This is a genomic window from Halobacillus naozhouensis (assembly GCF_029714185.1).
Classification (GTDB): Bacteria; Bacillota; Bacilli; order Bacillales; family Halobacillaceae; genus Halobacillus_A; species Halobacillus_A naozhouensis.
On sequence record NZ_CP121671.1, the window covers coordinates 1,614,804 to 1,730,146 of the forward strand.

The window sequence follows — 115,343 nt, forward strand, 5'->3', positions numbered from 1 at the left end:
CCTTACAAGTTTTGATGTCATTAAATGAGCTTGAGGGTGTCCAAGTATCCATTGTACAGGACGAAGCAGGCCGAGCCATCTACCGGGCCCGCATTCAGATTGATCCTCAGCAAACAAATACATCTGCGAGGGAAGTCTCGGAAAAACTGCGTGAAGGGGACATCGCCATTTACACTCGTGATTATGGGGTAAGACAAGGGTATTTCGACATCGATCCACGTCCGCTTCAAGGCGATGATATTCATGTGATTCAATCTAAACTACAAGAAATTTTGGGTGGGAAATAATATGTCAAACATAACGAAACGTTTTTATAAAGACCGTGTTGCCTTAAATGTTTTAGCTAATAGTGTAGAAAATGCTAAAGAGGTGTTTAGCGCCGCAGAGGGACACGTTTTGATCGGCGTTTTATCTAAAGACTACTCCACGGTTGGGGATGCTGTGGCAGCCATGAAGACCTATGGACAGGAAATTGATGAAGCTGTATCGATTGGATTAGGTGCCGGGGATAACCGCCAAGCCGCGGTTGTAGCTAATATCGCTAAACACTATCCAGGCAGTCATATCAATCAAGTATTCCCAGCAGTTGGGGCAACAAGAGCGAACCTTGGGGAAAAAGACAGCTGGATCAACGCATTAGTCTCTCCGACAGGACGCGTTGGCTATGTAAATATCTCAACGGGGCTTATTAGTGCAGTGCAAGAAGAACAAGCGGTTGTACCCGTCAAGACCGCCATCGCTCTTGTTCGTGATATGGGCGGAAATGCACTGAAATATTTTCCGATGAAAGGATTAAGCCGTGAAGATGAGTTTCGGGCAGTGGCTCAAGCATGCGGGGACGAAGGATTTGCATTAGAGCCAACAGGTGGAATTGATAAGGAAAACTTCGAGGCCATTTTAAGGATAGCTCTAGAGGCTGGTGTACCAAAGATCATCCCTCACGTCTATTCTTCCATAATTGACAAGGAGACAGGAAAAACACGCGTTGAGGATGTAAAAGAATTACTTGAAGTCACAAAGAAATTGGTTGATCACTATGGTTAAGCGGATCGCAGCTTTTGGAGAGGTTATGATGCGGCTGCAGGTGCCGGGCTATGAGTCCTTAGCGCAAGGAAGAACATTAAACTATTCGTTCTCTGGGACGGGAGTTAATGTTACGTCAGCATTGACACGTCTAGGACATGCAGGGTACATCGTGTCCACCTTGCCAACAAACCCGGTCGGTGATGCAGCTCTTTCCTACATTCAAAAACTAGGGATTACACCCTCATTCATTACGCGAGGCGGGGACAATCTGGGGATGTATTTTCTGGAAAATGGGTTTGGGGCACGTCCTAGCCGGGTGACGTATTGCAATCGACAAGAAAGCAGCTTCAATACAGCCCCTAAAGAAACGTATAACTTCGAAACCATTTCAGAGAAGATCGATATCGCCCATTTTTGTGGGATTACCCTAGCGATGAATGATCAAGTTCGGCAGCACATGAAGTCTTTTGCCAAAGCTGTAAAGGAAAGTGACGGTACGGTAATTTTTGATTGCAATTACCGGCCATCACTTTGGGGTCAAGATGGGTATGAAAAAGCGAAACCACATTATGAGGACATGTTACATCTGGCCGATATCGTGATGATGAATGAACAAGACGCTAGATTTGTCCTCGGAATGGGAACGGAAAAACAGGAACGCAAAGATCAACTCATGGATTTAATTCCAGCTGTTGCAGAAACATACAGCATCCCTGTCATAGCAGGGACTCATCGATCCATCAATGAGGACAATACTCACTCTCTATGTGGCTATATATATAAGGATCGCTCTTTTACTTTTTCAAAAAGCATGACCTTTTCGGTGCTTGATCGAATTGGTGCAGGGGATGCCTATACTAGTGGTATTTTACATGGCGAAATAGAAGGATATTCATCGGAAAAAACAGTTGCTTTTGCGGCTGCAGCAGGAATGCTTGCCCATACCGTTGTAGGGGATACCCCCACGGCAACGGAGAGCGATGTTTTCCGCGCCATGACGGAATCAACGGGCGATCTAGACAGGTAATAAAGTATCCAATTAAACAAGGAACATAAATAGCAGAGAAAAGAGATTTCAAAAAGGGCGGTAGACGTGGCAGTTCAAATAAACTTACGATTCGTATCTGCTAGATTCTTCGCCTGCCTGATCCTTTTTGAATAAAAGGTTTATAAAATTTGGAAGCGTTTACTGAATGGAGAAGGGGGAAGTGGACTATGGAGGTTTATCTATTACTAATCACATTGCTCTCAATTGTAATCGTTATTTTGGGAGTCTCGTGGTGGAATTGGCACGCATTCATTAGTTTAACTGTAGCAAGTATGTTTTTAGCGGTGATGTCTGGTTTATCGTTGGACAGCATTGTACACGCTTATGAAACAGGAGTTGGAAGCGTTTTAGGCCACTTAGTTGGCATTCTAGCGTTAGGCTCAATTTTAGGGAAAATGATGTCAGATTCAGGCGCAGGCGTTCAGGTTGCTGATTTCTTTGTTCGGCTTTTTGGGGAGAAAAAGCTGCCATGGGCGATGTTATTCTCAGGCTTTATTATCGGTATTCCCGTATTCTTTGAAGTCGGGATCGTCATTCTATTACCGTTAGTGATTGCCATTCGTAAAAAGACGAAACAAAACATTCTATTAATTGGTTTACCCGTGATTGCAGGGTTGTCGATTGTACATGGAATTGTCCCGCCGCACCCAGGGGCGATGACCGCCATAAGCATATATGGTGCTGATTTAGGGGAAGTTCTTCTCTATTCTCTGATCATTGCGCTGCCGCCAGCCATCATAGCAGGACCGTTGTTTGCCAAGTGGGTGCATAAGCGCGTAGTGCCAGTTGGAGAACCTAAGGTAGTTCGGCCTGATACCCCATCACAAACAGTACCAAGCGTAGGTGTCTCATTTTTTGTTATCCTATTACCAATTCTATTAATCTTGTTATCTGTTTTTGCACCGTATCTGCCACTTCCTAGTGTGTTAGCTGATTCGCTTATATTCATAGGCAGTCCTCTAATCGCCCTTTTAATTTCTTGCTTCGCTGCTTACTACTTCCTTGGGTTTCGCCAAGGTATGGATAAGAAGCTCATTAAGAAGTTAACGGACGAATGTATTCTTCCCCTAGGTTCCATTATTTTAATCATTGGTGCCGGCGGCGGGTTTAAACAAATACTCATCGAAAGTGGTGTAGGGGATGCGATTGCTCAGATGGCCGAGAACTTTTCTTTATCTCCCCTTGTGTTAGCTTTCGTGGTAGCTGGGTTAATTCGGGTTGCTACAGGTTCAGCAACTGTTGCCCTGACAACTGCTGCGGGCATTGTCTCGCCAGTCATCGCCAATATGTCTGGTGTGAACTTAGAATTACTCGTAATTGCTACGGGAGCAGGATCACTCATGCTGTCACACGTGAATGATGCTGGTTTCTGGTTAGTGAAGGAATACCTTGGACTAACCGTTAAAGAGACATTTAAAACCTGGACAGTATTGGAAACCTTGCTCTCCTTCATTGCTTTTGGACTGGTTTTAGTGGTCGATATGTTTATTTAAAAAGACAAGCTATTCTAAGAAGAATTACGTAGTTAAGGTGGTTTCGCTGACGGCGGGATCACCTTATATTTTTTTGAAAAAATCTGACTGAGTCAGCTGTGATTAAGGATGATACATCGGTGCCGGCACTTGGGATATAACAAGTCCTTGTATATAACAACCTTAAGAATGTATGACCGCTTTGTCTAAGGAAGTATGTATAGTAGAATGGAAAATAGTTGGAGACAGAATTAGAATCTTTAAGGCCCGTGCTTAAAGAATATTATAGCTGAACATTATTTGTCAGCAGAGATACTACCTCCATTAAAGAGATGCAGTTGTTGTATATTGACGTCAGAAAAGGATGGTTTTCATGAAAATTACATCTAAAAAAGGTCCTTTATATTTTCAAGTAAAAGACATTTTAAAAGAACGGATTATCAGTGGTTTTTATCCTAAAAACAGTTTAATTCCATCTGAACCAGCTTTAGAAAAGGAATTTTCTGTGAGTAAAATCACGATAAGAAAAGCAGTAGAGCAGCTAGCGATAGAGGGATATGTAGAAAAACGGAGCGGAGTAGGTACAAAAGTTCTCGATAACAAAGTCACACCCAAGATTTCCAGAGGACAAAACTTCTCTGACCAATTGGTAAAGGAAGGGTTTGATTTAAAAAAGGATAACATAAGTATTTCTGTCGTCAGTACAGAGGGACATCGTATATTACAGGCAAATATGGGGAGTGAATGTTATTGTCTTGAAAGGTTGTATTTACTGGACAATGAGCCTTACATCTACTTCAAGCACTATATTCCTCTTGAGGCGCTTCTCCCACTGAAGCCGGAGTTATTTAAAGGATCACTATATGAATTGCTGTTTCAAAAAGGAATGGCGATGAACCATTTCAAGGATGAGTTTGATGTAGAAATACCCGAGGGGAAAATCGCTTTGACCTTAAATACTGGGCAAAAACCGCTTTTAAAAAGAATCAGATCCTCTTTTGATATTGATGAAAAACTTGTTGAATATTCCATTGCTTTTTATCATACGGACATGCATAAGTATGTTGTTCAGTATAATGTATGAAGAAAAGGATATTACAAAAGATTAAAACAGGCAGGGAGCTTTTTATAGTTCCCTGCCTGTTTTTTAATTTTTTATAAATGGTTAACAAACTTTACAAAGCTTAACGGTATCTTAAAACACAGCAACTTGGCGCCAAGTTACGATGGTTTTGTAAAGGAGGATGGATCTCACAATGAAACGACGAAGAAGAACGGAAATTCTTATCCAGGAAAAGTCCTGTTTGGCTCAAAACTTTGCAGAAGCTATTATTCAGAGCTATCCATGCCAGGAAGTGGTCGCCCCGCAATATGGGTTGACGATGATTAAAATGCGGGAATCCGCGAAGAATTCATTATTTTATTTGGGGGAAGTCCTTGTAACGGAAGCTAAAGTGGAGATTAACCAATGTATTGGTATTGGGGCAGTAGCAGGTATGAAAGACGAATTGGCGAAATATCTAGCCATCATTGATGCAGCTTATAAGGCTCAGCTTCCCGAAACCAAAGAATGGCATCAAGAGTTAGTGAACGCAGAGCAGCGCATCCTGCAAGAAAAAGCACAAGTACAAGCGGAGTTATTTGAAACGAAGGTTGATTTCGAAACGATGGATGTATAGGGGTAGACAAATTTACTAATTCAGGAGAGATCGTATGGCAATAGATCAAGTGCATGATTTACAGAAGGTCTACAGAAAGTTACTAGATAGTATGTCAAGACCAGGAAAGGTTTGTTCGCTTCAAGAGGCTTTAGTAGATGTTGACTCCAAACTTTCTTGTTATGAGGCGACTTTACTTAGTCTCATGACGCTCTTGGATGGAGAGGTCACCTTTCATATTCTTTCAGAGAACCACCAAGATTTATCTACAAAAATTTCAGAATATACACTGGCTAAATGCGCTCCGGTCGATGAGGCTGATTATATCATTGCGTTACGTGACAGTTCGGAAGCATCCATAATAAGTGCCGTCAAACAATGTAAAAATGGTGACTTAATAGATCCTCAAGCTTCGGCTACTTGGATCATAGAGGGTGAACCTTTATCCAATCATGGTGAACTTACCTTGACGGGCCCTGGGATTAAGGATTCAGCACAGCTTGATGTCGGCTTTAGTCCATCGTTTTGGCAAGCCAGACAAGAACGTACAAAGGAATATCCGCTAGGGATTGATTTGATACTTACAGATGAACATTTTCAAATCGTCTGTGTGCCTAGAACAACTTCTGTAGCGAATGCGGAGGTGGAGTAGATGGGGTATGTGGCAGTAAAAGGCGGTACGGCAGCCATAGAGGCTTCGATTAAGCGATTGAAGTACGAGCGTTTGAAGGGTGAGGAGATCATTGAGGTCAATACGATTCTGTCCACGATGAGAACGATGGTCGATCAGGTGATGTCTGAGAGCAGCTTGTACTCCCCGTTCTTGGCAGCTCTTGCTATTAAGCAAGCGGAAGGAAGTATGGAAGAAGCAGTGTTCTTAATGCGTGCCCATCGTTCAACTCTACCTCGGCTCTATTATAGTCAGACCGTCGAATCTGAATCGATGCTGGTTGAACGACGAATTTCGGCGAGTTTTAAAGATATTCCAGGAGGACAATTACTTGGTGCTACATATGACTACACACATAGATTACTAGATTTTCATCTAACAGAGGAAAATGCAGAGAAGAACGAACAGTGGTTACAGGATTATAAAAATGAATTACGAACCATTGAGACACCTGATGATGTGCAGTACTTTCCTAAGGTGGTTGATTACCTGCGTGAAGAGGGTCTGTTTGAAACCTACGAACCAGATAACACCCTTCCCAAGGATATTACGAAGGAAAGTATTCAGTTCCCCGCCTCTCGAAGTGAACGGTTGCAAGTGTTAACGCGCGGTCAGACAGGTGCTGTGACCTCGTTAGGCTATGCTTCCCTGAGAGGATATGGCCAGGTTCACCCAACAGTCGGTGAAGTGCGGGTAGGTGCTTTACCGATTTACGTAGAACACCCCAATGAATTAGAAACAGATGAGGAAGACCAGTTTTACATTGGAGACGTCAAAGCGACCGAGGTTGAATCATTTGTTCCTGTATCGGTGAAAAACGACAAAAATGAAGAGGAACTGGAGTTTGAAATCGGTTATGGGATTTGTTACGGGCAGAACGAAACGAAGGCGATTGCGATGAGCATCTTAGACCAATGTCTGGAACACCCGGAATCGGATTTCCCCACCCATGATGAAGAATTTGTTTTGTTACACATTGATTCTGTTGAATCGACAGGCTTTATTTCACATTTGAAATTGCCTCATTATGTGACGTTTCAATCGAAGCTCGATAGTATCCGTCAAGTCAAGAAAGGGGTGCAGAAGAATGAAAATTAACACACACTTTGCTTTTTTGGACGAAGGATCTAAAAAGGAAATTCGCCGCGCGATGTTAAAGGCTGTCGCAATTCCAGGCTACCAAGTCCCTTTTGCTTCGAGAGAAATGCCGATTGCCCGAGGCTGGGGAACTGGCGGCTTGCAGATTACCTTGTCGGTCATTGGAACAGAGGATGTGCTGAAGGTCATCGACCAGGGAGCGGATGAGTCGGTGAATGCGGTCAGTATTAAGAAATTAGTCCATGAAACGACGGGTGTTGAAGTAGCGGAGCGAACTCAGGAGGCCTCTCTGATTCAGTCACGTCACCGGATTCCTGAAGTCCCGTTGACGGATGAGCAAATTCTTGTTTTACAAGTACCAACACCGGAACCGCTTCGCGATGTAGAAGCGAGTGAGTATATTACGAAGCGTCTTCACTCGGAGGATGAGTACAGTGGTGCGTGGCTCATGTTGTTCGAACAAATTATGAAATACGGAAAAACAACGACAAATGCAGATCATCCGGTCTATGTGAATGGCCGTTATGTGATGGCACCGAGCCCGATTCCACGATTTGATAATCCGAAGATGCATCAATCGGAAGCCTTAATTCTTCTCGGAGCAGGGCGGGAGAAAAAAATCTATGCGGTTCCCCCATATACGGACGTCGAGTCGCTTGCCTTTGAAGATTATCCCTTTACGGTGGAATCTTTTGACGGACAGCATTGCCACCTGTGTGGCGCGAAGGATGTGTTTATGGATGAATTAATCGATCCAGCTACAGGAGAAGCCACCTATCAATGCAATGATATAAGTTTTTGTGTGGATCGTCTAAACGACAAGGAAAATGTGGAGGTGGAAACGAGCTATGCATGAGGAACCGCTCTTACAAGTGCAGCATTTAAACAAACAATTCGGTCCCGGTTGTTCCCATTGTCATCAAATAGAATCAAGAAATTTAAAGAAAAATTACTGTCCACATTGCGGCACTGTCTATGCCTGTCAGAATGTATCATTTGATTTATTTTCCGGGGAAATTCTCGGGATTGTCGGAGAAAGCGGCAGCGGGAAATCGACGATGATGCAATGCTTGTATTTTGATGCCGATGTGACTTCAGGAGCGGCTTATATCAACGATCCTGAGCATAAGGGGGAGAACGTTTTTAACTTATCTTCCCAGAAAAAACGGTACATTCGCAATCATAAATATGGCATGGTCTACCAAAATCCTGTACACGGCTTGAAAATGAATTTCTCATCCGTTGGTAATATCGCAGAAAAATTGATTGCCGCCGGAAATCGCAATGTAACGGACATGGAGACAACAAGCAAAACCTTACTGGAAGGGGTACACATCCCTGTTTTTCGAATGAAACAAGAACCTCGGAATTTTTCCGGTGGGATGCAGCAGCGGGTTCAAATTGCCAAGGCCTTATCCAATAATCCACCGATTCTGTTTCTTGATGAAGTCACAACAGGGCTTGATTTATCGGTCCAAGCCAATGTACTTGACCTAATTAAAAACATTCAAAGAGAGTTAGGCATTAGTATGATCGTCGTCTCTCATGATCTTGCTGTCATCCGAATGCTTGCCGATCGGACGGTTGTGATGCTGAATGGTTCGGTGATTGAGGAAGGATTGACGGATCAAATACTTGAAGATCCGCAGCATGCCTATACACAGGAATTAGTTTATTCACTATTATAGAGAAGTTCAAAAAGGTATTCGTCAACTTTTTGAACACACACTTATAGGGGGAACGTCACGATGTACGTTATTCATAATGGGCAAGTTGTCACAGAAGAAGCCATTCTCGATGGCCATGCAGTCGTTGTCGAGGGGGAAATTATCCAAGCGATTGTGCCTGAGGAGGAAGTGGCCAGCTATTCAAATGCACAGCTGATTGATGCTAGAGGAGGGTACATTTCTCCTGGATTCATCGATATCCACTCTGATTATATCGAGACGATCGCCTCCCCGAGGCCGACAAGTATGATGAATTTTAACATTAGTTTGCGGGAAGCGGAAAAACATTTAATCAGCCATGGCATTACGACCATGTTTCATTCGCTTTCTTTTTATCGTGAAGATGCGTTTTCACATAAGCCGATCCGTTATCCGGAGAATGTGCAGCGGATGGTTGATGCGATTGATGAAACTCATCATGAGCTGCATATGATCCGGCATCGTCTGCACGCACGGTTTGAAATTGACAACATAGACGAGGTGGATCGTCTTGTTCAAAATATCGAAGAAGACAAAGTCCATTTATTATCGTTTATGGATCACACGCCAGGACAGGGACAGTATCGTAACTTGGAAGTCTACCGGGAAACCTTACAGGGATACCGTGATCTGACTGACGATGATGTGCAAACCATCATTGTTGAGCGTCAAAATACCGAAGTGATGACGATGGAAAAAATTAAAGAGGTAGCTGACTTTGCCATCGAAAAAGGCATAGCGGTCGCTTCACATGACGATGATGATTTGCACAAATTGGAGCTTGTTAAGGAGTTTGGGACAACGATCAGCGAATTTCCCATTACATTAGATGTGGCAAAAAGAGCCTCAGAAATGGGGCTGCAAACTATTGTGGGCGCGCCGAATGTGCTTCTCGGCGGTTCCCATTCCGGTAATTTATCAGCTGCTGAAGCGGTTGAACATCATTGTGCTGACATTCTTTGCAGTGACTATTATCCAGCAGCCTTACTACATGCGATCTTTGATCTAGGCGAGAAGCATGGAAATGATTTGCACAGCATGTTTATGATGGTCACCTTAAATCCAGCCAAAGCAGTCCGGATGAATGAGGAAATCGGATCGATTAAAGCTGGTAAAAAGGCTGATCTCATTGTGATAGAAAAAATGGAAGATGGCTTTCCAATGCTGACAAACACGATGGTCAATGGCGCTTTGATAACGACGACAAATTACCGCGTGAAATAAGGGGGAAACAGGATATGTCCATGCTCGAACTCAACGACTTTGGCAAGCGATTTACCGTTCATCATTTAGGAGAAACGATGCAGGCTGTCGAGAACATTGATTTTTCACTGGAAACAGGAGAGTTCATCGGGATCGTCGGAAAGAGCGGCAGTGGGAAGTCGACCATCTTAAAGAGTATTTATCGTACGTATTTACCGGATACAGGGTGTCTTCTCTATGATTCACGACGCTTTGGCCTTATCGATTTAGCTCAAGCAAGTGAAAGGGAGATCCTTTATTTACGGAAATACGAAATCGGTTATGTGTCCCAGTTTTTAAATGTGATGCCGAGAACGACATCAAGAAAGCTCGTGGAAAAAGCACTGCTTGAAATGGGGGAGACGGAAGAAGTCGCACGCAGAGAAGCAGAGCAAGCTTTAACACACTTTGAACTTGATCCTAAACTGTGGGATACCTATCCGACGACCTTTTCCGGCGGGGAAAAATTACGGTTAAATATTGCGATGGCCACTGTGAAAAAGCCAAGATTATTATTGCTTGATGAACCGACCGCGAGTTTGGATCAGCAATCGAAAGAAAAAGTACGTGAGATTATAAAGAAGTTAAAGACAAACGGCACCACGCTGGTTGGCATTTTTCATGACATTGAATTTATGGACGGGCTTTGTGACAAGGTGTTTGATATGAATCGGAGAGAGTTCGTGGCAGAAAAGCAAGGTGTTGTTCATGAAAGCTGATTTACACGTTCACAGCCACTATTCCGATGGTTCAGATTCCGTCGAAGAAGTGGTAAGGCAGGCGAGAGACAATGGGGTCACGCATATCAGCTTTGTGGATCATGATACGGTAGACGGATTGCCCGAAATTATTATGCTGGGAGAGAAATATGGAATCGAAGTTATTCCTGGCATAGAGATTTCCGCTTATGATTTTAAAAGGAAGCGCAAAGTCCATGTACTCGGCTACCACTATCGCCCTGAAGCGATCCATATCAAGTCGGTATGTCAGCTGATCCTGGAAAGGAGACAGAAACATTCCCTATGGCAAATTCTCCAGCTAAACAATGCTGGCTACGAACTCGACATCGAAGCGATTATGGAAACGGCCTGGCCGAGCAAAACGATTTATAAGCAGCACGTCATGAGCCATTTGACGGAAAGTGCCTACAGTTCCCCGGATTACAGAACGTTGTATCATCTTTTATTTAAATATGGTGGTGTAGCTTCTGGTGATATTGAGTACTTGGATGCTTTTGCAGCAGTTGAAGCGATTGTGGCAGATGGGGGAGTGGCTGTCGTTGCTCACCCTGGTCAGCTTGATTCTTATGACATTATTCCTGAGCTTGTCGAAGTAGGGTTGGGAGGAGTGGAAAGGAATCATCCCGATCATACGGAAAAAGATCATCAAAAGGTGGAAGCTTTAGCCAAACTGTATAGTCTTGCGATGACGGGGGGCACAGATTATCACGGTTCATTTGGAACGGCTATTGAAGTGGGGAGTCTGACAAGTCCTTCCCTCTGGCCGCACATCAAAGAGGTCCGTTAATTCTTAATTTGTATGGCTCATGTAAACCGTTTAAAGAAACTGTTAAAGTGTCGTGAATATAGGCTATTTTGGGATCGTTATATGTTTCAATAGAACTAAGTTACTAGATTTTCTGTGAATCGAGTCGCACAGGTTACAGATTATGAGGGGAGAGTTTTTAATGAAAAAGAAATTAACTTTGCTGGCATTGCTTGTAGTGATCACTGTACTTACGACAGCATGTTCTATGAAAAGCGCTGGGGGCAATACAAAGGCCGATGATGTGATCGACATCGTCTGGTATCCTAACGAATCTGGTTCAGATATGAAATCTTCCCGTGATGAAATTGCCAATGTAATCGAAGAAGCGACAGGTAAGAAAGTAGAACATCATTTGACCACGGACTATGCGATAGCGATTGAAACGATGGTAAACAATAATGCAGATTTGGCTTTCATGGGAGCTCAAGGCTACATCGAAGCCCATAAAAGTAATGAGTCCATTAAACCGCTTGTTGTCCCTACTGGTCCATCAGGTACATTAGAGGATGCTGTCTATCATAGCTGGTTGGCTGTTCATGTCGATGAGCAAGACAAGTTCAAGGTGAAGGGAGAATTTTCGTTAGATACGCTGGAAGGAAAGAAAATGTCCTTCGTTTCCAACAGCTCTACATCAGGGTTCAAAGTACCTGCAGCTGGTATTCTTGATCATTTTTCCCAACAAGAAAAATATGCCGATCTAACGGAAATGGAATTGATGAAAGGCGGATCCTTATTTTCCAAAGTGCTATTTGGAAACTCCCACCAGGGTTCAGCAGTCAATCTATTAAAGGGAAATGCTGATGTTGCTGCTTTCTGTGATACATGTGTTGAGAATTATGTAGAAATCGTTGAAGGTAAGGAAAATACGGTCGGGTCTGTTTATCAAGTTCAAAACGATGCAGCGGAACCGTTTAACCAAGTAACAGGTAAGAAGTTCACTCTCATGAGTGTTACACCTGTCTTAAATGCCCCATTTGTAGCGAATGTAGATGTGCTAGGACAAGAGGATTTTGACAAATTGCAAAAAGTACTCACTTCAGATGAGGTGGCGAATAATGAGGAGATTTTCGTTCCTGAGGATTCTGGCAAGTCAGGGTTATTCTTCAAGACAGGGAAAGAAAGGTTTGCAACGATTAAAGATTCATGGTTTGACCCAATCCGCAAGCTTTCCAAGTAGTTAACATACTAACAGAGGTTCAGAGTATGTGCCTTGTAGTCGTGCATACTCTAACTTCTTAAATACCCTAATAAAGGAGACGATGAACATGTCATTGTTACAAGTTGAAGGAATGGGGAAATCGTATAATTCACACACAAAAGTCTTGAAAGATATTAATTTTGAAGTGGAAGAGGGAGAATTTGTTTCCATTATTGGTCCGTCAGGCGCGGGGAAATCCACTCTTTTGCGCTGTATTAATCGGATGGTTGACATTAATGAAGGCCGTGTCCTATTTGATGATTCCGATGTTGGTCTTTTAAGGAAAAAGGAACTTCGGAAATTACGTACGGAGATTGGGATGATCTTTCAGCATTATAACCTTGTCCCAAGGTTAACGGTTATTGAAAATGTGCTCCATGGGCGTTTCGGTTACAAAACAACGATGCAAGGAGTCCTTGGGCGATTTACAGAAAGCGAGAAGGAGCGGGCTTTTTTTCTACTCAAAAAGTTAGGGATCGGGGAACATGCCTATAAACGATGCGATCAGTTGAGCGGGGGACAGCAGCAGCGTGTCGGAATTGCCCGGGCCCTTATTCAGGATCCCAAACTTGTGTTGTGTGATGAGCCTATTGCTTCCCTCGATCCGAATGCATCAAAAGTGATTATGAACCATTTAAAATCGGTGGCATCTGAACTGAAGATCACCTGTCTGGTCAACTTGCACCAGGTTGACGTTGCTCAAGAGTATTCAGATCGAATTATTGGCCTAAACAAAGGCGAGATCGTATTTGATGGGCCAACCCACAGGCTTACGAATGAACGGATCGACAACATTTATGGAACAGCGACAAGAGAGTTAATCACGGTATAAGGAGCAGGTTACGTGAATGAACAAATCATGCGTAAACGTAGCTGGAGTGCAACCATTTTTCTAATCATCATTATTGTCATCACTTATTTATCCGCCTATATAACGAATTTTAATTTCTTCCAGGGGATGGCGACGGTTCCTGCTGCAATAGGCTGGATCGTTTCGAACCTGTTTATTACACAGGAATCGCTGGAACAATTACCGGCGATCTTAACGCAATTAACCGAAACGATCTTTATGTCGATCGCGGCTACAACCACAGCGGCCGTTGTTTCGATCTTTCTAGGATTAATGGGCTCGAAAACAACGAAAGTGAATGGATTCTTAAGTGGGTTAGCTCGTTTGATTGCCTCCGCTTCACGAAATATTCCTGTAGTAGCCTGGGCCTTAATTCTGCTTCTTTCTTTTGGTCAAAATTCCGTAACAGGGTATTTGGCCTTATTCGTGGGGACGGTGGGATTTTTAACGAGGGCTTTTATTGAATCGATCGATGAAGCAAGTCAAAGTTCTGTGGAAGCCTTAACGGCAACCGGCGCCACCTATTTTCAAATTGTCAGTAAAGCCGTGGTCCCGCAAAGTCTGCCGCAAATGATCAGCTGGATTTTATTCATGATTGAGACGAACATCAGAAGCGCGACATTAGTCGGAATCTTGACGGGTACAGGGATCGGCTACATCTTTGACTTGTATTATAAGACGATGGACTACAATACCGTAGCCCTGATTACATGTAGCATCGTCATCGCCGTGATTATCATTGAGCTGATGTCAAACTCGATACGGAAGGTGATTCTTTAATGGAAGCCATATCCATGTCTACGTACATAAAAAGAAAAAAAGATGGGAGAATTCAGATCAAATCTGGCAGCAAAGCAGAACGGGTAATACGTTGGACCATCGTCCTATTCTTCGTTTTAACGGTTATGGCTTTTACGCTCTTTGATTACGGACAATTAAAAATAATGAGTGCAATTGTAGAAACGGTCAATAACTTAAAGATCATGTTTCTGCAACCTGCTTTGAGTCATTTTAGCTGGGGAGAAGCCTTTTATCAGGTCGGAGTTACCCTCGGCTTGGCTGTGTTAGCCACTGTACTCGGAGCCGTGATAGCCATCTTCTTAGCGTTAATGGCAGCAACCAATTTATCCAATGAATGGATATCAAAAACGGTCCGAATTCTAGTTGCCTTTGGACGGGCTGTTCCAACGGTATTGTGGGTGCTGATCTTTGCGATTGCAGCTGGCTTGGGAAGTGAAGCAGCTGTCCTTGGCATGCTGTTCCACTCTGTCGCTTATTTAGTCAAAGCTTTTTCAGAGGCTTTTGAAGAGGTTGATGCAGGTATTATTGAAGCTTTACGAGCAACGGGCTCCAGCTGGTGGCATATTGTGAGACATGCCGTGTTACCCTCCACGTTTACGTATTTATTGTCATGGACTTTTCTAAGGTTTGAAATCAATTTCTCGGTGGCTGTAGCGATGGGAGCAGCGGCTGGAGCGGGCGGAATTGGATTTGAACTGTTTATGGCATCCGGCTTCTACTTTGATCTTAGTGAAGTTGGATTTATTACGTACGCGATCTTGATGATTGCAATTGTGTTAGAACTGCTTTCGACGCGATTGAAAAATCGCTTTTTTGCAGCCTCTGCCGTGGAGTGACTGCCTCCTCAGGTAGGCTTCAAGTGAAATGTAATCATCTATCTTCAATTCAACAGCCTAAAAGTTAAAACTAGAAGAACCCCCTTTACTCCAGTTTTTATTGAACCCGGGGAAAAGGGGTGTTGCATCGTAGCTATTCTATAGCCCTGATACCTTAGAATCTTGTCTAGTTATTCAGGAATGATCTATCGTTATTTTAGAATCAACCCCGGTTATTTCAGTATCATCGATCTTTATTTAAGAATCTCTGTGGAAACACCCTGCTTCAGGGGATTGACTTATATGCCTAAAGAGTAATATGATACATCTATAACAACTCAGCAAAGAGGGTGAATTGTAGGCTCATGAAGAACTAATCCTATTTTTTTTCAGAACAAATGAATGTTACATGATAAAAAACCTTCCATTTGAAGGCTCTTTTGCATGGCATTCATCATCGTTCGGAATAGGATTGGGAATGATATGTATCCTACACCCCTATGTGTATAGGTGTGCCTCCTATTCTGAACGTGTCTGTCCGTGAATAGGGGGCTATTTTTATGTTCGAAAAAACGGATAGTCTCCATCTTAATCAGAAATGGAGATGAATAATATGGTATTAGTTCACTTACAGGATGTTCGTTTTGATGTGAGAGACCGGATTTTATTTCACATCAAGGATTTAAGTATCCATCAGGGTGAACGGATCGGTCTAGTTGGCCGTAATGGTTCGGGGAAGACATCACTGCTTCAGGTGATCGCTAAGGAGAAAGAACCGGCTGCTGGCACTGTTACCCAACGTGGCACGGCAGCACTGCTTCCTCAGCTGAAACCTCGGAAAGGAAAGAAAAGCGGCGGGGAAATATCTCAGGCTGTGATTCACGAGACCCTTTCACAAGATGCTCATGTGTTGTTGGCCGATGAACCCACCACACATTTGGATATGGAAAACGTGGAAAAGTTAGAACAGCAATTGAAGCGGCGTCAGGAATCTATGGTAGTCGTGTCCCATGACAGAGCTTTTCTAGACGCTCTTTGCAATCAAATCTGGGAATTAGAAGACGAGCGTATCCGCGTATATTCGGGCAATTACACGGATTATGAACAGCAAAAAGAAGCGGCCCGTAAACATCATGAAAAAGAATACGAGAAATACATTCATAAGAAAAAGCAGCTGAAAGAGGCCGTGCAGCAAAAAGACCAGAAAGCGCAGCGGGCGGTGAAGAAGCCTAAGAATATTTCCAGTTCGGAAGCTAGAGGTGCGAAAGGGGCTAAACCGTATTTTGCCAAAAAACAAAAGAAGCTAAACCAGGGAGTAAAATCCATCCAAACTCGGCTTGAACAGCTGGATAAGGTGGAAAAAGTTAAAGAGCTTCCACCGATTAAAATGGCAGTAGCCCATGAAGAATCTTTAAAAAAGAGGACCATTATCCGCGGTGAGCAGATAACCGGAGCTGCGGGAGGTCGGTTGTTATGGAAGGCATTCGATTTCTCTGTATCTGGGGGTGATAAAGTTGCTCTCATTGGACCAAATGGGAGCGGTAAGACGACCTTCCTGCGTATGATCCTCGATGGTGCGGAAGGAATTCATATTTCTCCCTCCGTCTCTTTTGGCTATTTCAGTCAAATGCTAGAGGTCCTCAACGTGGATGATTCGATAGTAGACAATGTAAGCAGTACTTCCTCTCAACATCAGACACTGATCAGAACAGTTCTTGCCCGGCTTGGGTTTTTTCGGGATGATGTGTTTAAACCGGTTCACGTCCTCAGTGGGGGTGAACGAGTGAAGGTGGCATTTGCTAAGTTATTTGTCAGCAATGCCAACGTACTGATTCTGGATGAGCCGACGAACTATTTGGATATTGAAGCGGTAGAAGAACTGGGGTCTCTGCTTCATGATTATTCAGGTACCGTAATGCTGGTATCTCATGACAGACGCTTGCTGGAACATGTAGCGACAAAAGTTTTCGCTATCCGTAACAAACGGATTCATTCCTTTGAAGGATCCTACCTGGACTATACAAAAACAGAACCGCAGAAAGACCATGATCCCCTGGAGGATCAACTGCTCAAAATTGAAACGAAGATCACGGATGTGTTAAGTCGATTAAGTATAGAGCCATCGGAGAAGTTAGAAGAAGAATTCCAGCAGTTGCTACATGAGAAAAAAGAGATCAACCAACGTCTAGAATGAAAGGTTGAAGCAACCCTTGACAATCATTATGGTTTCTCTTTTTCAGAGATGTGTACAAGCCCAAATTTCGTGGTATAATGGACATAGAAGGCATAAGATTGAATAAACTAATAAAGCCGTCGGTGTTGTCGCACCAGACGGCTCACAACAGACCGAACCCCATTAAGAGGGGCTAGGCTCTAATGAGTAAATAACCCCCACGGCCAGGCTAAAGCACAAGGGGGTTATTTTTTATTGCGAAAAGAGAGGATCAAGATCATCAGTGTTGTAAAGTTCACTGAAAACATCATGGTCTCAAATACGCTCACGGTATCACCTCCCTTCATGGGAAGTGAGCGTGCCCCCTTAGGAAGCCGATCTCCTGTGTACTTTTATTATAACATGAAATTCTGAAAATTCCTTTTCATTTCTTCACTCTTGCCTGCGAAAACCTTGGCAGGACTGGACTTCCCTCAATGCATACCCTTGACCACTTCGCAGAGGCGCTCGAGTTTGCAGTTGGTTCGTGTTTACTTCACTGCACCGGATTTCCATCAGAAAGAGTTCACTTACATAGAACACTTCCTTTTGGAAAAGGTAATAGTAAATAGCCTTAACCAATTGGAGGTAACTATAGTGGAAGAAGGAAAAAACATCAGGCTGACTTCTGCAGAAATTACACAGATTTGGACAGCATACATGAATGACACAGCCTTAGTATGCCATTTTAAATATTTCATTTCCAAAGTGGAGGATAAGGAAATTCTATCACTTCTCCGGCAATCTTTAGATATAGCACAAGGTAATGTAAAAGCACTAACCGCCATTTTTAATAAAGAAAATTATCCGCTTCCTTATGGGTTTAATTTGGAGGAGGATGTCGATGTAACGGCTCCGAGGTTGTATTCTGACACCTACATGCTGAATTTCCTTCATGAGGGAGCTCAAGTTGTCTTACAAGCCTATAGTATTATGTTAACTACATCTGTAAGATCAGATATTTACAGTTATTTTAAAGAACGTGTTGTACTTATAACTGACCACCTTAGGGAAATAAAGGAACTCTTATTAGCCAAGGGGCTCTATATCCGATCCCCATACCTTCCAACCCCTGAAAATCATGATTTTGTTAAGGACCAGAGTTTCCTGACTGGCTATTTTGGTGAGAGAAGACCATTGGCAGGTACAGAAATTCTAAACCTTTACACTAATTTTCAAAGGAATGCGTTAGGCGTAGCTACAATGATTGGATTTAGCCAGGTTGCCAAATCGAAAGAAGTTAGAAAATTTCTCGTCAGGGGTAAAGAAATTGCTGCCAAACATTGTGAGGTATTTGGCTCAAAAATGAAAGAAGATGATATCCCTATACCTATGACATGGGAGACAGAGGTTACAGACTCGATTACTTATACGTTTTCTGATAAGATCATGATGTTTTATTCGACTGCTTTAATTGGCTTGAGTGTGGGGTATTATGGTACTGCTATGGCAATGAGTCCGAGAAGGGATTTAGGTGTAATGTACACCCGGTTGATAGCTGAAATCCTTAAATATGCTGAAGACGGGGCCAAAATCATGATCAAACATGGTTGGATGGAAGAACCTCCGAGAGCTTTAGACCGTGATGAATTAGCCAAGAAAAAGAGCAATTAAATTACTGACGATCCTCAAATATTGGCGTTTACCTCGAAAAAGGTGAGCGTCATTTTTGTGAATAGAAATATAAGTCCTGTTACGCTTGTGAAAAACGTTACACAAAAAGCAGCCTTAAAAAGCTGCTTTTCAGTAGGATTATCTTAAGTTCGGATTGTCACTTTTGGCTGCTTTCACTTTAGCTCTACGATATCCACCAGCGATATCTGCTTGCTTAAATTCTTTCGCATAATTTACTTCTTGAGCGTCAGATGGCTCGTTGCCTGCTACGGGCTGATACTGTGCTTTTCTTGCCATAGTACTCATCCTTTCTAATATATCTGGTTACTTAAATATGTTCCCCGCTATGTTAAAGGTTAAACATGGGCAGATGAAATCTTTTATGATGGTGATCCAGGAAGAATTTGCTGTTTAAATCGGGAATGTTTTTTTAGTAAAGTTTTGGTGGGTGAAGTCAGATTTCTTTTCTTCCTCGATGGAGTTTGAAATAATAAAGTGCAGTAAGGAAAGAGGAGGATATCAATTGAGTTCTAATACTAGTGCAACTGCACCACTATTTCAATCATTTACGAGCGAAAAAATAAAATTATCTAACCGCACGGTGATGGCGCCGATGACTCGGGGTTTTTCACCAGATGGAGTACCAGGGGAAGATGTGGCAGGCTATTACCGGCGCCGTGCTGAAAATGAAGTAGGGTTAATTGTAACCGAGGGGACAGGGATTGATCATCCGGCATCTGTTTCAGGTGCAAGTATTCCTCTATTTCATGGAGAAGAATCACTGAATGGGTGGTCGAATGTAGTAAAAGAAGTTCATGAGGCTGGCGGGAAAATTGTACCACAACTCTGGCATGTGGGGATGACCCGTAAAAAGGGAGACCTTCCGAATGAGGAAGCTAATCCTGTTGGACCATCTGGTCTGAGTCTGGATGGTGATAAGATCACTGAACCTATGACCGAAGCAGAAGTTGAAAAGATGGTCGAAGCTTATGCTCAAGCGGCAGCAGATGCCAAACGCCTGGATTTTGACGGGATCGAAATCCATGGGGCTCATGGTTATTTAATCGACCAATTTTTCTGGGAAAAGACTAATCAGCGTACCGACAGATATGGAGGAGACATTGTCGGAAGAACGCAATTTGCTGTTGAGGTGATTAAAGCCTGCCGGCGAGAAGTCGGACCTGATTTCCCAATCATCTTTCGGTTTTCTCAATGGAAAATGAATGACTATAAAGCCAAACTTGCTGAAACACCGGATGAATTAGAACGGTTCCTCACGCCTCTTGTAGAAGCGGGAGTTGACATCTTCCACTGCTCTACCCGTCGTTTCTGGGAGCCGGAGTTTGAGGGGTCTGACTTGAATTTGGCAGGATGGACTAAGAAATTGTCAGGCAAGCCGGTCATTTCTGTAGGGTCAGTCGGACTCGATGGAGAATTCACAAGCTTCTCTGGTGCTAACACGACGAGCTTGGACGGTCTCATGGAAAAACTTGACGATGGGGAGTTTGATTTAGTAGCCATCGGACGCTCGCTATTAATGGATCCGGAGTGGGTGAGAAAAGTTCGTGAAGGAAGAGAAACTGAACTTTTACCTTTCGATAAAGCAGCTCTTAAACAGTTATACTAGTTGTCTAGAATAAAGGAATTTTTTAACGAAAAGGGGGAGGGACCAATGTGATTCATTGGTCCCTCCCCCTTTCTATAAGCATGCTTCTAAGTTATTTTTTTACTTCGCCTTACGAACTTTTACAAATCCAGCAATAAGGTCAAATAATAAACCAAATACAAGGAAAATAACGGTCCAAAACGTAAGCTGTTCCCAGATTTGACTGATTACATCATATCCTTCACTTCCCCTAGTAATCATTCCATACTGTATCAATTCGTTCATGAAATTCGGGTTCCAGATTTGAAATCCTGTTATCAGGAAAAGGATTAGGCCGATGGAGACGACGTTCACAATCGTAATAAACGTAACAAGTTTGTACGTCCATTTTTCATAAAATAACTTCAAATATTCCTTCACAATCCCTGATCCGAAAAGGATGAAAGCCAATATCATAACGGAACTGTAAAGGTTTTCGTTTAAAAATGGGATTACGCCGGATAATTCGCCTTCTCGAAATATCCAGATGCCAAAATATTCATTTGAAAAGGCCAGCATGATAATGAGCAGTACATAAATAACAATTCCTGTTATCGGTTCGCTTCGTTTAATCTGCCGCTTCTCATCGGGAACGGCAGGCAGTGATGATGGTTTCCACCCTTTCTCTAATTCCAGCTTTTCCATCCTGCCTTCACTAAAATACTCTGCCAGGGCAAAGCCTAAAGTGGTCCAGCCGAAAACCATTGGAATAATCACAGTAAAGAAGGATACGATGAAGCTGACAAAATAATCAAGGATGTTCATCGGATTGACGATGACTTGGATTACGAAAATGGCGGTATTTACGGCAATCGTTGAAATCAACGCGATCTTCAGAACCAGTATATACAAGTCATACAGCTCCGGACCGATGACGTGCCTTTTTTCACCCCTGTATTTTCTCGCTAAAATTCTCGGGTGGCCAAGTTCCAGCAAAACCATTTCCACGTCTTCCTCAGTTACTTCCCTGTCCTGAACACGCTCTTCCAGCATATCTTCTATTAAACCGCGAAGTTCATCTGCCACATCTTTTCTTTGTGCTTCTGGAAGCCGCTTACTAACCGAATAAACATATCGATTAATGATCTCCATTTTCTCCTCCTCTTTCCTTTATTAAATAATCCATACTTTTGGCAATGCTTTGCCATTCCACAAGCAGTAAATCCAAGACTTCCTTTCCGATCTCACTTAACAGGTAATACTTTCTTGGCCGTGTTTCATTCGTATCCCATTTACTTTCTAAAAGACCTTGCTTCTCAAGCCTTCTCAACAGTGGATATAACGTTCCAGGTTCAACTTGAATCCCTTTTTCTTTTAATGTTGTGACAAGTGAGTATCCATATTGCGGTTCATGGAGCTGGCTCAGGGCTCCAATGGTAATGGTTCCTCGTCTTAATTCCTGCATTAATTTGTCTATGTGTTTGTATGCATCGCTCATTTGAATCAGCTCCTGGATTTATTATACTGTATGACATACACTATTGTAAATAAAATAATAATGTTACTCACTTTTTATTATGTAAGGCATTTCATCTATAGACTTCAGAGATTTTATAGATACCGGTTTTTTCGAAACAGGCATCTATCTAGTTTTTTATGCAGACGAAACTAGTATATATTTCCTTTTAAGTGGCAAGAGTGTTACAAACAGCAGCTAATCACACATTTGCGGGAGGTATAAAGATGGCAGAACGTTCGACTATGTCTCGTAGGCGGTTTATTAAAAACACCAGCTATGCAGCTGGGGGCGCAATCGGCGGCGGGTTTATCGGTACTCTTATAGGAAGAAATCTTTTAGATGATCAACAAGAGGCGAAGAAAGGTTCAAAGACTGAGTCTCTTCCTGATTTCAATCATGCACTCATGCACTTTACGAACCAGAAAGAATTTCAATTGCTTAGCGCAGCAACGGAAAGGATCTTTCCAGAAGATGATAATGGCCCAGGAGCAATCAAACTGGGGGTTCCGTTTTTTATCGACCATCAATTGGCCGGGTCTTACGGCCACAATGATAGGGAGTATATGCGCGGTCCATTTTATCCTGGCTCTGATTTCCAAGGTTATCAGACACGGCTTAAGCGCCATGAAGTGTTCGATGTTGGAATTAAGGCAATTCAGAATGAAAGTAAGAAAGAATTCGATGCCGACTTTGTAGAGCTTGAAGGAAAACAGCAGGATCAAATTTTGCAAAAGTTTCAGGACGGCGATGTCAAATTAAAAGGGGTTACAGCGACTACCTTTTTTGAATTGTTGCGTTCAGCAACGCTTGAAGGTGCGTATTCAGATCCTCTTTACGGAGGAAACGGTAATATGAAGGGCTGGATGATGAAGGAATTTCCAGGTAACTATATGAGCTATCTTAATGAAATTGGCAAAGAAGAATTTATTAAAAAAGAGCCGCGAGCATTGAGAGCACATATCCAATCATAAAGGAACGGAGGGTTCAATGTGGCGACAACATTAGATAAAGTCGAAGTAGTGACAGTCGGAGTCGGTTGGACAGGCGGTATTATTGCCGCGGAACTTGCGAAGAAAGGTGTCAAAGTCGTTGGTCTTGAACGAGGGAAAGAACGGACAACAGAAGATTTTCAACACATTCACGATGAATACCGCTATGCAATCCGATATGAATTGATGCAGGATTTATCAAGGGAAACGATTACATTCCGGAACCATAGAGATGATCGAGCGCTGCCGATGCGTCAGCTGGGTTCCTTCCTGCTTGGTGAAGGACTTGGCGGGGCGGGCATCCACTGGAATGGCCAAACATGGCGGTTTTTACCTTATGACCTAGAGATTAAGTCCATGACTGAGAAAAAATATGGGGCAAATAAGCTGGGAAGCGACTATAACATCCAAGATTGGGGCATCACTTACGATGAACTTGAGCCCTATTTTTATAAGTTCGAACAGACGGCGGGGATAAGCGGTGAGGAAAATGAGTTTAGTGCACCGAGAAATAATCCTTATCCAAATCCTCCCATGAAGGAAACTCCCATTACAAAACGGTTTAAGGATGCAGCTAAAACGTTAAAGCTCAGTCCTTTTCATATGCCGTCGGGGAACATGTCCCAAACGTATAAGAATCCGGACGGTCAAACCATTGCTCAATGTCAGTACTGCGGGTTCTGTGAACGCTTTGGCTGTGAATACGGAGCCAAGTCTTCTCCGATTGTGACTGTGATTCCAACTGCCAAACAAACCGGTAATTTCGAATTACGGACACATGCGAACGTGACTGAGGTTATCTATGACGGCAATAAGGCGACGGGGGTAAAATATATTGATTTGCAAACAGGGGAGGAATTTATTCAGCCTGCTGACATCGTCGTGCTGACGAGCTATGTGATGAACAATTCCCGTTTGCTGTTAAACTCCGGCATTGGCCGTCCTTACGATCCTGAATCCCGCACAGGTGTGATTGGACGGAATTACTGCTATCAGATTCTACCAGGTGCAACAGCCTTTTTTGAAGATGAAAAATTTAACACCTATATGGGAGCGGGGTCGCTCGGAGCTACGGTCGATAATTATAACGGTGATAACTTTGATCACTCCAATGTGAATTTCATTCATGGTGGATCGATTTCAACGACTCAGACAGGACAGCGTCCAATCAATAACAATACGGTTCCCAATGATATACCGAACTGGGGACAACAATTTAAATCCGAGTCGATTAAATACTACCATCGTAACTTATCAATTGGTGCACAGGGTGCTTCTTTGCCCCACCGCAACAATTACTTGAGTCTGGATCCGGATTACAAAGATATTTTTGGAGATCCGCTTCTTCGCTTAACTTATGATTTTACGGAACAAGATCGAAATCTGCACAGTTACCTCACTGAAAAGTGTGTAGAGATTGGAAAAGAGATGGGTGCAGACAGAGTTGAGCCGAGAGAAATCAGTGACCATTACAGTATTGTCCCATATCAAACTACCCATAATACGGGCGGGGTCATCATGGGGGGAGATCCCGAAACCTCTGCGGTAAATAATTATCTCCAAATGTGGGATGTCGACAACTTATTTGTAGTCGGGGCTTCAGCATTCGCGCATAACGGCGGCTACAACCCTACGGGAACAGTTGGTGCCCTGGCGTACCGGGCAGCTGATGGGATTAGTAAATATATTGAAAACAAAGGCCAGTTGGTCAAGGCTAATCAAAGCAGTGAACATGTCTAACGGTTTATCGTAACAATAAAAGCAGCATACAAAAAAATTCTCAGAGCCAGTATGTACGGCAGCTAACGCTTAATCTGCTTAAGTCTTCTGGCTCTATATAATCGAAAAAAGGAGCGATACCGATGGGCTTTGCAAATATAGGTATACCTGGTTTGATCATTATTTTAGTTGTCACCTTAATCATCTTCGGACCTAAAAAACTACCTGAAATTGGCTCGGCATTTGGACAGACATTATCAGAGTTCAAAAAATCAGCAAACAGTCTGATGAATGATGAAGAGAATGATCAGAAGAAAAATGGCGATGCCTCAGAAGATGGAAAAAAAGATCATTCATCTTAATTGTCTAGGAGGAATCGATCATGCAAGAAGCACACTTAGATAAACAGGTAGTGGAGGAAGATGAACAGACACTGGTCGAACACATCACTGACTTGAGAAAAGCGATTATTAGTTCGCTGATCTTTTTTGGCGTTTGTTTTATTGGTATACTGGTGACCATCAATTACGTCATCCCCTTTGTGACAGACGGGAACAAACTAGTGATGCTAGGACCACTGGACGTCGTCAGGTTTTATACAGGAATCGCCGGAAGTCTGAGTTTAGGCTTCTCGGCTCCATTTATAGGTTATCAAGCTTGGAAATTCGTTAAACCTGCTATGACAACGAAAGAAAGCAAGACAGCTCTCTCGTTTATCCCGGGCATTTTAATTAGTTTTCTAACAGGGATCGCTTTTGGCTTTTTCATCGTGTTTCCGACTGTCTATGGGTTTCTAATGGGGATTGGAGCGCAAAATTTCGAGATGATGATTACAGCTAAAGAATATTTCTCTTTTATGCTGATGACCACAATCCCTCTTGGCTTTTTGTTTGAAGTACCGCTTTTACTTATGTTTCTGACAGCCATCGGGATCGTAACCCCAAGTAAACTGAGGCAGATAAGGAAGTATGGTTATCTTGTGATGGCAGTTGTTTCAGCCTTGATTACACCCCCTGATCTTCTATCTCAACTCATAGTGCTTGTCCCTTTGATTGTGTTATACGAGCTGGGGATAATCCTTTCGAATGTAGTGTTCCAGCGTAAGTGGGAAAAGAAAGAGCAATAAACTATTCTGCTGAGCACGTTCTGAAGAGAGCGTGCTTTTCACTGTACTATGGATTTGTGGATCTATTATCATTACGCTTTCCAAGGATTCCTTACTATATGGGCTGATAGACTCCTGTTTAGAAACAAATCGCTAGGCGATATACTCTTGCCAAACTAGCGAATAACCTTCATATTAAAAAGAGAAGGAGGTTCGACATGCGACACGATATTAAACCTAATGAACGAGCTTTCTCTACTAAAGAGGTGGCAGAAGAATTAAACATCGCAACGCCGACTGTACGAAAGTATGGGCAAATTTTAGAGCGAAATGGATATGAGTTTTTTAAAGATGGGCATCGGCGTATATTCGTGCGCTCTGATATAGAATCGCTTATAGCGTTACGCGATACGGACAGGCCGGCTGACGATACAGCCAAAGATCTTGCCGATCTACAAAAAGAAAGATTAGAAGGATTTAGTGAAACACAGCTGGCGACATCCGATACATATGACAGCACACTTCAAGATCCTCATCAGTTAAGAGAGTTCTTACTGTTTATATCCAATGAACTTGCAGCCTCTCGTGAAATGAATGTGCAGCTTTCGAATAACATAGCTGAACTTCAATCTACTGTTGCCCGACTTCGACAAGATCACCATGCCATCAGTTCAGGCGTTGGGAATTCCACACAAAAGATGAATGCAAAGATAGAGAAAATGATTGAACAGCAAAAGACCCAGTATGAAACGCTGCTGCAGCATGAGCAGGAAAAAAACGAAACATTACAAAATGAACTACAACATATAAGGAACGAACAGAAAGAAGTATGGCGTTCACAACAACGTTTAGAGGAGTCGGTGAATAAACCTAAAGGAAATTGGGACTGGCTGCTCTCATTGTTCCGTAAATAAAGGCCGCCCCTATGGAGATGACGGAATGGATGAGGCCAATGATTACACTTGAATCTTATGCTCGATTCAAGTGTTTTTGATTGGACTTTTCCTACAAAGGATGGAGTTATTTTAAATATAATACGAAGGATCGAGAGGTGATGCCCTCTCAACATTTCGTAAATTATATTACAGAACCGCGGCAAGCATACAGACAGGCACTCCTTTGACCACATAATATATATAAAAAAGTTATAAGTGGTGAAAAAATATGTGTGCCCAACTACCATTGAACCATCAGCCTGTGTACGGATCACTCTATGGTTTTCCTGGTATTCTAATCGAACCAGTTAACTCTGTACCAATTGAATTTGCTACGGCTGGGCCAACTTCCGGTATGGATGCCGATCCAGCATCCAACTCGATTACTGTAATGAGTTCAGGATTATATGAGATCCACTTTTCCTTAACGGACCGTGTGTCAAAGTCAAATGATTTTTATCTTCGTTACAGTATTGCCGTCAATGGAACCCAGCAGCTTATTTCCAGTATTTACTTTTCAAATAGCACAGCAAGTACGGTTTATTTTAACGGATCAAAAACGATTCTGTTATCCTTAAATCCAGACGACACAATTACTGTTCTGCCAAATGGCATGATAGGGAACAATCATTATTTAAACGCCGTGTTATTAGTAAAAAAGATTCGTTAAAATAACGTATGAGAATGTGAAACACAGCTCAAATTCTTCACTAAATGAGCTGTGCTTTTTTTGTTAAATACCATTAATCTTCATTATTTTTACAAATTTAGCGATATAGAAAATTTTCACTTTCCTGTATAATAGATAAAAAGTCTCACAAAGGGGATGACCAGGTGGAAGCTTTAGAAACCGGCTTTCCGGAAAAGAAAAAGATGAAACGGTGGAAAAAGGTAAGTCTGATTTTGGGAATGATCGTGCTGATCATGGTAGTCGGGGTATTCATTTTTGTAAACGGTTACATAAACCGCAGTCTTCCTGAAATTTCCGGGGAAATAAACCTCGAAGGACTTCATGGGAGGGTGACCGTGACAAGGGACGAACATGGCGTCCCGCATATTATGGCCAGCAACGGCCATGATCTGTTTATGGCACAGGGATTTGTGCAAGCCCAGGATCGTCTGTTTCAGATGGAGCTTTCGAGAAGGCAGGCATCAGGAACGTTAAGTGAAGTGATTGGGGAGTCAACACTTGAGCAAGATAAATATTTCAGAACACTGGGACTGCGGAGAGCGGCTGAAGCTTCTCTGCCTAAGTACTCGGAGGAAGCGAAACAGAGTTTGCAGGCTTTTGCGGAAGGTGTAAATGCCTACATGGGAAAGGCTACGGAGGAAAACAGTCTGCCGCCTGGATTTGCGTTCATGGGGATCGAACCAGAGCCGTGGACACCTGTTGATTCGTTAACCATTGGCAAATACATGGCCTTTGATTTAGGAGGACATTGGGAGCGACAAGCGTTTAATTACTATTTGCTCAACGAGTTTCCTGAAGCAAAAGCCCTTGAGTTATTTCCAACTTACCCTGATGAAGCCCCTACGATCATAAATGATGCCGAGACCGTCAATGTGGCAGCAAGTTTCAAGGAAGCGGTCATCCCGCCAGAGTTTAATGGCAGCAACAACTGGGTGCTCAGTGGTGAACGAACAGCTTCAGGATTTCCGCTGTTAGCTGATGATCCTCACTTAGGTCTGGCTACACCGTCGATATGGTATCAAATGCATTTAAATTCACCACAGTATCAAGTGTCAGGGGTGATTTTTGCCGGGATTCCAGGAATTATTCTCGGCCATAATGAGGAGATCGCCTGGGGTGTAACAAATGTCGGCCCTGATGTGCAGCAGCTTTATGTAGAAAAAAGAAATCCAGAAGATCCAGATGAGTTTCTGTTTGAAGGAGAATGGGAGCAAGCTGAAGTCATTTCAGAGCCTATTAAAGTAAAGGGCGGGGAAACTATTGATTATAAGGTCCTGGAAACACGGCATGGTCCCGTAATTAGCGAATTTGCTGAGAAAAGCGGTGAAGACGTGGTGATGTCGCTGCGCTGGACAGCACTTGATCCGACCACTGAGCTGGAGGCTGTGTTAGAAATAAACCGAGCTAGCAACTGGCAGGAGTTTGAAGAAGGTTTGGAAAAGTTCCTCGCCCCTGCGCAGAATTTTGTTTTCGCTTCTAAAGATGGAACAATTGCCTACAAAGCAAATGGACGAATTCCTATTTATGAAGATGGAGATGATGCATTGCTGCCGCTAAGAGGTTGGGAACAGGAGGACGCATGGCAGGGTTTTATCCCATTTGATGAACTGCCAACGACTGTTAATCCTGATAAAGGCTATCTTGCATCGGCCAATAATAAAGTGGTTAATGAATCGTATCCCTATCATATTAGTCATAACTGGGCCCAGCCTTATCGTTATCAACGGAGCGTGGAGATGATCGAGGGGCAGGAAGTTCATACGATGGATACTATGAAGGCGATGCAGCTGGACGTCAAAAACTTACAAGCTGTTGAGTTTTTACCGTATATGTTAAAAGTGGCAGAGAACGGTGAGAACGAAGCTGAGCAAACAGCCTTGAATTTACTGGGGGAATGGGAGTATCAAGACCTCCATAACTTACCACAGCCTTTGATATTTCACACATGGTTGGAAAACATAGAGGACACACTTTACAATGAAGCGATTCCGAAAGACATGCAGGAACTTTTTCACGGTATGGGGCAAACGACAGATGAATTACTAAGGGACGTAAGGAATGGCGGTAGTTCAATCTGGATGGAAGAGGCCGGCGGGATCGAACAAGTACTGCAGAAGTCTTTTTCTGTAACGATCAACGAATTAACTGAGCAATTTGGAGAGAATCCAAAGGAGTGGAAATGGGGAGAAAGTCACGCTGTTGAGTTCACCCATCCACTTTCAAGCATTGCAATCCTGGAACGATTTTATAATCCTGGCGACCCTGTGCCTGTTAGTGGAAGCCGAGTGACCGTACGGGCAGCTGGTTATAATGATAAAGGAATCGTTAACCACGGAGCGTCTTGGCGTTATGTGATTGATTTAGCGAATCCGACAGCCGCAGACCATGTGGTTGGACCAGGTCAATCTGGCCATTTCCGCAGTAAATGGTATCAGGATCAGGCTGATGATTGGGTAAACGGCAAATACCATACGACAGATATGGACGATTTTACGGGAGACGTATTGCAGTTAATGCCGTAAATTCAGAGCTCCCGGGATATGAGGTAGTTCGACGTTGGCACATACCGGTTTTAACAGAACTTCCGTGATTGCCGAACCTAGTCGAACTTCCTTAAATCCGAATTCCCTCTATCGTGCCTGCCTGGGACCACTGCACTTTTTGTTCCGACAAGCATAGAAATTAGGTAATTTATGTTAATATAAGGAACGGGGGTGTTAAGGTGTCTAAGTATGACTCGGATCGTCCTACACCGTTTAATGATGCGACTGAACAAAAACAAAAAACAGAAGGCTACCCAAGTGGTGGAGGCGGGCGGATGCCGCTTTTGATCAAGCTGATTGGCTATTTTATTTTTGGCGGTATCTTCTTGATGTTGATCATAACTGTGTGTGCAGCGGTTTTCCTTGAGTAATGAGGAAGAACGTATTTCAATTTAAAGGAACGTGAACATATGTCTGATTTTATTTTAATATTTCTATTAACCTTGGTTAGTGTATTTGTGATTCATTTTTTCTATCATCGTCTTGTTATCAATAGGGGTAGAATGTTGACCAAAAATAGTGCGGTTGTGCTGCTCATTCAAAGCCTCGTCATCACGATACTGCTGGAGTGGATGTAATCTCGTTACTAGCCCTCTAACCAGTCGTAATAAAGGTTCGAACTGTCGGCCATCACTTCCTTACGAACCGCTTGGGTAAAGGTTTGCTTCAATCCACCGTAAAAATACCCGAGGAAGTTTTTCTTAATGGTGCCTTCTCGTTTCGCGAAAACCGCTTGTTTAAAGGTCTGATTAATCTGTTCGAGGTACCATTCAATCGGATAGGTAAGATTTACATACTTGTATGCATTTAATGCGCCTTTCCATGCTGACAAAATTTCATGTGGAGATAAAAAGGGACGGGAAACGCTAATAAAGGATTCCGGGATGTAGGCTGGTAGAAAGAGAGAATCGTTACTGTTGACCTGGTCATCCTTGTTCACTACGGTTTCAGCTTCAGGCTGCGTTTTTTCTATGTGGACAGGTTCGCAAGGGGGTTCTGCTGCCACAGGAATCTCTGGTCTGTTTTCAGGTTCAGGGAGAATTTCAGTGCCATCTTCACGAAACACGAGGATATTGACGCCACGCTTGCCATTTGGCCGAATGGTCGGTACGCGGGAGAGTAATCCTTTCTTTTCCAGGCAATTAATAGCGCGAATCACTGTGCTGCGGCTTTTGCTGGTCTTGTTCTGAATGGTTTCCACTTTCGCAAAAGAAACGCCAGGATATTTTACAGAATGACGCCATATGTATTTCAGAATAGCAAGTGTTCCTTCTGATAGGGCTGGTTTATGATGATACAGGAAGGCTCGTACACGAAGGTCTAGTTCTTTTTTTGTGGGAAATGGTTGGAGGTTGCGAAGAGTTTCTATATTCATGGTTATTATATCCTCTTTTCGATCGGGTTACTTCTATAATCGAATGAGAGGGCAGGTTAGGTGTCGAGTTTGAAACAAAAATTTTTTTGTGGATGATGTAGTAGTCGTTCAGTATTTATTTCAAATCTTTTTTATAATCATTATTTCTTCTTTGTTTCCGACCTAATTTTCCTGGAAGAAGCGCTTTCTATCAACGGTCTCTGGGGTTCGTAGGGGTGTCATGTACCGTGTCATGTGGGGTCTCCTCCGCAAGCTAAAATTAAATACTGAAGCGTTATAAGTCCCCTCAGTTATTTCGTTCTTTACTACCCTTATTTTTGTGCTAATCATCAAGATGTGACCTAGATTACATAGCAAGTATTATAACAAGAGCCTGCTAGAACCAGATACTGGTCCAAACAGGCTCTTTCCTTTGAAATTATCTTTTATTAAACCCTTTCTTCTGCACAAGTTCCGTAACGTCCATGCGCATCGGTTTAGCGAAGCGACGGATCATTTGTTCAGACCACGTATCCTTGCGGTTATTAGTAGACCGGGATTCGTAATAGTCGGCGAGCTCTTGATCGAATGCTGCCACATCTTCTTCATATGCTGGGTACTCATTTTCTGCATAAACCGCCGAAATCGGCAAGCGCGGTTTCAACTCAGGCTGATGATCCGGCGTTCCAATGGCCATCCCGAACAAAGGAATGACGTGTTTTGGCAGCTCGAGTATTTCATCGGTTCGTGCTAAGTTATTGCGAATACTTCCGAGGTAACACATGCCAAGCCCCATAGATTCTGCAGCAATGGCTGCATTCTGAGCCGCAAGGGCTGCGTCAATCGCTGCGACTAAGAAATGCTCACTATTTTCTAAGTTCGCACGCGTGGCTTCATATTGTTCACTCGTGGCCTGTGCAACGGGCCTTTTCAGATCGGCGCAAAAAATTAACAGATGACCATTTTGGGTAACGTGCGGGTGGCCGCTAACCTCAGCCAGGGCAGCTTTCTTGTCGGGATCGGTAATCCCTATGATTGTATAAGCCATCATATAGCTTGAGGTGGATGCCTGCTGGGCAGCTTTAATAATCGTATGGATTTGTTCATCGGTTAATTTTTTATCGGTAAATTTACGAATGCTGCGGTGGTTTAATAGGGTTTCAATCGTTTCATTCATTATGTTTCCTCCCAAATTATGAGTGATCTTGGAAAAAGGATAACATATGGACATATGAATTGCTGTCTATATGCATTTGTCGTGAATGGATAGAGGGATTCACCCCCTATATGTAGAAAGAATAAAGAACATAAAATATGGGATGGTGAACTCTTTTGACCAATATTTATAATTATGATTTTTACAAAGTGAGAAAAGAAGTAAAAGGAGTCACCGAAAAGAAGACGATGGTGTATGAGATTTACTTGTCCACTGTGAAATATGTTCATAAGCATAGTGAAGGATCATATCATAACAATGCAGAGTACCTGACAACACAAGCGGATTTGCGAAATTTTTTCGATGGAGATGAGGCAGCTTTGTTACGTGCGCTTGGGGATCTTATGAATTACTGGGGAATCGATACAGATAACGAGGTTGATCCGATGAGGACCGGCGGGTTTGAGGAGTTTCCCACCCTCGGTCATGTATGCAGTTATATCGAGAGGAGGGTGAAAGATTCGTAAGACTACAAATTATAGTCTTACAACCTCTTTGGATTTCTTTTTGTTAATCGCACCCATGTAAAACTCAAGGATTCCGATGGCAAACATAAATGGGCCAAAGCTGTAGGCGAAAAATGGGCTGATAACCAGATGGAGGATTCCGGCAATGAGCAACATTCGGTATGACTTCTGTTTGAACGCCAGGTAAGACCCGAACATACTAACCGCAAAGATCCCTAACAGAACGGGTGAAAGCCAGACAATCTCTTGCATCCATGCCATTTATAACACCTCCTATTCGAAAGGAATTGTAGGTAGTTTCATAATGTTACCATTCGCAGCCAGCGGCTTTCAACAGCGAAAAACGTCTAGTTTTGCTAGATAAATGGAGTGGTTTTTTGCTGAAGATATAGCCCCGGTTTATCATGCTTTTTATTTAGAACTGATTTGATATAATGAGTCTAGGGAATTATGGAGAATGATGTCAAAAGACACCCTTCTTAAAAAATGAATACTGAAATATAAACAGAGATAAGGGGGAGAACATGAGAAGCGCATTGGTATCACTATTGATTATCGTATGCATAGGACTTGTCGGCTGTTCCGAACAGCCTAATCCTGAGACCACCTTTAAAAAGTATATGAAAGCATGGGAAAATCAAGAATATGAAGACATGTACGCATTGCTTGGAGAAGAGTCCAAGGCTCAGGTTAAAAAAGAGGAATTTGTTGAACGTTACAAGACAATTTATGAAGGTATCCAGATGAATAACCTCAAGGTTACATATAGTTTGCCCGAGGGAGACGTTGAGTATAAACCAGAAGAACCCCCTAGCTTTGATTACAGTGTCAATATGGATACGCTGGCGGGGTCCATTGAATTTTCCCATCAAGCCAAGCTTACGTTTGAAGAAGGGGAAGATTCGGACGCATGGATGATGACCTGGGATCCGTCGATGATTTTTGCCGGGATGGAAAAAGGGGACGAAATCTCCGCTCAAGTGCTGAAGCCTGAACGTGGGGAAATATTTGGTGTAAATGGTCAGGAGCTTGCCGTGAATGGCACAGTTGTGAGTGTTGGACTTGTGCCGGACTGGATGGAAGATGATCGCGAGCAAGTGAAGGAAAAGCTGGCAGAACTGTTAGACATTTCGGTTGAAACGATTAACGAGAAGCTTGATCAATCGTGGGTTCAAACCACATCTTTTGTGCCCCTAGCTTCTATCCAAAGTGATAATGAAGAGTTAATTGAAAAAATACGTCCATTGAATGGCACGAAGTTTCAAGAAAAAAACGCACGCGTCTATCCTTTAGGAAAAGCAGCCGCGCATTTAACCGGCTATGTCGGATCGATTACAGCTGAGCAGCTGAAAGAAAGGAAAGATCAAGGATATACGTCTACAAGCACGATTGGAAAAGCGGGCCTTGAGCTTGTGCTTGAGGACAAACTGCGAGGTAAGGCAGGAGGAGTCGTTGCGATTGTGGGTAGTGAAGGCGATCAGCGTGAAGTGTTAGCGAAACAGGAAGCTGTGGATGGAAAAGATGTGACACTGACGATTGATGCAGAGGTCCAGAAGTCGGTTTACAATCAATTAAAAGGCAATGCAGGATCTTCGGCGGCACTCCACCCGCAAACGGGAGAGGTAATGGCGCTTGTCAGTACACCTGCATATGATCCTAATCAGTTTATTCTAGGCATGACATCTGAACAGTATTCCGAATTACAAAATGATCCGCAGAAGCCAATGACGAATCGTTTTAATAATACGTATGCTCCCGGCTCTACCTTCAAGCCAATTACGGCTGCGATTGGTTTAGAGACGGGAATCATTGATCCAGCTGAAGAGATGTCGATTCCTGATCGTTCCTTCTCTAAAGAAGGCTGGGGAGATTATTCTGTAAACAGGGTCGAGAGTGCAAACGTTGATAAATCTGTTAACCTGCGGGATGCGTTAGTTCGATCGGATAATATTTATTTTGCCCGCACGATTCTTGAAATTGGCGGGGAAACCTTCTTGAAAGAAGCGAAAGACTTTGGGTTCTCAGAAGAAATCCCTTTCCTTTATCCGATCACATCTTCGCAAATTACAGGGGAAGATGGATTTGGTAATGAAATTGAGCTGGCTGATACGGGGTACGGACAAGGTGAAGTGGAAATGAGCACTTTACACCTTGCTCTAACCTATACTCCGTTTGTGACAAATGGGACTCTGCTTGATCCCGTTCTGATTAAAGACGAGGAAGCAAGTGTGGCCTGGCATGAAAATGTTGTGTCAGAGAAAACTGCTAAGACTATTCGTAAAGACTTGAAGGAAGTGGTCAATAACCCGGAAGGTTCGGGATACGAACCACAGGTTGAAGGATTAAGCCTGGCAGGAAAGACAGGGACAGCAGAGCTGAAGAAATCTCAAGATGCCGAGGGACAAGAAAACGGCTGGTTTGTCGCCTGGAATACGGACGATCCTCGTTTGCTTGTTGCGATGATGATTGAAGATGTACAAAACGGCAGTCATGAAGTTGTTCCAAAAGTAAAAAATGTATTTAAAGAACAGCTGCAATAGCTGATCGACACCTGATTTTACTCTTCATGTAAAATCAGGTGTTTTTAGTAGTGAAAAGTCTGAAAAATCTGCTATAATATAGCTATTAAACAGAAGGAGTTGATGTGTTATGACAAATCTAATTGTAGACATTAAACCAACCATCCAAACATCAAATGGAGGGCACAGCAACTCATAATGTCCTCCAACAACTTAGGAGGAATTCGGTGAATCATTTTTTTGTACATGACTTTTTTACGCAACAAGCAGAGGAAGACGCTCTAATCGGGCGAATTACGAGGGCATCGCAAGAGATTTATACCGTACGGACAGAGACAAACTCTTATACCGGAACCGTCTCGGGAAAATTCCGATATGAGGCGGAGCAATCGCGTTTGTGGCCTGCCATAGGGGATTGGGTCATTTATGAACGGTATGATCAGGATAAGGCCAGAATTCATCAAGTATTAAACAGACGCACGGTTTTATCACGTAAAGCCGCTGGAACGGGAAATGATGAACAAATTATCGCGGCAAACGTGGATGTCGTGTTTATTGTGACGTCATTGACCAAGGAATTTAACATCCAACGCATCGAGCGTTATGTAATGCAGGTCTATGAAAGCGGGGCAAGACCGGTAATTGTTTGCACAAAACAGGACCTATGTTCCGATGTGATGGCGAAAATTGCTCACATTGAGCGTCATGCTCCCGGCGTCCCCGTCTATACCGTTAACAGTCTGGATGGCAGTGGAGTTAATGTGCTGGAACAAGAATTGACAGCAGGCGAAACGATCTCACTAATAGGGTCCTCAGGTGTTGGAAAATCGACACTCCTGAATCGGCTGTTAGGTGAAGAAATTCAGCAAACGAAACAAGTAAGGGAAGAAGATGGCCGCGGCCGACATACAACTACACACCGCGAGTTATTTTCGCTGCCTAACGGGACAGTTGTCATCGACACACCAGGGATGAGGGAACTGCAGCTCTGGGGCGAATCGGCCAATGTGGATGCAACTTTTTCAGACATCGAACACTTGAGCCGGCAGTGTAAATTCCGTGATTGTTCGCACGACAAGGAACCAGGCTGCGCCGTGGCGAAAGCGCTCGAAGCTAATGAGCTGTCTCCTGATCGTTTGAAAAATTACAACAAAATGCTTCGTGAAGTGGAACGATTGAATTTGAAGGATAAATACGGTACTCATCGAACGAATCGGATTCTCCATGGACCTAATAGTAAGAAAGCGTAAGGAAAAGGATATCTAGCCTCATAGCGTTAGTTGCTCCGTAGTTGAAAAGTACTTCGCTTTTCGCGGGGGGCAGCCGGTCGACTCTTGTCGCACGCAATCTAAAGGGATTACAGCTAACAACTGTGATCCCTTTCTTTTTTGTATTTTTATCGCACCTGCTTCTATAAAAGGATGATCTTCAAAAAACAGAAATGCCGAGAGGAAGTAGTAATCCAGTTATGATTGTCAGGGATAAAAATATAATAAGTATAACGGGTAAAAACTGTGGTGTATCTTCCTTTAATTTGTGCATGAAGTATAGCTCGATTAAACCTATACTGCTCATGCCTAAAAATACCTTAAATAGACTGCCGAGGGATACCGGCTGCATACCAAGTGAAAAGCCCCCAGATACAATCGCTGCAAGGTATAAAAGACGCAGCATGTAATGCATGATGGTGGCGGTTTTCTTATTAGATGTATTATACAAATGATTCACAGCGATAAGCAGCAAAATGATGACCGAAATCGAAGCAAGATGAATAGGAACGAACATAGATATTACCCCACACTGATTAATTTAATATATTTAGATATTACTTAACAGTTTAGCAAATATCAGAAGGGAAATGAATGTGCAAGGGTTGCGAATATTTTTCCAGATAAGGATCTCACTGAGTTGTTTCTTACTTAACATGGTGGAATCCTAAAATAAAATGAGGGATTTTTTAAATAATGGAATTCTATTATGCGAAGATTTATAGCCAATAAAAAGGAACTATCGTATAAGCTGCCCATCATAAGTTCGTCATCTTTACTGGTAAAAAAGAAATATAACGATTGAATTTTCAGAATAATTGAGATATAGTAAAATAAGACAGAAATAGTTTCACTTCAAGATAATTAATCAACTGGTTTCGTTTAAAAAAGAGAAGAGGGGGAGAGCTAATTCATTGTAGTGACTGCATTTTTGTAAGCGTTATCAATAAGCGTCCGTAAACGTTTTTACCAGGGGGAGGAAACTATGATAAACAGAGTGTGGACAAAACATTATCCTGAACATATTCAGAATGAAGTCGAGATTCCGAATGTGCCGCTTACCGCCATATTGCAACAGTCCGTCGAGCGTTTTCCGAATAACCCGGCGCTATCTTTTTGTGGGAACGAAATCACGTATAAAGAGTTAGGCCTGCAAACAGGTGCCTTTGCGTCTGCCCTTCAACAAAATGGGGTCAACAAAGGGGACCGTGTAGCGATTATGCTTCCGAACTGTCCTCATTATGTGATCAGTTATTATGGGACGTTAACTGCAGGGGCTGTGGTAACGCAGGTGAATCCAATGCTAGTGGGCCGTGAACTGGAGCATATTTTATCAGATTCTGGAGCGGAAACGATCGTGATCTATGCTCCACTCGTTCCAGTTCTTGAAAAGGTAAAAAACAATACATCGATCAAAAAGGTAATTGTGGTTGAATTCAATGGACATGATAAGCCAGTAAATAATGAAACGGAATTCTCCGCTTTTTTACAAGGAGCTCAAGGTGCACCAAAAGCTGTTTCCATAGACCCGCAGGAAGATCTTGCCGTCCTGCAATATACAGGAGGCACAACAGGACGCTCAAAAGGAGCTATGCTCACACACCGAAATGTGGTGGCTAACGTTGTGCAGACGAATGAATTTTTCAAAGACGAAGTTCAAATGGGGCAAGAGCGTTATTTAACGGTGATCCCGCTTTTTCATGTGTTTGGCATGACCTCCTGTATGAACCTGTCTATGCTCACAGGGTCAAAGAATATTATGCTGCCGCGTTTTGAGCTTGAGGAAGTGCTGCAAACGATTAAGAAAGAGCAGCCGACCTTCTTCCCTGGTGTGCCGACGATGTATGTGGCGATAACCAATCATCCTAAAGCAGAGGACTATGGCATTGACAGCATTCGTGTGTGCAATAGCGGCAGTGCCCCAATGCCGCAGGAGTTAATGCGCAATTTTGAAGCGAAAACCGGTGCAAAAGTTTTTGAAGGCTACGGTTTATCAGAAACCTCTCCTGTGACGCATTGTAATCCACTGTTCGCGGAACGTAAGCCCGGGAGTGTTGGGATTGGGGTGCCGTCCACTGAGTATAAAATAGTTGATGTTGGCGAGGGAGTGGAAGAGGTGCCGACGGGTGAAACGGGAGAAGTTATTATTCGCGGTCCGCAGGTGATGAAAGGGTACTGGAACATGCCTGAGGAAACAGCTACTACCCTTCGTGACGGCTGGCTTTATACAGGGGACATTGCTCGAGTTGATGATGAAGGGTATTTGTACATGATTGATCGTAAAAAAGACTTGATCATCGCAAGCGGTTATAACATTTATCCGCGCGATGTTGAAGAGGTCCTCTATGAGCATGAAGCGGTACAGGAGGCAGTGGTCGTCGGCGTACCTGATTCATATCGAGGTGAAACCGTGCGCGCGGTAGTCGTGTTAAAAGAGGGTGGATCAGCTACGGAAGAGGAATTGATTGCGTATTGCCGGCAAAATATGGCGAGCTTTAAAGTCCCGCGGGAGCTTGAATTCCGAAAAGAGCTTCCGAAGTCGAATGTGGGTAAAATTTTGAGAAGAACGATTAGAGAGGAAGTAACGAAGCAGACGTAAGGCGGCCTCCTCGTACATGAACTTTCTGACTTGAAGGTAATGATCATACGTGAAAAGAAGTCCCTGCTAAAAGGGACTTCTTTTGACTTTTCAGAATTATTCTTTTACTTTTAACGGATAGAAGCGTAAAGGAGGAAGCCAATGAAACATTACAGAATTGCTGTCATACCCGGGGACGGGATTGGCAAAGAAGTTGTACCGGTTGCACTCGATGTTTTACAACACACTGCTGAGGTGTTTGGAGATGTAACGTTTAATTTTACCGAGTTTCCATGGGGGTGTGATTTTTATCAAAAGTACGGCATGATGATGGAGGAAGATGGCATTGAGCAGCTCGACAAGTTTGATGCGATTCTGCTCGGGGCTGTCGGTGATCCCCGTTTAGTTCCAGACCACATTTCGTTGTGGGGATTGCTGATTAAAATACGGCGGTCAATGGATCAATCTTTAAACATTCGACCTGCCAAGTACTTTGAAGGTTTGGCCTCCCCACTGACCGCTCCAAAAGAATTTGACATTATGGTCGTGAGAGAAAATAGTGAAGGAGAGTATAGCGAAGTTGGCGGCCGTATACATAGAGGCGCGGATGAAGTCGCCATTCAAAACGCTGTTTTCACTCGAAAAGCTACGGAACGGGCGATGAGATATGGGTTTCAGTTGGCCTCACAGCGGAAAGGGAAGTTGACAAGTGCCACGAAATCTAACGGGATCGTCCACTCGATGCCGTTTTGGGATTCGGTTTTTGATGAAGTGAGGGAGGAGTTTCCAGAGATTAAGGCTAATCAGAATCATATTGATGCACTGGCAGCGTTTTTCGTTTCTAAGCCGCAGGAGTTTGATGTGATTGTGGCCAGCAATTTGTTTGGTGATATTTTGACTGATATCGGTGGCGCGATTATGGGCAGCATCGGAATAGCTCCGGCAGCAAATCTGAATATTACGGGAGAGCATCCATCCATGTTTGAGCCGGTTCATGGATCAGCACCGGATATTTATGGAAAAGGGATCGCCAATCCAATTGGCCAGATCTGGACGGCCAAAATGATGCTCGATCACCTGGGTGAAGTCAATATGGGAGCCAGCCTATTACAAGCTATTGAGGAGACCACGGCCGCCGGGGTTAAAACGAGCGATATTGGCGGCCAGGCCTCTACGAAAGAGGTTGGAAAAGAAATAAATAAACGGATTAAAGTACTGTCCGGTAAGTAATATCGTGATGAGCTCCACTAGCTCAATTGGTTAAACACCAAGAGGACCTTAAGCGGTTCTCTTTTTTTATGCATCAAAATTGAAATTTTTGTAAGAATAGATGATTGTCGCCTTGCTCATAATAAGCGTTACAATGCCTACAAATTGTATGCAGGCAGATTGAATGTGGAGGGACATCTATGAAGAAGAAAAAGTGGGATCTCATTGCGTTAGCATCCATTCCTCTGGTTATGACCTTGGGTAATTCCATGTTAATACCAGTTTTGCCTATCATTGAAAGACAAATTGGTATTTCCGCTTTTCAATCCAGTTTAATTATTACCGTATACTCGGTTGTGGCCATTTTACTTATTCCGATTGCCGGTTATTTGTCGGATAAGATTGGCAGAAAGAAAGTTATTATACCTAGTTTAATTATTACCGGAATAGGCGGGGCCGTCTCAGCATTTGCTGCATGGAAAATGAACGATCCTTACTTCTTAATTCTAGTCGGACGGTTTTTACAAGGAATAGGTGCGGCAGGGGCGTTTCCAGTTGTCATTCCGACTGTTGGGGATATGTTTGATGATGAGAAGCAAGTGAGCGAAGGGTTAGGATTAATTGAAACGTCCAATACGTTCGGAAAGGTATTAAGTCCTGTGATTGGTGCTTTATTAGCCGTTATTATTTGGTATATTCCTTTTGCCTCGATACCGATCTTATCGCTGTTATCGGTCCTGTTGGTTATGAAGTGTGTCAAAGTACCGAAGAACGATAAAGAGAAGGAAACGAAATTTTCCGATTTTGCAAAATCCGTGAAAAAAGTATTTCACGATAATGGACGATGGGTCATATCAATTTTCATTATTGGTTGTATTAATATGTTTGTCTTATTTGGTTTTTTATTTCACCTCTCTTCCTTACTTGAGGATGAATATAATGTGACCGGTGTTTATAAAGGATTGCTGCTCGGAATCCCGTTGTTATTCTTATGCATTGCTTCTTACATTTCTGGTAAGAAAATTGGTGAAAATAAAGTCATTATGAGATGGGCGATTATCATCGGGAATGGGGTAGCTGCCGCTTCGTTATTTTTCATGAAGCATGATACGAATTTAGTGATGCTGCTCGTGTTATTGTCGATTGCCGGAATTGGGATAGGGCTGTCACTGCCAGGGCTTGATGCCCTGATTACGGAAGGTGTGGAGAAAGATGTACGAGGGACCGTTACATCTTTGTACAGCAGTATGAGGTTCCTCGGCGTTGCAGCAGGTCCTCCTGTAATCGCAATCTTAATGGATAGGTTCCCTGATATGCTTTACCTCAGTTTGGCGTGTTTAAGTGTGATCGCTGCGTTAGTCACACTGATTGCTATTAGACCTTCCTCCTCTGAAAAGAAGACACAAGTTTCTGTAGAACATTAATGAAACGTGGGGGAGGGGGTTAACTGTATCGGAATTTTGATGGGTGTCTTTATCAGATGAAACGATCCTAAGGGTCCCCTCAGCTATTTTTGTTTCAAGGTCAGTTGCTGCCACACAGTTAAGTGCCCATTGAAAAAGTGAATCCTGGATGGAACAGAAGTTTTAATCGATGAGGCGATCACAAACAGACAGGGTATTATCGTAGTCCATATAGATCAGTTAGACAACGTGTATATTGAATAGCACGATATCATCAGTTTTGCCAGTGATGAATTATCGTTAAAAACACTGTTTCCTATACAGTGTTTTTTTGTGCGTAATTTGTTGATAGGGGTAAAGTCATGTGAAATTTTATCTAGAAAGGTTAAATTCTGACTATTAAAATAGTTCCTACTATTCTTTTAATTACGATAGATTTCTCCTATACTAAACACTATATACTTGAATAGGAGGAGTTTATTTGAAAAAGAGACGAGTTTTACCAGTAGCTGTATTGTCATCCGCGTTAGTTGTGGGAGCGTTTGCCCCTACACAAACTTTTGCTGTTCAACCCGCAGGTCCCTCTCAGGTTTCTGTCGAATCGATGGCGGCACAATTCCAAAAGTCAAAAGGGAATAAGCCAATTTTTGTCGTAGAAAAACAAGCAGAAAAGCAGCAAGTCAGTAAAGTAAATGCGAATGCAGCGGTACAGCACCTTGCGAAAAATAAAGAAACGTTCAAGATTAAAAATCCACAGGCAAGCTTTAAGCCTGGTCAGGTGAAGAAAGATGATTTAGGCATGACCCACGTTACACTTCAGCAGACGAAGAATGGAGTTCCTGTTGAAGGAAGTGAGGTCACCGTCCACTATGATGCGGAAAAAACGGTTCAATCAGTGAGTGGTAACTTCAATCATAGTGTTGAGGAGGCTGAATTATCAACAGAGGCAAGTCTTACGAAAGCGGAAGCCTTGAACAAAGCCAAAGAAGAAGTGAACGCTCCTGAACAGTTAAATTATACACCGTCAAGTAAGCTTGTCATTTACCCGTTTAATGATCAAGACCAGCTGGCTTATAAAGTAAATGTTAATTTTCTTGGCAAAGAACCAGGGAACTGGTATGTATTTGTAGATGCAAAAAGCGGTCAAGTGATTGATAAATATAATGCACTGATGCATGCAAATGGGTTTAAAACAGCAACAGGATCCGGGCTAGGAGTGCTGGGTGACCATCGGCAACTACATATCACTCATAAGAATGATAAAACAGATAACCATAAAGGGACACAATTTTATTTATATGACAATACGCATGAGAACTTAGATGGCATTTACACCTATGATATGAAGAATACATGGGGCGGTGAGGACCTTCCACTCCCTGGGGTGCTTTACTCGAATAACAGCGCGTCCTTTAAAGATGATTATGACCGCGCAGCTGTCGATGCTCATTATAATTCGGAGGAAGTATACGAGTATTATCTTGAAGAGCATGACCGCAACTCCTTGGATGATGAAGGAATGGCGATCAAATCTTCCATCCATTTTGGCCAGAATTATAATAATGCCTTCTGGAATGGCCAGCAAATGACCTATGGTGACGGCGATGGCGACTTCTTCATTTCCTTGTCTGCCGGGCTTGATGTGGCCGCACATGAAATGACACATGGGGTTACCACACACTCTGCCGGGCTGAAATACCGTTTTCAATCTGGGGCTTTAAATGAGGCGTTCTCGGATATTTTCGGAGCTTTAGTCGATGAAGAAGACTGGGAAATCGGTGAAGATATTATGGGTGAGGAAGCTAAAGAATCCGGACGAACTTCCTTGCGCAGTCTGAGCAATCCGAGTAAATATTCCGTGGGTCCAGAACTTGTCCCTTATGGCAATGGAGAAGGGAAGTACCCATCACACATGGACGAGTATTATGACCTGCCACTTGAACTCGATAACGGCGGGGTTCATATCAACTCCTCCATTATCAACCATGCTGCCTACCTGACCGGCGAACAGATTGGCAAAGACAAGCTTGGTCAAATCTACTACCGTGCGTTGACAGTTTATCTCACACCAACTTCTGACTTCAGCCATGCAAGACAGGCGCTGATTCAATCAGCAATTGATATTTATGGGGAAGGAAGCGAAGAAGTACAGGCAACAGAAAGCGGTCTTAACCAGGTAGGAATCACGGGATAAAAAAGAAGTACCTAACGAAAAACTATCTATTTAAGCGCGTCCAAAAATCATCTCCTATCGACTTGATAAGAGATGATTTTTTTTCGAAAAAACATACCAAGGACAATGGCAGTTGCGGGCATATCGCTTCGTTCATAGGTTACCTTGAGGTGATTTATATGAAAAAAGTGATCTTGTTCGCAGACACAGGTATAGATGATGCGATGGCTTTAATTTATGCGTTGAGGAATCCTGATATTGATCTATTAGCTGTTGTAAGTGGTTATGGAAATGTAGAACGAGAAAAAACCTATCGAAATGTAGAATATTTACTAGATCTGGCGGGGCGCAGTGATATCCCCGTGATTTCGGGAGCTACGCGTCCGCTTAATGGGGAGGATCCTGTCTTTTTCCCAGATATTCATGGCGAAGAAGGGCTTGGTCCGATCCAGCCGCCGATTCCTGAGGAACGTTATGCTAACCGTTCGAACTTTAGTAAGTTGTTTCGGATCATTAAAGAGGACGACCCGAATGAAATTACGATTGTGAATGTCGGTCGTTGTACGTCGCTTGCCATAGCCTGGTATTTGAATCCAGAGGTGATGGCGGATGTGAAGCAAACGTACGTCATGGGTGGGGCGTTTCTTGTGCCCGGAAATGCTACGGCGGTTGCGGAAGCTAATTTTTATGGGGATGCGATCGCGGCAAATTATGTTTGTCAGCATGTACCTGATTTAACCGTGATTCCGTTGAATGCGACGAGAGAAGCTTTGTTGACGCCGGAGGATGTGGACCTGATCGATGCTCGGACAGATTCCCCTCTGCTCGATATCGTCGAGCCGATTCTTGACTTTTACTATGAAGTCTATCAAGAACTGGAACCTGGTATTGAAGGAACGCCACAGCACGATCTGGCTGCATTAGTGGCGACCCTTGAGATCCCGAGGATGTTTACGTATGAAAAGAGAGAGGTCCGCGTGCAGCATGAGGAAAGCTATGCAAATGGATTGAGCATCGCTAATTTTCGCCCTGGATCAACCGATTGTTCGGGAGACAACTGTGTGCGAATTGCCGTAGACTTAAACCGTGCCCTGTTTGCTAATCATGTGATAGAAGTTTTGACAAATCAGAGGAGACGAAGGAACCATAGGCAAAGAAGGCAAAAAAAATAACACAATGTGCGTTGTGTTTGGCTGGGAGGTTTATTTTATTCGGTGAATGTCCATGCTGAAACGTAGGTGCACAGTACGTTAGTCGTAGATGAGATCGCGATCCTCAATAGTGTAGTAAATTTTTACCAATACCATTTTATCAATTTTCGAAAAATTGGAAATATATCGCATCTTTTTCTATTCTTGTGATATACTCAAATCGCAAGTCCTATTCTCAGAATGAGTTCATCCTCTCGAGGGAGGTGATAACTGTGAGTCCGTTTGAAGCGATAAGCCTCATGTTGAGCTTTGGAATGCTGATAGCGGTTATAATCCACAGAAAGCAATAAAACTTGTTTCGAACTCATTCTGACTTGATCCAAGGTGCCCCAACACCTTGGATTTTTTATTTCCATTCTGATTATATCGTGCTTTTCACTCGATATCAAGATAATTTTTATGTCGAATTTATGTCGAGAGTTTAACCGCTGATCTAGACACATATCTTTAGAGTATTTATTTACTCTTAAATGTATACTTCCTTTTTTAAAAAACAGTAAAACGTTTTTCATTCTCTTTTGCTGAAACGTAATTTCATCGAAATATTCAGTCATGAATTCGTAATGAAATCTTAAGTTTAATTTTTAGTCCTAGTGAAATAGAATAGTAGTAAATCATTTCCATGTAGTTTTTTTTCCATCACTTTTTAAAGGACGGTGGTTGTAATGAAAGGGATCATTTTAGCTGGAGGAAGCGGAACGAGGCTGTCCCCGAGTACAAACTGTATTAATAAACATTTGTTATCGGTATACGACAAGCCGATGGTGTATTATCCGTTATCGAATTTAATGTTAGCCGGCATCAAGGAGTTTCTGATTATCAGCACTCCAGAGGATGTTCCGCGTTTTGAGAAGCTGTTGGGCGACGGTTCAGCGCTTGGCATCTCGATTGAGTATAAAGCTCAGGAAGAGCCGAACGGGATCCCTGAAGCCTTTATCGTTGGGGAAGATTTTATCGGAAATGATGATGTTACGCTGATTTTAGGGGACAACATTTTCTATGGTCAGGGTTTGACAAACATTTTGAGAAAAGCTGTCCGCAACCATAAAGGGGCAACCGTTTTCGGCTATCGCGTCAAGGATCCCGGGCGGTTTGGAGTGGTGGAATTCGATGATCATCAGAAGGTAGTCTCCCTTGAAGAGAAACCTGACGATCCGAAGTCCGATTTCGCGGTCACCGGGTTGTATGTGTACGATAATCAGGTGATCAAGATGGCCAAAAAGCTTAATTTCTCTGCTCGAGGCGAGCTTGAAATTACTGATGTGAATAAAAAATATTTAGAAAAAGGTCAGCTCGATGTCGAGTTACTTGGAAGAGGATTTGCCTGGCTCGATGCAGGGACTCATGAATCGTTATTTGAGTCTTCGGAGTTTATTAAAAATATTGAAAAGCGGCAAGGGTTTAAGGTCGCTTGCATCGAAGAAATTGCCTACTATATGGGTTACATTTCGAAGGAACGTTTGTATGCCACAGGCGAGTCCATGAAAAAGAATGAGTATGGCCAATACTTGATGGAGATTGCCAATCGCAAACATGTTCAGCAGTATTGGGACCAAATTGACCAGAATCCGGTGTTAGGACTGATAGAGAATGAGTAAGAGCAAAGCACTTTTAGTGACAGGGGGAGCAGGATTTATCGGCTCTAACTATGTCACATCCTTTTTGAAAAAATATCCGGATCGGGAGCTCGTTAACCTGGACAAGCTCACCTATGCTGGAAACGTAGACAATCTTTCAGCTGTGAACGAGTCGGACCGTTATCATTTTGTTCAAGGTGATGTGGCAGATGAAGCGGTCGTAAGCAAGTTATTCAGGGATTTTGATATCGAAGGAATCATCCACTTTGCGGCTGAATCTCATGTTGATAAGTCGATCTTGAACTCCAATCCATTTATTTTGACAAATGTGCTGGGAACAGGAGTGTTGTTGGAAGCTGCTCGTAAGGATTGGGGAGCAAAAGAGGTGCTGAAAGAGCGGCGATTCCATCACATTTCGACCGATGAAGTGTATGGATCATTGGAAGCAGAGGGGAAATTCACTGAGCAGACCCCTTACAATCCCCGTAACCCGTATAGTGCCACGAAAGCAGCGGCCAACATGCTCGTAAAAAGTTATTACACGACATACGGCATGAATGTGGTGCTCTCAAGCAGTTCGAATAATTATGGACCGCGGCAGCATGATGAAAAGTTGATCCCGACGATTATTCGCAAGGCACTCGCACTTGAGCCGATTCCCATTTATGGGGATGGCATGAATATCAGGGATTGGTTGTATGTGGGCGATCACTGCCAGGCGATTGACCACATTTTTCATCATGGCGAAGCTGGGGAGAGTTATAATGTCGGCGGTGGGAATGAACGTACGAATCTTGAGCTGACTCACTATATTTGTGACCAGTTAGACAGAGTTAAACCACATCTTTTAACGGAAAAAACTCTGCGGAGCTTTCGGGAGCTGATCACCTTTGTAGAGGATCGTCCGGGCCATGACAAGAGGTATGCCGTCGATGACACTAAAATTCGCCGTCAGCTGGGCTGGTCTCCTCAGGTCAGCTATATCGATGGCTTGAAAAACACAGTCGAGTGGTATGTAACCAAATGGGAGGAAGTCTTGCAATGATCTCAGTTGTCGTTCCTATATATGGGTGTCAAGGATGTATGCACGAACTGTGCAGCCGAATCCAGCAAACGATGGCCCATATGTCTATGAACTATGAAATCCTGCTTATTAATGATGCCAGTCCAGATCAGTCCTGGGGAACGATACAACAGCTTAGTGAAGAAAACCCACATATAAGAGGGTTTGATTTGTCGAGGAATTTTGGCCAGCACCGAGCCATTACGGCTGGTCTTGACCTTACGCGGGGAGATTACGTTGTCGTAATGGACTGCGATTTGCAGGACCAGCCGGAAGAAATCGAGAAATTGTATAACAAGGCGCTAGAAGGCTATGAAGTGGTGTTTGCGACAAGGGTGGTCCGTCAAGACGGTTTCTTCAAACGCTTATCTTCTAAACTTTTTTATAAAGTCTATGATTATCTGACAGACCGCTCCTCTGACTATACGATTGCTAACTTTAGCATTTGTTCACGAAATGTGATTGATAGTTACCGGAAAATGCGGGAGCAGAATCGATTCTTCCCGCTGTTTATTAAATGGATGGGGTTTAAAACGACGAGCATCCCTGTCGAACATAGCAAGCGGTCTGAAGGGAAATCTTCGTATAACTTAAAGAAGATGGTAACCTTGGCTACCGATGTGATTATTTCGCAATCGAATAAACCGCTGAGATTGTCGATCCAGTTTGGGTTTCTAATCTCGCTGGGATCCTTTTTATACGGAATGTATCTAATCTTTAAATACTTTTTTTTAGCTCAGCCCATCCCAGGATGGACCAGTGTGATGGTGTCCCTCTATTTTATCGGAGGATTAATTTTCTTTAACTTTGGCGTACTAGGTCTGTACCTTGGCAAGGTGTTTAACGAAACCAAAGGGCGGCCGCTATATATAATCAGAGATGTAACCAATGATCAGGAACGGGATGAGGTGATAGGATGACGCACTATTTGAAGAACACACCATGGGACCAAAGAACGCTGAAGATTCCTACGTATGAACTGACTTCTGCGGAGCCAGAGGCACTGCAGCAGACGAACGAGACCGAGGGACATTTTACGGTAAAAGTAGACCCCTTGCTTGATAAAGAACGGCTGAACAAGTATGGATTCTATTACACAGATACCCTGATTACACCAGTATGTAAACGGGATCAGCTGCATTTATTTGAAAAAGAGGGCATTGCGATTTCGTCGTCGGGTGATAAGCAGACGATTCTGGACATTGCTGGGCAGGCCTTTGTGCATGGGCGCTTTCATCGAGATTTTCAAGTCCCCAATCCCCTGGCTGATCTGAGGTATGCTCGCTGGCTTGAGGACCTTATTGATCAGAAGCAAGTGTATTACCTGTACTATCAAGATGAGATTGCAGGCTTTTTTGGCTTTGACGGAAACAAGGTGCTGCTATTAGGGATGGATCAGACTTTCACCAGCCGCGGGCTGGCCAAACCGTTTACAAGTCAAGCCTGTTTAAAGCTGTTGTCACTCGGCTATAAGGAATTATTTACGTCTGTATCCGCTATTAATATGGTATCTTTAAATCTATTTAGTTCGATTGGGTTTAAGTTAAAAGGGGCGGTCGATGTTTATCATAAACTGAATGGAAAGCCTTTGACAGACTAAGATGGGCTATTTATATATTTTTGGAACGATCCTGTTTACTGTTTATGGCCAGCTTATGCTGAAGTGGAGAATTGAGAAATACGGAAGCCTTCCTGCAGACGTGAAGGATAAAATCATTTTTTTACTTCAGTTATTAATAGACCCTTTGATTTTATCAGGGTTTCTGTCTGCGTTTATTGCCTCGATCTTTTGGATGGGGGCGATGACTAAATTTGATATTAGTTATGCTTATCCGTTTATGAGTCTTTCTTTTGTGCTCGTATTCATTTTATCTGTGTTTTTGTTTCAGGAGCCCGTTACATTATATAAAGTAGTTGGGCTTGGATTCATCGTAGCCGGCATTATTATAACGAGCCAATCAGTGTGAGGTGATAAGCTGTGATTCCGTTTAATAAACCATGTGTGATAGGCAAAGAGAAAGATTATATACAAGAAGCAATTGAACAAAACCATAAATTGTCAGGGAATGGACCATTCGGGGATTTATGTAAAAGCTGGCTGGAACAGCAGCTGGACTGCCCGAAAGTTCTCTTAACACCGTCCTGTACGGCTTCCCTTGAGATGGCTGCCATCTTACTTCACATCCAAGAAGGTGACGAGGTGATCATGCCTTCGTACACTTTTGTCTCAACGGCTAATGCCTTCGTACTGCGTGGAGCACGTATTACGTTTGTAGATGTTGATCCAGTAACGATGAATATCAATCCAGAGTTAATCAAACAGGCGGTGACGGATCGAACGAAAGCGATCGTCGTCGTTCATTATGCCGGAGCGCCTTGCAAAATGGAGCCAATCATGGACATCGCTGACCGACATCAGTTGTATGTCATAGAAGATGCAGCTCAGGCACTGATGAGCACGTACAAAGGCCAGCCGCTTGGCACGTTCGGACACTTTGGCACGCTGAGCTTTCATGAAACGAAAAATTATACGTGCGGAGAAGGCGGAGCCTTACTTATTAATGATCCGACTTTTATTGAACGGGCTGAGATTCTTCAGGAAAAAGGAACGAACCGCTCCCAGTTCAAGCGGGGACAGGTCGATAAGTACACGTGGCAGGATATCGGTTCTTCCTTTTTGCTTAGTGAACTGAATGCAGCCTATCTTTACGCCCAGCTTGAGGAAGCGGGGGCTATTTTGCAAGATCGAATGGAAACCTGGCAAATTTATAAGCATAGCCTTGAGCCGCTAGTCAGGCGAGACGTGTTGGAGACCCAGCCTGTCCCATTGGATGGCGAGCATAACGCCCACATGTTCTACCTGAAAGTACGGAACGAGTCAGAACGGGCTTCGTTGATCGCTTACTTGCTTGAGCATGGCGTGATGGCGGTTCCTCATTATGAACCATTGCACTCTTCTAAAGCTGGAAACGTGTACGGCAGGCTGGCAGGGGAAGATACGTATACGACAAGAGAAGGCGATAGACTGCTGCGATTACCTTTATATTTTGGCATGGAGAAAGAGGTCGTCGAACATGTTGTCCACCATATCGAGAATTATTTCCATTCATAAATGGGCCGTATTAGCCTGTTTACTTATTATTGCCTATTTGCTGCCTTATTTCATCCTTGGTGAAGATACGCATATTCGAGTTCATGATAATCTGGATTCAAATATTGTCTGGTATAAAATTCTGGCGGAGAGCGGACAGATTTTCGCCCCGCCTGGCACTACGCTGCCTTATACGATTAACGGTCTGCCTCGCAGTGCTTTATCATCAAGTCTTGAGTTGATGGTTTGGCTTTACGTCTGGTTTGAGCCGTTTACCGCTTATACGATTAATCAAACGATGATGCGGTTTGTCGCTTTTATCGGGATGTATGGATTACTGCGTTACTTCTTTAGATCGCGGCAAAAGTCGAACCTGATCGCTGCCGGGGCAGCGCTTTGCTTCGCTATACTGCCTTTTTGGCCATCAGGAGCCCTCTCGATCGCTGGCCTGCCTTTAGCTTTATGGGCCTTTCTAAAGATCCGTGAACAAGGAAAGCATACACCTATTGCTTTTTGGGTTGTGATTGGGCTTCTTCCCTTTCATTCAAGTCTCATCCTGTCGTTTGTATTCTTTCTGGCTTTAATGGGGCTGTTGTGGGTAATAGACTGGGTTCGAACGACGCGGGTCAACCGGGCATTTTTTCTCGCTCTTGTCCTTATGAGCTCGATTTACTTGATCAAAAACTATCTTGTGATCGTGTCGATGTTTTTCACCGAAGGGGTTACTCCCCATCGTGAGGAGTTTAATCTTGGTCACAATAGTTTTGGAGACACGCTAAGCCTGTTCAGCGAAAATTTTTTAACCGCTCACACCCATGATATGAGTGTGCACCTTCAGGTGATTTTGCCATCCGTTCTGCTGGCTATTACTGTCGCCTTTATTAAAAAAATTCGCTTTGATTACCTGGCCCTTGCGATGGTGGCGAATTTTATTCTCTCCCTCTGGTATGCATTCTGGTATTGGGAAGGCATGCGGGTGATTAAAGATGCGTCGATGATCTTTAATACGTTTAATTTCAGCCGTATCCATTTCCTGTCACCGATGATTTGGTATATAGCCTTTGCGCTGGCACTACTGATCTTATGGAGGCACGTGAAATTTGGGAGATGGGTCGTGTTCAGTTTGTTAGTCCTGCAACTATGGGTTCTCTTCCCGTTGAATGAAGAAACGAAATACAGTCGGATCGGGACGCCTACTTTCGAAGAGTTTTATTCGCAAGAACTGTTCACGGAAATCAAGCAGTATATTGGCAAAGACCCAGAGGACTATCGGGTGGTCAGTGTGGCCATGCACCCGACGATTGCGCAATACAATGGGCTGTACACATTGGATACGTACAATGTCACATACCCCTTGTCTTATAAGCATAAAATCCGAGAAATTATTGCACCGGAATTAGAAAAGAATAAAACACTTGAAAGCTACTTTGATACATGGGGCGGAAGATTGTACATGTATGTAGCTGAGCTTGGGAAAGATTACTTTTTCAGCAAAAACAGTAATGAAGTCATTGACCAGCTGGAGATCAATACGGAACAGTTACACAACATGGGCGGTGACTATGTTCTCTCTGCACTCCCGATTCAAAATCATGAAAAGATTGATCTGGAGTTTGAGCAGTCCTTTCAGAACAAATCCTCTCCCTGGAAAATTTACTTATATCGAGTCGATGTCTGACGAGTATAACCTGGCACAGCGGGGGAGAGGCCTAGTGTCAGCGAAGAAAGTGATCCTTACCTTTCCCCTATGCTGAATGATCCCTACTGGTCATTCAGCGGCTACAACCGCCGAAAGCGTAAAAAAATGTAGGGAGAAGAATACGGAACTGTTATAATGTAGAAGGAGTTTCGTGAAGGAGGATGTTTTATGAAAGATTTATTGCAGTTAAAAGGAAAGCACATCGTAGTTATGGGTGTGGCTAATCAAAGAAGTATAGCTTGGGGTGTCGCTAGGTCTTTACACAAAGCGGGAGCCAAACTAACTTTTACATATAGAAAAGAACGTTCGTATAAAAAGTTGGAAAAGCTTCTGAACGACAGCGAAATAGACGCCGAACTTGTTCTAGCTTGTGATGTAAATGATGACCAGAGTATTACGGAGGCTTTTGAGCAGATAGGCGAGAAACTGGGTGTGATCCATGGTCTCGTCCATTCTGTTGCATCAGCGCCTACTGAGGATTTGAAAGGAAACTTTATTGATACATCAAGAGATGGATTTGCGGCGGCACAGGACTCGAGTGCTTATTCGCTCGTCGCTGTGACGAAAGCTGCCAGACCGTTCATGACCGAAGGCGGTTCGATTCTGGCGATGAGTTATTTAGGTGCTGAACGTGTGGTCGGCGGATACAATGTGATGGGCGTAGCCAAAGCTTCCCTCGAAGCATCCGTGAAGTACCTTGCCTCTGAAATCGGCGGAGACCAGATTCGCGTTAATGCCATTTCAGCTGGGGCGATCAGGACGATCTCAGCCAAAGGCGTTCCTTCCTTTAATCAAATTCTTCATCAAATTGAAAAAACGTCTCCCTTAAAACGGAACGTAACCCAGGAAGACGTTGGGGATATGAGTGTGGCGATGATGAGTGCTTTATCAAGAGGGGTAACTGGTGAAATTGTCTACGTGGATTCGGGCTACAATATCCTTGGTTGACTAGATGGACGCCCTCTTGAATGAAAGGGCGTCTTTTTGTTGTTGAGGTCATACTCTTTATTTTTCACGGGCATTGATTTCATAAGCAACCCGGATGCCTGATTCTACAGCCCCTTCTACCCAGCCATGAAACGAAGAGGTGTGTTCTCCGGCAAAATGGATCCGCCCTTCCGGCGTGCTGATGACATCACCAAAAGCAATGAGTTGATGTGGCGTCAGCAGTGTAAAACATCCTGCTGAATAAGGATTCTGGGCCCAGTCAAAAGCGTAAGCCTGCAAGTATTGCTGATAGACAACAGGGCCATAGATTTTTGTTAAATCTTTCAGCACATAATGAACAAAATCGGATTCTGTTAAACTGGTCCATAGCGAAGCGTTTTGTCCCCAGCTGTAACTTGCAAGCAGCACCCCTGGTCCAGGGCAGCCCTCGTTGTGACTGGGAATGTAGGAGAACATGGTGGGTAAGTCGGTAATCGCGTTACCTACATTCATTTGTTCCCAGAACCGATGCTTAAATTCAATCGCAATCTTTACTGCGGCGACGCTTGGCAGTGATCGGATCGCCTGCCATTTTTTAAAGGAAATCGATTGATAAGGGTGGACATCAATGAATTGAAAGACTGTAAACGGCATAGCTATTATGCTATAGTCACTTGCAAAACACTGTCTCTCATTTGTCCGCGGATTCCTTGTTTCAATGGTAACGCCAGAGCTGGATTGTGTAATGCGTTCTACTTTATGGCCGTATCGAATGTCTTGATGCAGTTCGGGAAGAAAGGCTTTCGGAAGCTGGTCATTGCCGCCGGTAATTTCGAAAAATTGGGTATCTGCACTAAAAATCGGATAAATGATATCAGTCAGAATATCAACGAAGGAGAATTCTGGAAATCCTTCAATCCCGAGCAGGACCATAATCATTTGGATAGCTACAGGGGAGAGGGAAGGGCCAAAGGGATTATTTCGTAAGTAGTCCCCCATAGAATAGTCAGCGAACTGTTTTTTTAATTCTTCTTGTCGTTGTGGTGAACTGCTATTGTATAAGTCAAGAAAAGGCTGTACGGCATTGAGGAACAACTCGGATGCTGTTTGACCTTTTTCCCATTCCTCTAGGGGAAATTGTAAAACGTTCGGATGTTGTTCATAATATTCTCTTGTCGTCAGAATGTCATTTACATAAATCAAGTCCTGTGGTGTACTATTGTTAAATTGATTCACATGGAGCCTGAATCGCTTAATATACTCAAAAACTAGTGCGTGAGTACTAGGAATACGCATGGCTCCAAGCTCAACGTAATTATCACAGGCAAACGGCTCACGTAATGTGAAGACTTTGCCGCCCGGCCGGTCATTTCCCTCAAGCACAATCACACGATGGCCAGCCCGCTTCAGTAATGATGCAGACACTAGTCCCGCCATACCGGCCCCAGCAATTACGACCGTTTTAGGTGGACCAGCAGGTGGTAAACCATCCCTAATGATGGTAATCATATCATCTGGATAGGTTAGGTCTGCATAGTTTTTCATGGACATAGACATCCCTCCTTTTTCCATTTTACGAAAAGGATAATGTAGTTATGCCAGCTCAGCTGTGTTCAGTGAGGGATGAGAACCATGTACATCGGATTAAATATTTAGGAGGTTCAACACCACTATGGAGGATTTACTGCTTTCCATTATTAATGATTACGGATATATAGGAATTTTTGTATTAATTGCTTTAGAAAACATTTTCCCTCCGATCCCATCAGAAGTCATCTTAACATTCGGCGGCTTCGTCACAACGAACACGCCCTTATCAGTAGTAGGGGTAGTCATTAGTTCAACGCTTGGATCTGTTTTTGGAGCGGTCGTTTTATATGGAGTAGGGTTGCTGCTTGATGTTGAACGCCTGGAGAAGATCGTTGACAGATGGGGGAAGGTTCTCCGTTTGACGAGGAAAGATATTTATAAAGCGGATGCCTGGTTTGACAAGTATGGCCCGTGGACAGTGTTCTTGTGCCGCTTCGTCCCGCTCATCCGCAGTCTGATTTCCATTCCAGCCGGGATGTCTAATATGAATTTTGCGGCGTTCCTTGCATTGACAACGCTTGGTACCTTGATTTGGAACACAGTTCTGATTTTAATTGGCGCCTCTGTGGGGGATTCCTGGCACAGCATCGTCAGCTATATGGACATTTACTCGAATATCGTGTATGTGATTCTGGCGATTGTGTTTGTGCTGGTGGTCATCTGGTATGTTAGAAAAGTGAAAAGAGCTAAGTAGCGAGGATCGTCCGCGGAACTACTGCAACCGTGGACGTATCCTCCATTTTATTTTATAATCGGTACGGAAGCTTATCTACATAATCATTTTATAAGGAGTGAAGGCACGTTGAGTAAAACCTTAATATTTGGTCATAAAAATCCAGATACAGATACGATTTGTTCGGCAATTGTGTATGCCGACTTGAAGAAAAAGCTGGGATTAGATGTAGAACCAGTGCGCCTGGGTGAAGTAGGAAGCGAAACCCAGTTTGCGTTAGAGAAATTTAACGTGGAAGCACCACGTCAAGTGGACACCGTTGCGAACGAAGTGGATCAGGTGATCTTAGTCGATCATAACGAGCGTCAGCAAAGTGTTGAAGACATTGATGACGTACAAGTCCTTGAAGTGATTGACCATCACCGGATCGCTAACTTCGAAACGAAAGGCCCGCTTTATTACCGCGCAGAACCCGTTGGCTGTACAGCAACGATCCTGAATAAACTGTATAAAGAAAATAACCAGCAAATCAGTCAGCCAATGGCAGGATTAATGCTTTCATCCATAATTTCTGACTCGCTGCTGTTTAAATCTCCAACGTGTACAGAACAAGATGTACAAGCCGCAAAAGAGCTAGCCAAAATCGCCGGCGTTGACGCTGAACAGTATGGTCTTGACATGCTTAAAGCAGGTGCTGATATTAGTGATAAGTCAGCTGCCGCCTTGATTTCCCTTGATGCGAAAGAGTTTTCCATGGGAGAAGCGAAAGTCGAAATTGCTCAAGTCAATACCGTCGATACAGCTGAAGTTCTAGCACGTAAAGGCGAGATTGAATCAGCGATCGAAGCCGTTGTACAAGACAAAGATCTTGACTTGTTCCTATTTGTCATCACCGACATTCTTACCAATGACTCAACGGTTGTCGCCGTAGGGGAGAAACGCGACGTAGTGTCCGAAGCATTTGATGTAGCATTCGACGGGAACCAGGCTGTTCTTGAAGGTGTTGTATCTCGTAAAAAACAAATCGTACCACCGCTTAATGAAAAATTCCTATAAGATAGAAAAAGGATCCGCATTTTTGAAATGCGGATCTTTTTACTGTAATGAAGGGCCTAAACCTAAAATAAAAGGGTTACACCTTATCTATGTTTTCAGAACTGGTTCGATTTGTCCCACAAAAGTGAACGGATCAAGTGTTCAGTGAGAAAACAGCCTGTTTAATACTTGTGCCATTATTGGCGCAAGTATTTGAATAAATGGTTGACGATAAGATTGAGGGACTGGTATTCTAATAGTAGAAAGGTCGTTCTATATATTTCTATGTAATGAAAGGAGAAGTGGATACATGAGTCGATCTGTAAAAAAAGAGACATTACTTAAAGTAGCTGAACGGTTATTTTATGAGCACGGATTTCATGGAGTGGGATTGAAGCAAATCATCAGTGAAGCGAATGTAGCAACGATGACACTTTATAATCATTTTTCTTCCAAGGACAATTTGGTTGAAGAAGTACTTAAACAGCGGGAAGAAAGCTATTGGTCTTATTTGGATTCACATGTAGAAATGGATTCAGATTCCCCATTTATTCTTGCTGTTGAAGCTCATGGTCGTTGGTTAAAAGAACAATCCTACAGAGGATGTATGTTTTTAAGAGCGATAGAAGATTATGCGGGAACTGATAATGAGATTGAAAACATTGCAAGAGGGCACAAATCCAAATTGCTCAAGTATTTTCAGCAATTGGCTCAAAGGAAAGGGAAAGATAACGAACGAGATTTAGCTAATCGATTTACATTGCTGCTTGAAGGAACCACTTCCATGACGACATTAATTGGTGCAGAGAAAGCAACGGAACATTCTATTGCGATGGCGAGGACACTTGTCCAACATACATCGTAATTTTTTTACCTGAAAATTAGAAAGGTCGTTCTATATAATTCAAAGTTAGGATGAATACCATGAAATTTTCAAAATTAGTTTTACCTGGAGTTACGATGGTTGCTGTCACCTATGGATTGGCGAGGTTTAGTTTTGGTTTGCTTCTCCCCGCGATGAATGGATCACTTGAAATGTCAGAGTTTGTATCAGGGATGATTTCTTCGCTGTTTTATTTAGCCTATTGCTTCACGATCATTCTATCCACTGTGATCACGACAAAAGAAGGGCCAAGAAGGATGATTATCTCAGCTGGACTGTCAGCCTTTGCTGGATTGCTGTTGATAGGTATCACTCCAAATGTATGGGTGCTTGCGTTAGGAGTATTATTGGCTGGAGGAAGCACAGGTTTGATATCTCCACCTTATGGCGCGGCTATATCGCTTTGGATTAAAGAGGATAAACAAGGGAAGGCGAATACATGGATCAATTCAGGAACAAGTTTTGGCATTGTCCTTTCTGGAGTAGGAGCGATTTTATTAACACCAAATTGGAGATTGACCTATTTGATCTATGCTATCTTGACGTTGCTGGTATTGATATGGAATTTCAGAGCGATTCCGAAAGACGGGGCGATTTCGAGTTTGATGTTTAAAAAAGGAAACCTCTCTATACGAGGAGTAAAAGGATCGATCCCTTTAATTTTTGCATCTCTAACCCTGGGAGTTTCCACAGCGGCCTTTTGGACATTTTCCAGATCTTTTATTGAAGCGGCTGGTGATTATAGTGATTGGCAGCTTTCTGGATTTTGGGTCATTATAGGACTATTTGGTGTGCTAGGAGGATTTTCTGGTTCTCTAGTTGAAAAGGGGGGCTTGTCTTTAGCTTATAAATTGGGGAGTTTGTCGATTGCTTCATCATCGATCATTCTATCTTTTACACCTGGAAATTTGGTAATGACGTACTTATCGGCTGGACTCTTCGGTTGTTCCTATATATTCTTGACCGGAGTACTTCTTGTCTGGGGAATCCGTGTATTTATTACGAATGCATCATTAGGTATTGGCGTTCCCTTTTTACTTTTGGCGGTGGGACAAGTCATAGGTTCATTACTCGCTGGATTGTTTATTGGAATATGGGGCTATGTTACTTCTTTTATACTTTTTGGATTAGTTGGCATGGTGGCTACCCTTATAGGCCCAAAAAAGAGAAACAAGAAAGTGATTAAACACACACAATAAAACAATATGAATGCACAAATGGTTTTTAAAATAATTGGCTGGTAAAGACTTGATTTTAAGACCTAGATATCAGTGTTTACTGAGCTAATTCAATTGAGTAATACACTTTTAAGAAAAGGACAGACCTTTGAGTACATATATTTTTTTGGAACTACCCGATAAATATACTCTCAGGTTAAAAGAAATGCTGCTTTCGTTTATAAGTTAGATCTTATGTGCCGTTTTTATCATAGTTATACGCTTCAGGGGGATACTTTTAAAAAGGAGGTGGTTTCAATGGATATGGTGCTTATTTTTTTGTTATTAGCAACAGTTGCTCCATTTATGTTTATGAATTTGAAGAAGGTGACACTTGCTGTTATTCAAACGATTCTGCTTGTAGGCATGTGGGTTTACTATTTTCAAGCGTTATTCGTTGAAGCGCCTGCAGTACTCTCCTTCCCATGGTTAATGTTCTACCTAGGGCTTATCCTTTCAGAAGTGGCCTGGGTCATGATGATCATTAATGTAGTTCATTCAACTACAGAATACAGGAAAAATTATGAATAAAAGAGAAGCCTCTTCTTTTCTGAACTACATCCCGAATAATGGAAACTTCTAAAAAGGAAGCGCCTCTATTCGGGTTTTTGTCTAAATGGATAAAAAGTCTGAGTAATTGATTTCGTGAAGAGGGGAAGTATGAGTTGCTATGCTGGAAAACTAAAGAGCAGATAACTATGTATTACTTTTCAAATTATTATTCTCAGTTTATGCAAGGTATTTAAAGAATTGTGAAGAAATGTACTTAAGCTGACGTTGCAGGTTAGTTGAACAAGTTATAAATTGAATAATTTAAGGTTATAGAGCATTTCTGTGTAATGAGGAATGTTCTTTTTTTTTGTCTAAAATTAAGTGTACATTCCATAAGGATAAAAACATAACCTTAATCGAAAATTATTTATTGATAATCGATAAATTACGTGTTAAGATCAAATTTATAATCAATAAGTGAGGTGCTTTTATGAAACGAGGATCAACACTCTTTTTAAGGATAGCTGTTATCCTTATTGGAATCCCAATTCTTGCTCTGTGCATATTTGTGGTTCCTGAGATAGCGAATTTTGCAGCAGAATTATATCCAGATATGGCTTATATGAACTATCTCGTTTTAATCGATTTGTATGCAGCGGCGATACCTTTTTACTTTGCTCTGTATCAAGCTTTTAAACTTTTAAGCTATATTGACAAGAACAAAGCTTTTTCAGATTTATCTGTAAGTGCTTTAAAGAATATAAAATACTGTGCCATCACAATCAGTATTTTGTATGTGGTAGGCATGCCGCTCTTTTATCTCATTGCGGAGCGAGATGACGCCCCAGGTATCATAGTACTCGGAATGATCATTATTTTTGCTTCATTGGTGATTGCAGTCTTTGCTGCTCTTCTTCAAAAGCTATTAAAAAATGCCATAGATATAAAATCAGAAAATGATCTAACGGTCTGAGGTGAAAACAATGGCGATTATAATCAATATTGATGTGATGTTGGCTAAAAGGAAAATGAGCGTAACAGAACTTTCGGAGAAGGTTGGAATAACGATGGCTAACCTTTCTATATTGAAAAATGGGAAGGCAAAAGCGATTCGATTTTCAACTTTAGAATCAATTTGTAAAGCCTTAGAATGTCAACCCGGAGATATTTTGGAATACCGTAATGATGAAGACACCCAAGATAATTAAAGGGGGGTAACATGGAATGAGATTGCTAAAACAACTCGTTCGTTTCGGTTGGGAGCAGGCACTATCATGCTTGTTTCCTGTCGTTATTTTTATCTCTTTGGCTGTTACAGAAATCATGCCACTCCCCGTCCTGCCACGGTATGACTGGCTGCTCATCATCTGCCTTCTGATGCAGTGGTGGATGGTGCGTTCTGGGCTTGAAACCCGGGATGAACTCAAGGTTATTACAGTATTTCACCTGATTGGGCTTGCTCTTGAACTTTTTAAGGTACATATGGGCTCCTGGTCGTATCCGGAAGAAGCATATTCCAAAATTTTAGGTGTACCTCTGTATAGCGGATTCATGTACGCAAGCGTGGCGAGTTATCTTTGCCAGGCGTGGAGGAGATTAAAGGTTGAACTGGTTAAGTGGCCGCCGCTTTTGGTAGTGGTACCTCTTGCGGCTGCGATTTATTTGAATTTTTTCACCCATCACTATTGGATTGACGTCCGCTTTTGGTTATCTGGACTTGTAATTATCGTCTTTTGGCAATCATGGGTCACATACGAGGTAGATGGAACTCGCTACCGTATGCCACTTGCACTTTCTTTTGTGCTCATCGGGTTCTTTATATGGATCGCCGAAAATATCGCCACGTACTTTGGAGCTTGGGAATACCCATACCAAACCGATGCATGGAGTCTCGTTCATCTAGGTAAGGTGAGTTCATGGCTCTTATTAGTGATTGTCAGCTTTCTTATAGTGGCGACGTTAAAGCAGGTTAAGGGAAAAGATTCGCTTAGGATAGAAAATAATAAAAAAGTCGAATCCTCAATATAGTGAGGAATTCGACCTTTTTAGGTTGAAGTTCTCCTAGCTTACGAAACTGTGAATAAGATAAATTGGAAAAAGCAACGCCTGAATTGTTGTTTTTTCTTTATAAATAGCTTTTGATATAATACTGCAGAAATCATTTATTAGGAATTATTGTGAAAAAAAGAGTTCGAATGAATGCAAGTGAGGTAATATCTTAAGGTTTGGTTAATCTATTTTCTCATCGAATAAACTAATCCTTTAATCCCTTTCCATTGAGAATGTGCTGCATATATTTTTCAACCCTTGACTCTCGAGTTTTGGATTTTTTGGCTTTAGAAAAGTAAAGAATGTATGCTCTTTGCCGTCCCGGTGTCAATGCCTCAAAAGCAGTTTTCAAGGCAGGGATTTCATCGAATTTATTTTGCAATTCTTCAGGAATTGTGAATTCAGTATTCTTTTTCACTTCTAAACCGGCTTTTTCAACTTCAATGGCCTCATAAATATAGGCTTTCAAGATGGTTTCCATTTCAACTATTTCTTGAACATTAGTGAACCGAATTTGACGCGGAGCCTGTACATTCTCCGTTTGTTGGATTAGAACCCCATGAGCATCCTTTAACAAGGCACCTTTGTGAAACAGAAGCGCACAATATTCTTTAAATCCATGTATTAAAACTATGTTTTTATTCTCAAACGTGTAACAAGGATGCATCCACTTAAATTCTTCGGTCAGTTCACAGTCAAGAACGATATTTCTCAACTGCTCATATTCTTCTTTCCACTTTTTGGCTTTACTTAAATATTCATCAACCTTAGGATTCATTCTACTATTTGTCATCAAGGAACACCCCCTCTTAAATTTTTCGATCAGCTGACAGTCAAGAATGAACATTCTCAATTTCTTCAATTCTTTTTGTCACTTTGACTTTACTTGAACATTTATCAACCTTGAATCACTTTCCGTAACCCACTTGGCAAGCTTGCTTGAATCGGTTAAGACGGCCCATAACTGTTTTATGGAACTGCTGTATTGAAAATCTAGCAAAGGTCCTTACTAATATCATTATTATATCAAAATCTCATGCATATAACAGAACGGCAGAAATTGAGTGTAATCGTAATGTCAATAGTGATCAGTGATCAGCTACATAATACGTAAAATCTTGTCCTAGTCTTCAAGAAAAGAGCCAGATTGTGGAATAAGGCCTACTGAGCTAACGGGGAGTTTAGTTAAATTAAAAAGCACTTGGAAATAAGGTGCTTTTATTTGGGAATGGGAGGATCAAATATTATAAATAATAATGAAATATTTAATGCTGCTAAAAGCCACGCAACCCAAGGTTTCCATTGATGAATAGGTAATATAGAGAATGTTACTATATTGAAGATAAAAGACCATGTTAGTGTCCAGCCATAATGGTGTGTAATACTTTGGTTATAATAAGCTATTGTCTCAACAGCTTGAAAAGTCAGAGACCAAACGATTATCCAACATACTTTTTTCAATATTGACTTAGAAAATCTTCCTAAATACACAACAATGACGAAAGGACTGATCAAAAATGTTATTGCAATAGCGATAACCGTATGTGTAGGGAGGAAAAGGTGGTCAATCCCAACAGGGCGAAATTCCCACACCCTGTAATTATGAAGTAGGGTACAATAAAGCAGGTTTCCAATAATCCAGAATAAAAGGGTAGGATATAATTCATTCCAGCGTTTCCAGACTCCAAAAAATAATCCCACTATTATAAAAAATAGTACAAATGAAGTTTGCATGAAAATCCCCTTAAGAATATGTAAGTTCCTATTAATTATTTCCAATACACCGTGAATTATTTTCTGCATTTCATATTCCTTTGGGGTTAGTAGTTTTTACGTAAGTGAACTGCAGTTCCTTTAATGAGAGCCAATGTGTTTAACCTCTCATAGCCATCAAATTTTTAAAGCTGATAGTAATTTTGGATTTTTGGAAAGTGAATCGTAACCTTTGTATATTCATTCTCTTCCGATCCAATCGTGATGTTATGGCCTAATTTATTCGCCAATTGTTTAGCGAGATATAACCCCATCCCGGTGGATTTAGCATAGTTTCTTCCGGTAGCTCCGGTAAAGCCTTTTTCAAATACACGATTTATATCTTCTGGCTTAATACCAATTCCATTATCCTGAATTAGAAGTCGCTTTTCATTGCTGTCTTCTTCAAATAGAACGGCAATAGTACCATCCTCATCTGTGTACTTTAGGGCATTAGCAAATAATTGATCAATAATGAATCCAAACCATTTTTTATCACTTTGGACAAATTGTTCCGTGTCATCCATTTCAAAATGAATCCCTTTATTTATAAATAGTTTCGCGTATTTTTTTACACTGTTTTTGATAAGTTGGTTGGTGCTAACCTCAGATATAAAATAGTCTTTAGAGAATGAATCAATACGAGAGTAGTAAAGTGCTTGTTCGATGTAACCATCAATTTTATGGAGCTCATCCTCAAATTTATCGATTAAAAAATTTGTCGTCTTATCTTCGCAGTTTTCCATTAGTAGGCGGCTTGCCGCGATTGGGATTTTCACTTCATGGATCCACGATATAATAAATTCCTGTTGATCGAGTTTTTGATCGTATAAAGTTTCTAAATGTTTAACGTGCTCCTTATGGTTTTTTTTCAAAAGGTTGAAGATTAGCTTCTGTTCGTTATTCTGGCCATCGGGCATTCTGGCCATCGTTTCTTCCTGATTACTTTCAATCAGATTCTTAATTTCCTGGTAGAACATCCTTCGATAGAAATAGCCAATGGTAATGTACAGGCTTGCAATGACGAAGCAAATAATATTGGTGTACAGGATTTTGTTAAACGGATTTACTTGATTAAAACCAAGGAACATAATTAGCGATACGAATGACATAATGAGGAGGTAAAGTACGACGAAATAACGTTTATCTTTTACATATTCTAAGAAACTCACTGGATGACATATCCTTCGCCTTTTTTGGTGGTAATGAAGTTTTCTTTGCTAAGGATGGCTAATTTCTTACGTAATCGATTAACATTTACAGTTAATGTATTATCATCTACAAAATTTTCATCTTTCCAAAGTGTTCGCATGATCTTATTTCGACTGACAATTTTTCCTTTATTCTGGATAAGGAGTTTTAAAATAATGAATTCCGTTTTTGTCAGTTCTGCTTTTTTATCCGCGCAATGGACATCCCAATCCTTTAAATCTAAGACAATTCCATCATGCTCGAGTACGTTTGACTGTGTGTCCGTGTACGAATAAGATCTGCGCAAGAGAGCGTTGACTTTGGCCATTAATACGTCCGTATCAAATGGCTTTTGAATAAAATCATCCCCGCCCATATTCATTGCCATAATCATATCCATTGGTGTATTACGAGAGGAAATGAATATAATAGGTGCTTTTGAAACTTCTCTTATTTTGTCACACCAGTAAAATCCGTCAAAAGAGGGAAGATTAATATCTAATAAAAGAAGTTCTGGCTTTTCAATTAAAAATTCCCCCAATATCCTATCAAAGGCTTCTAATTTAACTACTTTCAATCCCCATTTCTCTATTGTTTCTCCAAGCATATCTCTAATCGTTGGTTCATCTTCTACGATCATAATTTTCATCTTTCTCACTCCCGACCGTTCCATTCATTAGGATGCGAATCATCCTTTATCTAATACTAATCTAAACAAAGAATTTTTGCATCGTAGTGACAAAATTGTAAGGTTAGAGCTGGTAACCGTAAGATTAGATAATGATTCCTTGTTGTAGAATGAAATCAGGAAATAAATTACGTTCTTAAATGGAGGAATGACATAAATGAAAACGATAGTAGATGCAAAACGAGTTAAGAAAGTATATGGAGCAAAGGGAAATGTGTTTTCCGCCTTGGATGAGATCGATTTAACTGTAAAACAAGGTGAATTTGTTGGGATTATGGGTCCTTCTGGTGCTGGGAAGTCGACACTTCTAAATATATTGGCAACGATTGATGAAGCGACATCTGGTGATATTTCGATTGATGGGACAAATATCATCAACATGAGTGAGGAACAATTGTCTACTTGCAGAAGGGATAAACTGGGGTTCATTTTCCAGGATTATAACCTGTTAGATACCTTAACGGTAAAAGAAAATATAATCCTGCCCCTTGCATTAGCAAAAATGAATACGAAAGAATTGGAAAGCCAAGTAAACGTGGTGGCAAATAAATTTGGTATTGGTTCTATTTTAGAAAAAAAACCCTACCAGATATCAGGAGGACAAAAACAACGAACAGCGGCCGTTCGTGCAATTGTTTCCAAACCTAGTCTGATCCTTGCTGATGAGCCTACAGGTGCGTTAGATTCCAAGTCGGCAACAGATTTGTTGGAAAGTTTGAAATCGCTAAGCGAAGAGGATCAAGCAACCATTTTATTGGTAACACATGACGCATACGCAGCGAGCTATTGCCAGCGTGTCTTATTTATAAAAGATGGCAAACTTTTTACGGAACTTGTAAAAGGCAAGGAATCCCGCAAAGATTACTTCAACAAAGTGTTAGATGTATTGTCTGCGCTCGGGGGTGGGGCAGATGACATTATTTAGTTTAGCGAGCAAAAACATTAAAGGGAATTTCAGTAATTACTTGGTTTATTTTATTTCGCTTGTTTTCAGCATCGTCATTTATTACACGTTTGTTTCGTTGCAGTATAGTGAAAAAATACAAGAAAGCATGGAACTGTCTGATACTATGAGCTTCATGTTTATGGTATCAGCTGTAATATTGATTCTATTTGTAGCTGTCTTCATTTTATACTCGAATTCATTCTTTACAAGACAGAGGAAGAAAGAAGTCGGATTGTATTCCATACTTGGTTTACCTAAGAAGACAATTGGGAAAATGTTGTTTTATGAAAATTTAATTATGGGACTAATTGCATTAGTAATTGGGGTCCTTCTAGGAACATTATTATCCAAACTGTTTTCTATGATATTGGCCAATCTAATGGGTTCCACTGCTGTAATAGATTTCAGCGTATCGATCCAGGCAATTATCCAAACGGTCATTGTATTTATGGTAATTATTTTATTTACCTCCATTCAAGGTTATAGATTGATTTACCGTTTTAAATTAATTGAGTTATTCCACGCTGCGAAACAAGGGGAGAGGGAACCAAAGGCCTCATTTGTTTCAACTATACTGGCAGTTATCCTGCTTGCAGGTAGTTACTGGCTCATATTAAGACCGTTTCCTGCTGAATTTACGTTAGATTATTTAATAAAAAATTATGGAGTCGCCTTAGTTGCTCTTATAATTGGAACCCATTTATTTTTCAGCTCTGTGACTGTTTATTTATTAAAGCTATCTAAACGGAATAAGTCACGTTATTACAAAGGAACTCGATTAATTGAGACTTCCCAGTTGCTGCATCGTATCAGAGGAAATGCGCGTACATTCACGGTGATAGCGTTATTGAGTGCCGCAACAATCACCTTCTTCGGCGCAACATATAGCGGATATTATGGCAATGAAAAGAATTCTAAAGAAGTTGTTCCATTTAGCTATGCACACTTGTCAAAAGGACAGGAGTTTGATTCCAAAGTAAAAAATATTATTCTAGATGATAAGAGTCATCCTATAAAAGCACAGCTTGAAATTCCTCTTATTGAAGTAAAGGGAGAGCTTTTGTTTTCATTAGATTATAAATTTAATCCTACTAAAATAATCTCTGAGACTACATTTAATCGAGTATCAAAGGCACTGGATAGAGAACAAACGGTAACACTGTCGGGAAATCAAGCGGCAGTAATCCAACCAAGGTTTACGGAATTTACGGATTCGACCTTTCAGGGAAAAGAAATAACGTTAAAATTGCCTCAGGGCGACCGAAACCTAACGTTTGTCAATGTGGTTAAAGGCAATGTTTTACCATTCGATTTTCCTGATTTCTATGTGGTGGTTAGCGATGACACGTTTGTCGAACTTGCCAAACAAAAGGAAGCTTTAACCTATAAGGCTTATGAAGTGGAAGGTGAGAAAACTACAGAAGCGACATCTAAAAAGGTAGCGAAACTGATCGGGAGAAATTTTCAATCATCATCCTCCTTCTACACGGAGTATAAAGAAGGAAAAGAAGGGAACGCATTGATGCTTTTTATTCTTGGATTTCTGGGTCTTGTGTTCTTAGCGGCAACTGGAAGTATCATTTATTTTAAACAACTGACGGAAGCTAATGAAGCCAAGGGTAATTATGAGATTCTGCGGAAGATTGGTGTCGGAAAAAAAGATATTCGTAAGTCAATCCATAAGCAGACATTCTTTGTGTTCGTGTTGCCTTTAACAGTAGGTATCTTGCATGGTAGTATCATCCTGCATTTTACTACCAATTTTATCTCAGATCTTATAGGTGCTAACATTATTGTTCCAATCCTAACGGCCATGGCAGCCTTTGTCATCATCTATTTAGGCTATTATGTGTTGACAGTTAATACGTACAATAAAATTGTGAATAAGTAAAAAGAAACGCCTCCCGAAGATCGGGAGGCGTTTCCTAAAGGATTTTGCTCACAATCAACTCAATTGAAAAGGGTAGAGTTATTACTTTCTGGGATTAATTATACAATCAGAAGATGAGGTTCACTTGATATACGTATTCTTGATTTTATGTTAATAAATAAAAGAGGTTGCGAAGGAATGTACTTAAACTTTTGAAGGAGTTTCAAGAAGGAATACAATATAACAATTTGGACTATGTAAAAAGACATTCAATTTAGAATGTCTTTTTTAATCATTTACCTAAGCTGGTCAAACCTTCTGTTTTAACCTCTTGGATATAACTTTTGGTTATATGGATATTAACAATATGTATTATTCTTAAATGATTTCACCCATTATACTTTATTTATCGAACCCAAGCTTCAATGTTTTTAAAGTATCTTTATCAAGGGCATATAAATACATTTCACGCTTAATCGGGGTATCTTGTAACGGTATAAAGGCAACACCTTTATAATCAATTTTTTCAACCATAATGGACGGAAGATAAGAAATACCATAGCCTTGAGCCACAAAACCAATAAGAGCATGGTAAGGAATTTCAATGATTTCAGGCAAATGTATAGTGTTTTTATCCATTAACATTTTAATTTTCTGGTACAAGGGTGTAAATGAAGGCGGCAACATTTGTGTGAATTTAAAACAGTCTGTAACAGAAATACTCTCCAGCCTTGCAAAGTGGTGATTAATAGGTACAGCGGCATAAAACTCGTCACTAAATAAAAAGGTCGAATGTAGTCCTTTTTGATTCGGATGGTCTTGAATAATAGCAGCATCTATTTCACCAGACTCAAGTAAGGGTATTAAGTCTAATGTGTCATCTTTAATTTTTGTAAGTTGTATTTTAAAGGGATTTATTTGTTCAATATATTCTGGAAAGTAATAAGAAGCCAACAAGGGATCACTACCCATTCGAATCACCTTATCCTTCATATGTTTTTCAAGTTGATACTGCAACTTATGGATAAGTGGTTCTAAATCATTGTATAGATTTTCACCTTTGCTCGTTAAGCTCATTCCATTTGACGAACGTATAAAAAGTGAGAAACCTAATATTTCTTCTAACTTCCTAATTTGTTTACTTAACGCAGGTTGAGAAACAAATAGTTTATTAGCAGCCTTTGAAATGCTTTTTTCCTTTGTAACTGTTAAAAAATACTCCAACATTTGCAATTTCATGTGTTCTCACGTCCAATCGTAATTTAAGGAGGGGTAGTTATGCTAAGATACTATATTCTTTTAAGCTTTTCTATCATTCTTGAGGTTTTCGGGGCATCTTTTATGAAAAAATCTGAAGGATTTACTCATTTAGGGGCTACGCTAATAGTTATTGTCTCCTATAGTATAGCTTTGGCTTTATATATTTTACTAACCAAACAACATGAATTAGGCATTGTAAATGCCCTGTGGGCTGGAGGAGGTACAATTTTAGTATCAGTCATTGGAATTGCCTTATTTCAGGAATCCATATCTTTAATTAAAATAGTCGGTATTGTGTGTATTGTCTTGGGAGTAATTGGCTTGAATCTGCCTAACCAACAAAATGAATTAAGAAAGGCGGAATCATAATTGGGCTATATACTTTTAACGATTAGTCTTATCTTTGCTGTACTTGGAAATACTTCTGTAAAATTATCACAAGGATTCTATAAACGGATGCCTAGTTTTGGATCGTTTCTCTTTTACGGATTTTGTATTTATTTCTTAACATTAAGTGTACAACACATAGAAGTTAGCATTGCGTATGCGATTTGGTCAGGAGTGACAATTGCTGCTACTACACTCATTGGGATTCTATTTTTTAATGAATCCATAAATAAAAGAAAAGTTTCATCTGTTCTGTTAATAATTGCCGGTGTTCTGGTTCTTCATCTTCAAAGCTAAATTGGTGATGGGATTATTTCCTTAACGGGTAAAAGGGGAGGATGTTATTAATATTATCTTGAAATCAAGTCCTCATGAAAAGGGGTGTTTGTTTAATAATAATGGTGTGGAGTAGGCTTCACCTTTCTCGATTTTCGTAACCTACTTTATTTGTAATTTAAAGTTAAATGTTGCACGCAGATGAAATTTAATATCTTACTTTATTATACAAGCCGTTGAAAAACAAACGAAATTTCAGGTTCGTTCCCATTCGAGAGTTTCCAACTTTATTGTCAGATAACAAAAGCGACCTTTCTTTGTGTACGGAAGGTCATGATTCTTTCCTTTTTGCTTAGCGTACGATTTCCGCGTTTTGTTTTGCTGGTGCTGCCCAAAACCTAGTGAAGGGAAGGCTCGTTACCATTAGTTAGATAGAAAAAGACCAATCCTTCAGGGTTTGGTCTTTTTCTGTATTCCTTAATGGGAAAGGTTTTCGGCATTCCTATGCAGAACCGGAGATTCAGTTTTGTTTCCGTCTTTCCACAAGTAACCTATGACGGCACCGATGAGAGACGGCAAAATCCAGCCAAGACCGATATCGTACAAGGGCAGATAGGAGTAATAGAAATTGCTGACGGCTTCAATCAATGAAACGGCAGCGTTTGGGATCGTTCTCACCAATGCATTATAGCCATCGATGATGCTTACAAAAAACGTCAAGATCATAGCGCCGGCATAGACACTGCGCTTATGTTTGAACAGACTTGAGCTGAGACCTAATAAGATCAGGACGATGGCCAATGGGTATAAGAACATCAGCACGGGTACGGCGTATAGAATAATATTAGTAAGCCCAAAGTTGGCGACCATAAACGACATCAACGATAGAATCAGAACGAATGTTTTGTAGCTGATTTTGGGATAGATGGTATGGAAAAATTCGCTGCAGGCGATAATTAGTCCGATGCTCGTTTTTAAACATGCGAGTACAATAATGATCGCCAATAAGATCGAACCGAACACACCGAAATAATTCTGGGAAACAGCCGCAAAGATGAGTCCGCCATTTTCAAGCGTACCAACGCTTGAGACACTGGAGGCGCCCATGTACGTAATTAATCCATAAATCAGCATCATCAGTCCCATGGCAAATAAGCCTGATTTCCAAGTCGTTTTTGCAATCGCCTTCGTATCAGTAATCCCCATTTTTTTAATGGCATGGATGACGACAATTCCGAACGCGAGCGCACCGAGGGCATCCATCGTGTTATATCCCTCTTTAAACCCTGTCATAAATGGCAGTGTTCCATAGTCGCCTGTCGGTTCACCGAAACTGCCCATCGGTTTAACGATGGCTGTAATAATTAAAATAGATAAGAACAGTAAAAAAGACGGGGTTAAGTATTTTCCGACGACATCCATTACTTTTGCAGAGTTCAATGAGAGATAATAGACAATGGTAAAGAACAGGAAGCTGAACAGGGCAAGCCACAGACTGCTCTGTTCGGGCTGAATAAATGGTTCAAAGCCGACCACAAAAGGGACAGTCGCTGTTCTTGGAATGGCGAAGAACGGTCCGATGGTTAAATAAAGAATGAGAGAGAATATTATTCCAAATAAAGGGTGGACTCGGCTCGCTAAATCGTGTAACCCCTGGCTGCCCGACAGACCAATTGCCAGGATCCCCATAAATGGAAGACCAACGGCTGTCACAAGAAATCCAATTAACGCAGGCCAAAAGGAAGTCCCAGCGAGCTGTCCCAACTGAATAGGAAAGATCAAATTTCCTGCTCCGAAAAACAGCCCGAAGAGCATAATCCCGATAGAGGCATAGGTAGAGAATGATGTTTTCTGTCTCATATGCATGTTCCTTTCTCGTTGTATTTTTGTGCTCTCTGAAGGAATAAACGTTAATTCTATCAATAATCTCTGAAAGGGACAATATGTAAGTGGATTTATCGCACTGGTAATTTCATTATCACATGTATATCAATCCCAATAGGATTACAAGCAGGATGTAACCTGACTAACGTAACTTTGTTGATATAGGAAAATCCGGATTTATGTGTAGTAATAGCAAATGAGTTATTCCCTAAGGAGGGCAATGATGGAAGAGCAGTATCACGGTCTTTTAAGATTATCTTGAAATCAATTCTTATGTTAAAGGGTGCTTATTTTCCCCACGGAGAATTGCGCTTTTCGCTATTGAAGGGCCATATGATGGGGAAACTTCTTGTAAAAGCTATGGAAAATCGAAAAATTGTTATTCCGTTACTTCCAATATGTTTCCATTCGGTTAGGAATCATTACTAAAAAAGAGTTTTTCTCCTCACAGAGCTTCATGCACAAAGAACCTCTCACCATAATATGGCAAGAGGTTCTATGATTCTATTAAATTTTAGACATAACCCTAATTTGATCCATGGAATGGAAGCCGATATTAGTTCATTGAAAGCTATTTAAGAAAAATCGCTACCGCAGAGTAAATCAGCAGCCCAATCATAATTATTCGAAATGCCTTGTCATGTCTAGCAAGGAAATTTTTTAACATAGAGCCGAAAGCTGACCATAAAAGTAACGCTAACCAACCGAGGAAAATGGTTAGAGTCAAGTACAATATGATGGATTTAATAGAATCATTAAACGGTAAAATAAAAGCACTCATCACAGTTAAAAAGAACAAGATGCTTTTGATATTAATAATTTGAAAGATAAAACCTGACAAAAATGAAGACTGCACTTCTCCTGCATCCTTCCTTGACCTCTTAGGCAGACTGACCTACCAAGCTAAGTAAAGAAGATAGGCTGCACCAGCCAATTTAAAATATGGCTCTACTACAGGAATCCAGCTGTATAGACCTGCAGTAAATATTCCACTTACCATACCAAGTACGGCAAACCCTGCCAAGATGCCGGTATTAAATTGCCAAGCCCCTACAAATCCAAACCTCCGTGCTTCATTCATCATTAAAATATTACTTGGCCCAGGCGTAATTGATGTAATAATCACATACGAAAGAAAAGCTATTATACTCATACCATTCACCTTCACTCAATAATTTACTTCCTGATAGCTCTTATTGTATGATGATATTAACTATAAATAAAATTGAAATTTGAAAAGACATTATCATTTTTTTCGATACATCATAAATTAAGGAGAAATGTGATATGGAAATTAGACACCTGATAACATTTCAGACCATTATCGAAATAGGAAGTTATACAGGCGCTGCTTCAAAATTAGGTTACACTCAATCCACGATAACCTCTCATATCCAGGCGCTTGAAAATGAGGTAGGCGGGGCCCTTTTCACTTATGTAAAAAGAAAATTACAGCTTACTCATCTAGGCAGAGAATTAATACCTTTAGCAGAGGATTTACTCTCTACACATGACCAAATTAAGAATATACAAAGTGATCGGGAAGTAAAAGGAATAATAAGAGTGGCGGCTCCAGAGTCATTAACCATCTCTACATTAGGCCCGATCATAAGGGAATATTCCATAAAGTATCCGCATGTCAGACTCATATTAACCAACGGTACATGTGGACAAAACCAAACGGATTTATTAAGCGGACGGGTAGACCTTGCTTTAATGGTCTATCCTGAAATAAGTTTAGAAAAATGTATTCATTACTCTTTAGGTGAAGAGAAAATCGTCCTTGTGAGCAGCAACGATGGTCCGGATCATTTTGATGACTATAAAAAGAAGAAAAATCAGGTTTTTATAACAAATGAAGAAGGCTGTAGTTATCGGACCATGTTCGAAAGATATCTCACAAAGCATGACATTCACCACTTTCAAACGATGGAGCTATGGAGCATAGAGGCCATCAAACAAACGGTTATGAGCGGACTTGGATTTGCTGTTCTGCCTTACATTACCGTGAAAGAAGAAGAGGAGAGTGGCAAGCTGAAAATGCTTCACCATTCTGAACAATTGGAACCAATTTATTCTCATATGCTAATTAAAAAGAAAAAATGGTTGTCCCCGGCCGTTGAAGCGTTTGCTGAACTCGTATTAAATTCGATAGAAGAATCTAGGAAGGAGTGTCTTAATGAGTAATATTAAGGCTATTTACGCAGTTCAATGAGAGAGGTTCATGAACATACATTTTTGTAACGGCTTTATATTGGCGTGGAATGTCCGCTCAATTAAAAGCTTTTTTGATCGACGGTCTCATTATAAAGAGGACAAAGAGTGGAACTTCAAAAAGAATTACCGGCAAAAAAACTTGTTTTATAACTGTAGCTAATGATCAGCCGGTTGAGGAAGTAACAACACCTTATAAAACAATTTGAATTGGGTTTTAATTAGCACCTCTATAAAATGACTAATAAGTAAATTTATAACTATAGAATTGATTTGTCAATGATCTTCGGGAAGGTAATCATCAACAAACGGAAGCAAAAGCGGGCGCAATTCTGGGGTAAGAATTGCTTTTTTCTTATTTATAGGGCGATATTGGATAAGCCCGGAACAAAGGATTGAGTTTAATAAATAGTTTTGAAATAATTGGTATTAGGCGATCGTGCAGGGGGACGGAATAATCAGTCTTTATAACTCAGTTGATAGGTCTCTCTTTGGGATTAGCCCTTTTCTCCTCCATTTTTATTAAAAGTAAAAAAAGGGGAGGGATGTTCCTTTCTGTTATAGGATTGTTCAACTAATCAAAGGTTCAATACCTCCTTAATAATGGGAACTGGTATGTTAGTTATAAATGTAGTATTAGGGGTAGTTACTTACTTTGTGGTTCAGCGAAAGAAGAATGATGAAATTTGAAATTAGAATAATCCATAATACAGCTGATAGGAGTTCCCTTGCTTACTAAAGAAACGGGCAGGATGGTCTAAGGTGAAAATTGATTAGGTGGGGGTGTTATTTATGGAAAGAGATACAGAAAGGCAAATATTAGAGGAACTGAATATGCATTGAAATGTAGTGAATAGAAAGGGATGAACTTATGAGTATTGAACATCAATTATATAATGCAGTAATTGAACTAATAGAGCAAAGATATCCAATAGGTTGGGGTGGTGCTGCGGCTATTGGACTAGAAGATGGAACAATCTTAACAAGTATTGCACCAGAAGTGATTAATGACTCAACTAATCTTTGTATGGAAACAGGTTCTATTTTAGAGGCTCATAAATTAAATAAACTGGTTACACATTCCATATGTATAGTTCGCGATGATGAAAAGTCCGAACATAAGGTTCTATCTCCGTGTGGGATATGTCAAGAAAGACTTTTTTATTGGGGCCCAAACGTCAAGGTTGCAGTAAGCCTACCCGGAGAGAATATTGTATTTAAAACGCTATCTGAAGTACAGCCTTATCATTGGTCCGCTGCTTATGACGACGAAGACCTATTTTAGAAGTAATCAGTCTTCAAGGAAAGAAGCGCAAGAGCTGAAGATCACTAAACCGTAGCAGCTCTTCGAATAGCGAATGAATAAGGGGATAATCAATGGATTTTAAATATGTAAAACTTGAAGTATTACTCTTAGTAGATTACATAGTATGGTTAAGAGATGAGTTAAGTAGTCTTCGTATTCCAACCGTAGGTGTGTATGATAATGTTATTTCTTACTCCAAAACTAAAGGGTTTTGGAGGCCTTTAGAAGGATCCCAACCGTTTAACGGGTCGGCATGTGAGATTTCTTGAAAAGAACGTACTTATTAATCATTATGCTTTTTTCTTTTGCTCTGGTCAGTGTGGGCTGCTCTGATACCAAAGCACCCACTATCTCAATAAACAAGGATTCGGAATATGAGAATACTTTTAGGGAGTTAAATTTAGGTGTTTTATTTGATTTTGACTTTTATTTACCCAATGCGAATGAAAGATGGGTGACCCTTTGGGTAGATAGATACATTGACGGAAAAAAAGATTCTCAACCAATTGCTAAACTATCCTACGGTAATAGCCCAAATGAAGTTGAAGATGGTCATTTGGGATTTGGGATAATAAATGTAAACTCGAAAAGTACTTTAGCATTGCTTTATGGACCAGGGGTTAGTACGCAATCATCTAAAATTAGTAAAAAAACAATGACAAATACTATTAATGGCTGGGATTATGCTATTGGAAAAGAAGAAGTAGAGTTAATGTTAGGAGAAACGAAACTATTAGCAGCTTATCGAGAAACTGAAGATAATTCAATTAGCCCGATTGATTTACATGATGAGGAATCAGTAGAAAGTATGATAAAACAAAGCGATTACGTACTTTTGTTGAAGATAAAGGTAGAAGAAAAGACTATAAATCCCAATTAATTTGATATTTGGGCTAGAACCAAAAGCAAATAACCATTTTGAAATAGCCGCATTTTTTCAACGGAAGAATGCGGCTTTCGGCCGTTAAAAGCAAGTAACTTTATTTTTACTAAACAATTATTCCGGAAAATAAAAGGTTTACTGACTAAAAGATTGTCTGTTAGAGGTTTTACCTTGGGGGAAAGGTCTTCTAAACTAACTGAAGAAAAGGTGGAATGAGGTGGACGGTTTTCCTGAAATTGGGATTAATAAGACGCACCCATGATTTAGAGTTACATCCAATTTCTCTCGTTTCTTTACTTTTAATAACCTGAAATAGCCTGGATATTGGTTGCATGCTCTTATTATCGCATGTATAATATCCTCTCCAATAGAATAAGGAGGGTGTTTTGATGACGGAATGGATAAATATTGAGCATGCGAACGAACATAACTTAAAAGATGTTAGTGTGAAACTCCCAAAACGCAAATTTACCGTGATAACTGGTGTTTCCGGATCAGGCAAGTCTACTCTCGCGCATGATATTCTTTTTAATGAGTCACAACGGCAATATCTAGAGGCAATGGGAATGCAAGGCATTGAAAAACCCCATGTTGCACATATTAGCGGTGTGTCCCCTGCTATCAGTTTAAAGCAGCAAGAAACGTCATCTAATCCTCGTTCCACAGTAGGAACAAAGACAGCCATGTATACGAGCTTACGTATGATTTATGAGAAGCTTGGTATCCGCTCATGTCCAAACTGTAAGAAAAAAGTTAACCCCATTCAGGCAATTGAAGAAACAGAACATGTAGATGGCGATTTTACTGTTTTTCAAATTTGTCCCCATTGTGAGCACAAATATAAAAAGTTCACACGAAGCCACTTCTCTTACAACACAATCGAAGGCGCTTGCCAGAAATGTAAAGGCCTCGGTAAAGTCGTCCAAATTAATGAAAACACCTTATTTAATATGGACTTGGCTATTGAAAAAGGTGCAATTGCATTGTGGAAAGGTCGTTACCTAGAATATCAACTTGATAATATCAAAAGTACCATGAATTATTACGATGTGCCAATTGAACAAAATACGCCGCTTAAAAATTATAATGAATTACAATTTGCATTACTTTGTTATGGTACAAGCAGTAAAGAAGTTCAAAAGCTTACTGATAAAAAGGAGCCGAAAACAGTTGGTGATGGTAAATTCGAAGGTGTAGTGACAAACCTTTGGCGTAAATATCAAGAAAAAAGTGGAGCTATGGGTAAAGAATCTATCTTTTTCTATAGTGATATATGTCCTGACTGTAACGGCACCAAATTAACCGAACAAAGTCGTAGTGTTAAAGTGATGGATCGTTCAATCACAGAAATCTCAACCTTAGATTTAGACCAATTATTAGAATGGGTCAATGACTGTAACTTGAACCTGACTAAGGAGGAAATATTAGCAGTTGATGTCTATATTCGTGATATAGAAACAAAACTTAAACGTATAAAACGTCTAGGTCTCGGTTATCTCACATTAGAACGTGGGATAAACACATTATCTGGCGGTGAAAGTCAACGTATTCGGTTATCTGCCATCTTAGATTCAGATTTAACGGATGTTGTTTATATTATCGACGAACCAACAGCTAGCCTTCATGCTAAAGATACGGAAGGTATCATCGACATTATGAAAAGACTAAGAGATAAAGGTAATACAGTTCTTGTGATTGAACATAATACGGATGTTATGAGAGAAGCTGATTATTTAATTGAAATTGGACCAAAAGCCGGCCGATATGGTGGCGAATTAGTTGGTACAGGTACATTAGAAGACCTTAAAAATAGTGAGCAATCCCTAATTAAAAACTGTATTTCAAACAGAAGTCAACCTAAACAAAACGTTAGACAAGCAGGAAAGACACCAATTCATATTCAAGACGCCACGCGTCATAACCTTGTTTCTGTAAGTGTTACCGTTCCTACAGAATCCCTTGTGAGTGTAACGGGTGTCTCAGGGTCAGGTAAATCTTCACTCATATTTGATGTAGTGGGAGAAGAGGCTAACAATGTTTCAGGATTAGACCAGTTTGAAGAAATCATTACAATTAATCAAACAAGTATTACAAAAATGAAACGCTCAAATGTTGCTACATATACCAACGTATTCACAGATATTCGAAATGTTTTTGCCAAACTCGAAGATAGTAAAACACAAGGTCTTACATCTAAACACTTCTCATTCAATACAAATGGTGGACGATGTGAGACATGTGAAGGACTTGGTTATGTTATGAGCAACATGTTATTTTTTAACGATATGGAGGTTGTTTGTCCGACGTGTAAAGGTAAACGTTTCAAAGAAAACATCCTCAATATTACCTACAATGACTATAATATAAATGAATGCTTAGAGTGTTCAGTAGAAGAGGCATTAGATATTTTCAATAACGAATCAAAAATCTATAAAGTCCTCAAATTATTAACCGAAATCGGATTAGGTTACTTAAAACTTGGTCAATCCCTTACAACACTATCTGGTGGTGAAGGGCAACGATTAAAGTTATCAACTTCCTTAATGAAGAAAACTAAACAAAAGAGTCTGTTCTTACTAGATGAACCTTCAACAGGTCTACACCTTTATGACATTCAATATTTGTTAGAATTATTCAACCGTTTAATTGATAAAGGCAATTCAATTATCATGGTAGAACATAACATTCATATGATCCATGCGAGTGATTGGATTATTGATTTAGGACCAGAAGGTGGTGTCAAAGGAGGACATATTATTGCAAAAGGAACACCAACTGATATCAGGGCGAACCCATTATCTGTGACAGGACAGTATTTATAATTTACAAGCAGCAACTATATCAAAAAATAGCTTGCTGCTTGGACATCGAAAGAATATCCCTAGATACCTCTCCTTGTAGTATTAAAATTGAATAGGCAATTTAAAAACGCTTGGGGTACAGTATCAGTGAGGTTCATAACCAAGCGTTTTTATATGCTAAATCTACTGTTTATTTTACCGTTATCTCCTATCATTATTTACTAAAAAGCAGAACAGTTTAAGATGATTAGGGATTTTAAGTAATGGATAGATTTAGAAGGGGAGCAAAATAAATGATTAAAAATTACAGCAAATGGTGAGTGATATTAAGTGTTATTTGTGCAGTAACTATTTTCTTATCTTACGCCATTGCACCAAACCAACCTGAAGGTATGATAGTTATACTCTTACAGGCATTATTTTTCACTTCCATAATAACTGGTTTGCTTAGTCTGGTTTTTAGTTATATGGGGTTCAAAAACAAAGAAAAAGGATTTTTGAAGATTATAGCACCTATAATAGTTATATTGATTTTATTGGCATTTCTTTTTTCCTTTATTCTTATGATCATTAGCTTTTTTTGAAAAACTGAAAATGCTAATTGTGGTAATGAGGGAGTTATTAATATGATCTTGAAGTCGAGTCTTCATGAAAAGGGCCATTTTGTGGAGTAACAAATAAGCCAACGTTGAGAAATTTGGTTTTTATATTGGAAGCTACATAAAATTACTTTTAATTCTTTCAGCCAAAGAATGTCTTATTTTCGAAAAAACTTTCTTTTATAAGAAATTTCTCTAGCTACTTTATCTTCAGAATTTTCCTAGGTATATATGGACATGAATTTGTTCAACATATTAGAGTATGATAAAATAATGAGTGTACTCATTATTGAGTACACTCATTATTGGCTTTTGTTAACTAAAATAAAACATATTAAGGAGTGGCATTATGAAGATTTTAATTGTTGGTGGTGGGATTGCTGGATTGAGTTTAGCTGGCTTACTTAGAAAGAGAGGAATAGAACCCGTTGTGGTTGAAAAGGTAGAAGAGTATGGTGAAGTTGGCTATTTTCTTGGATTATGGCCCTTGGGAAGCAGAGTATTACATGGCCTAGATCTCTATGAAGAATACGTAAAAGCTGGTTTTCCCATTAAAGATTACAAAGTTTTAAATGAATCGGGGAGGTTATTAAATCAACTTACTTTTGAAAATGTTTCAGAACAATTTGGTGAAACCTATCTAATAGCAAGATATAAATTATTGGAGATTTTAAGGGCAGGTATAGAAGATCTACCTATTCAAATGGGAATGTCGATAAAAAAGATAAAACAAGATAGTCAAAAGGTTTATGTAACATTTACTAATGGAAAACAAGATGCTTTTGATTTAGTTGTTGGAGCAGATGGAATTCATTCAAAAGTTCGCGAATTATTGTTTGGTGACCTACCACTAACTTCTACAGGTTGGGGAGGATGGGGTTTTTGGTTAGATAAAAAATATTTACCTGCTGAAGTAAGTGCCTCAGAATATTGGGGGAGAGGTAAATTCTTTGGATTGGGCCAAACTCAACAGGGATACAGTGGTTCTGCAATTATCCCTATTCCAAAACAAATGCCAAACACAAGAGAAGAAACCATTTCTTTTATTCAGAAACGGTTTAGCTCAATGGGAGACGAAGTAGTTCAAGAAACAATAAAAGTTCTTCATAAGGCAACCGATCTTAACTTTTTGAAACTAAGTGATTTTAAGACTGATCAATGGAGTAAAGGGAGAGTAGTTTTAATTGGAGATTCAGCAGCTGGCTTTTTACCTACAGCAGGGATTGGGGCCTCAATGGCTATGGAATCAGCAGCTGTACTGAATGATGAGTTATCCAGAGTTAACGAAGATTTTGTGGAGCAAGCTATATCTCTCTTTACTAAGCGAAGAAGGGAAAGAATTGACAAGATTCAATTAAACTCTCGTAGGTTAGCAAAAATGATGTTCACCAAAAGTTATTTTGTGTCAAATATTCGAGATTTTATAACAAGTAAGGCAACTGAAAAACAACTGTTTAAAGAAATAGGCGGAAAGATGAATCATCCGATATAACTAAAAATAAGGTAGGTGTGTACTTTGAGTCTTCGTGAGAAGAAAAAGAGGGAAGTTAAAAATAAGATTTTATATGCTGCAGAAAAATTATTTAAGGAACAAGGGTTTGAAAAGACAACTACTAACCAAATTGCAAAAGAAGCTGGGATTGCGTCTGGGACAGCTTTTAATTACTTTGACACTAAAGCAGAAATATTATTGGCTGTTTTTGCAAACCAAAATAAGGATGTTGAGGATTATGTTTATTCCATTATGGAAACAGAAGATCCATCAGAAATAATATTTAATTATTTGTGGCATCACTCACAACAACTAACTAAAATAGATAAAACCTTACTAAAAGAACTATTGCAAGCATTTGTGACATCCTATAAGAATAACCCAACCTTGATTAAGCAGTTAATTGAAATTGATCTAGGCTTTATAGATAAATTAACAAAGATAATGACAGAGCTTAAAGATAAAAATTTAATTAAGAATAATTTTCAGAACGAACTAGCTGCAGAGATTATATACAGTACATTGGTATATGAGTTTGTTAATTATGCTTTTGGGGAAGATGTTGATAAAAGAACGTTAAAAGATCGGATAAAACAAAAAATTGAGTTTCTCATATAGCCAAGTTGTTCAAAATAACCGTGTTTTCTTTCGATTACTAATTTGATACTGGTTTTTCTTCAACAAAGTACGCATTATGAAGTAACAATTGCCTGATTTTTCACTTGCAACATTGAGGAATTGGCTTTTTTATATTGGGTTTTCTTAGCCAAGGATTTTTGCATAATATTGGCCATACTCCGAGAATAAAAGTGTGATCAGTATGCAATAAAAAGATCTTCCACAATACCAGCTAATAGAAGGTCAACAGGTAGGACTAAAAAAGATAAAAAAGTCATGTTACAATAAAATTGACCACATCAAAGAAGCTTCAAAGAAATGATTTTGAAGTATTCGGTAAAAATGTATATTATTAGTTAATCACTATACTTTAAAAGCCTCTTTACGTTTTAATAATGCATAGATCCAATGAATGAGCTTGTTTGCGCATGCAATGATAGCGACTTTGTGTGGTTTGCCTTCTTCACGTTTCTTGTCATAGAACTCTTTCAGCTTGGGGTTGCGATTTTTGGTTAAGCCGCATTGGACAGCTGTATAGAGTATTTGTCGAAGACGGGATGAACCTCTTTTTGTAATAGTATTGATCGTTGCTTTGAACTTGCCAGATTCGTGAACACTGGGATCAATTCCAGCGTAGGCAACGAGTTTCTTTGGGTGATTAAACTGATCGATTTCCCCAATTTCGGAGATGATTGTGGCGGCAATCTTTCCGCCGATACCTGGGATCGATTGGATCAATCTATATTCTTCAAATTCTTCTGCCAGGGCATCTATCTCTTCCTCTAGTTTGGATAGGTGCTCTTGGTATTGAAGAAGCATTTGAATATACATGTTTAGACTAACGGTATGACTCCTGTATAAATTACATTTGAAAGGGTCACGCTTAGCTGCATCTTTTAGTTTATGAGCTTTCTCTAAACACCAGGATTGAGAGCGTTTTGCTCCACCTTGAAGAATCACCTGGGCGATATCATCTACTTTTTTATCCCTCACATCTTTAGAAGTTGGGTAACGAAGTAAAGTTGCTAATGATGTAGGCGAATATAAATCTCCGAAGACTCCTTTATACTCTGGGAATACCTGATCCAATATGGTCTGAAATTGGAGTTTAATCTGGACATACGTTCCTGTTAGAGAATCATGTTGTCTTGATAAATTACGCAAGTTCATCGTCCGTATACTCTTCTTTTGAAAAGCTTCAAGATCGTCGTCCTTGTAGTATAATTCCCCCAAATGAAAGGCATCGATGACGTCCGTTTTCACTTTCCTTAAGTTTGTTTTTTTAGCTTCATGAGAGATAACAGGGTTGATTAAATAATAGGTGATTTGATGTTCTTCTAAAAATCGAAGAATGGGTTCATGATAGTGTCCCGTAGATTCAAAGATGACAACCGGAGGTTGCCCCGTAGCCTGCTCGACCTCCTGATAAAACCTGTGAAATTCATGCAAACCTAATACATCATGAGTAAATTTAAAGCTCTTCTTGTAAGGATTTTTCTTCTGTAAAAAGGCTTGAACTTGGCTTTCTCCTTTTGCGATATCCAGGCCAATAACTGGATCCATGTATTATCACATCTCCCTTTATAAATTCACCGGTAACCCCTAACCTATCTTGTAGTTTCATAGCTTCGCTTGTTATACGGGATCGTTGTCCCAACCAGCCTCAAACATGTTTCTACAAGTAGGGGGTGGACAGTATAACGGACGGGATCAAGTCCCACGGGCGCGAACGTCCTACCCCGGCTACTTCAAGAATAAAACCTATTAAACATAGGTCAACCAGAAATATAAAAATGTCCTTTACAAAGGGAACACTTTAATAACTGGCTGACCTTATAATACGATCGGGCAATAATCTTGAATAAATGCTCCCACTATTGCTTTCTTGGGCCAGTTTGTGGAAGAACCGAAGTTAAAAGGGTAATAATATGGTGATGTTTTATATTTAACTAAATGGTTGAATGTAAATAAGAAAACTGTTATATTTAACTACATGGTTAACCATAATAAAGATAAATTAAATGAAACTTTTCATGCTTTATCTGATTCAACAAGAAGAGAAATGGTTCGTATGATGGCGCAAAAAGAAAGGACGGTTTCTGAATTGGCAGAGCCCTTTGATATGTCTTTGGCTGGTATTTCAAAACATATAAAAGTTCTTGAGAGGGCAAAATTGCTTGAAAGGAGTGTAAATGGAAGAACTCATTTATGTCGTTTAAACACGGAATCATTATCTCAAGCAACGGAATGGCTCCGTTTTTATGAGAGGTTCTGGAACAATCGTTTCGATCTTTTGGAAAGTGAGTTATTGACAGCAAAAAAGAAAGAACATTAAATTACATAGGAGTGTATGTATGAGTGACGTTTCAACAACTACTTTAACAATGGTAAGAAATTTTGATGTAGCACCTGAAAGAGTTTTTGATGCATGGCTGAACCCAGAAATGATGAGAAAATGGTTTTTCACATTGGAGGGGACGAATAAGGTGACACAAAATAACCCTCAAGTAGGCGGTACTTGGGAAATTGTTGACCATCGGGACGGAAAGGATTACCGTGCGATTGGGGAGTACCTTGAAATTGACTCTCCGAAAAAAATCGTGTTCACCTTTAAGATGCCACAATTCAGTGAATTAGAAGATACGATTACAGTTGAGCTAAAAGAACTCCAACAAGGTTGTGAGATGACGTTCACACAGGTTATTCATGTTCCTCATGAAGAGAATTGGACAGGGTCCGATATCGAAAGAGCTCTTGGCGAATGGCATGATAGCACTGAACATGGATGGAATTTAATGTTTATGGGGCTTAAGGAATTATTGGAGACAGGAAAAATTAGCTATAAAGGTTAAAAATCTTTGGGCTTAAACAGTTAGTTGAAACAGGACAATAAAATTGTGTAAAGAAAGGGAAACTAAATATGAAAAACGTAACACCATTTTTAATGTTTCAAGGCGGTATTGCAGAAGAAGCTATGAAATACTACACATCACTCATTGAGGATTCAGAAATTAAAAGCATTACTCGATACGGAGCTGAAGGTCCAGGTGAAAAAGGTACAGTTATGCAAGCTGTATTTTCATTAAAGGGGCAGGAGTTCATGTGTATCGACAGCCATGTTAACCATGAATTTACGTTTACTCCGTCTTTTTCTATCTTTCTTACTTGTGATACCGAAGAGGAAATTGACAGCCTTTATGATAAAATGATGCAAAATGGCACAGCCCTCATGCCTATAAATAACTACGGGTTCAGCAAAAAGTTCGGGTGGCTGGTTGATCAGTTTGGCGTATCTTGGCAGTTGAACTTGCCAGAGTAATATGGTTGCAAATTGAGTGTAAGGTATTTCGCCAGCGGGCGATAATCAGGAATAAAGATCAGCGCTCTTTTTTATTTAAATGTTCATTTAGGAATAATTAAGGGAGGATGTATCATGGCCAAACATCAGGTTCATACAATGAGTTCTGCGACAATGTATTCATGTTATATTAAAAAAGCAGAGAGAAAGGGGCGTACAAAATCAGAAGTCGATGAAATCATCCGTTGGTTGACAGGTTATACCCAGGAAGGGTTAGAAGTACAACTGGAAAAACAGATAGACTTTGAGACCTTTTTTGCTGAAGCTCCCCAATTGAATCCTTCGCGGGCTTTGATCAAAGGTGTAGTGTGCGGCGTTCGAGTGGAAGATATCGAAGAATCAACAATGCAGGAAATTCGCTATTTGGATAAGCTGATCGATGAATTAGCAAAGGGAAAATCGATGGAGAAGATTTTGCGAAAATAATAATTAAAATTTCGATTACTTGAAAATAGCTATCTTCAATTATCGGGGCGCATTTCCGGAATAAAGGATTTGCGCTTTTTTGCATAATAGGGCCATATAATGGAATAAGGCTTCCAATCGAAATGGTTATTTATGTTAAGGTTGTATGGTATGGTGAGGAAATATACTTAAGAAATTTGGTAATTAAAATAAATATTCAATTAACGAGGCACGAGAGCTGAAGATCGATCAACTAATCTTCAGCTTTCTCTTTTATATAAGAAGTGGACAGGAGGGTGTAAGACTTGTGGTAAAGGAGGAATAAATTTGATAAATAAGCAGGTTATCTTCTGGGCTATAATTGCAATCATATTAGTCTTAATTTGGCTATTTACAAGGTAATACATATCTTTACAAAACGGGGACGCTTGATGAACAAGGCGTCCTTTTTGAGTTGGGTTAAAATGATCTGGTGCTTTCACAATGTGATTAAATGTTTCTCACCACACTTTTTCACTCCCTGTTTCTATAAGATAAATATTCTAAAAATCTCTTGGACGCAAGCGAAAGTGATTGTTGCTCTCGTGTAGCAATACCAATATTTCTAAAAGCAGGAACTTCAAGCTCTTTCGCTATAATTTTGTGAGGAATACGCTGTAAGATCAATTCTGGTAATATACTGATTCCTAGCCCGTTTTCCACCATTGACATAATGGCATAGTCATCCCATGTTGTAAAATGAACGTGCGGTGAAATATGGTGCAACTCAAAAATTTCAGAGATTTCTGCTTTTGCTCCCTTTTCCAATAGCATAAACGGACTGTTCAATAAGTCGTTGATTGGAAACTTTTCGTAATTAGCAAGCGGATGATTTTGCGGGATTACTACCAGCAAACGGTCTTGCTCCAAAAAGATCGTTTCAAATTCTGCTTTTGACGGTAGCCGCACAAATCCTAAGTCAACACGTCCGTTTGAAATCCAGTTTTCAATTTCTGTATAATCACCAAGCAGAAGTTCAAAATCTATCTTCGGGTAATCCTTCTTAAAAATTCTAATAATGTTAGGGAGCCAATAAGTTGCTACGCTGGAAAATGTCCCAATACGAATCATCCCAGACTGCATATCGTGTAAGTCTTCGATATGAGTCATTAAAATTTCATGCTCATTACAGATTCGCTTTAATTGAGGCAGTAACTTTAAACCATCCGAGGTTAAACTGATACCCGCACGTCCTCTTTCAAAAAGGGAAATCCCCCATTCCGTTTCTAAATCGTTAATCATACGGCTAATCCCAGACTGTGTATAGTCCAATGCTTCGGCAGCTCTTGTAAAGTTACCAAATTCCACCACTTTGACAAATACCATATATTTTTGGATGTTCATACTCTTTTCCTTTCTCATCTGTTTTTGTCATACATATCATGACAAACATTCGTTTTTGTAATACATGTGCACATGATATGTTATTACTATCAAAAATTCAAGTTAGGAAAGGGATGTAGCGATGGGACTACAACCGGATATATGCCTATAAAAAGCACATTCCGCCTGTGGTTGAATTGTAAAATTAAGGAGAGGGATGGTGGTTAAAGTGAAAAGTGCATATTTCAAATATATAGCCGCATTGCTCCTGTTCGGCTCCAATGGAATTGTTGCAAGTTATATTTTATTGGACAGTTATGAAATCGTTTTTTTACGGACTTTGATAGGTGTCATTTTTTTGATTTTAGTATTTGCACTATCTAAGCAGAAAGTACAGTTTTGGAAAAACAAATCACACTTTTTGTATTTAGTGATTTCCGGCATAGCGATGGGTGCAAGCTGGATGTTTTTATTTGAAGCCTACGCACAAATAGGTGTAAGCATTGCCAGTCTTGCTTATTATTGCGGTCCTGTTATCGTCATGGTTCTTTCTCCCTTTATATTTAGGGAAAAGATGACAAGTGCCAAACTACTTGGATTTCTTGTTGTAATAATTGGAATGCTTTGTGTAAACGGGCAAGCTGTGTCGCAGGATGGAACTTCTTGGGGAATGATTTGTGGAATATTATCGGCAATCACATATGCCATTATGGTGGTTTTCAATAAAAAGGCAAAAAGCATAACAGGACTTGAGAATGCTATGTGCCAGTTATTTACTAGCTTTATTACGGTTGCAATTTTTACAGGTTTAAAGCAAGGATTTTCAGTCAACATTATGCAAGGAAATCTGATACCCATACTGCTATTAGGCGTTGTATGTACTGGAATCGGTTGCTATTTTTATTTTTCTTCCATAGGTGGTTTGCCTGTTCAGACAGTGTCAATCCTCGGATATTTGGAACCACTGTCGGCATTGATTTTTTCAGCTGCCATTTTAGGAGAAAAGTTAAGTCTGGTGCAAATAGCCGGGGCTTTGTTGATTTTAGGAGGTGCAGCATTTGGAGAATTGTTTCGGTCAAAGAAAAGCGAGCTAAAGGAGGAAAAAAGCAAAGTGGTATTGTGATGAGCAGCATGGGAATGGAAAATCAGTATTATTGTCTTTTAAGATTATCTTGTAATCAAGTCTTCTGTAAAAGGGCGCAAATCAGGAATAAAACGTGTGCAGAATCATTTGGGTCCCATATGTTAGTTAAAACTAATATGTGGGATCCTTTGTTATTTGGACAAAAATAAGAATTAAGCACAACAATTTACAAGACAATGAAATTTTAGTATAATTCTAAAAATAATAAATTTTGTAATAATTTTTTCGTAAAAGGAGAGTGGATATGAAAACAACATTAATTTGGACGATTTTTGCAGGAGTTGTATCAGCCGTAACATATAAGTGGTTGCACATCCAGGAAAAGGAGCGATGGCGAAACACTTCATGGATTTAATAAGTTGATAATGCCTAAATCAATAAGTGGTTTAGCCTGTTAATTTCTTATGTGCTCTATGAAAACGTAACTGCTTACACATCATAAGGTGGCTTTTATCTTATGAAAACCTACTGTACCTAGCTTCTGTGAAAACCTCCTTCCTTTGAATTTACTATGTATGTAGTAACCCTCAAATTGCAGTTTTTTATGTGGTTGGCCAGTTAGTTATCTTCATGAGGAAGTACAACCGATTATTTGGATAGCATTCAAAAATAATAAAATTAGTGGGGAAAGTTGTTGTTTTCTGGAATGCAGATTTTCGACTAATGATTTATTAGATCAATTTTTGATAGACTTAAACGAACATGCGAATTATCAGTTATCCATTGTTATTAATAATTAGTACATCAATAAAAATGGGGAATTTGTGAATAAATACGCTTAAACAATACCAGCTAATAGGAGTTCCCTGTTTATTAAAGAAATAGGGGCAAAACCGAAGGTCGTTATTAATATTAACTTGAAATCAATTCTTCATGTAAAGGGCGCAAATCTGGAATAAGGCTTGCGCTCTTTCTTTGTGAAAAGGGCCAGATTGTGGAACAAGAAAATTCACTCTTGGCATATTAATGTTAATATAATTTTGATGCGTTTTATGTTTATATTGGAGGGATGAATTGATGAAACGTAAAAATCCATGGACGAAAAATAAGAAATTAGTAATACCAATTACTACAACACTAATTACTGCAGCAATCCTCACTTATCGGATAAGTCGAATGCGAAATGAGCCGTCTCCTCTCCCATATAGTCAACGAATGTTTACCGAGTTCCCCCGACCATTTATGTCTCGAACCCGATTGCATATGATGCTCCAGCCGGTAGCTGGCCAGAGATTACTAGAGATAGGCCCAGGTACTGGATACTATTCTTTAGATGCTACCGCATGGATATCGCCGGGTGGAACTCTAGATATTCTTGATGTCGAACAACGAATGCTAGATCATACCATTCGTAAGGTTCACGAATTTGGATTGGATAATGTGTTCTCGACACAAGGAGATGCACAGGAGCTTCCTTACCCGGCTAACTCCTTTGATGCGGCATTTCTGGTTGCTACTCTTGGAGAGATTCCAGATCAAGAGCGCGTCCTCAAAGAGTTGCACCGTGTCCTAAAGCCCAACGCACATCTCGTAATAGGTGAAGGACAGCCAGATCCTCATATGGTGGGTTATCAGCGCTTACGAAGGTTGGTGCAAGATAAGGGATTTACCTTGGAGGGGAAAACAGGAAACTTTTGGGGGTACTTCGCCAAATTCAAAGTACTCTAGCAGCATCATAGACAACACCCAAAACGTCAAAGACGGTTTTCTTTTGATACTAGTGGAGTTTAACCCGTTTTTTTCAATAGGCTTGAGATTCAGCCTTTTATAAAAGGGGCAACAGAAAGAACAGCTAAACAATAAAGCCCTTTCTTTTGTATGCGTATTGGGAGTGAAGAAGGAGAACACTTGGGGCATGAAATTTCTAGGATCCATGACAAAAGCTATTTGTTTCACCCTAATTCTAATCTCCATATTTTGGAGCGTTGTATTCTTCCAATACCCCCAATTTGAAGAGTGGAATGAGGTACATTTGGAAACACAAAGTATCATGTTAGGCATCTTCTCTACATTTACTGGACTCATTGCGATTAGTATGTTCGTGATGAAAAGAAAAATGAAAAAACAACACAAAAACAAAGGGCCTCATTCAAGAAATTGGATCTACATATATCTCCATCAACATCCACTATTGATAGGTGTTACAACTTTGGTAACAGCTTTAGCCCACGGCTTTTATTAATATCACCAACACAACGGCTCTCCCCTGAAGGAACATAGACACACTCGGGGGAGTTTTTAATTGATAAAGATGTCTTAATATCTCCCCCCTAAAAACTCCCTAATAAAAAATTTTTTGCATATATGGAGGTTTATCTTCGAAAGTAGTTTTATCCAACAGGCTGAAAACCCCCAACAGACATACCTGAAAATCTCAGAGAAGAGACCATGTAATCCTGGGTGAAAACTGTCTTTTTTTTATGTTACTTTATACTTTATAAGGTATCCATATCTGACATCTGATTTAGCTCCAAAGGCAAAAAAGCATATTCTCCGTCCTTAATAATCTTACATTTACGAACTGGAAGAGGATGTTTAAAAATGGGCCCATCTATTACTGTGGTATGGAATTCTCCACCTTCTCCGCAGGGGTCAATACCGCGAGCTTCAAGCTCCTTCACGTATTCATGGGTTAACGTTCGCCCTAGATCGTCCTCTTGCATTCCCAATGATAAATTAACAGTTACAATGATCGTAACAAATCCTAGATTTATGAACTCTTCGACAGCTTCATGATGGTTCATTTCCCATAAAGGCATTCCAAGCTTTAATCCAGCATTCTTCGTAACCTTTTCATGCCAACAGCCATGAGCAGGGATATCTAAGTCTCCAGTTACTAAAACTTCTGCTCCTTTATTTTTAGCTTTTTCTAAAAGGCGCATAAATACTTTTTCATAATCTGTCCAACTTGCAGCTGCAGTATATACTGGCAAATCTATAGATTTAGCTTGGGCACGTATGAGCTCCGGACGCATTCCATGGGATCTGGAACGTTTCCCTTCTTCCTCCAGCATGATGATCAGTCCAATTGCTTCTCCAACCTTCACTGCTTTATATAGAGCTAAGACACTATCCTTTCCTCCGCTAAAAGAAACTATAAATTTATGCCCGCGAGTACTATTTTTCCAATCTATTAATTCTGCCATTCATATCTTTCCCCTTTATTTTAATAACTTTTTTCACGATTGAACCTTACAGATATTATGGCATACTGATCACTAGTGTTGCATAAATAATATCTAAACTTTCGGAATCTGCTTTAGTTCATCAAAACATACTTTATAATGTTTGACGCAGGGGGCTGTGCAAATTCGAAATAAAGAACTCACACATGGACAAGAATACGCAATAACGTCACTTGGAAAATACGTTAACGCTATGAACTTAAAATATTCAGCTGATCTCATTCAAAAAATGGATCGATACATGGAAAAATGTTCGTTTGAATCTTATCTTCATTTGATGATTTACGCTCATTTGAATGAAGTGAATAGCTTACGAGCGTTGAACTATGATCTGTTTCTTCAAAAATACCAGCTAATAGAAGTTTGGTGTATCACCTCAATAATTTCTGCTTTTAGTAGAGCTTATCATAGTTGTTTTGACTCGCCTAACATCTTTAATGACTATGTGGCCAAGGATTTAATTACACAAAGTGAATTTAATGACATAAAGGAGAACATGGTACATGGTGTCCAATTCTTCAACGCAGATATAGCTCAGAAATTTAAAGGAAACACAAAAGAAATATTAAAATGGATAACTCAAGTTCAGCTTTCTCCAACACCTTTGGCTCGTGCTGCTTATTGGAAAAAACTGCTGAATGAAGTGGATTTGGGAGTAGAACAATATGTCATCCTCGGGGCAGGGTTAGATACATTTTGTTTTCGATATCCTGGATTGGAAACTGTTCTAGAGATATTCGAAATTGATCACCCATCTACGCAGGAATTCAAAAAGAAAAGATTGAAAGAAGCGAACTATAACATTCCAAGTAACCTTCAGTTTATTCCAATGGACTTCTCTAAAATGTTTTCTGATCAAAACCTAATTAATCAGGGGTTTGATGTTAATAAAAAGACTTTTTTTAGTCTTTTAGGGGTTTCTTATTATTTGACTAGAGAAGAAATCTCAAGCTTAATGGTTCATTTGTTTAACAAAGTTCCTTCGGGAAGTTCAGTTGTTTTTGATTATGGAGACGAAACTTTATTTACTGAAAAAGGTCTCTCTAATAGAGTTGAAAACATGGTTAAAATGGCTACTGCAAGCGGGGAACCAATGAAATCGTGCTTTTCTTATCGTGAATTGGAGAAAATTTTAGAAACATCTGGTTTACTTATCTATGAACATCTTACACCGAGTCATATAAATGAACTATATTTTAGTAATAGAAATGACTACTTAACAGCTTTTGAAACCATTCATTACGTTCATGCTGTAAAAAGGTGAACTCCACATGTTAATCGGTTAATAATACCTTGATATCGAGTCTACCGGTAAAGGGGCGCAATTCTGGAGCAAAGGATTGCGCTTTTATTAATGTAGCGGGCCATTATCTGGAATACTTGATTTCGAGATAACCTAGAAAAAAGCACTCTATATTGAATGCTTTTTACCTTCTCAAAGTCTGCCGTTGTAGTAGGGTTTATTCATACTTGGTCCAATACCTTTTTAGTATATGACATAAAGTAGTTAAGTATTAGACCACTTAAGCCAACGATTAATAAAGTTCCAACGCCCATTTGGTCCATTAAAAATCAAGGCCATTATTAAGAATATTAGGTAAATGAAGGATCTCGAAAAAATTATATTTGTTCTAGTTAATTCTTGTATGATTAACGTTAATTGGTCAACCGGGATCGGTGCAAAATTTGTTTGTAAATATATTGCAGTACCTAATACTATAACAAATAAGCCGATTCCAAAGTAAACAACTTTGCTGTACCATAGTTCAGGTGTAAGCAATTTTTCTAATAAAAAGAGCCACATATCGATACTAATCCCCGTTATAAATGCTGTTAACACTCCCAAAGCTTCTGGTTTTTGTCTTTTTAGAAGCGAATTACACCCTATTAATATCAAAGCAATGATTATTTCCCGAGTTCCTACCGTAGAACCCACGTGGATAGCCAGTCCTACCAAAAGTGCGTCAAAAGGGGAAGTCCCAAGGTCAGATTGTATCGTGAAAGAAATGCCAAGGGGAATAGCAAGATTGCAAATACAAAAAAGAAAAACTACACACTAATCTACCCCTTTATTGATAATTTTTGTTGCAAATACAACGAAATTAAGTTAAGTTATGTATATGACAGTAATGTTGCATTTGCAACAAAAATATTTGCTGAGGAGTCTAATATGAAGGAAATACTACGTGAAATTGGAATGATAGCGAGGGCATTAGATTCAATAAGTAATATAGAATTCAAAGAATATGACCTCACAAAAGGGCAGTATTTATATCTTGTACGAATCTGTGAGAGCCCAGGAATCATTCAAGAGAAGATAGCTGAGCTGATAAAAGTAGATCGTACCACAGCAGCCCGTTCTATTAAAAAACTCGAAATAAATGGCTTTATTGAGAAGAAAGAAGACGAACATAACAGAAAAATTAAAAAACTATATCCAACAGAGAAAGGGGAAAAGGTTTTTCCTTTTATAAAAAGAGAAAATGATCATTCCAATGCTGTTGCCTTAGAGGGTTTATCCGAAGAAGAAATAGAAACGATCTTCGACCTTCTTCAAAGAGTAAGAAAAAATATAGAAAAAGACTGGGAATTCGTTAAGAAAGGAAACAAGAGAAGTTATTGATTATTGAGAGGAGTGAAAGGTTTAAATGAATATAAATATGACAAGATGTACTTTGGAAGATTCACGAAAACTTCAAAACATTGGTTATGAAACATTTAAGGAGACATTTGAGGATCAGAATTCGCCAGAAAATATGAAGGCCTATTTGGAAGAGGCATTTAACTTAAAGAAAGTAGAAAAAGAGTTATCCAACCCTTCAGCGCAATTCTTTTTTGTTTCTATTAATGATGAGGTCGCTGGATATTTAAAGGTTAATACTGGGGACGCTCAGTCTGAAGAAATGGGTGATGACTCTCTTGAGATCGAGCGTATTTATATTATAAATAAATTTCAAAAGCATGGACTTGGTAAATATCTGTTCAATAAAGCTATGGATATTGCTATGGAACAGAATAAAAAGAAGATCTGGCTGGGCATATGGGAAAAAAATGAAAATGCTATTTCTTTCTACAAGAAATTGGGTTTTGTTCAAACGGGAGCGCACTCTTTTTTTATGGGGTATGAAGAACAAACTGATTTAATAATGGTTAAAAGACTCCAATAATAAGTAAAGAGGTGAATGAGGATGTATATCCCAAAGCATTTTAAAGTCACAGATTTCGATGAAATCAGAGATTTTATTCAGACGAACTCTTTTGGAACGATCCTAACGACAAAACAAGGAAAACCTATAGCGACTCACTTACCTTTGGAGTTACATAAACAAGGGGATGACTATTATCTCACTGGACATTTGGCTTATGCGAATTATCAATGGAAAACTTTCGGGGATGATCCTGTTCTTGTTATGTATCAAGGTCCGCATGCTTACATTTCATCCTCGTGGTACAAGTTTGAAAATGTGCCCACCTGGAATTATCAAGCTGTCCATGTATATGGAACGGCTAGTCTCATGAGTGAACAAGAATTGCAGGAAGACCTGAAATCTCTATTGCAAAAGTATGAACAACACCGTGAAAATGCCGCGTTTTGGGGGAGCTTCTCTCCGAAAACCAAAAAACAAATCAAAGGCATTGTTGGATTTAAAGTAAAGGTGCAAGAATTTCAAGCAGCATACAAATTAAGTCAAAATCGAAATAAAGAGGACTATGACAATATTATTGAAAAACTAAATAAGGAGATAGATTTAAACTCTCGACAGTTAGCAGAAGTGATGAAAGCTAGAAAAACGAAGTGATCAACTCTATCTATATCCTATATTTTAGATGGTTATATCTTGAAGTCGAGTCTTCCCGAATCGGGCGCGTTTATCGATTAACGCGTCCTTTTTACATTTAGGGGGCATATTGTGGAGGAATGAATTCCAAAGTTTGTTAAAATGATACTTAATTATGAGGGGGTGGAAAAATTGCTAGGGTATTACAGCACACTATCAAGAATGGGATCTACTAGGCTGAAAGGAAAAGCTCTTAAAAATTTATGTAATAAACATGTAGTAGAAATATCTAATTGGAGCTGTACTCTTAATACTGTCTAGTTTAATTAGCACTTTGCAAACAAAGAAAGAGGTTTTTATATGAACTCTATATTAATAATTGGACAATCAAATATGGCAGGAAGAGGATTTATTGAGGATGTACCGCCGATTTATAATGAGCATATAAATATGTTACGAAATGGTAGATGGCAAATGATGGCGGAACCACTTAATTTTGATCGTCACGTAGCTGGTGTTGGTCCGGCAGCCTCTTTTGCTCAGGCTTGGACAGAGGATCATCCGGGCGAGTCTATTGGAATAATAGCATGTGCCGAGGGAGGAAGCTCAATTGATGAGTGGACAATTGGTGGATTATTAGCAAGACATGCGATTTCTGAAGCAAAATTTGCTATAGAAACAAGTGAAATAGTAGGAATTCTGTGGCATCAAGGAGAAAGCGACAGTTACGGAGAACGTTATAAGACTTATGAAGATAAATTGCTTTCATTATTTAAACACTTGAGAGAAGAATTGAATGCTCCACATATTCCGATTATTGTCGGTGAATTGGGACATTACCTTGGAGAGACCGGATTTGGGAAAAGCGCTGTAGAATATAATCAAATAAACCAGGTATTATCTAAAGTTGCTTATACTGAAAAAAATTGCTATTTTGTAACATCAAAAGGCTTAACAGCAAATCCGGATGGTATTCATATTGATGCTATCTCCCAAAGAAAATTTGGATTAAGATACTATGAAGCATTTTCAAAACAAAAACATGTTTTAGATATTTTGGACATGGAGCATGAATGGATTGAAAAGGAAGCAAAACGTGAATTAACTAAAAATGAAAGTATCTATGTTCAAAGTATGAAGTTTGCCTTAGGACAATTGAGTTTTGAGGAGTTTTCCATTAATGTCTCTAGAATAAATGAAAGGAAGTCGTAATTATTCATAATTGTCAAAAGTTCATTAGGGTGCTATATCAAACATGAAAGGAAGAAGCTTTAATTGTGTAAAACTCATATTTTGACAAGGATGATGTAGACATGAGCAAACACGGGCATTATTAAACAATATTGAAGCTGAAAATACAGATAATCGCCTGCCTCTGTTTTTGAGTGTTGACCAGGAGGGAAAGTATTTTAGTCAAAAAACGTTCATCTCAAAAATAAAATCATAGGTTTGTCTTTATATGGTACTTGTATAATTGGACTATTCTTGGTGAATGTATTTTTCAATAAAGCTCTTATTATGAGTATGATTTAAAACTTAGCTAGGTCATTAATCAGAGCCAACGTTCAAAGGAGATCTTGTAAATGCCGTGATCAGATATAAGCTCATTAATAATTATGCTCGTACTTTTGAATTGTTGTTTTTAATTTAAAGCTTAAAAACAGTGCTTTAAAAAGAGAAAACGACAGGCTTTTAAAGACAACTGGGGAATAAGAGGATAGGAAAAGCGAAGCAAAGGAAATATTTAGAACCTCAACACAAGTAAAGACGTTAAAACACTAAGAGAGAAGTACGGTTTATCCTTGATAGATGAAAAAAATCGTGTACTCAGTGAAATAGTGTAGATCTTCAGGTGCACAACACTGAGATATTTATTGTAGGATTGTGATTTGGATTGCGAATCGACGTGTGAATTAACATCAAAACGCTACAGCGATTTTACAATCGTTGTAGCTTAATAATCAAAAAACTATTTTCTCGTATTTTTCTCGTATAACATACTATCATGATTTACTTTTAATAATAATCATATTCCCGAAAAATTCAGGATATTTTCGGGAGATGTAATACATTATCTATAATTAACTTTAACAGAAAATTTTTATTTGATTTTCAGTGATCCCTTTAATTAATCTCAGTTCACTAATCAAAAATTCATGTGCGTTATCAAACATTTTTTTCTCGCTTGTATTAAGCGCTTTCTCTTTCTTCATACGCTTTAAATCACGTACAACTTCAGCACCTTCTTGTATTTTACCTGTTTTTATTTTGTCCGTGTTCACTTTATACCTTTGTTTCCACGGCAGTAATCTATCTGATTCTCCATCCTGAAAAATGTGTATGATGTGTTTTAATGCAATTATGTCAGTAACTGGGCGTATACTAGAACTCAATATTTTACTCGTAGGAATCATGACTTGCATATTACTGATTAACATTTTTATGATATAATACTCTTGTTTTTCCCCTGAGATTTCCTTTTCTTCTATGGCTTTAATTATACCTACTCCGTGCATTGGATAAACAATGTTATCGCCAATTTGAAACAAAAAATCCCCTCCATATATGGTAACCTTATTAAGCTTATCATATATATTGTTTTTTATCAAATTTTTAATAATATCATAATTTAAACTTCGAAGTCAACTAATTTTCATTAAAAATTAGAAAAAACTAAAACAATTGGAATCGTGTCGGATTACTGTGGTTTTATGCAAATGTACATTCAAATATTGATTGTTGATATTTTAAATTCTGTATTCTTTAAGGACAAAGCGAACTGAAGGAATCATCTTGTAAGGTTTATTTGTTTCTTTGTTGGTTTCTCTATTTTCAACTTTTTATTGAATTTATTGTTAGATAAAACTTTGTAATTTTTCACTAAAGGTGACGATAGTTAAAAATTCACTTAGAGATACCTCGAAATTAAACATTCAACAATCAGGGTCAATTATTCAGTAATACTGATCGTCTCTTCTTTACTATATTTGTGCGCAAGATTTGTGGAATGAAAAAGATGGAGGAGGATAACATATGAATTTTAATTTAAACGAAGCACTTGAGATTTTAGAACGAACACCAAATACTTTAGAAATCTTCTTATCTGGCTTATCTGTTGATTGGCTAGAATGCAACGAAGGTGAAGGAACATGGAATTCGGCCCAGGTAGTTGATCATCTAATTGAGTGTGAGAGAAATAATTGGATCCCTAGATTAAAAACGATTGTTGAGGAAGGTAATGATAAGGTATTTCCTCCATTCGATCGAGATGCTCACATAACCAAACCGTCTAAGACCTCATTCAGTCATAAGTTGAATGAGTTTAAAAGCCTACGAGTTCAGAATATCGAGATTATTAGTGGACTGATTAAATCTGATACACAGTTTGAACTAACAGGGAAACATCCTGCATTTGGAGAAGTAAAACTAAGAGAATTGATATCGACATGGGTGGTTCACGATTTAACGCACATATCCCAGATTGTAAGGGTGATGTCAGAAAGGTACAGGGAGGATGTCGGCCCCTGGGAAGAGTATTTAGGAGTTCTGGGAAGCTAAATTATTTTGTTATCGAATCTTCTATAACCGGGCGCGAGAGTTGAATAAAGGTTTTGGTTGTGAAACGTTCATAGACTATAAACTTCTGTGTTTAACCTATATATCCAAGATGATTCACCTGGAAAAACACACAATTCTCCTTCAAGTTCGTTACTAGTCTACGACAAACTTTTTCTATTGCATACAATAGGAGAGGAAAGGAGGGATATTCTATGGGACGATATTATAAATCTCGAAAAGAAAGGGATCTGGAAGGTTCATGCTCCCCGGATCAAACTTCACCTGCTCAGGAGGAAACGATTTATTATCCTACTGAAACCGTTGTAAATTACAATACGAATCGCCGCGTAGTAAAGCATGTCCGTCCAACTGAAGTTGAAAATGTCAATAGAACCATAATTAGAAATGAGAATTATTATCCAGTTACCAATTCAGAGGTAAATGAAACAGTTGTAGAGGAATACGATTGCGGAAGTGATATAAATTCTCCAAATTGCCAACGAGTAAGTCCTTCAAGTACGAATAATAGTGGATCAAACTGCGGATGTCATAAGGATAAAGGATAGAGTTAATAGGAGCTGAAAGTCCCTCTTAAGGGGGCTTTTTTCTTTTGTTCATAATAAGAGATGTTACAAGCTATTAGAAGCTTGGTGATCATTTTGAGTTAAATTAACTTGATATCGAGTTCAATATAAGGATGCAATCGTATTATTGAACTCCACCCCAATTGTTAGACATGACTAACAAATTGGAGGTGCAGTTCAGAAAAGGAATTGTGCCTTTTTCAATAGTAGGTCCAGATTATGTTATATTTGAGATGAAATAGTTTTTATCATGGGGCGCTCGGCGCACTTTTGTTGGTTGTAATGTCTTGGGACACGTCGGAAGCAGATAAGGAGGAAGATAAAATGACAGCAGGTTTATTAATTCTAATAAGCATTTTTTTCCTAGGTTATGTTGTGTTCACAATGACTAAAACGAAACTACTTAAATATATTTTGACACTTCTAATTAGTACGTTATATGGTTTTTTGCTATTTTTTATTGGTATGAGTGTTTCGGGGACTGTTTTTTGGATCCTTGCGACATTGCCTATAATTACTGGACTAATACTTATGATTAGAAAAATATATTCCTATTCTAACGGGTTGCATTAATCGATTATTCTTTATTTTTAGGATAATCGATTTTTTCATGTTTCCGAAAATGGGTGTTTTTGCCCAACGCCCGTAAAAGAGGGATTAACAGATATTAGTGTCAAAAAATATACAATCATATTGAAATGGTTCAAATTGATGTATGATTTGAAACACAAAAAGCAGGGATAAAAGCCTCATTCAATAAGTATGCTTTATGACAGTAGCCATTCATTACTGTCGATTAAATAAGTTAGTCCATGGTATTCCATTAAAGGGGTGCGTTCATCGAATAACGCGGCCTTTTTATTTAAGGGGCATTTAATTGAATAAGGAGGATTGTTTTAGAAGGCTATCGAAGTAGTTTTATTCAGGAAACTATTCAACGAATACAGCAAGATTGGGATTAAACTAACTGCTTAAAAAACAGGAGGTGCGAGGTGGTTGAAAAGAAGATTTGTTTTTTTAGCTTATCTAGCTTTTTTATTAATGCTTTTAACTGCATGCGAAACTGAGAGTAAAACTGAAGGAAAAGACAATAAAGTTAAGGAATTGAAATATGAAGGGTCTACACTTGAAATAAAAGACGAATATAATGAATGGAATCTATCTCCAAAATTTAATTATCAAACTAAATCTTATAGTGGTGAAAGTTCAACATACGAAGTTATTGGAAGTAAAGATGGATTTGGCATAACTGGTAATTTCCCAATGAAGGCCGATAAACAGAAAAAGTTTTTTTGGTTTTATTGGGGAGAAGAAAACATCAAGAATCAACCCGTAAAAGTAATGGCATATAAAAAAGGCTCGGAAGAATTAATCAAGGTGTTTTCAGGAAAGTTCTACGAAGGTGCCCAAATTAATGAGAATGAAGTCAATATGCCATCATATTTAATGCTTCCATCCCCAGGGGTTTGGAATTTATTAGCTTACATTAATGACGAACTTTCTGGAAATATTGTGGTAGAAGTAATTCCCAAAGGATAAATATAAGAAAGAGACTCGTTACTGAGTTAAACTTTATTATATTATTTTGAAATCAAGTCTTCATGAAAAGGGGCGCGCGCGACAAGTTCTGCTATAAACGCCTTTCGCCGTGAAAAAGCAGGAAGTTTAAACAATTAAATTTCAACTTTACAACGGAGGATGGGAATGACGGATCCATGTTTCCTGAAACCATCCCGTCAATACTCCTGCATGCGTTATAATTGATAGGTTATAGGGTATGAAGCACAGGTAGATTAGGTAGAACGAAGGCTGTAGCCATTCAATAAGAAAAGGTATGCCAACGGATATGCCTCACGGCTGAAAAACTAGATACGGTGAGAATCGTTCCTTGAGATAGGAACTGACGAACCTCCGAAAGTAAGGGTCTAAATTTTCAACGTAGGGAAACTTACGTGTCATCTTACGATGACGTGAGTGGTGTGGAGTAAAACTGCGCCCTCTGAAATACGCTATACCGAACCATGGCGGTATCCAGCTCACAGGCTTAAAGGAAGCACCTATGTTTAGTATGGAAAGCTACGTTGTAAGGTACTTGGAAAGCAAGGGACGTTGAAACAAGGGCTGTCACCCGAAACGGTTGCTATAAAGCTCCATGCTGAAAAGTATTTGTCCTTGTGAGGGTAGGGGAGTGACTGGAATCTCCTGTAATGGGAGTGGAGGAACAGCCCCAAGTCTAATGAATGAAACGATTATTTTCCGTAAGTGAATGGCACCGATCGGGTAGGAACGTGGGAACATCACTCCATAAGGAGGGATGCCACAGTGCCAACGTTGCGAAACTGGGATTATTATCATATGACGGAGACGTTTACAGACCTACATGAAAAAGCGAGTCAAGGATACAAGTTTTCTCATCTTTATGACACGATCATTTCGAGAGAAAACATCCTGCTCGCTTTTCGCATGATTAAAACCAACAAAGGGTCCAAAACGCCAGGTACCGATGGAAAAACCATCGATGACATGAAAGAGCTATCGGAAAACAATCTCGTAAACGAAGTAAGAACCAAACTAAGAAACTATCACCCGAAGAAAGTTCGAAGAGAATGGATTGAAAAAGAGAACGGTAAATGGAGACCTCTTGGGATTCCATGTATCTTGGATAGAATCATCCAACAGAGCTTCAAACAAGTTCTCGAACCGATTGTTGAGTCTCAATTCTTCAAACATAGTTACGGGTTCAGACCTCTCCGGTCTGCTCATCATGCTATGGCAAGGATACAATACTTAATTAACCAAGCGCAATTTCATTTTGTCGTCGATGTAGATATTAAAAGTTTCTTTGATAATGTGAATCACTCATTACTAAATAAACAGCTTTGGAATATGGGTATTCGAGACCGAAAGGTTCTCGCTTGTATAGCTAAAATGATCAAGTCCGAAATCGATGGAGAAGGTGTGCCTGTGAAAGGATCACCACAAGGTGGTATTCTATCACCTTTACTCTCTAATGTGGTTCTAAATGACTTAGATCAATGGGTTGCAGGACAATGGGAGGTCTTTCCTCTTACAAAAACCTACAGTTCAGATGATGCTAAAAGGCGAGCTAGAAAACAAACAAACTTGAAGCAAGGATACTTGATTAGGTACGCCGATGATTTTAAAATTCTATGCCGAGATGGAAAGACAGCTCAACGGTGGTACCATGCGGTACGTCTTTACCTCAAAGAGCGTTTAAAGTTGGACATCTCTCCAGAGAAATCTCAAATTGTAAACTTGAGAAAACGAGAATCAGAGTTCTTAGGTTTCACCATTCGTGCGAATAAAAAGGGGAAGAAACGAGTGGCCCATACAGGGGTCATTTCCTCAAAAAGAAGGAAAATCAAACAGGAAGCTAAGAAGCTCATTCGAACAATAAAAGCTTCCCCTTCTGCTGGAAATATTCAACGTTATAATAGTTTCGTTTTGGGTATTCATCATTACTTCAAACGAGCGACTCATGTAAGCCTTGCGTTCTCACGTCTTGCTTTCGATCTTAAACCATTTCTAGTGAACCGTCTTCGACCGGTTGGAAAACTAGAACATCCTTTTCAGCCACCACCTTTTTATAAGAAGAACTTTAGCTTAGGAACGAAGACTATCAACATTAGAGGGATGTACCTTTTTCCTATTGGTAATGTTAAAACATTCCATAAGATGAACTTCAGTCCAAAGCTTTCGCTTTACACAAAGAGAGGTAGAGAACAAATTTATAAAAAGTTACGACCGGATATACAACAAGAAGTCGGTTATTTAATGAAAGCTTCTCTACCGAATCGGAGTATAGAATATCTTGATAATCGAATAAGTCGGTACAGTATGAAGATGGGTAAATGTGAAATTACAGGCGAGTATTTACATGCTTCAGATGTTCATTGTCATCATTATGTACCCAAGAGTTTTGGAGGAACGGATAAGTTTCAAAACCTCCGCATTCTCCATAAAGATGTCCACCGGCTCATACACATTAGAGATATCGAGCGAATCAATTTTTATCTTGAAAAGATTCCACAAAACCAACGAATTCTAGATAAAATTAACCAATACCGAAAGGTATGTGGGATGGAAGGGATCAAGCGATCCAGTCTCGAAGAGTAACAAGGAACTTATAATTTAGTACATATCATTAGATGGAACGCCGAATGCTGGGAAACTAGCACGTTCGGTGCGGAGCAGGGGAAAAGCCGGAGATAACTTCAAACGCTTACCTATTGCTAACTTTCGCGGAATAAGAATAGAGCCTAAAAACCAAAGGGGTAGTGTATAATTAGGGTGCTATATCAAACATGAAAGGAAGAAGTTTTAAATGGCGCAGCTTGAATTACAATTGTATGACTATAACGAATGGGCAAATAGACAAATTTTCAACCGACTAAATGAGCTACCCAAGGATGTTTATCGTCATGAAGTTCAAAGTGTTTTTTCATCGATATCTCATGTTTTAGCCCATGTTTATCTTTCTGATCTTGGGTGGATAGAAGTGTTTTATGGTAAAAGCATGGATTATTCATTAAGGCTGCAAGAGCAACTAAAAGAGGAAATAGTATCAAAGGGAATAGAAGAAATGGAAGCGATGTTTTTTAAACTGTCAGAACGATACAAGTTGTTCCTAAGTAAAATGGAAAACACAGACAAACCTCTTGTGATTGAAAACCCGAATGGTGACTTGATGGAAACAAGTGTGTTTGAGCAAGTTCTCCATGTTGTGAATCATGGAACATATCACCGTGGTAATATCACTGCTATGTTAAGGCAGATGAGTTATACTTCTGTTCCGACAGATTATGGTCTTTATTTATATTTAAAACAAATGGAGAATAATCAAGAATGAATGTCGTGCAAATCCAATAAAGAAATAATCTTTCATTTCGACTGTTCAGCAATCGGGCGCAAATCTTGAATAAGACATGCGCTCCTTGTATGTGAAAAGGCCATTTTGTTGAATAAATACAATCAGAGAAGAAATGGGGACTTTTAAGTAATGACTGAAATTAAAGAAATAGGATCTTTATGTTCTGTAGACGACAAAGGCTATATAATAAACCAGTCTAATCCCAATAAAATCAATAATAAATTTCGAGAAGTAATCCGACTAATAAATGAAAGCTGTCTTTCCGTTTTACCAAAGGAAATTCACAGCATTTATATAAGAGGATCTGTGCCAAGAGGGTTAGACATTGAAGGTGTATCTGATGTTGACGTAATAATAGTAACCTATTCTAATCCTCAAGATATTGACCTTGATTGGGTGGAGGAGACCGAACAATTTATTGATCAAAAATTCCGTTTTATAAACGGTGTAGAATTAGGATTCTGCCCTTTAAGTGAGGTTGAGGAGTCAAAATATTGCTCCATGATTCCGTTTATTCTAAAAACCTATGGTATTTGTGTTTATGGTGAAAACCTAATAAGTAAGCTCCCTGATTATAAACCCGACAGCTCCTTGGCGAATGAACACCTCATTCACTTAAGATCTCTGATTGATAAAGCCAAGCATGATTTAACGGGAAATGACGACATTGAGGACATTAAGGATTGCTGTTCATGGATCATGAGAATTATTGTGAGGGCTGGTCTCGCGCTTGTCATTGTTCAAGAACAGTCATACACAAGGGATCTATTCCCAGCCTATAAACTATTTTCGAAGCATTATCCTGAAAAAGAGCAAGAGATGAGAACAGCGCTTTGGTACGTAATCAACCCCTTATCAAGTTCAGAAGAAATATTGAAATTCTTGGATCACTTTGGAAGTTGGATAAAGGCGGAAGCAGAAAATTGGCTTAAAGTTTATAACCCAACAAGGGAAATACATCTACCGCTTTGATAATGTACTCACTGTTCATTTAAAGGAGCGCAAGAGTTAAATAACGACTGACAAATACAGTCCGTTTTGGCGTTCTTATTCAGTTATAGAAGCAGGGTTATTTAGTAAAATGAACAGATTTTATTAGAAGTTTTTTCAAGATGGTTAAGGGGGAGTAGATGTGAAGGTTAATATTAAATCGAAGATGATTGGTGATAAAGAAATTCAATATACGCATATACAAAACAATTCAAAAGTTGTCTGTATTATGTTTTCTGGTGCAGGCTATACATATGATAAACCCTTATTTTATTATTCAACAATGAAGCTTATAGAAGGAAAAATAGACATTGTTCATATCCATTACTCCTACTCTCAGGATGAATTAAATCTCCCCATAGCTGGAATAGCTGACATAATAACAAATGATGTGGAACCTATAATTGATGAAGTTCTTAACTGTGGCGAGTATAGAGAGAGCATATATTTTGGAAAGTCTATTGGAACTATTCCAATTATCAATGAGATTATGGTTAAACATCCAAAATCAACATTTGTATTACTAACCCCATTACTGAAGTACGAGTTGTTTATGAGACCTCTTTTAGAGAGTCAGAGTAAAATATTAATTATTGCTGGGAGCAAAGATCATCATTACGTACTTGAGAAAATAGAAGCATTAATGAACAAAAATAACATCAAGGTTAAGGTAGTCAATAAAGCTAATCATTCCTTAGAAATTGAACCATTCGATACATTGAGTTCTATTTCTTCACTAAGTGATACCATACAAAGCATCAGTCGTTTTATAAGATAGTCTTCAAGAATAGAATTAAGCTATTGCAGGCTAAAAGATTTGGATAAGTATGGGTGAGGGCCTTATTCCGCATAGGGCAAAAAGGAAGATCGTTATTAAATTTACCTTGAAATCAAGTCAGGGCGCATTTCCGGAATAAAGGATTTGCGCTTTTTTGCATCAATGGGCCATTATCTGGAAGACATGAATTCGAGATAACTCAATAAAAAGACTACTCAATTCACTTGGAATTATTTGGTTTAATAATGGTATAATTAAAATAAGAATAAAAATGGAGGGATGTTCTTTGGGTACCTTCGCAGTTTTATTGATTGTGATATTAGCAGTATTAGTCGATTTCTTTTGGTTGGATGTAGATCGAAAACGTTGGGGTTGGATGAAAAATTGGACAAAGTTTCAGAAAGGATTATTCTTTTCTGGCTTTGCGGTTGTTTCAGTTTTAATTTATGTGGGACTAAGTCTAGAATTTTTATGAGTCAATAGATGATCTAGTATTGGGGGCGATAGCTGCACAATGGTTATCACTAGTTGTGATAGCCAAGCATAAATGTTGTAAAAGTCTGGATGAATTTAAGTTATGATGTTATTGCGGTAGGAGGGTTAAAAATGATTCGTGAACTTGATAAAACTAAATTCTATAAATGCGAAAAGTTAATAAATGATGCGGGACATTTAGAAGTTAAAGCGGTAATAGAAGGTAATAACCCGGGGCGAATTTTTGTGGAGAGTCAATGCGGATAACTTGAGCTATTAAGTAAGCATCTTTAAGGTTTTACGAATATAAAAATTACGTAGTGCATCAGATTGCATGGGGTTGAAAGCTGTCACTTTGAATCCGAGTTGATGAAGGAAAGAAAAGAGAGATAACCAATAGTGACCTGTGGCTTCCATGCCACAAGCACATTCTTCAGGTGTAACCTGGTGTTGATTTAAGAATTTAAGAAGCTTGTCACTACCACTTTTTGAATTAGCAAAACGAAATGTTTTCCCGATAGGATCCCCATTTTCATTAATTAGTCCAGCTTCGTGATGACGTTTTCCAATATCAATTCCAAGATAAATCATACTATACCCCTCACATAAAATTAATCAAATGGAAGGGAACCTCTTAACCTTTATAGATACTCAACCTCGTTCGATATACGGTAACTACGTACCATCCAGCTCATACGAATAGTTCTATAAAGAAAGAGGTGTCAGTCTTTAGAACGAAGACAATGCTTCAAGAGCGCAGAGCGACAACCTCAATCTGATTAATAATAATATACGAGGGGCGCTATCCTTGAATAGGAACCTGCGCCCTTTTTTATTTTTATCGTCCCTGATAGTTTGGGGTTCGATGGTTTCGTTGCCTTCTCATTTTTCTTTGCCGTAAAATGTTTTTCATTTCTTTAAAGCTTACAAATTTCTTGTTGGCTTCATCATACACCCGGAAACGAAACGATTCCAGACTGGAAGCCAGTGTGATGGTTGTCGCCTGTTGAAGTGGCGTTACATTATTGTGGGTTTTTTCTAGGTTGTAATTAGGGACTCTTGGACTGAGATGATGCACGTGATGGAAACCAATGTTGCCGGTAATCCACTGCATGACCTTCGGAAGCTTGTAATAGGAACTTCCGTCGACGGCGGCCTTGACAAAATCCCATTCCTCTTCATTTTCAAAATAGGAATCTTCAAACTGGTGCTGGACATAGAACAACCAAATGCCGATGGCTCCTGATAGGAACAGAATAGGAATCTGTACAATCAGAAAGGCCTGCCAACCGATGATCCATATTAACAGCGCGTAGATAACTGCAATGGAAGTGTTGATGAAATACGTGTTCATTCTCTCTTTTCGTTTAGCCTCTTTTTTATTAAACCGATTGTCTACAAGGAAAAGGAAAAATGGACCTAATCCGAACAATACAATGGGGTTACGATACAGCCTATACGTTAATCGGGTCCAAAAAGAAGCGTGAATATATTCATCCACCGTCATCATCCATATATCTCCGGTGCCTCGTTTATCTAAATTGCCGCTTGTCGCATGGTGCATCGTGTGGCTGCGTTTCCATTTTGCAAAAGCAAAATGGGTGATAATGCCGGTAAACGTACCAACCACTCGATTCGCTTGACTGCTTTTGAAAAATGACCCGTGGGTGCAGTCATGGAAAATGATAAAGATGCGAACGACAAAACCGGCGGCAATCACTGCTAATGCAAGGGTCAACCAAATGGATACCGATAAACTTTGGTATGCGAGGAACCAAAACAAGAAAAACGGTAAAACACTATTGATTAACTGTGCAACCCCTACTTTTGTATCTGACTTTGCAAACGGTGCCACCCTTTTCTTCAGCTCTGCCTGTTGTTGTTTGCTCATAACCTTCTCCCTTCTAAACATGCATCTGACTCGGTGTAACGGCCAATTGATAACAATGTTTGTATTTTGTATAACTTGTTTCTTCATATTGTGTTGTGGTATCTATCAGATATTTCATAGCACTTTACCCTCTGAGGCCATAAAGAAAACGTTAAAAAAGCCGAAAAGGGTCTTTTTGATGACCCCCTTCGGCTTATGTCCGGGTCTATTGTGCGATTCACTTCCACCTTCATGGTTATTCGATTGCATAATTTAAGAGGACACAGTGTTTCTTCCGTTTACAAAGTTTATGAGAGTCATTGCAATCGATCAAAGAGGGGTACTTCGATCGGATCCGATCGAGGAGGAAGAATCATTCGGAATTTTTGACTTGATAGAGGGCTGTGAGTCCATTCGTGAGCAATTTGGTATAAAGAAGTGGGGTATCATTGGCCACTCATTTGGCGGGTATTTAGCCGCACAATATCAATTGAATTATCCTGAAAAAATAACACGCATACTGTTGGAATGTCCTATGTTTGATCTGGGAAGCACCGCCCGCTCACTTATTGCAGGGGCTATTCAGGAATATAAGCGATTAGGAAAAGATGAAATGGCGGAAGAGTCCCTGACTGCTTTTAAATAACTGATCCAGAAGAAGTTTGGAAAAAATGTATAGAGTTTCTCCTTGACTTGGGTGATCTCCATGGAGAGGAAAAACACTTTTTTGATCATCTTGCCGAAAAGTCTGGTATTCCACAAGAAAATTGGGAACGGGCTGGGAATCATCAGAAAAAGTTATATCAGGAAGGGAAGGTTTTTGAATCACAACTTCCTCAGCTTGATTCTATTAACTGTCCAATGCTTTTGATGAAAGACAACTATGAATGGGTGACTGCAGATGACCAGCTTGCTGCGTTTGCTAATAGTCAATCCAATCGTAAAATATCAATATTTAACCACAGTGGTCAATTTCCTAGGTTTGAAGAACCTGAATTGTACGTCAAAGTAATAAAAGAATTCATAAGCCATTCATCGGGGATTTATTAGTGGGTGATCACCGCTTATTTTCCATTTATAGGGCCATTATCTGGAATACTTGAATCCGAGATATTAAGAATTATGTTATTATGGTCAGCGTATATTAGAAATTATGGTTCATTATGGTAAATCAAAGTGCAGAGGAGATATCACGCATGAAATTGGTGATTTAGTATCTTTTGCAATACTTGATTAAAAAATGTTTTTTCAATAATAGGGGGCGATGTTTTCATAAGGCATCGCTGTTTTCTTCATTGAAAGGATCCTGGGATTCAGGCACTTTCACTGGTACATGTTAAGTCGCGTTAGCTGCCAAGCTCGCATAAAGCTGATGGTATGCTTTCGCCTCCTGTGGCATGCCTTTTTCGTTATAGATTCTCGCTAACCATTGTACAGGGGATGGGTCATTTTTCTTCAATTCCATTTCCCAGCTGAAACATTCCAATGCTCCCTCTAAATATCGGAAATTGTAATATAGTTCCCCTAATTTATGCTGATTGTCTAAATCGTTGATCAGGTATTTAATCAGTTGTACTTTATTGATTGTATCTTTGGCCTGAGGAATGTCATCTAATGGTATCAGCCAGTCAATGACTTCGTCTATGTCCTTACTCTGCAATAGCACTTCTAGGCTTTGGTTTAAAATTTGTTGAGCTCTCCCGACATGGGTCTTGAATAACGGAACTAAAAATTTATTCAAGTTTGGGAGGTGGTTGGAATTGATCTGCGGATTATAATTTTCTAATAAGTGCATCATTTGTTTCTCTTGCTCATCAGAGAGGTTGATGGAATGTTCAGTAACCAGCTGTATCATTTTTTTCAGGTGCCCCGTTTTCAAATAAAAATTTAGAAGATCATTTTGTAATGGTTGATAAGAAGAGTTAATGGTATACAGGCTTTCCAGCAAGTCTAATACTTCTGCTGGGTTAAAATGTGCTTCACCTATCTGTTTGAGGGACGTGTAGCTTTCTTCCGCAGGATGAGAAGAAAAACGGGCGATCAGAAGAACTGTCTGGTCTAACCATCTTCCCTGATTTTCCAGAACAGTAAAGAGGGTGGAAAACGATTCGGTTTCGTTTCGAATAGAAAATAAAGCTTTTTCATAAAAAATTGGATCTTGTTTGAGCAGGCTTTTATCCAGTGAGGCGTATAGTTCCCGGTACTTGTTCGCGTTCAATTCATTACTTAAAGATTTAGCCCATTCATTTTCTGGCATCCAGTCAGCAAGAATTTGTACGATACGATAACCTGCAAACATTTTTCCGTCTCGTCTCAGCTGGTAATAAAGGGATCGGATATATGTGAAAAGTTTTTCTTTCTCAATGAAAGCGTCGAAGTAAGTAGCAATCAGAGCTATTTCTTGTAAGGAGAATGATTTTTCCAAGGACTTGAAAAGTTGATTGAAGCTTTGTCTTTTGAGGTGTTTTTCAGAAGAAACTAAAGCAAGGATAAGAGGGTGTGGGGATGAAAGCAAGATACCATGTTCAAATGCCTTGGCAATATGGGAATCGGCATCTAGCTCGTTTGCTTTCCAAACGTTAAGAAACCGGTCCTTGTAAAAGACGAGATAATATGTATTATCCTGGGTATCATGTGCCTTAAGTATTTTACTCTGTGCATAGACGGTCATTTGTTCTATCTGCAAAGGTATCGTTTTGTTTTGGCTTTTCATCGATAAGGTGATGGTGTTCATGTTATCCCTCCTATTTATATCTCAACTATAGCAAAAATCAGTGTTTTTTTCATGTCATGGAAGTTAATAAGCAAAAGGGACCACTGAAAGGTCCTTTTGCTTTTGAGTTCTGGAATAAGTGATTGTGCAAATGATGGGAATTTGAAATAATTGTTATTAATCATTCGAGACTGTTGCAGAATAGGTTTTATATTTTAGGAGATACATATCGCTTGGCATAATCACACGGCGCGGTTTATCGGCAGGAAGACCTTCGATCTGCCATCCCTGATGCGAAAGCGACGCAATCATGCCCATCCTCGAGAGATGTGAGGCAGTCTTCCAGAGCCCGGCGATTGGGATTATTTTCACGGCTATATACGAATTCATTTTGATAAGATCCATCTTGAGCTCGTTCGAATGTCGTAGAGAGATGGATTGGCATGGTGACCGAGCTCGTTGATTTGTCAATCGAACGCCCGGAGTGAATGGCTTTTGTTTCAAGACGCATACATATTCCTCGCTTTCAAAGATTATTGTCATGATGTGTTATCACGAGCTTTGTTTGCTTCACTTGAGATATTTTAATAAGTTTTGTTCACCAAAGAGTACATTTATACCTTTAAGCTTTCTTTCTAAGAATTGTTTTCATATGAGATGCAATTTCCCTTTCATCCTCACTTGTAGATTGTTCAAGTTGTGAAATAACAAGCTTTAATCGCTCAGCGGAATGATTTTGACTCAACTTTGCCTTTCCTTCGATTTTATCGATCTTGATTTTGAACCCAACAATGCCTTTTGCCTGCCCTTCTAAAAAATGAGCATCCAATTGGTCCCATTGATATGAACTATTTGGATCTTCATATTTCAATACCATTTGATGAAGGGAATCCATCATTTCTTCTCCCTCTATGATCTCAACCTTTCCGTGTATATGAGCAGCTACATAATTCCATGTCGGAACAGCTTTATTTGTTTCATACCAGGAAGACGAGATATAACAATGCGGTCCCTGAAAAATGGCAAGTACCTCCTGTCCCTCTATATCTTGCCACTGCTTATTCGGTTTTGCAAAGTGGCCGTACAAATATCTTTTTTCTTTATCTAAAATCAAAGGAAGGTGGGTCGCATACGGATGACCCTGATGTTGGGAAAATAGAGTAGCGAAGCTGTTTTCCTCAATAATTTCATAAATCACTTCTTCATCTTTGATTTCAAAGTGCTTTGGAATATACATCATCATCACTCCTCATCTAATTTTGTGTTTGAAAATACAATTTATCGCTCATATAAAATATATTATGATATAAACTGACATTTAAAAAGATACAATTTAAAATAATTAAGAATGTCAGGAGAGATATATATGAAAAATTATCTTTTTGCCTTAAACGAAAGCTCTCCCAAATACAAACAAATCTACGAGCAGTTTAAATCATTTATTGAACAAGGCAATGTGAAAGCTGATGAACAACTACCCTCCATTCGGCAACTTGCTGATTCTCTCCAAGTAAGCCGTAATACCACCCTAACAGCATATAATCAGCTTGTAGCAGAGGGTTATATTCGCGGGGAAGGAAGAAAAGGTTATTTTGTCAATTTATTAGAGCCATCTTTATACCAGGAATCACCAATCCTCCCTAACAAAAAAAGGGGGAGAAAGGAAGCGTCCGTTCGTGTCGATTTTCGGACAGATGCTGTTGATCAATCCCATTTCCCCTTAAAAATATGGAGGCGAATAGCGAATCAGGTCTTAACGTTACCTGAGAGCTTTCGATATGGGGAACCTTTTGGAGAGGTGAGTCTGCGCGAACAAATTGCCGCATACTTACTCCAATCACGTGGGGTAAGAACAGATGCGGATGCCATTTTCATCGGTAGCAGTACACAACAAATGCTTATCCATCTAGGCCATATACTACAGGAAGATTATTCAGGTATTATCGTAGAAGATCCAGGGTTCGATGGTGCCAGGGAAGCTTTTCAATTCCATCACTTTTTGCTTGAATATTTGCCGGTATATGCAACAGGTGCAGATCTTTCGCAACTTAAACAAATGGATTCAGCTATAATCTATGTAACACCTTCTCATCACAGTCCGTACGGTGTAAGCATGTCCATTCAACAACGACAAGCGCTCATTCAATGGGCAAACAAGGTACAGGGATACATTATTGAAGACGATTATGATAGTGAGTTCCGATATACGCAACGTCCGTTTCCAGCGCTCGCTTCTATTGATTCAACAAGGGTCATTTATCTGGGAAATTTCTCAAAGGCTTTTCTTCCGGGACTACGTTTAAGCTATATGGTGTTACCACAGCAGCTGTTAAACCGTTATAAAAATCAGTTCCTGAACTTTGAAAGCTCAACTTCCCTTTTTAGCCAACTTACAATGGCTAAATTTATGGAAAATGGGGAATGGAATCGGCACATTAAGCGAATGCGCCTTGTTTATAAACGAAAAATGAAATACCTCGTTTCATTGTTAAAAAAACACTTTGGGCAAAGTATATCCATTATTGGCGAACAGTCCGGTTTGTACGTATTAATTAAAGTAAATCTGGAGTGTTCAGAAGAATGGCTAATCGAGCAGGCTTTCCTTTATGGTGTTAAAGTGCGGCCAACTTCGATCTATTTCATAAAAAACCATCCGGATAGACCAATGATTAAACTAGGGTTTAGCGGTCTTTCTTATGATGAAATCGAACTTGGTGTAAATTTTTTAAGAAAAGCGTGGTTATAAAAAATCTTTTTAGAAGGACGTTCTTCGGCAATCGGGCGCCTTTCTAGAATAAGAAGTATTCGTATAATAACTAACGAGGGGGAGTAAAACTGGATAATTTGAAGATCACGAATAGGTTGTTAAGAATAATGAAGAATGCAGAAAATGAGGTTGAACAATCAAAAAGTAAAATATTGAAACCGATTCATTTATTGATAGCTTGCTTTTATGAAAAAACAGGTGCGCTTGGGGAAGTTTCGTTGAAATGCTCCTTGGATGCAGCCTCTTTAAGGGCTCAGGTGGAAGATATGAAATATACTTCAAACCAAAATATCGTTAAAAGCCCCCTATTTAAAATTAATGTAACAGCAGAGATAATAAATGTTTTTGAAGTTGCCATTAGTATTATGAATAGATATAACCAAGTCTATCTAAATGAAGGCCATGTTCTCAAAGCATTAATTAAAGCTAATTTTATTGATGAATTTTTAACGGATTACAATAAGGAAATAATATTAACACTCGGCACAACATCCCGGGATATGATTACACATCTTGGTGATTACACATTTCCAACTATAAGTTCTCATGTTGTTCGTAAGGTTAAGCATAACGATTTTGATGAACTAGTAAAATATGTTGAGCAAAATTATTCATACGAATGGTCAAAAACCATAAAAGATGGTTTTAAATCAAGAAATCCTTCAATATATATCGCTTTGAACAATAAAGAAGGAATCATCGGTTTTGCTGCTTTTGACGTATTTAAAAACAAAAAATGCTATTTTGGTCCGATGGGTGTTTCTGAATCAAATAGAACTGATGGAATCGGCTATTCGTTACTTCATCATTGTCTAAGGGATATGAAGGAAATTGGTTACGAATATGCAATTATTGGAGGAGCTGGTCCCATTGAGTTTTACGAAAAAGCATGTAATGCAGTAGTAATTCCTTCAAGCTAAGAGAAAACGGTTCTCTTATGTGTGAACCATTAAAAGGAAAGTATAATCTTCCGTTAATGGGGCGCGTTTATTGAATAACGCGTCTTTTTTGTATAGGGCTATTTAATTGAATAAAGCTCATTATACCAAACGTTTAACAGTGGAAAACAGTAATGGTTTTTGTTTTTGTATGCTATCTAATAGGAAGTTATGTAGAAAGTCTAGCAACCATTTATAGGTACTGATATATTAAAGTGATAGTTCCATTAATTTACATTTGCAAATAAGGAGTCAGATCTTCCCTAAATCATTCATATGTGGAGGGAAGCACTTGAAAAAAACAGTATATGCATCCATTAAAGTCAAAAACATTTCTAACGAGACGTGGGAAACACTTGTTTTTTTCTTCACTCCCAACATGTTCACTGAAGAAAATTTCCCCCATTTAAAGGCACCTTCCACATTAGAGATTGATGAAGTTACCCTTAATGGGAAAGAAGTCGAAGGTAGTGACTAATTTTTATGTTAGCTAGCTTTTATATAGATAGATTAAATCTTATGGATGGACGTAATCACGAATATATCAATCTATTATTGTAACAAACATTTAATAAAATGGTACCTTAATGTTATTTACTTTATGTGAATTCCCTGTTAAGTTATATAATTATTATCCAACTT

110 protein-coding genes and 4 pseudogenes (1 of these 114 only partly in view) are annotated in these 115,343 nt (G+C 39.8%); 89 read left to right on the forward strand and 25 right to left on the reverse strand.

The features are described 5' to 3' along the window. From P9989_RS08500 to P9989_RS08590, 19 genes are all read left to right on the forward strand, one after another. Positions 1 to 287, forward strand: partial view of a DgaE family pyridoxal phosphate-dependent ammonia lyase gene (locus tag P9989_RS08500; protein WP_283078340.1) — the 3' portion only. 817 nt of this gene lie to the left of the window's left edge; the window shows 287 of its 1,104 coding nt (coding positions 818-1,104); the start codon falls outside the window, past its left edge; the stop codon is at positions 285 to 287. 1 nt (position 288) lies between these two features. Beyond that, complete coding sequence (gene dagF / locus P9989_RS08505; RefSeq protein ID WP_283078341.1) at positions 289 to 1,044, forward strand: 2-dehydro-3-deoxy-phosphogluconate aldolase; 756 nt, start codon at positions 289 to 291, stop codon at positions 1,042 to 1,044. Continuing rightward, positions 1,037 to 2,053, forward strand: coding sequence for a sugar kinase (locus tag P9989_RS08510; protein WP_283078868.1), 1,017 nt, complete (start codon positions 1,037 to 1,039; stop codon positions 2,051 to 2,053). The genes dagF and P9989_RS08510 overlap by 8 nt, the downstream gene beginning before the upstream one ends. A 188-nt stretch (positions 2,054 to 2,241) precedes the next feature. Then, positions 2,242 to 3,567, forward strand: coding sequence for a GntP family permease (locus P9989_RS08515; RefSeq protein ID WP_283078342.1), 1,326 nt, complete (start codon positions 2,242 to 2,244; stop codon positions 3,565 to 3,567). A gap of 352 nt (positions 3,568 to 3,919) precedes the next feature. Beyond that, positions 3,920 to 4,630 (forward strand): GntR family transcriptional regulator, encoded by a 711-nt coding sequence (locus tag P9989_RS08520; RefSeq protein WP_283078343.1) that lies wholly within the window; start codon positions 3,920 to 3,922, stop codon positions 4,628 to 4,630. Positions 4,631 to 4,802: 172 nt separating this feature from the next. Next, a complete protein-coding gene (phnG, locus tag P9989_RS08525; RefSeq protein WP_283078344.1) occupies positions 4,803 to 5,225 on the forward strand; it encodes a phosphonate C-P lyase system protein PhnG in 423 nt (140 codons plus the stop codon). Positions 5,226 to 5,259: 34 nt separating this feature from the next. Then, complete coding sequence (phnH, locus tag P9989_RS08530; RefSeq protein WP_283078345.1) at positions 5,260 to 5,856, forward strand: phosphonate C-P lyase system protein PhnH; 597 nt, start codon at positions 5,260 to 5,262, stop codon at positions 5,854 to 5,856. Further along, on the forward strand, positions 5,857 to 6,972 hold the full coding sequence (locus P9989_RS08535) for a carbon-phosphorus lyase complex subunit PhnI (protein WP_283078346.1): 1,116 nt from the start codon (positions 5,857 to 5,859) through the stop codon (positions 6,970 to 6,972). Continuing rightward, positions 6,962 to 7,828, forward strand: a complete 867-nt coding sequence (locus tag P9989_RS08540) for an alpha-D-ribose 1-methylphosphonate 5-phosphate C-P-lyase PhnJ (RefSeq protein WP_283078347.1) — start codon at positions 6,962 to 6,964, stop codon at positions 7,826 to 7,828. Before P9989_RS08535 ends, P9989_RS08540 begins: the two co-directional genes overlap by 11 nt. Beyond that, positions 7,821 to 8,660: an ATP-binding cassette domain-containing protein gene (locus P9989_RS08545; RefSeq protein ID WP_283078348.1), complete on the forward strand. Its 840-nt coding sequence runs from the start codon at positions 7,821 to 7,823 to the stop codon at positions 8,658 to 8,660. Before P9989_RS08540 ends, P9989_RS08545 begins: the two co-directional genes overlap by 8 nt. A 60-nt stretch (positions 8,661 to 8,720) precedes the next feature. Next, entirely contained in the window at positions 8,721 to 9,902 is a 1,182-nt protein-coding gene (gene phnM / locus P9989_RS08550) for a phosphonate metabolism protein PhnM (protein ID WP_283078349.1), read from the forward strand. 14 nt (positions 9,903 to 9,916) lie between these two features. Further along, a complete protein-coding gene (gene phnL / locus P9989_RS08555; protein ID WP_283078350.1) occupies positions 9,917 to 10,639 on the forward strand; it encodes a phosphonate C-P lyase system protein PhnL in 723 nt (240 codons plus the stop codon). Beyond that, on the forward strand, positions 10,629 to 11,447 hold the full coding sequence (locus P9989_RS08560) for a PHP domain-containing protein (RefSeq protein ID WP_283078351.1): 819 nt from the start codon (positions 10,629 to 10,631) through the stop codon (positions 11,445 to 11,447). Before phnL ends, P9989_RS08560 begins: the two co-directional genes overlap by 11 nt. Before the next feature lie 160 nt (positions 11,448 to 11,607). Beyond that, entirely contained in the window at positions 11,608 to 12,645 is a 1,038-nt protein-coding gene (locus P9989_RS08565; protein ID WP_283078352.1) for a PhnD/SsuA/transferrin family substrate-binding protein, read from the forward strand. Positions 12,646 to 12,733: 88 nt separating this feature from the next. Further along, a complete protein-coding gene (gene phnC / locus P9989_RS08570; RefSeq protein ID WP_283078353.1) occupies positions 12,734 to 13,498 on the forward strand; it encodes a phosphonate ABC transporter ATP-binding protein in 765 nt (254 codons plus the stop codon). Between the two features lie 12 nt (positions 13,499 to 13,510). After that, positions 13,511 to 14,296 carry a phosphonate ABC transporter, permease protein PhnE gene (gene phnE / locus P9989_RS08575; protein ID WP_283078354.1) on the forward strand — a complete coding sequence of 262 codons (786 nt, stop codon included), beginning with the start codon at positions 13,511 to 13,513 and terminating at the stop codon, positions 14,294 to 14,296. Beyond that, entirely contained in the window at positions 14,296 to 15,153 is an 858-nt protein-coding gene (locus tag P9989_RS08580) for an ABC transporter permease subunit (RefSeq protein WP_283078355.1), read from the forward strand. The genes phnE and P9989_RS08580 overlap by 1 nt, the downstream gene beginning before the upstream one ends. Positions 15,154 to 15,745: 592 nt before the next feature. Beyond that, positions 15,746 to 17,326 carry a ribosomal protection-like ABC-F family protein gene (gene abc-f / locus P9989_RS08585; RefSeq protein WP_283078356.1) on the forward strand — a complete coding sequence of 527 codons (1,581 nt, stop codon included), beginning with the start codon at positions 15,746 to 15,748 and terminating at the stop codon, positions 17,324 to 17,326. Between the two features lie 615 nt (positions 17,327 to 17,941). Further along, a complete protein-coding gene (locus tag P9989_RS08590) occupies positions 17,942 to 18,958 on the forward strand; it encodes a DUF3231 family protein (RefSeq protein ID WP_283078357.1) in 1,017 nt (338 codons plus the stop codon). A 138-nt stretch (positions 18,959 to 19,096) separates the two neighbouring features. Here the strand turns inward: P9989_RS08590 and P9989_RS08595 are convergent, their stop codons facing one another. Next, complete coding sequence (locus P9989_RS08595) at positions 19,097 to 19,255, reverse strand: YfhE family protein (protein WP_283078358.1); 159 nt, start codon at positions 19,253 to 19,255, stop codon at positions 19,097 to 19,099. Positions 19,256 to 19,481: 226 nt separating this feature from the next. On the opposite strand from P9989_RS08595, the gene P9989_RS08600 reads away from it, so the two are divergent. Next, complete coding sequence (locus P9989_RS08600; RefSeq protein WP_283078359.1) at positions 19,482 to 20,585, forward strand: NADH:flavin oxidoreductase; 1,104 nt, start codon at positions 19,482 to 19,484, stop codon at positions 20,583 to 20,585. Between the two features lie 99 nt (positions 20,586 to 20,684). Here the strand turns inward: P9989_RS08600 and P9989_RS08605 are convergent, their stop codons facing one another. Then, positions 20,685 to 21,695 (reverse strand): HAAS signaling domain-containing protein, encoded by a 1,011-nt coding sequence (locus P9989_RS08605; protein ID WP_283078360.1) that lies wholly within the window; start codon positions 21,693 to 21,695, stop codon positions 20,685 to 20,687. Then, positions 21,682 to 22,041 carry a PadR family transcriptional regulator gene (locus P9989_RS08610; protein ID WP_283078361.1) on the reverse strand — a complete coding sequence of 120 codons (360 nt, stop codon included), beginning with the start codon at positions 22,039 to 22,041 and terminating at the stop codon, positions 21,682 to 21,684. The genes P9989_RS08605 and P9989_RS08610 overlap by 14 nt, the downstream gene beginning before the upstream one ends. Positions 22,042 to 22,286: 245 nt before the next feature. Here P9989_RS08610 and P9989_RS08615 point away from each other — a divergent pair, with 245 nt between their 5' ends. The 9 genes from P9989_RS08615 (at position 22,287) to P9989_RS08655 (ending at position 30,622) form a co-directional block, all read left to right on the forward strand. Then, a complete protein-coding gene (locus P9989_RS08615; protein ID WP_283078362.1) occupies positions 22,287 to 23,033 on the forward strand; it encodes a gluconate 2-dehydrogenase subunit 3 family protein in 747 nt (248 codons plus the stop codon). An 18-nt stretch (positions 23,034 to 23,051) separates the two neighbouring features. Further along, positions 23,052 to 24,791 (forward strand): GMC family oxidoreductase, encoded by a 1,740-nt coding sequence (locus tag P9989_RS08620; RefSeq protein WP_283078363.1) that lies wholly within the window; start codon positions 23,052 to 23,054, stop codon positions 24,789 to 24,791. Positions 24,792 to 24,913: 122 nt separating this feature from the next. Continuing rightward, the gene (gene tatA, locus P9989_RS08625; RefSeq protein WP_283078364.1) at positions 24,914 to 25,132 is read left to right on the forward strand and encodes a twin-arginine translocase TatA/TatE family subunit; all 219 of its coding nucleotides are present in this window, start codon (positions 24,914 to 24,916) and stop codon (positions 25,130 to 25,132) included. A gap of 20 nt (positions 25,133 to 25,152) precedes the next feature. Further along, positions 25,153 to 25,896, forward strand: coding sequence for a twin-arginine translocase subunit TatC (gene tatC / locus P9989_RS08630; RefSeq protein ID WP_283078365.1), 744 nt, complete (start codon positions 25,153 to 25,155; stop codon positions 25,894 to 25,896). 197 nt (positions 25,897 to 26,093) lie between these two features. Beyond that, positions 26,094 to 26,789: a MerR family transcriptional regulator gene (locus tag P9989_RS08635; RefSeq protein ID WP_283078366.1), complete on the forward strand. Its 696-nt coding sequence runs from the start codon at positions 26,094 to 26,096 to the stop codon at positions 26,787 to 26,789. A 250-nt stretch (positions 26,790 to 27,039) separates the two neighbouring features. Beyond that, positions 27,040 to 27,480, forward strand: a complete 441-nt coding sequence (locus P9989_RS08640) for a hypothetical protein (RefSeq protein WP_283078367.1) — start codon at positions 27,040 to 27,042, stop codon at positions 27,478 to 27,480. Positions 27,481 to 27,683: 203 nt separating this feature from the next. Continuing rightward, positions 27,684 to 30,023: a penicillin acylase family protein gene (locus tag P9989_RS08645; RefSeq protein WP_283078869.1), complete on the forward strand. Its 2,340-nt coding sequence runs from the start codon at positions 27,684 to 27,686 to the stop codon at positions 30,021 to 30,023. A gap of 200 nt (positions 30,024 to 30,223) precedes the next feature. Next, a complete protein-coding gene (locus P9989_RS08650) occupies positions 30,224 to 30,415 on the forward strand; it encodes a hypothetical protein (protein WP_283078368.1) in 192 nt (63 codons plus the stop codon). A gap of 39 nt (positions 30,416 to 30,454) precedes the next feature. Beyond that, complete coding sequence (locus P9989_RS08655; protein WP_283078369.1) at positions 30,455 to 30,622, forward strand: hypothetical protein; 168 nt, start codon at positions 30,455 to 30,457, stop codon at positions 30,620 to 30,622. Between the two features lie 8 nt (positions 30,623 to 30,630). Here P9989_RS08655 and P9989_RS08660 read toward each other — a convergent pair whose 3' ends face one another. After that, on the reverse strand, positions 30,631 to 31,419 hold the full coding sequence (locus tag P9989_RS08660) for a helix-turn-helix domain-containing protein (protein WP_283078370.1): 789 nt from the start codon (positions 31,417 to 31,419) through the stop codon (positions 30,631 to 30,633). Between the two features lie 418 nt (positions 31,420 to 31,837). Further along, positions 31,838 to 32,575 (reverse strand): oxygen-insensitive NADPH nitroreductase, encoded by a 738-nt coding sequence (nfsA, locus tag P9989_RS08665; protein ID WP_283078371.1) that lies wholly within the window; start codon positions 32,573 to 32,575, stop codon positions 31,838 to 31,840. 155 nt (positions 32,576 to 32,730) lie between these two features. Here nfsA and P9989_RS08670 point away from each other — a divergent pair, with 155 nt between their 5' ends. After that, positions 32,731 to 33,081 (forward strand): hypothetical protein, encoded by a 351-nt coding sequence (locus tag P9989_RS08670; protein WP_283078372.1) that lies wholly within the window; start codon positions 32,731 to 32,733, stop codon positions 33,079 to 33,081. Positions 33,082 to 33,090: 9 nt separating this feature from the next. Here the strand turns inward: P9989_RS08670 and P9989_RS08675 are convergent, their stop codons facing one another. Next, positions 33,091 to 33,342, reverse strand: coding sequence for a hypothetical protein (locus P9989_RS08675; protein ID WP_283078373.1), 252 nt, complete (start codon positions 33,340 to 33,342; stop codon positions 33,091 to 33,093). A 263-nt stretch (positions 33,343 to 33,605) separates the two neighbouring features. On the opposite strand from P9989_RS08675, the gene P9989_RS08680 reads away from it, so the two are divergent. Together P9989_RS08680 and rsgA are read left to right on the forward strand one after the other, a co-directional pair. Continuing rightward, the gene (locus P9989_RS08680) at positions 33,606 to 35,621 is read left to right on the forward strand and encodes a penicillin-binding transpeptidase domain-containing protein (protein WP_283078374.1); all 2,016 of its coding nucleotides are present in this window, start codon (positions 33,606 to 33,608) and stop codon (positions 35,619 to 35,621) included. Positions 35,622 to 35,827: 206 nt separating this feature from the next. Continuing rightward, entirely contained in the window at positions 35,828 to 36,850 is a 1,023-nt protein-coding gene (gene rsgA, locus P9989_RS08685) for a ribosome small subunit-dependent GTPase A (RefSeq protein WP_283078375.1), read from the forward strand. Between the two features lie 178 nt (positions 36,851 to 37,028). On the opposite strand, the gene P9989_RS08690 is transcribed toward rsgA, so the two are convergent. After that, a complete protein-coding gene (locus P9989_RS08690; RefSeq protein WP_283078376.1) occupies positions 37,029 to 37,385 on the reverse strand; it encodes a DUF1516 family protein in 357 nt (118 codons plus the stop codon). 468 nt (positions 37,386 to 37,853) lie between these two features. Between P9989_RS08690 and P9989_RS08695 the strand changes: the two genes are divergently transcribed. From P9989_RS08695 to fabI, 14 genes are all read left to right on the forward strand, one after another. Further along, entirely contained in the window at positions 37,854 to 39,467 is a 1,614-nt protein-coding gene (locus P9989_RS08695) for a long-chain-fatty-acid--CoA ligase (RefSeq protein WP_283078377.1), read from the forward strand. 141 nt (positions 39,468 to 39,608) lie between these two features. Beyond that, complete coding sequence (locus tag P9989_RS08700) at positions 39,609 to 40,676, forward strand: tartrate dehydrogenase (protein ID WP_283078378.1); 1,068 nt, start codon at positions 39,609 to 39,611, stop codon at positions 40,674 to 40,676. A 179-nt stretch (positions 40,677 to 40,855) separates the two neighbouring features. Further along, complete coding sequence (gene bcbE, locus P9989_RS08705) at positions 40,856 to 42,079, forward strand: bacillibactin exporter BcbE (RefSeq protein WP_283078379.1); 1,224 nt, start codon at positions 40,856 to 40,858, stop codon at positions 42,077 to 42,079. Between the two features lie 460 nt (positions 42,080 to 42,539). Continuing rightward, on the forward strand, positions 42,540 to 44,252 hold the full coding sequence (locus tag P9989_RS08710) for a M4 family metallopeptidase (RefSeq protein ID WP_283078380.1): 1,713 nt from the start codon (positions 42,540 to 42,542) through the stop codon (positions 44,250 to 44,252). Positions 44,253 to 44,410: 158 nt separating this feature from the next. After that, positions 44,411 to 45,403 carry a nucleoside hydrolase gene (locus P9989_RS08715; RefSeq protein ID WP_283078381.1) on the forward strand — a complete coding sequence of 331 codons (993 nt, stop codon included), beginning with the start codon at positions 44,411 to 44,413 and terminating at the stop codon, positions 45,401 to 45,403. Between the two features lie 278 nt (positions 45,404 to 45,681). Next, positions 45,682 to 45,732 carry a hypothetical protein gene (locus tag P9989_RS21670; RefSeq protein WP_390306159.1) on the forward strand — a complete coding sequence of 17 codons (51 nt, stop codon included), beginning with the start codon at positions 45,682 to 45,684 and terminating at the stop codon, positions 45,730 to 45,732. Positions 45,733 to 46,107: 375 nt separating this feature from the next. Beyond that, positions 46,108 to 47,040 carry a glucose-1-phosphate thymidylyltransferase RfbA gene (gene rfbA / locus P9989_RS08725; protein ID WP_283078383.1) on the forward strand — a complete coding sequence of 311 codons (933 nt, stop codon included), beginning with the start codon at positions 46,108 to 46,110 and terminating at the stop codon, positions 47,038 to 47,040. Then, the gene (rfbB, locus tag P9989_RS08730; RefSeq protein ID WP_283078384.1) at positions 47,033 to 48,064 is read left to right on the forward strand and encodes a dTDP-glucose 4,6-dehydratase; all 1,032 of its coding nucleotides are present in this window, start codon (positions 47,033 to 47,035) and stop codon (positions 48,062 to 48,064) included. The genes rfbA and rfbB overlap by 8 nt, the downstream gene beginning before the upstream one ends. Continuing rightward, on the forward strand, positions 48,061 to 49,002 hold the full coding sequence (locus P9989_RS08735; RefSeq protein ID WP_283078385.1) for a glycosyltransferase family 2 protein: 942 nt from the start codon (positions 48,061 to 48,063) through the stop codon (positions 49,000 to 49,002). The genes rfbB and P9989_RS08735 overlap by 4 nt, the downstream gene beginning before the upstream one ends. Then, positions 48,999 to 49,682 (forward strand): GNAT family protein, encoded by a 684-nt coding sequence (locus tag P9989_RS08740; protein ID WP_283078386.1) that lies wholly within the window; start codon positions 48,999 to 49,001, stop codon positions 49,680 to 49,682. The genes P9989_RS08735 and P9989_RS08740 overlap by 4 nt, the downstream gene beginning before the upstream one ends. 1 nt (position 49,683) lies before the next feature. Then, positions 49,684 to 50,049 carry an EamA family transporter gene (locus P9989_RS08745; RefSeq protein WP_283078387.1) on the forward strand — a complete coding sequence of 122 codons (366 nt, stop codon included), beginning with the start codon at positions 49,684 to 49,686 and terminating at the stop codon, positions 50,047 to 50,049. Positions 50,050 to 50,060: 11 nt separating this feature from the next. Further along, complete coding sequence (rffA, locus tag P9989_RS08750) at positions 50,061 to 51,194, forward strand: dTDP-4-amino-4,6-dideoxygalactose transaminase (RefSeq protein WP_283078388.1); 1,134 nt, start codon at positions 50,061 to 50,063, stop codon at positions 51,192 to 51,194. Then, positions 51,157 to 52,851: a DUF6044 family protein gene (locus P9989_RS08755; protein ID WP_283078389.1), complete on the forward strand. Its 1,695-nt coding sequence runs from the start codon at positions 51,157 to 51,159 to the stop codon at positions 52,849 to 52,851. Before rffA ends, P9989_RS08755 begins: the two co-directional genes overlap by 38 nt. Before the next feature lie 189 nt (positions 52,852 to 53,040). Then, positions 53,041 to 53,820, forward strand: a complete 780-nt coding sequence (gene fabI / locus P9989_RS08760; RefSeq protein ID WP_283078390.1) for an enoyl-ACP reductase FabI — start codon at positions 53,041 to 53,043, stop codon at positions 53,818 to 53,820. A gap of 57 nt (positions 53,821 to 53,877) precedes the next feature. Here fabI and P9989_RS08765 read toward each other — a convergent pair whose 3' ends face one another. Next, entirely contained in the window at positions 53,878 to 55,350 is a 1,473-nt protein-coding gene (locus tag P9989_RS08765) for a flavin monoamine oxidase family protein (RefSeq protein WP_283078391.1), read from the reverse strand. Positions 55,351 to 55,471: 121 nt separating this feature from the next. On the opposite strand from P9989_RS08765, the gene P9989_RS08770 reads away from it, so the two are divergent. The 8 genes from P9989_RS08770 (at position 55,472) to P9989_RS08805 (ending at position 61,717) form a co-directional block, all read left to right on the forward strand. After that, the gene (locus P9989_RS08770) at positions 55,472 to 56,083 is read left to right on the forward strand and encodes a DedA family protein (protein WP_283078392.1); all 612 of its coding nucleotides are present in this window, start codon (positions 55,472 to 55,474) and stop codon (positions 56,081 to 56,083) included. Between the two features lie 108 nt (positions 56,084 to 56,191). Continuing rightward, positions 56,192 to 57,118 carry a manganese-dependent inorganic pyrophosphatase gene (locus P9989_RS08775; RefSeq protein WP_283078393.1) on the forward strand — a complete coding sequence of 309 codons (927 nt, stop codon included), beginning with the start codon at positions 56,192 to 56,194 and terminating at the stop codon, positions 57,116 to 57,118. A 289-nt stretch (positions 57,119 to 57,407) separates the two neighbouring features. Then, positions 57,408 to 57,962 carry a TetR/AcrR family transcriptional regulator gene (locus tag P9989_RS08780; protein WP_283078394.1) on the forward strand — a complete coding sequence of 185 codons (555 nt, stop codon included), beginning with the start codon at positions 57,408 to 57,410 and terminating at the stop codon, positions 57,960 to 57,962. Positions 57,963 to 58,021: 59 nt separating this feature from the next. After that, the gene (locus P9989_RS08785; RefSeq protein ID WP_283078395.1) at positions 58,022 to 59,179 is read left to right on the forward strand and encodes an MFS transporter; all 1,158 of its coding nucleotides are present in this window, start codon (positions 58,022 to 58,024) and stop codon (positions 59,177 to 59,179) included. A 276-nt stretch (positions 59,180 to 59,455) separates the two neighbouring features. Continuing rightward, positions 59,456 to 59,728, forward strand: a complete 273-nt coding sequence (locus tag P9989_RS08790; protein ID WP_283078396.1) for a spore morphogenesis/germination protein YwcE — start codon at positions 59,456 to 59,458, stop codon at positions 59,726 to 59,728. 451 nt (positions 59,729 to 60,179) lie between these two features. After that, entirely contained in the window at positions 60,180 to 60,662 is a 483-nt protein-coding gene (locus P9989_RS08795; protein WP_283078397.1) for a DUF2975 domain-containing protein, read from the forward strand. 10 nt (positions 60,663 to 60,672) lie between these two features. Continuing rightward, positions 60,673 to 60,897, forward strand: a complete 225-nt coding sequence (locus P9989_RS08800; RefSeq protein ID WP_283078870.1) for a helix-turn-helix domain-containing protein — start codon at positions 60,673 to 60,675, stop codon at positions 60,895 to 60,897. Positions 60,898 to 60,913: 16 nt separating this feature from the next. Beyond that, the gene (locus P9989_RS08805; RefSeq protein WP_283078398.1) at positions 60,914 to 61,717 is read left to right on the forward strand and encodes a DUF817 domain-containing protein; all 804 of its coding nucleotides are present in this window, start codon (positions 60,914 to 60,916) and stop codon (positions 61,715 to 61,717) included. A gap of 226 nt (positions 61,718 to 61,943) precedes the next feature. Here P9989_RS08805 and P9989_RS08810 read toward each other — a convergent pair whose 3' ends face one another. The 4 genes from P9989_RS08810 to P9989_RS08825 form a co-directional block, all read right to left on the reverse strand. Beyond that, positions 61,944 to 62,531 carry a YdeI/OmpD-associated family protein gene (locus P9989_RS08810; protein WP_283078399.1) on the reverse strand — a complete coding sequence of 196 codons (588 nt, stop codon included), beginning with the start codon at positions 62,529 to 62,531 and terminating at the stop codon, positions 61,944 to 61,946. Positions 62,532 to 62,956: 425 nt separating this feature from the next. Further along, positions 62,957 to 63,472: a CBO0543 family protein gene (locus P9989_RS08815; RefSeq protein ID WP_283078400.1), complete on the reverse strand. Its 516-nt coding sequence runs from the start codon at positions 63,470 to 63,472 to the stop codon at positions 62,957 to 62,959. Positions 63,473 to 63,636: 164 nt separating this feature from the next. Continuing rightward, positions 63,637 to 64,662 (reverse strand): sensor histidine kinase, encoded by a 1,026-nt coding sequence (locus tag P9989_RS08820; protein ID WP_283078401.1) that lies wholly within the window; start codon positions 64,660 to 64,662, stop codon positions 63,637 to 63,639. After that, the gene (locus P9989_RS08825) at positions 64,659 to 65,330 is read right to left on the reverse strand and encodes a response regulator transcription factor (protein WP_283078402.1); all 672 of its coding nucleotides are present in this window, start codon (positions 65,328 to 65,330) and stop codon (positions 64,659 to 64,661) included. The genes P9989_RS08820 and P9989_RS08825 overlap by 4 nt, the downstream gene beginning before the upstream one ends. A 196-nt stretch (positions 65,331 to 65,526) precedes the next feature. Here P9989_RS08825 and P9989_RS08830 point away from each other — a divergent pair, with 196 nt between their 5' ends. Together P9989_RS08830 and P9989_RS08835 are read left to right on the forward strand one after the other, a co-directional pair. Further along, positions 65,527 to 66,294, forward strand: coding sequence for an ABC transporter ATP-binding protein (locus P9989_RS08830; RefSeq protein ID WP_283078403.1), 768 nt, complete (start codon positions 65,527 to 65,529; stop codon positions 66,292 to 66,294). Beyond that, complete coding sequence (locus tag P9989_RS08835) at positions 66,281 to 68,206, forward strand: ABC transporter permease (protein WP_283078404.1); 1,926 nt, start codon at positions 66,281 to 66,283, stop codon at positions 68,204 to 68,206. The genes P9989_RS08830 and P9989_RS08835 overlap by 14 nt, the downstream gene beginning before the upstream one ends. Positions 68,207 to 68,587: 381 nt before the next feature. Here the strand turns inward: P9989_RS08835 and P9989_RS08840 are convergent, their stop codons facing one another. Continuing rightward, complete coding sequence (locus P9989_RS08840) at positions 68,588 to 69,424, reverse strand: LysR family transcriptional regulator (RefSeq protein ID WP_283078405.1); 837 nt, start codon at positions 69,422 to 69,424, stop codon at positions 68,588 to 68,590. Positions 69,425 to 69,463: 39 nt separating this feature from the next. Between P9989_RS08840 and P9989_RS08845 the strand changes: the two genes are divergently transcribed. Beyond that, positions 69,464 to 69,814, forward strand: coding sequence for a DMT family transporter (locus P9989_RS08845; protein WP_283078406.1), 351 nt, complete (start codon positions 69,464 to 69,466; stop codon positions 69,812 to 69,814). Continuing rightward, a complete protein-coding gene (locus tag P9989_RS08850) occupies positions 69,815 to 70,129 on the forward strand; it encodes a DMT family transporter (RefSeq protein WP_283078407.1) in 315 nt (104 codons plus the stop codon). It abuts the gene before it with no gap. A gap of 456 nt (positions 70,130 to 70,585) precedes the next feature. Here P9989_RS08850 and brnQ read toward each other — a convergent pair whose 3' ends face one another. Both brnQ and P9989_RS08860 read right to left on the reverse strand, forming a co-directional pair. Continuing rightward, on the reverse strand, positions 70,586 to 71,968 hold the full coding sequence (brnQ, locus tag P9989_RS08855) for a branched-chain amino acid transport system II carrier protein (protein ID WP_283078408.1): 1,383 nt from the start codon (positions 71,966 to 71,968) through the stop codon (positions 70,586 to 70,588). Positions 71,969 to 72,563: 595 nt separating this feature from the next. Beyond that, positions 72,564 to 73,145 (reverse strand): annotated as a pseudogene (locus P9989_RS08860) (LysE family translocator). 134 nt (positions 73,146 to 73,279) lie between these two features. On the opposite strand from P9989_RS08860, the gene P9989_RS08865 reads away from it, so the two are divergent. The 6 genes from P9989_RS08865 to P9989_RS08890 all read left to right on the forward strand — a co-directional run bounded on the left by P9989_RS08865 (position 73,280) and on the right by P9989_RS08890 (position 81,905). Further along, on the forward strand, positions 73,280 to 74,179 hold the full coding sequence (locus P9989_RS08865) for a LysR family transcriptional regulator (protein ID WP_283078409.1): 900 nt from the start codon (positions 73,280 to 73,282) through the stop codon (positions 74,177 to 74,179). A gap of 898 nt (positions 74,180 to 75,077) precedes the next feature. Continuing rightward, entirely contained in the window at positions 75,078 to 75,491 is a 414-nt protein-coding gene (locus tag P9989_RS08870; RefSeq protein ID WP_283078410.1) for a cytidine deaminase, read from the forward strand. Between the two features lie 313 nt (positions 75,492 to 75,804). Next, positions 75,805 to 76,392 (forward strand): hypothetical protein, encoded by a 588-nt coding sequence (locus P9989_RS08875; RefSeq protein WP_283078411.1) that lies wholly within the window; start codon positions 75,805 to 75,807, stop codon positions 76,390 to 76,392. A 392-nt stretch (positions 76,393 to 76,784) separates the two neighbouring features. After that, positions 76,785 to 79,217: an ATP-binding cassette domain-containing protein gene (locus tag P9989_RS08880; protein WP_283078412.1), complete on the forward strand. Its 2,433-nt coding sequence runs from the start codon at positions 76,785 to 76,787 to the stop codon at positions 79,215 to 79,217. Positions 79,218 to 80,144: 927 nt separating this feature from the next. Continuing rightward, positions 80,145 to 81,287: an FAD-dependent oxidoreductase gene (locus tag P9989_RS08885; RefSeq protein ID WP_283078413.1), complete on the forward strand. Its 1,143-nt coding sequence runs from the start codon at positions 80,145 to 80,147 to the stop codon at positions 81,285 to 81,287. Positions 81,288 to 81,302: 15 nt separating this feature from the next. Next, entirely contained in the window at positions 81,303 to 81,905 is a 603-nt protein-coding gene (locus P9989_RS08890; RefSeq protein ID WP_283078414.1) for a TetR/AcrR family transcriptional regulator, read from the forward strand. Between the two features lie 363 nt (positions 81,906 to 82,268). Here P9989_RS08890 and P9989_RS08895 read toward each other — a convergent pair whose 3' ends face one another. Next, complete coding sequence (locus P9989_RS08895; RefSeq protein WP_283078415.1) at positions 82,269 to 83,468, reverse strand: IS110 family RNA-guided transposase; 1,200 nt, start codon at positions 83,466 to 83,468, stop codon at positions 82,269 to 82,271. A 430-nt stretch (positions 83,469 to 83,898) separates the two neighbouring features. Between P9989_RS08895 and P9989_RS08900 the strand changes: the two genes are divergently transcribed. From P9989_RS08900 to P9989_RS08915, 4 genes are all read left to right on the forward strand, one after another. Then, positions 83,899 to 84,240 (forward strand): ArsR/SmtB family transcription factor, encoded by a 342-nt coding sequence (locus tag P9989_RS08900; protein WP_283078416.1) that lies wholly within the window; start codon positions 83,899 to 83,901, stop codon positions 84,238 to 84,240. Between the two features lie 19 nt (positions 84,241 to 84,259). Further along, positions 84,260 to 84,757 carry an SRPBCC family protein gene (locus P9989_RS08905; RefSeq protein WP_283078417.1) on the forward strand — a complete coding sequence of 166 codons (498 nt, stop codon included), beginning with the start codon at positions 84,260 to 84,262 and terminating at the stop codon, positions 84,755 to 84,757. 68 nt (positions 84,758 to 84,825) lie between these two features. Further along, positions 84,826 to 85,224 (forward strand): VOC family protein, encoded by a 399-nt coding sequence (locus P9989_RS08910; protein ID WP_283078418.1) that lies wholly within the window; start codon positions 84,826 to 84,828, stop codon positions 85,222 to 85,224. 114 nt (positions 85,225 to 85,338) lie between these two features. Beyond that, entirely contained in the window at positions 85,339 to 85,689 is a 351-nt protein-coding gene (locus tag P9989_RS08915; protein ID WP_283078419.1) for a DUF2200 domain-containing protein, read from the forward strand. Between the two features lie 492 nt (positions 85,690 to 86,181). Here the strand turns inward: P9989_RS08915 and P9989_RS08920 are convergent, their stop codons facing one another. Next, on the reverse strand, positions 86,182 to 87,051 hold the full coding sequence (locus tag P9989_RS08920; RefSeq protein ID WP_283078420.1) for a LysR family transcriptional regulator: 870 nt from the start codon (positions 87,049 to 87,051) through the stop codon (positions 86,182 to 86,184). Positions 87,052 to 87,250: 199 nt separating this feature from the next. Here P9989_RS08920 and P9989_RS08925 point away from each other — a divergent pair, with 199 nt between their 5' ends. The 3 genes and pseudogenes from P9989_RS08925 to P9989_RS08935 all read left to right on the forward strand — a co-directional run bounded on the left by P9989_RS08925 (position 87,251) and on the right by P9989_RS08935 (position 89,842). Further along, the gene (locus tag P9989_RS08925; protein ID WP_283078421.1) at positions 87,251 to 88,153 is read left to right on the forward strand and encodes a DMT family transporter; all 903 of its coding nucleotides are present in this window, start codon (positions 87,251 to 87,253) and stop codon (positions 88,151 to 88,153) included. A gap of 629 nt (positions 88,154 to 88,782) precedes the next feature. Continuing rightward, a pseudogene (locus tag P9989_RS08930) lies at positions 88,783 to 88,914 on the forward strand (Lrp/AsnC family transcriptional regulator); the annotation flags it as partial. Between the two features lie 277 nt (positions 88,915 to 89,191). Beyond that, positions 89,192 to 89,842: a class I SAM-dependent methyltransferase gene (locus tag P9989_RS08935; RefSeq protein WP_283078422.1), complete on the forward strand. Its 651-nt coding sequence runs from the start codon at positions 89,192 to 89,194 to the stop codon at positions 89,840 to 89,842. Positions 89,843 to 90,609: 767 nt separating this feature from the next. Here the strand turns inward: P9989_RS08935 and P9989_RS08940 are convergent. After that, complete coding sequence (locus tag P9989_RS08940) at positions 90,610 to 91,320, reverse strand: Dph6-related ATP pyrophosphatase (RefSeq protein WP_283078423.1); 711 nt, start codon at positions 91,318 to 91,320, stop codon at positions 90,610 to 90,612. A 157-nt stretch (positions 91,321 to 91,477) separates the two neighbouring features. On the opposite strand from P9989_RS08940, the gene P9989_RS08945 reads away from it, so the two are divergent. Further along, positions 91,478 to 92,623 (forward strand): class I SAM-dependent methyltransferase, encoded by a 1,146-nt coding sequence (locus tag P9989_RS08945; protein ID WP_283078424.1) that lies wholly within the window; start codon positions 91,478 to 91,480, stop codon positions 92,621 to 92,623. Positions 92,624 to 92,823: 200 nt separating this feature from the next. Here P9989_RS08945 and P9989_RS08950 read toward each other — a convergent pair. After that, a pseudogene (locus P9989_RS08950) lies at positions 92,824 to 93,394 on the reverse strand (YczE/YyaS/YitT family protein). Positions 93,395 to 93,529: 135 nt separating this feature from the next. On the opposite strand from P9989_RS08950, the gene P9989_RS08955 reads away from it, so the two are divergent. The 4 genes from P9989_RS08955 (at position 93,530) to P9989_RS08970 (ending at position 96,350) form a co-directional block, all read left to right on the forward strand. Continuing rightward, the gene (locus tag P9989_RS08955) at positions 93,530 to 93,982 is read left to right on the forward strand and encodes a MarR family winged helix-turn-helix transcriptional regulator (RefSeq protein WP_283078871.1); all 453 of its coding nucleotides are present in this window, start codon (positions 93,530 to 93,532) and stop codon (positions 93,980 to 93,982) included. Between the two features lie 25 nt (positions 93,983 to 94,007). Then, positions 94,008 to 94,526 carry a spermidine/spermine N(1)-acetyltransferase gene (paiA, locus tag P9989_RS08960; RefSeq protein ID WP_283078425.1) on the forward strand — a complete coding sequence of 173 codons (519 nt, stop codon included), beginning with the start codon at positions 94,008 to 94,010 and terminating at the stop codon, positions 94,524 to 94,526. Positions 94,527 to 94,547: 21 nt separating this feature from the next. Further along, positions 94,548 to 95,159, forward strand: coding sequence for an FMN-binding negative transcriptional regulator (locus P9989_RS08965; RefSeq protein ID WP_283078426.1), 612 nt, complete (start codon positions 94,548 to 94,550; stop codon positions 95,157 to 95,159). Positions 95,160 to 95,498: 339 nt separating this feature from the next. Further along, the gene (locus tag P9989_RS08970) at positions 95,499 to 96,350 is read left to right on the forward strand and encodes a sialate O-acetylesterase (protein ID WP_283078427.1); all 852 of its coding nucleotides are present in this window, start codon (positions 95,499 to 95,501) and stop codon (positions 96,348 to 96,350) included. Positions 96,351 to 97,225: 875 nt separating this feature from the next. On the opposite strand, the gene P9989_RS08975 is transcribed toward P9989_RS08970, so the two are convergent. Then, positions 97,226 to 97,687: a CarD family transcriptional regulator gene (locus tag P9989_RS08975; protein WP_283078428.1), complete on the reverse strand. Its 462-nt coding sequence runs from the start codon at positions 97,685 to 97,687 to the stop codon at positions 97,226 to 97,228. Between the two features lie 484 nt (positions 97,688 to 98,171). On the opposite strand from P9989_RS08975, the gene P9989_RS08980 reads away from it, so the two are divergent. The 8 genes from P9989_RS08980 (at position 98,172) to P9989_RS09015 (ending at position 106,680) form a co-directional block, all read left to right on the forward strand. Next, positions 98,172 to 98,696 (forward strand): DinB family protein, encoded by a 525-nt coding sequence (locus P9989_RS08980; protein ID WP_283078429.1) that lies wholly within the window; start codon positions 98,172 to 98,174, stop codon positions 98,694 to 98,696. Between the two features lie 212 nt (positions 98,697 to 98,908). Further along, a complete protein-coding gene (locus P9989_RS08985) occupies positions 98,909 to 99,262 on the forward strand; it encodes a CotD family spore coat protein (RefSeq protein WP_283078430.1) in 354 nt (117 codons plus the stop codon). Between the two features lie 1,014 nt (positions 99,263 to 100,276). After that, on the forward strand, positions 100,277 to 100,819 hold the full coding sequence (locus P9989_RS08990) for a DUF4871 domain-containing protein (protein WP_283078431.1): 543 nt from the start codon (positions 100,277 to 100,279) through the stop codon (positions 100,817 to 100,819). A gap of 783 nt (positions 100,820 to 101,602) precedes the next feature. Next, the gene (gene ltrA / locus P9989_RS08995; RefSeq protein ID WP_283075615.1) at positions 101,603 to 103,417 is read left to right on the forward strand and encodes a group II intron reverse transcriptase/maturase; all 1,815 of its coding nucleotides are present in this window, start codon (positions 101,603 to 101,605) and stop codon (positions 103,415 to 103,417) included. A gap of 208 nt (positions 103,418 to 103,625) precedes the next feature. Next, positions 103,626 to 104,150, forward strand: coding sequence for a DinB family protein (locus P9989_RS09000; RefSeq protein ID WP_283078432.1), 525 nt, complete (start codon positions 103,626 to 103,628; stop codon positions 104,148 to 104,150). 150 nt (positions 104,151 to 104,300) lie between these two features. Then, on the forward strand, positions 104,301 to 105,143 hold the full coding sequence (locus tag P9989_RS09005) for a nucleotidyltransferase family protein (protein ID WP_283078433.1): 843 nt from the start codon (positions 104,301 to 104,303) through the stop codon (positions 105,141 to 105,143). A gap of 160 nt (positions 105,144 to 105,303) precedes the next feature. Beyond that, positions 105,304 to 105,939, forward strand: coding sequence for an alpha/beta family hydrolase (locus P9989_RS09010; protein WP_283078434.1), 636 nt, complete (start codon positions 105,304 to 105,306; stop codon positions 105,937 to 105,939). A gap of 606 nt (positions 105,940 to 106,545) precedes the next feature. After that, positions 106,546 to 106,680, forward strand: a complete 135-nt coding sequence (locus P9989_RS09015; RefSeq protein WP_390305348.1) for a GNAT family acetyltransferase — start codon at positions 106,546 to 106,548, stop codon at positions 106,678 to 106,680. Here the strand turns inward: P9989_RS09015 and P9989_RS09020 are convergent. Both P9989_RS09020 and desA read right to left on the reverse strand, forming a co-directional pair. Then, positions 106,658 to 107,004: pseudogene (locus P9989_RS09020) on the reverse strand (IS110 family transposase); the annotation flags it as partial. The gene P9989_RS09015 and the pseudogene P9989_RS09020 sit on opposite strands and share 23 nt — an antisense overlap. A 247-nt stretch (positions 107,005 to 107,251) precedes the next feature. Next, positions 107,252 to 108,304 (reverse strand): Delta(5) desaturase DesA, encoded by a 1,053-nt coding sequence (gene desA / locus P9989_RS09025; protein ID WP_283078436.1) that lies wholly within the window; start codon positions 108,302 to 108,304, stop codon positions 107,252 to 107,254. A gap of 289 nt (positions 108,305 to 108,593) precedes the next feature. Here desA and P9989_RS09030 point away from each other — a divergent pair, with 289 nt between their 5' ends. After that, complete coding sequence (locus P9989_RS09030; protein WP_283078437.1) at positions 108,594 to 108,929, forward strand: alpha/beta fold hydrolase; 336 nt, start codon at positions 108,594 to 108,596, stop codon at positions 108,927 to 108,929. A gap of 47 nt (positions 108,930 to 108,976) precedes the next feature. After that, positions 108,977 to 109,333: an alpha/beta fold hydrolase family protein gene (locus tag P9989_RS09035; RefSeq protein ID WP_283078438.1), complete on the forward strand. Its 357-nt coding sequence runs from the start codon at positions 108,977 to 108,979 to the stop codon at positions 109,331 to 109,333. 286 nt (positions 109,334 to 109,619) lie between these two features. Here the strand turns inward: P9989_RS09035 and P9989_RS09040 are convergent, their stop codons facing one another. The 3 genes from P9989_RS09040 to P9989_RS09050 form a co-directional block, all read right to left on the reverse strand. Then, complete coding sequence (locus tag P9989_RS09040) at positions 109,620 to 111,017, reverse strand: hypothetical protein (RefSeq protein ID WP_283078439.1); 1,398 nt, start codon at positions 111,015 to 111,017, stop codon at positions 109,620 to 109,622. A gap of 235 nt (positions 111,018 to 111,252) precedes the next feature. After that, on the reverse strand, positions 111,253 to 111,507 hold the full coding sequence (locus P9989_RS09045) for a PLP-dependent transferase (protein WP_283078440.1): 255 nt from the start codon (positions 111,505 to 111,507) through the stop codon (positions 111,253 to 111,255). A 111-nt stretch (positions 111,508 to 111,618) separates the two neighbouring features. Then, the gene (locus P9989_RS09050) at positions 111,619 to 112,233 is read right to left on the reverse strand and encodes an FMN-binding negative transcriptional regulator (RefSeq protein WP_283078441.1); all 615 of its coding nucleotides are present in this window, start codon (positions 112,231 to 112,233) and stop codon (positions 111,619 to 111,621) included. A gap of 129 nt (positions 112,234 to 112,362) precedes the next feature. On the opposite strand from P9989_RS09050, the gene pdxR reads away from it, so the two are divergent. The 3 genes from pdxR (at position 112,363) to P9989_RS09065 (ending at position 115,179) form a co-directional block, all read left to right on the forward strand. Continuing rightward, positions 112,363 to 113,742, forward strand: a complete 1,380-nt coding sequence (gene pdxR, locus P9989_RS09055; protein WP_283078442.1) for a MocR-like pyridoxine biosynthesis transcription factor PdxR — start codon at positions 112,363 to 112,365, stop codon at positions 113,740 to 113,742. Positions 113,743 to 113,870: 128 nt separating this feature from the next. Continuing rightward, positions 113,871 to 114,683 carry a GNAT family N-acetyltransferase gene (locus tag P9989_RS09060; RefSeq protein WP_283078443.1) on the forward strand — a complete coding sequence of 271 codons (813 nt, stop codon included), beginning with the start codon at positions 113,871 to 113,873 and terminating at the stop codon, positions 114,681 to 114,683. A 310-nt stretch (positions 114,684 to 114,993) separates the two neighbouring features. Further along, on the forward strand, positions 114,994 to 115,179 hold the full coding sequence (locus tag P9989_RS09065) for a hypothetical protein (protein ID WP_283078444.1): 186 nt from the start codon (positions 114,994 to 114,996) through the stop codon (positions 115,177 to 115,179). Positions 115,180 to 115,343 lie beyond the last annotated feature (164 nt).

Bases quoted from the DNA above. Each gene is read 5' to 3' on its own strand.
- dagF (WP_283078341.1), top strand. From the start codon at position 289: ATGTCAAACATAACGAAACGTTTTTATAAAGACCGTGTTGCCTTAAAT.
- P9989_RS08510 (WP_283078868.1), top strand. From the start codon at position 1,037: ATGGTTAAGCGGATCGCAGCTTTTGGAGAGGTTATGATGCGGCTGCAG.
- P9989_RS08515 (WP_283078342.1), top strand. From the start codon at position 2,242: ATGGAGGTTTATCTATTACTAATCACATTGCTCTCAATTGTAATCGTT.
- P9989_RS08520 (WP_283078343.1), top strand. From the start codon at position 3,920: ATGAAAATTACATCTAAAAAAGGTCCTTTATATTTTCAAGTAAAAGAC.
- phnG (WP_283078344.1), top strand. From the start codon at position 4,803: ATGAAACGACGAAGAAGAACGGAAATTCTTATCCAGGAAAAGTCCTGT.
- phnH (WP_283078345.1), top strand. From the start codon at position 5,260: ATGGCAATAGATCAAGTGCATGATTTACAGAAGGTCTACAGAAAGTTA.
- P9989_RS08535 (WP_283078346.1), top strand. From the start codon at position 5,857: ATGGGGTATGTGGCAGTAAAAGGCGGTACGGCAGCCATAGAGGCTTCG.
- P9989_RS08540 (WP_283078347.1), top strand. From the start codon at position 6,962: ATGAAAATTAACACACACTTTGCTTTTTTGGACGAAGGATCTAAAAAG.
- P9989_RS08545 (WP_283078348.1), top strand. From the start codon at position 7,821: ATGCATGAGGAACCGCTCTTACAAGTGCAGCATTTAAACAAACAATTC.
- phnM (WP_283078349.1), top strand. From the start codon at position 8,721: ATGTACGTTATTCATAATGGGCAAGTTGTCACAGAAGAAGCCATTCTC.
- phnL (WP_283078350.1), top strand. From the start codon at position 9,917: ATGTCCATGCTCGAACTCAACGACTTTGGCAAGCGATTTACCGTTCAT.
- P9989_RS08560 (WP_283078351.1), top strand. From the start codon at position 10,629: ATGAAAGCTGATTTACACGTTCACAGCCACTATTCCGATGGTTCAGAT.
- P9989_RS08565 (WP_283078352.1), top strand. From the start codon at position 11,608: ATGAAAAAGAAATTAACTTTGCTGGCATTGCTTGTAGTGATCACTGTA.
- phnC (WP_283078353.1), top strand. From the start codon at position 12,734: ATGTCATTGTTACAAGTTGAAGGAATGGGGAAATCGTATAATTCACAC.
- P9989_RS08580 (WP_283078355.1), top strand. From the start codon at position 14,296: ATGGAAGCCATATCCATGTCTACGTACATAAAAAGAAAAAAAGATGGG.
- abc-f (WP_283078356.1), top strand. From the start codon at position 15,746: ATGGTATTAGTTCACTTACAGGATGTTCGTTTTGATGTGAGAGACCGG.
- P9989_RS08595 (WP_283078358.1), bottom strand. From the start codon at position 19,255: ATGGCAAGAAAAGCACAGTATCAGCCCGTAGCAGGCAACGAGCCATCT.
- P9989_RS08605 (WP_283078360.1), bottom strand. From the start codon at position 21,695: ATGGAGATCATTAATCGATATGTTTATTCGGTTAGTAAGCGGCTTCCA.
- P9989_RS08610 (WP_283078361.1), bottom strand. From the start codon at position 22,041: ATGAGCGATGCATACAAACACATAGACAAATTAATGCAGGAATTAAGA.
- P9989_RS08615 (WP_283078362.1), top strand. From the start codon at position 22,287: ATGGCAGAACGTTCGACTATGTCTCGTAGGCGGTTTATTAAAAACACC.
- tatA (WP_283078364.1), top strand. From the start codon at position 24,914: ATGGGCTTTGCAAATATAGGTATACCTGGTTTGATCATTATTTTAGTT.
- tatC (WP_283078365.1), top strand. From the start codon at position 25,153: ATGCAAGAAGCACACTTAGATAAACAGGTAGTGGAGGAAGATGAACAG.
- P9989_RS08635 (WP_283078366.1), top strand. From the start codon at position 26,094: ATGCGACACGATATTAAACCTAATGAACGAGCTTTCTCTACTAAAGAG.
- P9989_RS08640 (WP_283078367.1), top strand. From the start codon at position 27,040: ATGTGTGCCCAACTACCATTGAACCATCAGCCTGTGTACGGATCACTC.
- P9989_RS08645 (WP_283078869.1), top strand. From the start codon at position 27,684: ATGAAACGGTGGAAAAAGGTAAGTCTGATTTTGGGAATGATCGTGCTG.
- P9989_RS08655 (WP_283078369.1), top strand. From the start codon at position 30,455: ATGTCTGATTTTATTTTAATATTTCTATTAACCTTGGTTAGTGTATTT.
- P9989_RS08660 (WP_283078370.1), bottom strand. From the start codon at position 31,419: ATGAATATAGAAACTCTTCGCAACCTCCAACCATTTCCCACAAAAAAA.
- nfsA (WP_283078371.1), bottom strand. From the start codon at position 32,575: ATGAATGAAACGATTGAAACCCTATTAAACCACCGCAGCATTCGTAAA.
- P9989_RS08675 (WP_283078373.1), bottom strand. From the start codon at position 33,342: ATGGCATGGATGCAAGAGATTGTCTGGCTTTCACCCGTTCTGTTAGGG.
- P9989_RS08680 (WP_283078374.1), top strand. From the start codon at position 33,606: ATGAGAAGCGCATTGGTATCACTATTGATTATCGTATGCATAGGACTT.
- P9989_RS08690 (WP_283078376.1), bottom strand. From the start codon at position 37,385: ATGTTCGTTCCTATTCATCTTGCTTCGATTTCGGTCATCATTTTGCTG.
- P9989_RS08695 (WP_283078377.1), top strand. From the start codon at position 37,854: ATGATAAACAGAGTGTGGACAAAACATTATCCTGAACATATTCAGAAT.
- P9989_RS08700 (WP_283078378.1), top strand. From the start codon at position 39,609: ATGAAACATTACAGAATTGCTGTCATACCCGGGGACGGGATTGGCAAA.
- bcbE (WP_283078379.1), top strand. From the start codon at position 40,856: ATGAAGAAGAAAAAGTGGGATCTCATTGCGTTAGCATCCATTCCTCTG.
- P9989_RS08715 (WP_283078381.1), top strand. From the start codon at position 44,411: ATGAAAAAAGTGATCTTGTTCGCAGACACAGGTATAGATGATGCGATG.
- rfbA (WP_283078383.1), top strand. From the start codon at position 46,108: ATGAAAGGGATCATTTTAGCTGGAGGAAGCGGAACGAGGCTGTCCCCG.
- rfbB (WP_283078384.1), top strand. From the start codon at position 47,033: ATGAGTAAGAGCAAAGCACTTTTAGTGACAGGGGGAGCAGGATTTATC.
- P9989_RS08735 (WP_283078385.1), top strand. From the start codon at position 48,061: ATGATCTCAGTTGTCGTTCCTATATATGGGTGTCAAGGATGTATGCAC.
- P9989_RS08740 (WP_283078386.1), top strand. From the start codon at position 48,999: ATGACGCACTATTTGAAGAACACACCATGGGACCAAAGAACGCTGAAG.
- P9989_RS08745 (WP_283078387.1), top strand. From the start codon at position 49,684: ATGGGCTATTTATATATTTTTGGAACGATCCTGTTTACTGTTTATGGC.
- P9989_RS08755 (WP_283078389.1), top strand. From the start codon at position 51,157: ATGTTGTCCACCATATCGAGAATTATTTCCATTCATAAATGGGCCGTA.
- fabI (WP_283078390.1), top strand. From the start codon at position 53,041: ATGAAAGATTTATTGCAGTTAAAAGGAAAGCACATCGTAGTTATGGGT.
- P9989_RS08765 (WP_283078391.1), bottom strand. From the start codon at position 55,350: ATGTCCATGAAAAACTATGCAGACCTAACCTATCCAGATGATATGATT.
- P9989_RS08770 (WP_283078392.1), top strand. From the start codon at position 55,472: ATGGAGGATTTACTGCTTTCCATTATTAATGATTACGGATATATAGGA.
- P9989_RS08780 (WP_283078394.1), top strand. From the start codon at position 57,408: ATGAGTCGATCTGTAAAAAAAGAGACATTACTTAAAGTAGCTGAACGG.
- P9989_RS08785 (WP_283078395.1), top strand. From the start codon at position 58,022: ATGAAATTTTCAAAATTAGTTTTACCTGGAGTTACGATGGTTGCTGTC.
- P9989_RS08790 (WP_283078396.1), top strand. From the start codon at position 59,456: ATGGATATGGTGCTTATTTTTTTGTTATTAGCAACAGTTGCTCCATTT.
- P9989_RS08795 (WP_283078397.1), top strand. From the start codon at position 60,180: ATGAAACGAGGATCAACACTCTTTTTAAGGATAGCTGTTATCCTTATT.
- P9989_RS08800 (WP_283078870.1), top strand. From the start codon at position 60,673: ATGGCGATTATAATCAATATTGATGTGATGTTGGCTAAAAGGAAAATG.
- P9989_RS08805 (WP_283078398.1), top strand. From the start codon at position 60,914: ATGAGATTGCTAAAACAACTCGTTCGTTTCGGTTGGGAGCAGGCACTA.
- P9989_RS08810 (WP_283078399.1), bottom strand. From the start codon at position 62,531: ATGACAAATAGTAGAATGAATCCTAAGGTTGATGAATATTTAAGTAAA.
- P9989_RS08815 (WP_283078400.1), bottom strand. From the start codon at position 63,472: ATGCAAACTTCATTTGTACTATTTTTTATAATAGTGGGATTATTTTTT.
- P9989_RS08825 (WP_283078402.1), bottom strand. From the start codon at position 65,330: ATGAAAATTATGATCGTAGAAGATGAACCAACGATTAGAGATATGCTT.
- P9989_RS08830 (WP_283078403.1), top strand. From the start codon at position 65,527: ATGAAAACGATAGTAGATGCAAAACGAGTTAAGAAAGTATATGGAGCA.
- P9989_RS08835 (WP_283078404.1), top strand. From the start codon at position 66,281: ATGACATTATTTAGTTTAGCGAGCAAAAACATTAAAGGGAATTTCAGT.
- P9989_RS08840 (WP_283078405.1), bottom strand. From the start codon at position 69,424: ATGAAATTGCAAATGTTGGAGTATTTTTTAACAGTTACAAAGGAAAAA.
- P9989_RS08845 (WP_283078406.1), top strand. From the start codon at position 69,464: ATGCTAAGATACTATATTCTTTTAAGCTTTTCTATCATTCTTGAGGTT.
- brnQ (WP_283078408.1), bottom strand. From the start codon at position 71,968: ATGAGACAGAAAACATCATTCTCTACCTATGCCTCTATCGGGATTATG.
- P9989_RS08865 (WP_283078409.1), top strand. From the start codon at position 73,280: ATGGAAATTAGACACCTGATAACATTTCAGACCATTATCGAAATAGGA.
- P9989_RS08870 (WP_283078410.1), top strand. From the start codon at position 75,078: ATGAGTATTGAACATCAATTATATAATGCAGTAATTGAACTAATAGAG.
- P9989_RS08875 (WP_283078411.1), top strand. From the start codon at position 75,805: ATGCTTTTTTCTTTTGCTCTGGTCAGTGTGGGCTGCTCTGATACCAAA.
- P9989_RS08880 (WP_283078412.1), top strand. From the start codon at position 76,785: ATGACGGAATGGATAAATATTGAGCATGCGAACGAACATAACTTAAAA.
- P9989_RS08885 (WP_283078413.1), top strand. From the start codon at position 80,145: ATGAAGATTTTAATTGTTGGTGGTGGGATTGCTGGATTGAGTTTAGCT.
- P9989_RS08895 (WP_283078415.1), bottom strand. From the start codon at position 83,468: ATGGATCCAGTTATTGGCCTGGATATCGCAAAAGGAGAAAGCCAAGTT.
- P9989_RS08900 (WP_283078416.1), top strand. From the start codon at position 83,899: ATGGTTAACCATAATAAAGATAAATTAAATGAAACTTTTCATGCTTTA.
- P9989_RS08905 (WP_283078417.1), top strand. From the start codon at position 84,260: ATGAGTGACGTTTCAACAACTACTTTAACAATGGTAAGAAATTTTGAT.
- P9989_RS08910 (WP_283078418.1), top strand. From the start codon at position 84,826: ATGAAAAACGTAACACCATTTTTAATGTTTCAAGGCGGTATTGCAGAA.
- P9989_RS08915 (WP_283078419.1), top strand. From the start codon at position 85,339: ATGGCCAAACATCAGGTTCATACAATGAGTTCTGCGACAATGTATTCA.
- P9989_RS08920 (WP_283078420.1), bottom strand. From the start codon at position 87,051: ATGAACATCCAAAAATATATGGTATTTGTCAAAGTGGTGGAATTTGGT.
- P9989_RS08935 (WP_283078422.1), top strand. From the start codon at position 89,192: ATGAAACGTAAAAATCCATGGACGAAAAATAAGAAATTAGTAATACCA.
- P9989_RS08940 (WP_283078423.1), bottom strand. From the start codon at position 91,320: ATGGCAGAATTAATAGATTGGAAAAATAGTACTCGCGGGCATAAATTT.
- P9989_RS08955 (WP_283078871.1), top strand. From the start codon at position 93,530: ATGAAGGAAATACTACGTGAAATTGGAATGATAGCGAGGGCATTAGAT.
- paiA (WP_283078425.1), top strand. From the start codon at position 94,008: ATGAATATAAATATGACAAGATGTACTTTGGAAGATTCACGAAAACTT.
- P9989_RS08965 (WP_283078426.1), top strand. From the start codon at position 94,548: ATGTATATCCCAAAGCATTTTAAAGTCACAGATTTCGATGAAATCAGA.
- P9989_RS08970 (WP_283078427.1), top strand. From the start codon at position 95,499: ATGAACTCTATATTAATAATTGGACAATCAAATATGGCAGGAAGAGGA.
- P9989_RS08980 (WP_283078429.1), top strand. From the start codon at position 98,172: ATGAATTTTAATTTAAACGAAGCACTTGAGATTTTAGAACGAACACCA.
- P9989_RS08985 (WP_283078430.1), top strand. From the start codon at position 98,909: ATGGGACGATATTATAAATCTCGAAAAGAAAGGGATCTGGAAGGTTCA.
- P9989_RS09000 (WP_283078432.1), top strand. From the start codon at position 103,626: ATGGCGCAGCTTGAATTACAATTGTATGACTATAACGAATGGGCAAAT.
- P9989_RS09005 (WP_283078433.1), top strand. From the start codon at position 104,301: ATGACTGAAATTAAAGAAATAGGATCTTTATGTTCTGTAGACGACAAA.
- P9989_RS09015 (WP_390305348.1), top strand. From the start codon at position 106,546: ATGATTCGTGAACTTGATAAAACTAAATTCTATAAATGCGAAAAGTTA.
- desA (WP_283078436.1), bottom strand. From the start codon at position 108,304: ATGAGCAAACAACAACAGGCAGAGCTGAAGAAAAGGGTGGCACCGTTT.
- P9989_RS09030 (WP_283078437.1), top strand. From the start codon at position 108,594: ATGAGAGTCATTGCAATCGATCAAAGAGGGGTACTTCGATCGGATCCG.
- P9989_RS09040 (WP_283078439.1), bottom strand. From the start codon at position 111,017: ATGAACACCATCACCTTATCGATGAAAAGCCAAAACAAAACGATACCT.
- P9989_RS09045 (WP_283078440.1), bottom strand. From the start codon at position 111,507: ATGCGTCTTGAAACAAAAGCCATTCACTCCGGGCGTTCGATTGACAAA.
- P9989_RS09050 (WP_283078441.1), bottom strand. From the start codon at position 112,233: ATGTATATTCCAAAGCACTTTGAAATCAAAGATGAAGAAGTGATTTAT.
- pdxR (WP_283078442.1), top strand. From the start codon at position 112,363: ATGAAAAATTATCTTTTTGCCTTAAACGAAAGCTCTCCCAAATACAAA.
- P9989_RS09060 (WP_283078443.1), top strand. From the start codon at position 113,871: ATGAAGAATGCAGAAAATGAGGTTGAACAATCAAAAAGTAAAATATTG.